Below are 113527 nucleotides of genomic sequence, written 5' to 3'. Positions count from 1 at the left end.
GCCGCGCTTTTGCTCTGGATTACGAACATCTTGAGAAAATCGTGATGATACCTGCCTATTTGACAAATTCGTTCTATCCCTTTGAGGGGGAGCGTGCTATAGTAGGCGCTTGCATGACCTCACCGTGTCTCAGAGGTGTCATACATTTTTTGCAAGGAACTCGAAAGGAACTCCAGAAGTGGCAAACATCAAGTCTCAGAAGAAGCGTATCCGCACCAATGAGGCAGCTCGCATGCGTAACAAGGCTGTCAAGTCCGAGCTCAAGACGCTGACCAAGCACGTCCAGTCCGCCGTCGCCGAGGGCGACGCCGAGAAGGCCCAGGCTGCCCTCAAGACCGTCACCAAGCGTCTCGACATGGCTGCCGCCAAGCATGTTATCCACAAGAACCAGGCTTCCAACCGCAAGTCCGGTCTTGCCAAGCTCGTGAACAGCATCAACGCTTAAGTTGTAAATTTCACACCACACAGATTACGCGCATAAATGGAGCCTGTTTTATGGAACAGGCTCCATTTTTTGTACCGCTCGGGTAAGATAGTCCGCATGAATACTTCAATTGACATTTCCCACATCCGCAACTTCTCGATTGTTGCTCACATCGACCATGGCAAGTCCACGATCAGTGACCGCATTCTCGAGCTCACCCATACCGTCGACGAGCGCGACATGGAGTCGCAGCTGCTCGACACCATGGATATCGAGCGCGAGCGCGGCATCACGATCAAGTCCAATGCCGTTCGCGTGTCCTATGACGCCGACGATGGCGAGACGTATCAGTTCAATCTGATCGATACGCCGGGCCACGTGGACTTTACCTATGAGGTCTCGCGCTCGCTGGCAGCCTGTGAGGGCGCGGTGCTCGTTGTCGACGCCACACAGGGCGTCGAGGCACAGACCGTCTCCAACGCGACGCTTGCCATGAACGCCAATCTGGACATTGTGCCGGCCATCAACAAGATCGACCTGCCCTCGGCTCATCCCGACGAGGTTAAGACCGAGATCGAGGATGACCTGGCGATCCCTGCCGATGATGCCGTGTGTGTCTCGGGCAAGACCGGCGAGGGCATCCACGATCTGCTGGAGTCCATTGTCTTTCTGATCTCTCCGCCCAAGGGCGATGCGAATGCGCCGCTCAAGGCACTCATTCTGGATTCATACTTCGACGAGTATCGTGGCGTCGTCGCCACGGTGCGCATCTTTGACGGCTCCATCAAAAAGGGCGATACCTTGCGCATGATGCAGGCAAAGGGCGACTTTTTGGTCGATGGCGTGGGCGTCAAGCGTCCCGCCGAGACGCCGGTCGACGCGCTGACGGTCGGCGAGGTCGGATACGTGGTCACGGGCCTGAAGGACCCCGAGGCCGTTCGCGTGGGCGACACCCTTACCTGGGCGTCGAACCCCTGCCCCGAGCCGCTTCCCGGTTACCGCGAGGCTAAGCCCATGGTCTATACGGGCCTGTTCCCGATCGATAACAAGGACTACGAGAACCTGCGTGACGCGCTCGATAAGCTGCATGTCAACGACCCGTCGTTGGTGTGGGAGCCCGAGACTTCGGTGGCGCTCGGCTTTGGTTTCCGCGTTGGCTTCTTGGGCCTGCTGCATATGGAGGTCGTCAAGGAGCGCCTGGAGCGCGAGTTCAACCTGGACCTGATTGCCACGAGCCCTTCGGTGGACTATCACGTCTACAAGACCGACGGCGAGATGATTGATGTTCGCAGCCCGCAGGATCTGCCCGAGGCTACGCGCATCGAGCGCATCGAGGAGCCCTACCTCAAGGCCAAGATTATCTGTCCGCCCGAGTATACGGGTGCCGTCATGCAGCTCGCTATCGAGCATCGCGGCATTACAACCGACATGATCCATCTCACGAGCAAATCGGTCGAGATGCGTTTCGACATGCCGCTTGCCGAGCTCATTCTGGACTTTTTTGACCAGCTCAAGAGCCGCACCAAGGGTTACGCCTCGCTCGACTACGAGTTCAACGAATATCGCCCCTCCGAGCTCGTCAAGCTCGACATCCTGCTTTCGGGCGACGAGGTGGACGCGCTGTCGTTTATCGTGCACAAGGATAAGGCTTATGGCCTGGCCCGCGGTCTGTGCGACAAGCTCAAGGAAATCATTCCGCGCCAGCTGTTCGAGGTGCCTATCCAGGGCGCCATCGGCAACAAGATCATTGCCCGCTCTACCGTCAAAGCGCGCCGCAAGGACGTGCTGGCCAAGTGTTATGGCGGCGATATCTCGCGAAAGCGCAAGCTGCTCGAGAAGCAGAAAGAGGGCAAAAAGCGCATGAAGGCCATCGGCTCGGTCGAGGTTCCGCAGGAGGCCTTTATGGCGATTCTCAAGGTGGCCGAGTAGGTCCATGGCACTTTCTGAATACAGCAAGCGGTTGCTTGGCGCCTATGCCGAGCAACCGTTCCTTATGGCTCCCATGGCGGGCGTGACCGATCCCGCCTATCGCATCATGTGCCGCCGTCGCGGTGCCCATCTTGCCTATAGCGAGATGGTGAGCGTGGCGGGCCTTGCCTATGCCAGCAATAAGACGTGGCGCCTGGTACTGCCGGCCGATGAGGAGCAGCAGATCTGCGTGCAGCTCTTTGGCTCCAAGCCCGATCAGTTTGCGAGCGCTGTTGCTGCCGTCGAGGAGCGTGTGGGCGATCGCCTGTCGCTGATCGATATCAACATGGCCTGCCCGGCTCGCAAGGTCGTCACCAAGGGCGAGGGCTCGGCGCTTATGCGCACTCCCGATCTGGCCGAGCAGATCGTCGAGGCGGCGGTGGGCGCGGCGCATGTGCCCGTGACCGTAAAAATCCGTAAGGGCTTTTACGCCGAAGACCGCAACGCCGCGACGTTTGCCCAGATGCTTGAGGGAGCAGGGGCCGCCGCGGTGGCGGTACATGGTCGCTGCGCCACGCAGCTCTATACGGGCCAGGCCGATTGGTCGGTCGTCGATGAGGTGGCCGACGCCGTCGAGATTCCCGTTATCGGTTCGGGCGATGTGTTCTCGGCAGAGGACGCTGCTGAGCATCTGCAAAGCTCGGGTGCCAGCGCGGTGTTTATCGCGCGCGGCATCTACGGCAATCCATGGGTGTTCGGCGATGCCCGAGCCCTTGCACTCGATGGCACGCCGGTTCCTTCTCGCTCCTCGGTTGAGCGCCTGGATGCCCTGCGCGAGCACCTGACGCTCACGCACGAGCTGTTGCCGCTCATGTCGCGTGCCCGCACGTACGCAAGCTGGTATCTAAAGGGCATGCCCCATGCTGCCGCCTGGCGCGCTCAGGTGGTGCGTTGCTCCACATACGAGGAGTTCATGGCACTGGTCGATGATATCGAGCACGATGTGGTGGCCTGTGAGGCCGCACTTGCCGCCGGCGAGTCGGTGCCCGCTCATCCGTTGGAGGCCTAACGGTGGCCGTTACCGCGCTGTACGTGCATGTGCCGTTTTGCGCCCAAAAATGCCGGTACTGTGACTTTGACTCACGCAGTTTTGCTCCGTGCAACATGAGCGTTGCGCTCGATACCTATTTTGAGCAGTTGTATGCGCGCCTCGATGCTTTTGGCGACGCAGGCGCGCTTGCACAGATCCGCACCGTCTATGTTGGCGGCGGCACGCCGTCGCTGGCGGGGGAGCGTTTGGTAGAATTTGCCCGGCGTATCTCTGCGTGGTGCAAGCCTGTTGAGTTTACCTGCGAGGCCAATCCCGAATCGCTGACCGCAGAGCTTGCCACTGCGCTTGCCGGGGTGGGTGTCACGCGCGTCTCTCTGGGCGTGCAAACGCTCGATAACGTCGAACTTACCGCCATCGGCCGCATTCACGATGCCGATCGGGCGCTCGCTGCCATCACGACGGTCAAGGACGCTGGGCTTGTCGTGTCGTGCGACCTGATGTGCGGCCTTCCCGGGCAGACCGACCTAAGCTGGCAGCGCACACTCGATGGCGTGTTGGCGGCGGCGCCGCATCATGTGTCGGTGTACCCGCTCACGCTCGAGGAGGGCACGCCGCTCTATCGCGTGGCGTGTCGCGACGAGTCGCTCGAGCCCGACGAGGATTTTCAGGCTGCATGCATGGATGCGGCGCGTGAGCGCCTGAGTGCGGCCGGCTATCACCCGTATGAGGTGGCAAGCTACGCGCTCGACGGCCATGAGTGCGCCCACAACATTGCCTATTGGACCGGACAGGGCTATCTGGGTTTGGGCCGCTCTGCCGCCGGTATGCTCGACGCCGAGGATTTCGATCGCTTGGCCGGGCTGTTTCCCGACGTGCTTGCTCGCGGCGATGCGTATCGCGTGCGCTTGGTGCAACGCGACGATGCCGCGACGACGTTTGATGCCGAGTATCTGTCGCAGCGCGAGGCGGCGGCCGAGGATTTGATGCTTGCCTGTCGCATGACGCGTGGCATTGGGCCCGATCTGTTGGTTCGCTCGGCAAGCGTGATCGCTGCAGATGAGTTGGCGGCGGCCTGCGACCGTGCGGTCGAGTTGGGCCTTGCCACCTGGGTGCCCGATCATATTGAAGGACATGCGGGGCGCGTCACCTCGAAAGACGTTATCGCAGGTCGCGTCCGTGCTCGTTTAGCGCCCACTCACTTGGGCTGGCTCGATGGAAATGTGCTGTTCGAGCTGTTTTGGGGTCTAGCCTAGGCCGCTCGGGTAGAATTACCGCAATATATACGCTGCTGTGAGCAGGAGGTTGCCGCGCATGGCGACGATGAACGAAAAAGATTACTACGAGATTTTGGGTGTCTCCAAGGACGCCACCTCGCGTGATATACAGAAAGCCTTCCAGCAAAAGGCCCGCAAGCTCCATCCGGACGTCAACAAAGAACCGGATGCCGAGGAAAAGTTCAAAGAGGTTTCCGAGGCCTATGCTGTGCTTTCGGACGAGCAGAAGCGTGCGCGCTACGACGCCATGCGCTCGGGCAATCCCTTTGCCGGCGCTCCCACGGCTTCGCCCTATGGCGGCGGTTACGCCGGCAGCGCGGGCTACGGCAATCCCTTTGAGGGCGGCTTTCCCTTTGGTGGCGCCTGGGGTCAGCCGCGTCGCGGGCAGGCTGCCTATAATCCCGAGAACGGCGCCAACGTGGTCGTCGATATTAAGCTCGACGCCAAGGAGGCCAAGGGCGGTGCCCGCAAGACCGTCCGCTATACGCGCTTCGATACCTGTGGTCACTGCGGCGGTTCGGGCTCTGTTTCGTCCGAGCATGCACATACCTGTCCGAGCTGCGGCGGTCGCGGCCACATCGATGTCGACCTGTCCTTTCTGTTTGGTGCCGGCACGTTCCAGTCTGTCTGCCCTGAGTGCGGTGGCTCCGGTAAGGTCGTCGCCGACCCCTGTCCCGATTGCGGCGGCAGCGGGCGAACCCGTGTGACCTCCGAGCAGACGATTGAGTTTCCCGCCGGCACGCACGATGGCGACGAGGTCCGTATTGGCGGCATGGGTCACGCCGGCACCAACGGCGCCTCTGGCGGTGATCTGGTCGGTCGGGCCCATGTTGAGGCCGAGCGCCTGGAAGGCAAGGCCCGTACCGGTTTTTACCTGATGGGCATCGTGGCGCCGTTTTTGGTGCTATCGGCCATCTCGGGCGTGTTCTCGGCCTTTGCCGTGATGTGCTTTATTCCGTTTGCCATGGGCCTGTTCATGGTGCTCTCGGACGGCGTGCTGCACCGCAGCCTGCTGTGGTGGAAGCGCGGCGCGATGCAGTTTGCCAACGGTTTTGCCAACGGATTTATGTTTGCGCTCGTGTCGGTTTGGTTTGCGAGCTGCTCGCAACGTGCCATGCTTTCGCCCTACGCAATGCAATAACATCAAACCCTCTGTTTGCGGCCGGCCCAGCTTGGGTATAGGACGCACTGTGACAATAATGAAAGTCGGAAGGATTCGGTCGTGTCGGAAAATAGGGATTACTACGAGGTGCTTGGCGTCGACAAGGATGCCGACGCGCGGACGATTAAGCGCGCGTTTCTAAAGAAGGCCCGTACCGTACACCCGGACGTTTCGGACGACCCCGAGGCCGAGGCTAAGTTCAAAGAGCTCAACGAGGCATATTCCGTTCTTTCCGATGAGCAGAAGCGTGCTAACTACGACCGTTACGGCACTGCCGACGGCCCTGGTGGTTCGGGCTACGTCGACATTAACGATATCTTTGGCGGCATGGGCATGGACGACCTCTTCTCGTCGTTCTTTGGCGGCGGTGCCGGCGGTGGCGCCCGAAATCGCTGTGAGCGTCGTCGCGGCCGCGACATGGCCATCTCCCTTTCGGTGACGCTCGAGGAGGCGGCACTCGGGTGCAAAAAGACGATCAGCTATGACCGCCTTGCTCCCTGTGAGGATTGCAATGGCACCGGTAGGGCCGAGGGCGCGCAGGAAAAACAGTGCAGCCGCTGCCACGGCACGGGCTATGTCACGACGGTCCAGCGTTCGTTCCTGGGCCAGGTTCAGTCCTCTTCGCCTTGTCCCGACTGCCACGGCGAGGGCACGGTCATCGATCATCCCTGCGAGACCTGCGACGGTCAGGGCCGCACGCCTTCGCATGAAAAGATCGACATCGATATCCCCGCCGGCGTTTCGACCGGTCGCCAGCTGCGCGTGAGCGGCTTTGGCGAGGCTGGCCTTCGCGGCGAGCCCTCGGGCGACCTGATCGTCAACGTGCGCGTCGCCGACCACGAGCGTTTTAAGCGCAACGGTGACGACCTGTACCTCGTGAGCGATATTTCGATTGCGCAGGCAGCGCTCGGCTGCGAGATCGAGGTCGAGGGCATTATGCCCGATGAGGTCGTCAAGGTGACGGTCCCTGCTGGTACACAGTACGGCGACACCGTGAGCGTCAATAATTACGGCATGCCGCGCATTGGCGGTGGCGGTTCGCGTGGTCGCCTGATCGTGCAACTGCGCGTGGTCGTTCCCACCAATCTTTCCAATAAGCAACACGAGCTGCTCCGTGCTTTTGCCGATGAGATGGGCGATGACGTCGCTTCCGGTAAGAAGTCGGTGACCGACCGTATCAAGAGTGCCCTCGACGATATCCTCGATTAAGGAGCCCGCGTGCTCGCACCCCATATTTCCGTCGTCAACCTCGGCTGCCGCGTCAACCGGGTTGAGTCTGACCGTATCACTGCCGATCTTATGCGCCTGGGCTTTGCTATTGTGGATCCCCAGGATGCCGATCTGATCGTCATTAACACCTGTGCCGTTACGGGCGAGGCCGAGGCCAAGACCCGTAAGGCCGTCCGTCATGCGCTGGCCCATCCTAACGACCCTTACGTGGTCGTAACCGGCTGCGTCGTCAACCTGCATCCCGAGGAGTTGCTGGAGCTCTCCGATCGCGTGATCGCCGAGCCGTCCAAGATTGACGTCGCCGAGCGCGTCTGCGAGGTACTGGGTGTCGAATCCGATAGCGTTCCCGCCTGCAGCGATGGCGAGGTGGTCGATGCGCTCGGTCGCTCTCGCCTGGGCGTGAAGATTCAGGACGGCTGCAACCATCGCTGCACCTATTGCATTGTGTGGAAGGCACGCGGCCCCGAGCGCTCCGTGCCCGTCGAGTCCGTGCTCGAGCAAGTTCGTGAGGCCCAGGAGGCCGGCGTGCCCGAGGTGGTGCTGACCGGTGTGAACCTGGGTGCCTACGATGGCAAGAGCGCGACCGACGAGCATGTCGAAATCGATGAGCTGCTTGAGGCCATCATGGAGCGCACGTCTATTCCGCATGTGCGCATTTCCTCGGTCGAGCCCATGGATATCTCTGAGCGCCTGCTTAAGGTGATGGCGCGCTATCCGCAGCGTATCGCCCCGTTTTTGCACCTGCCCGTGCAGTCCGGCTGCACGGCGACCCTGCATCGCATGGGCCGCCCCTATAGCGCCGAGACCTTTGAGGACACGGTGCGTATGATTCGCGCCAACTTGCCCCAGGCGTCTCTTTCGTGCGATGTCATCGTCGGTTTTCCTGGTGAGACGGACGAGGAGTTCGAGGAGTCGCTGGCGCTGTGCCGTCGTGTGGGTTTCTCGCGTATGCACGTGTTCCGCTATAGCAAGCGTCCCGGTACCCTTGCTGCCGATATGCCCGACCAGGTGCCGCCCGAGGTTATGGCCGAGCGCAGCCGTCGTATGCGAGCCGCGGCGCAGGAACTCGCCATTGCCGACGCTCGTCGTCGCGTGGGCACCGTCGAGCGTGCCGTCCTCGAGTACGGCGACAACCTGACGCTCGGTTCGTTCCATCATGCCCGTCTTGACGATACCTGTGGACTTACAGCCCCGTGCCTGCTCGATGTTGCTATCATCGGAGTCGATGATTCCGGCTTGGTCCATGCGCGCAGGGAGGTTCATGGAAGCCTCGAAGATTAGACTTACCGTTCCCGAGGGAATTGATCCCTCGTGCGTTTTGGGCGCCGGCGACGGCGTCCTTCGTGCGCTCGAGAGCTTGGTTCGCGCCCATGTGGTCGCCCGTGGCGATAGCATCGCCGTGAGCGGTGACCCGGATGAGGTCGAACTCGTGGCGCGTTTTTTCGAACATGCTTTTCGCGAGGCGGCCGCCGGGCGCACGCTGTCTGCCGACGATGTCTCTCGCTGCCTGGCCGTCTTGCGCGACGGTGAGCACGAGGCTACGTCGCTTCGCGATGACGTGCTGCTTTCGTATCGCGGCCGCGTCATTCGTCCCAAGACGCTCGGGCAAAAGCGCTACGTGGATGCCATTCGCTCGCATACCATCACCTTTGGCTTGGGTCCAGCCGGTACCGGTAAGACCTATCTGGCCATGGCGCTCGCCGTTGCCGCGCTCAAGCGTCACGAGGTGGGCCGTTTGATCTTGACGCGTCCGGTTGTCGAGGCGGGGGAGAATCTGGGCTTTTTGCCCGGTACCCTTGAGGAAAAGATCGACCCCTACATGCGTCCGCTCTACGACGCCCTTTTTGACATGATGGATCGCGAGCGCACCGATGAGCTTATGGAGCGTGGCGTGATCGAGATCGCCCCGCTTGCCTACATGCGCGGCCGCACGCTGAGTGATGCCTTCGTGGTGCTCGACGAGGCGCAAAATACCACGCCCGAGCAGATGAAGATGTTCCTGACACGCCTTGGGTTCAACTCCAAGTTCGTGATTACCGGCGACCTGAGCCAGCGCGACCTGGTGGGTCGTCGTGGCGGTCTTGCTGACGTTGAGCAGATTTTGGGCCGTGTCGACGATGTCGCATTTTCTCACCTCGAGCGTGCCGACGTGGTGCGCCATGCCCTGGTGGGTCGTATCGTCGAGGCATATGAAGCTTATGATGACGTGCGCGAGCAGCGCCCGCGCGACCGAAAGGAGTCCCGTTGAGTGTATTGATCAGCAACGATGCCGAGCTCGATACGCTGCTCGACGCGCAGGAGGTGGAGCACATCTGCGAGGTTGTGCTTGCCGCCGAGGGCGTTGAACGTGGAGTCGAGATTTCCCTTTCGTATGTCGACGAGGACGAGATGCACGAGCTCAACCACGAGTGGCGCGGTATCGACCGCACCACCGATGTGCTCTCGTTTGAGTGCGATTCGGCCTTTGACGATGACATTCCCGCCGATGAGACGCTCGAGCTCGGCGATATTATCTTGGCCCCGCAGGTTATTGCCCGTCAGGCCCCCGGTTTTGGCAATAGCCCCGCTGACGAGTGCCGTCTGATGCTCGTACACGGAATGCTGCACCTGCTGGGCTATGACCACATCGAGGACGACGAGGCCGAGGTCATGGAGGCCCGCGAGGACGCCATCCTGCGCGATCTGGCGCTCGAGCGCGGCGAGGACCCTAAGCTAGTCCACGTCGGCCCCATCACCAACCACGCCCACGACTAGGAGCCGTCTATGATTCCCGGATCGAACAAGGACCATCCGTCCTTTTTAAAGTCGTTTTCCTACGCCATGGAGGGCTTCGTCACCGCCGTCAAGACCGAGCGCAACATTAAGATCATGCTCGTTGCGGGCGTGTGCACCGTCATTGCCGGCTGCGTCGTGGGGCTCGACATTGCCGAGTGGGCCACGATTATCATCTGTTGCGGCCTGGTGATTCACGGCGAGCTGTGCAACACCGCTATGGAGGCCATCGTCGACCTGGCGACCCAGGAGCTCCATCCGCTGGCCAAGCGTGCGAAGGACATCGCCGCCGCTTCCGTATACATACTTTCCATCACCGCCGCGATTGTGGGCGTGCTGGTATTTGCCCACGCGCTCGGCTTTATTTAGAAAGGGATTCCCATGTCCGACAATATGCAGCCTACCGATGAAGTTTTGGATGACGAGGTCCTTGACGCGGTGGATACCGAGGAGCTCGAGGATGTCGAGGAGTTCGACCCGTTTGAGGGCATGAGCGACGAGGAACTCGACTCCCTGTGCGACGAGGACGACGGTCCTATGGGCTTTGGTGACGTGGAACCCGGTTTCCGCAGCGGCTTCGTGGCCCTGGTCGGTCGTCCCAACGCCGGCAAGTCCACGCTGCTTAATGCCTGCTATGGCAAAAAGGTCGCCATCACCTCGCCGGTGGCACAGACGACCCGCCGCCGCATGCGCGCCGTCGTCAACCGTCCCGGCTACCAGCTGGTCTTTGTCGATACCCCGGGTATTCATAAGCCCAAGGACGGCCTGGGGTCCGAGCTCAACAAGAGCGCACTGTTCGAGTTGAACGATGTCGACGTCGTCGCGTTTTTGATTGATGCCACCAAGCCGATCGGCAGGGGAGACGCCTGGGTTGCCGAGCGCGTCAGATGCGCTCGTTGCAAGAAGGTCCTGGTGCTCACCAAGGCCGATGAGGCCGACCCCGCACAGGTCATGGAGCAGCTTAAGGCTGCCCACGAGCTTATGGAATATGACGACGAGATTGTGACGTCGTCGGTTAAGAACTTCAACGTCGATGCCTTTATCGAGACCGTTGCGCACTTTTTGCCCGAGGGTCCGCGTTGGTTCCCCGAGGACATGGGTACCGACGCTTCCGATGAGACGCTCGTTGCCGAGTTTGTGCGCGAGAAGGTCTTGCGCCGCACCCGTGATGAGATCCCGCACTCCGTTGGCGTGATCTGCGATGCGCTCGAGCAGACCAAGAAGGTGCTGCGCGTGCACGCCACCATTTACGTCGAGCGCGAGGGCCAAAAGGGCATCATCATCGGCAAGGGCGGCGAGATGATCAAGCATATCGGTATCGACGCCCGTCGCGATCTTGAGCGCATTTTTGGCACGCAGGTCTTTTTGGAGTTGGACGTGAAGATCAAGGCCGGCTGGCGTGACGACGAGGCCCAGATTCGCCGCTTTGGCTATAACGCCGAGGACTAAGGACGCGCGGCGCGCATGGCAGGCTCCCGGACATATCGCACGAAAGTGCTCGTGCTCGATAAGACTAAGCTCAAAGAGACCGACCTGATCTTGACGATGCTTGACGAGCGGGGGCGGCAGGTTCGTGCCGTGGCAAAGGGCGCCCGCAAACCCGGCGGACGCCTGGCTGCGCGCTGCGAGCTGTTCTGTACGGTAGATATGCTGCTCGCACATGGACGGTCACTCGACGTGGTTTCCCAGGCCGAGCTTATGGAGGCGCCGCTCGGCGTTGCGCCCGATTACGAGACGACCTGCGCCGCAAGCGCGATCGCCGAGGTCGCGCGCGTGTGCTCGTTCGAGGACGCCGAGGACCCGTTTACCTTTGCCATCACGCAGCGAGCGCTTGCCCTGGTGGGCAGCGGGCTCGACACGGCGCATATGGATCTACTTGTGGCGGCATATGTCTTTAAGCTGCTGTCGCACGTTGGCTATCGACCCGATTTTTCGGCCTGCGTGCTGTGCGGAGACCCCATGCTGTCGTATTTTTCGCCTCAGGCGGGCGGCCTCATGTGCGGGTCGTGCGCGTCGAGCGTTCCAGGTGCCGAACTGGTGTCGACCGGTGAGGCCGCATGGCTGCGCGCCCTCATGTCCATGACCTTCGATGCGCTTTTGGCCGAGCGAATCGACCCGCATACCGCAGCCTTTTTGCTGGGGCTTTCGCATGTTTGGGCTGCGACGCACACCGATCAGCGCCTCCGTGCGATGGAATTCATGTTGGGTCGGTGATGATGCGCAGGCGCGGGCTGCTTGTGGTAACATACCGACCTGTTGGTACCTCGACCTTGGTTGCTCGCTCCACCGGCGGCTTCCCAGTCCGAGGCGAATCGAGTCGCCCGATGGCGACGCAAAAAGAAAGGTGAAACAATGACTGTTTCCAAAGAGCGCAAGGCGGAGCTGACTGCCCAGTTCGGTAACACCCCGGTCGACACCGGCAACCCCAAGGTTCAGGTCGCCATCCTGTCCGAGCGCATCAAGGAGCTGACCGAGCACATGAAGTCCCATCAGAAGGACTTCCACACCCGTCGTGGTCTGCTCATGCTCGTCGGTCGTCGTCGTCGTCTTCTCTCCTACATCAAGAAGAACGACATCGTCGAGTACCGTGAGCTCATCAAGGCTCTGGGCATCCGCGACAACATCCAGTAGGATTTGTACATGCTAAGAGCGTCCTGCGCAGCGGGGCGCTCTTTTTGTGTAAGGGCGCGAACAATCACGCTCTGAAGCGTGGCGGGGGCAGGGGGTCCGCGTCACATGAGAAGCCCGCAGGCAAGGGGCCTGTGGGGTAAAGGAGAACAATGACACTCGTATCCAAGACCTTTGAGCTGTACGGCAAGACCTACACCTTTGAGTCGGGCGAGCTTGCCAAGCAGGCCACCGGCGCCTGCCTGGTCAAGCAGGGCGACACCACGATGCTCGATACCGTGGTCGTCTCCAAGGAGCGCAAGAACTATGACTTCTTCCCGCTGACCGTCGACTTCAACGAGAAGATGTACGCTGCCGGCCGCATCCCGGGTGGCTACCTCAAGCGTGAGGGCCGTCCCAGCGAGAAGGCCACGCTCACCGCGCGCATGATCGACCGTCCGATTCGCCCGAGCTTCCCGGACGGCTTCCGCAACGAGGTGCACATCGTCGCCACCTCGCTTGTTGCCGACCAAGTCAACCCCTTTGACGTCATCAACGTCATGGGTGCTTCCCTGGCCATGACGCTCGGCGGCGTGCCCTTCGAGGGCCCGCTTGCCTGCGTGCGCATCGGCCGCAACGTGGAGACCGGCGAGTTTATCGTCAACCCCACCTACGAGGAGCGCGAGAACTCCGATCTGGACCTGGAGCTGGGCGGATCCGCCGACTTCATCTCGATGGTCGAGGCCGGCGCCGAGGAGATCTCCGAGGACGACATGCTCGCCGCCATGAAGTTTGGCCAGGAGGCCCTTGCCGCTTTCTGCCAGGCTCAGGACGAGTTCGTCGCCGAGTGGGAGCAGGTCAACGGCCCCATCGTCAAGAAGGAGTACCCGCTCGACCAGCCCGTCGAGGAGGTCCAGGAGCGCATCTTCGCCCACTACGACGAGATGGCAGCCGCCCTTCGTGACGCCGACAAGCTCTCCCGTATCGGCAAGGTTGAGGCTCTGAAGGAGTCCATCCGTGCCGAGTTCACCGAGGAGGAGCAGGCCGCTTGGGAGCGCGAGATCCCCGTGGCGCTCAAGAAGCTCGAGAAGAAGGCCATGCGCACCATGGTCGTCGAGACCGGTGAGCGCGTCGACGGTCGTGCCGCCGACGAGATCCGTCCCATCATGGTGAAGGACAACTACCTGCCGCTCGTTCACGGCTCCGGTTTGTTCCAGCGTGGCCAGACCCAGGTGCTCTCGGTTCTTTCGCTCGGCATGCTCAACGAGGGCCAGCGTCTGGATACCATCGAGCCCACCGAGGGCAAGCGCTACATGCACCACTACAACTTCCCGCCTTTCTGCACCGGCGAGACCGGCCGCATGGGCAGCCCCAAGCGCCGCGAGATCGGCCATGGCAATCTGGCCGAGCGCGCTCTGCTTCCGGTGCTTCCCGACGAGAACGAGTTCCCCTACGCCATCCGCGTCGTCTCCGAGGTCATGGAGTCCAACGGCTCCTCTTCGATGGCTTCGACCTGCGGCTCCACGCTCGCCCTTATGGACGGCGGCGTGCCCATTAAGCGCCCGGTCTCCGGTATCGCCATGGGCCTGATCCAGGAGGAGGGCAAGACCGTGGTGCTGTCCGACATCCAGGGTCTCGAGGACTTCCTGGGCGACATGGACTTTAAGGTCACCGGCACCACCGAGGGCATCACCGCCCTGCAGATGGACAACAAGGCCACCGGCCTCACCTTCGACATCCTGGCCCGCGCTCTGCAGCAGGCCAAGGAGGGTCGCGCCTTCATCCTGCAGAAGATGCTCGATGTGATCCCCGAGCCGCGCCACACCACGCGCAGCACCGCTCCGCGCATCGTTTCCATCCAGGTTCCGACCGACAAGATCCGCGACGTCATCGGTTCCGGCGGTAAGGTCATCCGCGGTATCCAGGACGAGACCGGCGCCTCGGTCGACATCCAGGAGGACGGCACCGTCTTTGTCGGCGGCACCGGCGAGTCCGTCGACCAGGCCGTCGAGCGTATCAAGCTCATCATCAAGGTTCCCGAGCCGGGCGAGGAGTACACCGGTCGCGTGGTCTCCATCCAGCCCTTCGGCGCCTTCGTCAACCTGCTGCCCGGTAAGGACGGCCTGCTGCACATCTCCCGCGTCGCCAAGGGCCGCGTGGAGAAGGTCGAGGACGTCCTCAATGTGGGCGACGAGGTCAAGGTCGTCGTCATCGAAGTCGATGACCGCGGCAAGATTTCGCTCGATCGTCTGGATAAGCCCGAGGCCCCGGCTCGCGCCGAGGGTGCCTCAGAGGGCGACGGCGAGCACTTCCAGCGCCGTGAGCGTCCGCGTCGCGAGCGCTCCGAGCGCAGCGACCGTCCGCGCCGTCCCGGCGACAACGGAGGCCGCAAGCCCCGCCGTCACCACGACGCCGAGTAACAGCTCCACATAAGCAGTTCAACAAGGGCGACTCCGCAATGGGGTCGCCCTTTTGCTTGCGCCCGGGAGGGACGCATATGAAGTTTCCTGCTCTACAGTCCTGCGCAAGACGGAAAGCACATTAAGTGCTTTCCTTTGCGTGCGGAACTCGCGATAAACTTCATATACGGCCCTCCCGGGCGCAAGCAAAAGGGCTGGTTAATGCCGCTTGCTATTTAGTTAGACGGTCTATTCAGTAGTCAGATTTCAGATCTGTAGATAGCCGCAGCAGCATCTTCCAGATAAAACCGACCAAAATAATCCTGTCTTGTTTTGGCAGGTTTCCCGTGGGGCGGGCACTGATGAAGTTTATCGCGAGTTCCGCACGAACAGGAGGCCACTTAATGTGGCCTCCGTCGTGAGCAGGACTGTAGAGCAGGAAACTTCATCAGTGCCCGCCCCACGGGAAACCGGCGGGATAGACCGGTTCAGATGGGGCTTTGATGCATGGGTGGTCTGTTGGTGGGCAAATGGGTATCATACTGTGGTTACTGCGTCGACTCTATGATGCATGTTTGTACGTTCCCGACGGTCGGTTTGCCAGAAGCGCCCCGTCGGTTGTTTCAGACCCGTTTCGAAGAAAGGAAACAACACTAACCTATGGCAGCTAAAAAATCATCTCCCTTGAAGATCATCCCGCTCGGCGGCCTTGACGGCATCGGCAAGAACATGACGGTCTTCGAGTGCGGCGACGACATGGTGCTCGTCGACGCCGGCCTCATGTTCCCGGATGACTCCCAGCCCGGTATCGACCTGGTGCTTCCCGACTACACCTATGTTTTGGAGAACGAGGAAAAGCTCCGCGGTATCGTCGTCACCCACGGCCACGAGGACCACACCGGTTCGCTTCCGTACCTGCTGCAGGACCTCAACAATAAGGTGCCCATCTTTTCGAGCAAGCTGACGCTTGGCTTTATCGAGGGCAAGCTTTCTGAGTTCCGCATCCGCGCACCCAAGTTCCGCGAGGTCAAGGGCGGCAGCCATGTCAACCTCGGCGGCATCTCGCTCGACTTCTTCTCGATGACGCACTCCATTCCCGGCGCTCTGGGCGTGTTCATCCGCACCAACCAGGGTACCGTTATGCACACCGGCGACTTTAAGCTCGACCAGACGCCCATCGACGGCGTCACGCCCGACTATGCCGCTATCAGCCGCTTTGCCAAGCAGGGTATCGACCTGCTGCTTTCTGACTCCACCAACGCCACGGTTCCCGGCTTTACCAAGTCCGAGGCCGAGGTTGGTCCCAACCTGCTGCACGCCATCAAGAACGCGCCGGGTCGCGTGTTCGTCGCGTCGTTCTCGAGCCACATTCATCGTCTGCAGCAGATCTGCGACGCCGCCCGCAAGTGCGGCCGCAAGGTCGTCGTGACCGGTCGTTCCATGCTCACCAACACCCGCGTGGCGCGCGAGTTGGGCTACCTCAACATCGACGATGCCGATATCATCGATGCCTTCGATATCGATAACCTGCCCGACGACAAGATCGTCGTCATGTGCACCGGTTCGCAGGGCGAGCCGCTGTCGGCCCTGTCCCGCATGGCCAACGGCGAGCACAAGACGCTTTCTATCCACGAAGGCGATACCGTCATTCTCTCGGCAACTCCCGTTCCCGGCAACGAGAAGGCCGTTCAGCAGGTCGTCAACAGCCTGGCCAAGCTTGGCTGCGACGTCTGGGATAAGTCCCGCGCCCTCGTTCACGTCTCGGGGCACGGCAGCCAGGAGGAACTCAAGCTCCTCATGGCCATGGCCAAGCCCACCTACTTTATGCCGGTTCACGGCGAGGCCGTGCATCTGCGCGCCCATGCTCAACTTGCACGCAAGATGGGCCTCAAGGAAGATCATATCTTTATTCTCGATAACGGTGACACACTCGAGATGCGTGGCGGTATCGTCAAGCGCGGTACGCCCGTCGAGTCTGGCGTCGTCTACGTCGACGGACTGCGCATCGGCGATACCGACCCCATCGTCCTGCGCGATCGTCAGAAGCTTGCCAACGACGGTATGGTCACGGCTGTCGCTATCGTTTCGCTCAAGCACAAGAAGATCGAGGCCATCGAGTTCTCGGGCCGCGGCGTCTCCTTTGCCATCGACGACCAGTTTTCCGAGGACGCCTCAGCATCCATCATGAAGACGATCGAGAAGGGCAAGTTCAGCTTTACGAGCAGCGGTTCCGATGCCATTCGTAAGGCCGTGCGTGACTCGCTCTCTAACTTTATCTGGAGCCGTACGCGCACTCGTCCGATGATCATCCCGGTCGTCATGGAGGTTTAGTTTGGCGCGCGGATCTGCACAAAACGCCAAAGGCAATAAAGCCAACAACCAACCGGCATCTGCTAAGGGTGCCGGTTCCCATCTTCGTGCCAATAAGGGCCACGAGGCCGAGTTCGACGATTTTGAGCCCCTGGTCGAGCCTTCGGCCAACCGCGATATCGCCGGCGTGGTCATTGCCGTTTTGGCGATTGCGTCCTTCATTGCCGTGATTTCGCCAGCGACCGCACCCGTTACGGCTGCGGTTGCCGGTTTCTACCACCTGGGCTTTGGTCTGGGCGCCTACGTGCTGCCGATCGTCATTTTGCTGTTTGCCGCCACGCTCTTTTTAGGCGAGGATTCGCCGCTCAACGTGCGCTCTGTTGCGGGCGGCGCTGTGGTCTTTATCGCCGTCGTCTCCATTCTTTCGCTGATGGTGTCGGGTACGAGCGACTCGTGCGACCTTATGTTCACGCCGCAAAACCTGTCCGCCTCGGGTGGCTACATCGGTGCGTTTATTGCGAGTGCGCTGCAGAATGCCCTGGGTAAGCCTATCGCGATGGTGGTCCTGTTGGGTCTGGCCGTCGTTGGCTTTGTCATCATCGGCTTTTCGGTGGGCGGCGTTTTGCGCTCTGCCCGCGACCGTGCGGCCGATTTTGCCGAGCGCCGTCGTGCCGATGTCAACGCCAGCCCGTGGGGTGACGACGAAGCCCTGTCGGTGCCCGGCGTTGCCCGTCCGCACCTGAGCATTCTTCGTCAAAAGGGCTCCGATGCTGCTGTGACCACGGTCATGGGCAACGATGCGGACCAGGTTCTGGACGATGACGACGAGGACGAGGATCCGTTTGTCGACGTGTCCGATGCCGTGGAGGCCGAGCGCGCCAAGACGACGCTGCTGCCGCGTCGTCACGCTAAGAAAGGTAAGACGGCTCCCAAGCTCAATACGAGTGAGCCCGACCCGTCTTGGTCCGAGAGCGAGATTGAGCTTACCGAGGGTGATGACGATGATGACGAGTCCCCGCTCGAGACTGCTAAAACCACCTTGCTGCCGCGCCGCCATGCCAAGCGCGGCCAAGTGACCGGTCAGCTTTCGATGGAGGACGATCTGGACAAGGTCGACGAGTCCGAGCCGCCGTTCGCCGTGAATCCCGTCTCGGCCGCCCCTCAAATTCCTGATTTCCTCAAGCATCCCAAGGTTGCCGATACGGCTGTCGCGGGCGCTGTCGAGGCGTCTACTTCGAGCGATGGGGGAGCGGACGGTACTGCTGCCGGTGTCGAGGGCGAACAAGAGGACGGCCTCAAGCTCCCGCCGCTCGAAATCCTGCACGCCAATCCGCAGTCGGCGTCCTCCGCGTCTTCTGATAAGGAACTGGAACAGACTGCCGAGTCGTTGCAGTCTACCCTGCTCGAGTTTGGCCGTAGCGCTCGCGTCGTCGGCTGGATTGCCGGCCCCACGGTCACGACCTTTAAGCTGCAGCCCGGCGAGGGCGAGCGCGTGAGCAAGATCTCGAGCCTCGAGGACGATATCGCGCTTTCGCTTGCCGCCCAGTCGGTGCGCATTTTCGCGCCGATTCCCGGCACCTCGCTCGTGGGCATCGAGATCCCCAATCGCAAGCGTCAGAACGTCAACTTGGGCGACGTGCTGCCCTATGTTAAGGGCGGTCCGCTTGAGCTTGCCATCGGCCGCGACGCCGAGGGCACGCCGGTCGTCGCCGACCTCGCCAAGATGCCCCACCTGCTGATCGCCGGTACCACGGGTTCCGGTAAGTCGGTCATGATCAACTCCATCATCACGACCCTGCTCATGCGCGCGCTCCCCGAGGACGTTCGCTTGATCATGGTCGACCCCAAGCGCGTCGAGCTCGCAGGCTATAACGGCCTGCCGCATCTTTACGTGCCCGTAGTGACCGAGCCCAAGCAGGCCGCGAGCGCCTTGCAGTGGGCGGTGTCCGAAATGGAGCGCCGCCTGAAGGTCTTCGAGCGCCTGAACGTGCGCAAGATCTCGACCTATAACGAAAAGCAGGCCGCCGGCGAGTTTGAGCATTACGATAACCCGCCGCAAAAGATGCCCTATCTGGTCATCATCATCGACGAGCTTTCGGACCTGATGATGGTCGCCGGCAAGGACGTCGAGGCCTCGATTGTGCGTATCGCCCAGCTGGGCCGTGCCGCCGGTATCCACCTTATCGTGGCGACCCAGCGTCCGAGCTCTAACGTGGTGACGGGTCTCATCAAGGCAAACATTACCAACCGTATCGCCTTCAACGTCGCAACGGGCATCGACTCCCGCGTCATCATTGACCAGATGGGTGCCGAAAAGCTCACCGGCTTGGGTGACATGCTGTTCTCAAAGGTCGACTGGGGCAAGCCCCGCCGCATCCAGGGCTGCTTTGTTTCGGATGACGAGATCAACGAGATTGTCGAGTTCGTTAAGTCGCAAAGCGAGCCCGACTACCATGAGGAGATCCTGTCGGCTGTGGCACCTGCCTCCATGTCCATGGCAGGTGGCGGCGGCATCGTGCGAACCGGCGTTGCCGAGCCTCAGGACGACGATCCGCTTATCTGGGAAGCCGCTCATATTGTGGTGGAATCGCAGCTGGGCTCCACATCTGGCCTGCAACGCCGCCTGAAGGTTGGCTATGCGCGCGCCGGGCGTATTATGGACATGCTGGAAGAAAAGGGTGTCGTCGGACCGCCCGACGGTTCCAAGCCGCGCGAGGTTCTGCTGGATGAAGAAGGCCTTGCCGCGCTGGAATCCGTCGACGCCGAGATGGCACGTGAAGATCGTGAGTTTGGAGGATTCTGATGGCTGCACGCTTTGGTGACATGCTGCTCGAGCAGCGTCGCCGAATGGGCCTTTCCATTCAGCAGGTCGCCAACACCATCAAAATCAGGCCGCAGATCATCGAGTTTTTCGAGAATGGCAATTTTGCATCGATGCCTCCGCGCGGCTATGCGCAGGGCATGATTTCGAGCTATGCGCGCTTTTTGGGCCTCAATCCGCGGGAGGTCGTCAACGCTTATTTTGACGATCTGATGGCATATGAGCGTGAGACGTCGCAGCAGGGCGGTCGTTTTCAGGACGCCGCCGGCTACGTCAATTCGCGTTCCTCGGTCGACAACGGCCGCTTCCTGATGGTTCAGGGCGGGCGTTCGACGCGTTATGGCCAGCGCCCTCAGCAGGCTGGCTATGTTACCGAAACGGGCTCGAGCGAGGAGATTCGTTCCCAGCGCGATCGTTTTCGCAGCACGCCGGCGCCCGAGGAGCGCGCACTCCCCGCTGCCCGCGGTGTCGCACGTGACCCTCGTGCCGGCTACGGCGATGGTGGTTATTCCGATCGCGGGTACCGTGGCGTTTCTTCCGGTCGTCCGCTCGGCGGCTATGCAGACGCCGATACTACGCAGGTGACGCCTCGCCTTCGATCTCAGTCGCAACCTTATAGCCAGCGCTCCTCGGCGCCTCGTTCGGGCCAGCGCAACTACCAGGGTCGCGGCGAGCTCGCCCCCCGCTCGGGCCAGCGCAACATGCAGCGCCAAGGTAGCTATCGCGGACGTTCCGACAATAACCGCGGTCGTATGCCCCAAGGCACTGGTCGCGGTGGTTCCAATCGTGGACGCGGCGGTGGGCGTGCTCCCCAGAACAACGGTCTCGATCCACGTATCGTTTACGCCGGTATTGGTGCCGTGGCGCTGCTGCTGATCGTGCTCATCGTGGTGCTCCTGCGTGGCTGCGACTCCTCGGCGCCCGAGTCGACGCCCGAGACGCCCGTTGCCACCAAGACATCGACTAAGAAGTCTTCCAAGACGACCGAATCCGTCGATGAGGATGAAGATACCGATGAGACGACGGACGAGTCCACCGATTCGGATGCCGCTAAGACGACGGCCAAGAAGGAGGAGAACGAGGTCACAAAGGTCAAGATCTCCGTTGCCAAGGGCAAGACTGCTTGGATTGAGGTCAAGGTTGATGGCAAGTCGGTCTATGGCGCCCAGGCGACCGGCCCCTTTGAGCAGGAATACACGCCCGAGTCCTCGATCGAGATCACCACGTCCAAGCCTTCCGATGTCACCGTTACCAAGAACGGCGAAAAGGTCCGCTATGACACCAAGACATCGGGCGTGGCACGCGTGACGATCACCGTTCCCAAGAAGGAGACGACCGACGCCGAGGACGGCGAGACCACTGACGGTAACGATGATGCTAACAGTGCGGATGGAACCGACGCCCAGTCCACGGACGGCACCGATACCGCCACCGACGGTCAAACGATGACCGATTCCACCGATTATTCGTACGACAGCTACTAAGCCGCTCGTAAGCGAAAGGATTAACCATGGCTAAAGATTCCAGCTTCGACGTCGTGTCCGAGGTCAATATGCAGGAGGTCGACAATGCCTTCCAGCAGACCACGCGCGAGATTTCCCAGCGCTATGACCTGAAGGACTCCGGCGCCACCATCGAGCTTTCGAAGGGCGACAAGCTCTTTTCGATCAACGCCCCGGCCGACTTTGTCTCCAAGCAGATCATCGACGTCCTGAGCTCCAAGCTCATCAAGCGCGGCATCGATCTTAAGGCCGTGTCCTGGGATGCGCCCCAGGCTGCATCGGGCGGTACCGTGCGCGTGCTCGGTCACATCGTCGAGGGTATCGACCAGACGACTGCCAAGAAGATCAATAAGGACATCAAGGATCAGAAGCTCAAGGTCAAGGTGACGATTGAGGCCGACAAACTGCGTGTTTCCTCTGCTTCCAAGGATGCGCTGCAGACCGTGATCCAGTTCCTGCGCGACCAGGACTACGGTCAGCCGCTGCAGTTCACCAACTACCGCTAATTCTTTCGAAAGGACCGCTCTCCAACATGGATACTCCGTTGGGCTCCGTGCTCTATATCACCCTCGGGTGCGCCAAGAACGAGGTCGATACCGACCGTATGCGTTCGCTGCTGACTGCCGCAGGCTACGAGGAGGCATTCGATCCACAGGATGCCGATATCGCCATCGTCAATACGTGCTCGTTCCTTGCCTCTGCAACGTCCGAGAGCATCGAGACCACGCTCGAGCTTGCCAACGAGGTGCAGGACGGCGTTCGTTCCTGCCCGATCGTCATGTGCGGCTGCGTGCCGTCACGCTACGGCGACGACCTACCCGACGAGCTGCCCGAGGTCGCGGCCTTTGTGAAGGCCGACGAGGAAGACGGCATCGTGGCGGTTATCGATGACGTGCTGGGTGTTGAGCGCGAGATTGCCGCCTATATTCCGCAGGTCAAGCGCACCGTCGAGGGCGCTGTCGCCTATGTCAAGATCTCCGATGGCTGCAACCGCTTCTGTAGCTTCTGCATGATCCCGTATATCCGCGGTCGTTATCACTCGCGCAATGCCGAGAGCATTATCTCCGAGGTGCGCGACCTGGTCGCCGGTGGCGTGCGCGAGATCGTTCTGATCGGTCAGGACACGGGCATCTGGGGTACCGACTTTGCCGACGAGGACCTCGCTGAGGGCGCGCCGCGCAATCTGGCGCAGCTGCTGCAGGCCGTTGCTGAGGCGGTGCGTCCTCATAACGTGTGGGTCCGCGTACTCTACCTGCAGCCCGAGGGCATGACCGACGAGCTTATCGAAACCATTCGCGATACGCCCGAGGTGCTGCCCTATATCGATATCCCCGTGCAGCACTGCGACGCGCGCATCCTCAAGGCCATGCGCCGCTCCGGTTCGCGCCAGGAGCTCGAGGACCTGTTCCGCGACCTGCGCGAGCGCATCCCCGGTATCGTGATCCGCTCCACGGCCATGGTAGGGTTCCCGACCGAGACCGACGACGAGTTCCGCGATCTCATTGACTTTATGGACACCGTCGGCTTTGACTACACGAGCGTCTTTGCCTACTCGCAGGAGGAGGGCAGCCTGGCTGCTAAGATGGAAGGTCAGGTTGACGAAGAGGTTAAGCTCGAGCGCGCCCAGGAGGCCATGGACCTGGCCGAGTCGCTCGGTTTTGCTGCAACTGCCGCACATGTGGGCGAACGCGCCCAGGTGATCGTCGACGGTATCGAGGAGACCGAAGACGGTGCCGAGCTCATCGGACATGCCTGGTTCCAGGCGCCCGATTCCGATGGCGCGGTGCATCTGGATGCCAGCGAGGCATCTGTGGGCGATATTCTGACGGTCGAGTTTACCGATAGCTTCTGCTACGAGCTTATCGGTCATGTTGTGGAGTAGGAGAGCGTCGTGGCTAACGAGAGCAATAAGGAACTGACGAGTGTTTGGACGCCCGCCAACATCGTGACGTGCGTGCGCATCGTCTTCATTCCGGTGTTCATGATCGTGTCGGCGCTGTCTCACACAAGCGTTGCCGGTACGGATTTGAGCACCTTCGACGGCCCGCTCGCCGCTGCCGCCTTTGTTCTGTACGTCATCCTGTCGTGCACCGATAAGGTTGATGGCTACCTGGCTCGTTCGCGCAACGAGATCACCGACTTCGGTAAGTTCCTGGATCCCATCGCCGATAAGTTGCTCGTGTTCTCGGCTCTGCTTCTGTTCTTGGATTTTGGTACCGTAACCGTGTGGTCGGTGTTCATTATCTTGTTCCGCGAGCTGCTGGTGAGCGCCCTGCGCATGGTCGCGAGTGCGGCCGGTGTGGTCGTTGCCGCCGATAAGCTTGGCAAGTACAAGACGGCGACGACGATGGTTTCCATCTGCGGCTATCTGTGCGTCTTTGCGATGGCCGGTCTCCAGCTGGGGCCGGTGTCGCTGCTGCTCGGTGTCTATTCGGTGTCGCGCTTCCTGTACGTCATCGCCGTGATTTTGACCATTGTCTCGGGCGCCCAGTACTTCTGGAACTGTCGCAAGATCGTCTTTTCGGTCTAGGTCCTGGTGGGTATGACGGAGTCTTATTTGCTAATCGCCGCAAACAACGAGGAACTGGCGCGCGATATTGTCGAGCGCGCGAGTGCCCTTGGTGTGACGGTCTCGACGGCGGAGTCGCTGACGGCGGGTATGATTGCCTCGACGATTGCCGATATCCCGGGTGCCTCGGCGGTGCTTCGTGGTGGCGCGGTGACCTACTGCGATGAGATCAAACATCGCGTGCTCGGCGTTAAACAGGAAACGCTCGATCGGTTTAGCGCCGTGTCGCACCAGACGGCTCGCGAGATGGCCGCAGGCTCGCTGGAGCTTTATCAGAGCGATATAGCCGTAAGCGCAACGGGCTACGCTGGGCCCGGTGGTGGCACCGAGCAAGACCCCGCCGGTACGTTCTATATTGGGTGGGCGTATCGCGCGGCCGATGGGGGAGCGCCGGTTGTCGAGTCTGCGCGCTGTCATTACGAGGGCGATCGGTCGTGCGTTCGTGCTCATGCGGTCGCGGAGGCTTTGGAGCGCATTGTTCGCGTGCTCAATTCTATGGAATAGACATGGTTTAAGGGGCCTTAGGGCCCCTTAATTGTGGAGATAGGGACCTTTGACGGAATTGGTGTTTGCGCTGGTATAAGGCCTAAATTTATTCGTGCACCTCTATTTGTGATTGGCGTGGTCAAGCGTTTGGTCGGTGATTGGTCGGCGTTTGGTCGGGTTTTGGAATGGTCGGGTACATATGATGAATCTGAACGGTTGACCACGAACAGCCGTTCGTTTATTATCGATGCAGGTTGTTAAGAGGAGGGCTATTCATGGCCAAGAATTCAGGTCCCGTACGTACCGTTCATGCTCGCACGACGGGTAAAGAGCGCGATGAGATGATCGCCACCACCAAGGCCGAGATCGAGAAGAAATTCGGCCAGGGTTCCATCATGAGGTACGGCGACGGTGGTCCCGAGCTCGAGGTCGAGGCTATTCCGACGGGCTCTCTGGCGCTCGATGCCGCCTTGGGTATCGGCGGCGTGCCGCGCGGCCGTATCGTCGAGATTTATGGCCCCGAGTCCTCCGGTAAGACGACGCTTTCGCTCGAGATTCTTGCAGAGGCGCAGGCCATGGGCGGCGTTGTTGCATTTATCGATGCCGAGCATGCGCTTGATCCCACCTATGCCGCGCGCATTGGCGTCGATATCGACGAGGTCCTGATTTCCCAGCCCGATACGGGCGAGCAGGCGCTCGAGATCGTCGATATGCTTGTGCGCTCCGGTGCCATCGACGCCATCGTCGTCGACTCTGTTGCCGCCTTGACTCCGCGTGCCGAGATCGAGGGCGAGATCGGTGACACGACGGTGGGTCTGCAGGCTCGTTTGATGAGCCAAGCGCTCCGCAAGCTCGCCGGCTCACTTTCCAAGTCCAATACAACCTGCATCTTCATTAACCAGCTGCGCGAGAAGATCGGCGTCATGTTCGGCAATCCCGAGACCACCACGGGCGGCCGCGCTCTTAAGTTCTTCTCTTCCGTGCGAATCGATATTCGCAAAATCGATACCATCAAGCTCAAGGACGAGGTTATCGGTAATCGCGTGCGTGCCAAGGTCGTTAAGAACAAGGTGGCGGCTCCGTTCCGTTCGGCCGAGTTTGACATCATGTACGGCACCGGCATCTCTAAAGAGGGCTCGATTCTGGATATGGCCGTCGAGTGCGGCATCTGCAAAAAGATGGGGTCCTGGTTTGCCTATGGCGAGGATAAGCTCGGCAACGGTCGCGAGGCCGCCAAGACATTCCTGCGGGAGCATCCCGATTGCGCCGACGAGATCGAGCACAAGGTTCGCCTTGCCTGCGGCCTTGAGTATGACGATGATGCCCCCTCCGAGGTTGAGTTGACCGACCAGCCCGCCCCCGAGGAGCTTGATGAGCTGTACGCCATCGATGGCTCCGCGATGCTCGACGATGACGACGAGTAGCGGATGCCGACATGTCGTATACGGTGACCGAGGCCACGGTCGTCTTTCCCGATAAGAAGGCGGCCTCCTCGTTCTCGAGCGGTTATGCGTCTAAAAAGCCCTGCGCGCATATCGATTGCGATCTCGAGGGCGGTTTTGAACGTTCCATTTGGATTCCCGTGCGCGTGGCGCGCCTGTACGTTAAGAACCGCCCCGATCTTCCCTGTGATTGGGATGACTTTCGCGAGGCGGTGCAGCTTATCGAACGTAAATGTGCGCTCACCATGGTGACTGAGATGCTTTCGCGCCGCGATCATGCCACGGGCGAGGTGTGCGATAAGTTGGCGCGCTATGGCTTTCGACAGCCTGCGATCGATTTTGCAGTTGCTCGTGCGACCGAGTATCGTTTTTTGGATGAGAACCGCTTTTGTTCGTACTTTATCGAAGAGCGCAAACGTCGCGGCTGGGGTCAGCGTAAGATCGAGGCTGAACTCAAGCGCCGTCATGTCGTACTTGACGATATCCCCGGGTATCCAGAGGATTATTTTGCCGTGGATGACGACTTGGCTCGTGCGTCGGCCTTGCTCGCTAAACGTCGCGTTCCCGAAGCGCGTGCATTCGAAAAGCTCGTCAGATTTTTGATGGGTAAGGGCTTCTCGTATCACATCGCCGCCGATGCCGTTAAGGCGCGCCTCGATGCCTCAAGCGAGGAATGCGCCGTGTAAGCGTGCGCATGGTACGCCCCTGCCGTTCACCGCTTGATAGGCGCCGTGCCGGGTGCGTTTATTTGACAGTTGTTGCGGTTCAACGTAGGATAATTACTGTCATTTGCTTTGTGATATGTGCTCATCTGTGATGAGTTTGTTTATATGTTTATCTGTATCCGACCCGCATAAGCTGCGCCCATATTACTCAAATGTCGCGAGCCGTTCGTAAGGACGGTTCGCTTTGCTGTGTAACGAATCCATAAAAAGGAGTGAGCATGCCTATCATTGCAGCGCTCGTTGGCATCGTATTGGGTGCCATCGCCGCCATTGCCTACATGCGCACCGCCAAGCAGGGTAGTCTTCACGAGGCCGACGAAAAGATCCAGTCGGCACACGCGCAGGCAGAGTCCCTGATCGGTGATGCTAAGCGTCAGGCCGAGACCCTCAAAAAAGAGGCTCTGCTCGAGGCTAAGGAAGAGATCATCAAGAACAAGCAGGCCGCCGAGGCCGAGGACAAGCAGCGTAAGAGCGAGATTCGCACGCTCGAAAATCGCGTGATGCAGCGCGAGGAATCGCTCGATCGTCGCAACGATGCGCTCGACAAGCGTGAGCATCAGCTGTCCAGCCAGGCCGGTCAGGTCGAGAAGCGCTCTCGCGAGCTTGAGGAGCTCTGCGCCAAGCAGACTTCCGAGCTTGAGCGTATTGCCGACCTTACGCGCGAGGACGCTCACAAGGAGCTGCTCGACAAGGTCCGCGGCGAGGTTACCCACGAGGCAGCCACCATCATCCGCGAGTCCGAGCAGCAGGTCCGCGCCGAGTGCCACAAGACCGCTCAGGAGATTCTCTCTCTGGCGATTCAGCGCTGCGCCGCAGACCATACCGCCGAGGTCACCGTCACTTCCGTGCATATTCCCTCCGATGACCTTAAGGGTCGCATCATCGGTCGCGAGGGTCGCAACATCCGCACCTTTGAGCAGGTGTCTGGCGTCAACCTCGTGATTGACGACACCCCCGAGACCGTTGTGCTTTCGAGCTTCGATCCGGTCCGTCGTGAGACTGCCCGTGTGGCGCTCGAGAACCTCATTGCCGATGGCCGCATTCACCCCGCTCGCATCGAGGAGATGTACCACAAGGCCGCCGACTTGGTTCAGCAGCGTGTGCGCGAGGCCGGCGAGCAGGCCGCCTTCGATACCGGTATCCACGACCTGCATCCCGAGATCGTCAAGACCCTGGGCGCACTGCGCTACCGCACCTCGTTTGGTCAGAACGTGCTGCAACACTCGCTTGAGGTCTCCGACCTGTGCGGCGTTATGGCCTCCGAGCTTGGTCTGGATGTTGTGACCGCCAAGCGCGCCGGCCTTCTGCACGACCTGGGCAAGGCCATCGACCACGATGTTGAGGGCCCGCATGCTGTCATTGGCGCCGAGCTTGCCCGCCGTTATGGCGAGAAGCCCGTTATCGTCCACGCGATCGAGGCCCATCATGCCGATGTCGACCCCAACACGGTGCTCGACGTTCTGGTCCAGGCTGCCGATGCCGTTTCCGCTTCTCGTCCCGGCGCCCGTCGCGAGTCGGCCGAGAACTACATCAAGCGCCTTGAGAAGCTCGAGGAGATTGCCAACTCTCACGACGGCGTCGAGCGTACCTATGCCATGCAGGCCGGTCGCGAGGTTCATGTCATGGTTCAGCCGGACAAGATCTCCGATGCTCAGTCCACGGTGCTTGCGCACGATATCGCCCATCAGATCGAGGAAGAGATGGAGTATCCCGGTCAGGTGCGCGTCGTCGTGATTCGCGAGAGCCGTGCCGTCGATATCGCTAAATAACATGAACGACGCGAACGAGCTCATCTCATTTATCGCGTCGATGTCGGGGGAGGGCAACCTTCGCGTCGAGGAAAACCTTGGCGAGGGGTATGTCCGCCTCCGCGTTTCGGAGGCCGAGCGGCGCCAGGCAAAGCACGACATTCAGCATGTCGAGGATATCGTCATCGAAATGCTCCGTAATGCTCGCGATGCTGGTGCCGACAAGGTCTATCTCGCCACGACCAAGGAAGATGGCGTCCGCACGCTTGTCTTTCTGGATAACGGTTCGGGCGTTCCACAGGATATGCAAGAGCGAATCTTCGATGCCCGCGTTACCTCCAAGCTCGAGAGCATGAAGATGGACCGTTGGGGCGTTCACGGTCGTGGCATGGCATTGTTTTCGATCAAGCAGAACACTGACGAGGCCCGTGTGGTCACGTCTGGTGTCGACCTTGGCTCGGCCTTTAAGGTGAGCGTTGCGGCCGACCGCCTCAGTGAGCGTGCCGATCAGTCCAGCTGGCCCCAGGCCGTCAGGGATGAGGACGGACGTTATGTCTGTGCTCGCGGCCCGCATAATATTATTCGCGCTGCTTGTGAGTTTGCGCTCGAGGAGTTGTGTGGTTGCGATGTCTATCTTGGTTCTCCGTCTGAGATTGCCGCGACCCTTTATGCTCAGGCGTCAAGTCGGCTCGATACGTCGCGTCTCCTGTTCATTGATGACGAGAGTGAGCTTCCGGTTGTCGATCGTTTAGGCCTTGCCTCTGATGCCGAGGACTTTATCCGTATCTGTTCGGGTTTGGGTCTTGAGATGTCCGAGCGCACTGCTCATCGCATTTTGGCAGGGCAGATTAAGCCCGTTCGCGGTGTGACCGCGCGTCTGCTGCGCGAGCGTGATTCGTCCTCGCATGCGCCGGCTCCTGTCGATCTTGCGAAGGATCGTCGCGGGCTACGTATTGCCAAGGATGACATGGCACAGTTTTCGCGTGCTGTGGAGCGTGACTTTAATGACCTTGCCGCCCGGTACTATCTCAACCTTTGTGGCGACCCAAAGATTCGTGTTTCGCGTGATCGAATCACTGTGACCTTCGATCTTGCCAAAGAGGAATAGTGCCTTTACCGAGTCCACTCGGTACGATACAGTTATTGCAGTTAAAACGTACTTTTAAACGCAGGAGTTTCTTCATGGATTGCCTGAAGGTATCAAGCAAATCATCGCCCGCGTCCGTTGCCGGCGCCATCGCCGGCATGGTCAAGGATGGTGTACCCGTCAACATCCAGTGTGTCGGCGCTGGTGCTGTCAACCAGGCCATTAAGGCCGTGGCTATCGCGCGCGGTTTTTTGATTCCAACCGGTTTTGATATTTCCTGCGCGCCCGTGTTCTCCGACATCCTCATTAACGGGGAGTCGCGCACGGCCATTCGCCTTTCTATCTACGTTCACCAGATCAATCGAGCTGCTATGGATAACGTCGTCATGGATGATGTTAAGCCTGTGGCATAGCTTCTGCTTGCCTCGATTCGCCCCCCCCTCTCCATCGTTAGGACTTATGCACATGGACCAGCGTTCCGTACGCGATATTCTTGCCGGTAAAACCTACTTTATCCGCACCTTTGGCTGCCAGATGAATCAGCACGACTCCGAGCGCGTGAGCGGTCTGCTCGATTCGTATGGTTGCCTCATGGCGCTCGATCCCGAGCATGCCGATATTGTTGTCTTCATGACATGCTGCGTGCGCGAGGCCGCCGATACTCGCCTGTACGGCCAGTGCAATTCCTGTAAAAGCCTGCCGCCTTCGCCTTCGGGCAAGCGTGTGGTTGCCGTTGGTGGTTGCATCGCGCAGCGCGATGGCGAGGGCCTGCTCACCAACGTCGATAACGTCAATGTCATCTTTGGTACGCATTCCATCGCACATGTGGCAGAGCTCATTGCCGAGGCGTTCCTTGATGGCAAGCGTCATATCCGCACCAATGAGCATGAGGATACGGATGCCATGAGCATGCCGTGGCATCGCGAGACCCAGTATCACGCCTGGGTGCCCATTATGACGGGCTGCAATAATTTCTGTACCTATTGCATCGTGCCGTACGTGCGCGGTCGCGAAAAGAGCCGCCCCTTCGAGGAAATTGTCGACGAGGTGACCGGTTTGGTGCGCCAGGGCGTGTGCGAGATTACGCTGCTGGGCCAAAACGTTAACTCATATGGTCGCGATCTGTTTGGCAAGCCGCGTTTTGCCGATCTGCTGCGTGCCGTGGGTGATACGGGTGTGGAGCGCATCTTCTTTACCTCTTCTCATCCTAAGGATCTGCTGCCCGAGACCATCGACGCCATGGCCGAGACGCCCGCCGTCATGCCGCAGCTTCACTTGGCCGTTCAGTCGGGCTCCACGCGTATCCTCAAAGAGATGAATCGCCGTTATACACGCGAGGACTATCTGGGCCTGGTCGATCGCATTCGCAACCGCATGCCCGATATCGCGCTCTCGACCGATATTATCGTTGGCTTCCCGGGCGAGACTGAAGAGGACTTTGAGCAGACGCTCTCACTTGCCGAGACGGTCCGCTATGCTCAGGCCTATACCTTCATCTATTCCAAGCGCGCCGGTACCCCGGCCGCAGAGATTGACGATCCTACGCCGCATGAGGTTATTCTCGAGCGTTTCAACCGCCTGGTTAAGGTTATCGAGACTACGGCACACGAGTATAACCAGGGTGAGCTTCATACTGTGGTGCCGGCGCTCATTGAGGGAACGAGTAAAAAGAACGACGCGGTCCTGCTGGGCAAGAGTCCCAAGAATCAGACCGTGCATGCGCCTATCCCCGAGGGTTACAGCATCGATCAGCTTGTTGGCAAGATCGTTGATGTTGACGTTGACGTTGCCAAGACCTGGTATTTGTCCGGCTCCGTTGTGGGCGAGCCGCGCTAATGGTTTCTCCCAGGGCAGGACTTTCCGCCGTTGCGATCGTCGGTCCGACGGCGGTTGGTAAGAGTGATGTTGCCGACCGTTTGGCAGCTCGTCTTTCGTCCGAAGTGCTGTCGTGCGATGCGATGCAAATCTATCGCGGCATGGACATCGGTACCGCAAAGATGGCGCCCGATGAGTGTACGGTGCCGCTGCGTCTCGTCGACATTGTAGAGCCGGGTGTGGCATATTCTGCTGCGCTTTATCAGGCTGACGCTCGCGCGCATGTTGAACGTCTCCTTGGTTCGGGTTGCCTGCCGGTTTTTTGCGGAGGTACGGGGCTGTATCTCAAGGCCGCCCTCGATGAGATGGACTTTCCCTCGGGTGAACTTGAGGACGATCGTCGTATGGGCTATCAGGAGCTTGCCGAGCGTATTGGCGAGGAAGAGCTGCATGCCCTGCTTGCCGAGCGCGACCCAGAATCGGCTGCTGTTATTCATCCCCATAATGTGCGCCGTGTGATTCGTGCGCTCGAGATGCATGATGATGGTATTTCCTATGCACAGCAAAAAAGTCAGTTTAGTGTTCCGCGCGAGCATTATCATGCTCTATGGTTTGGTCTGACGCGCAATCGCGAGGTGCTCTACGAGCGCATTAACCTGCGCGTCGATCTGATGTTTGAGCAGGGTCTTGTCGATGAGGTTCGCGGTCTTATGGACCAGGGGCTGGGAGATGCCCTGACTTCGATGCAGGCAATTGGCTATAAAGAGATCATTGATGCTTTCAATGGCGTGATTTCTATGGATGAGGCTCGCGAACTCATCAAGATGCGTTCGCGTCGCTATGCCAAACGTCAGCTTTCGTGGTTTAAGCGCGATGACCGTATCGTGTGGTTTGATATGGACGAGTTTACGATCGATGAGGTCGTTGAGGACATCCTGCATCGTATTGAGGCTGCCTAATGGCCCGTTTCCCCCTTGTTCCCACGGCACCCGAGCCCGAGCGTGCCATATTAGTTGGTGTTGAGTGGCGCGACAATGCATGGCCGCTCGATCGCTCGCTTGATGAGCTGGAGCGTCTTACCCACACGGCTGGTGCCCAGTGCGTGGCACGCTTGTCACAGCGTTTGGTAAAGCCGTATCCTAAATCGTTTATCGGTTCCGGTAAGGTTGAAGAGCTGTGCGGCCTGGTGCATCGCATGGATGCCGATGTCGTTATTTTTGACGACGACCTGACGCCCTCGCAGCAATCCTATTTGGAGAAAGCCGTGGGCGAGCCGGTAAAGATTATCGATCGTACGGCACTGATCTTGGATATTTTTGGCCTGCATGCTCAGACGCGTGAGGGACGCCTACAGGTACAGCTGGCACAGCTTCAATATCTGTTGCCTCGTCTGCGTGGCATGTGGAGCCATCTCGCCAAGGAACAGACGCGCGGCGGCATCGGCTCACGCTTTGGTCAGGGCGAAAGTCAGCTCGAGGTCGACCGTCGCCTCATTCGTAATAAGATCGCTGCGCTTCGTCGTGAGCTCAAGCAGGTTGAACAGCGTCGCGATGTTCAATCCAAGAGCCGCATTGAGTCACCGGCGTTTCGCGTCGCGTTAGCCGGTTATACCAATGCGGGTAAATCGTCGTTGCTCAATCGTCTGACCGGATCTACGGTGCTTTCGCAGGACAAGCTGTTTGCTACGCTCGACCCGACGACGCGTTCGTATCGCCTGCCCGGCGGTCGTGGCATGACGATTACCGATACTGTTGGCTTTATTCAAAAGCTACCGCATGGTCTCGTTGATGCCTTTAAGTCCACGCTGTCTGAGGTTCTTGGTGCCGATCTGATCCTTAAAGTTGTGGATGCCTCTGACGAGGACTACGAGCGCCAGCTCGAGGCAGTCGATCGCGTTCTTGACGAGATCGGTGCCGGCGAGCGTTTGACGCTTACGGTGTTCAATAAAATCGATCTTCTCGATAGCGTTGATCGATTGAGTTTCCGTCGTCGCTATCCCGAGGCCGTGCTGTTCTCGGCCCAGACGGGCGAGGGACTCGACGATCTCGTCGACCGTATTGCTCGCGAGGCGGCTGCCACCGATGTGTTGCTCTCCGCTGAAATCCCGTATCGCGAGGGCGCCCTCATCACGCTGGTGCATGAACAGGGAACCCTTTTGCACGAGGAATATCTTGAGGGCGGCGTTCGTATTGTTGCGAAGCTGCCGGCTCGTATCGCGCCGCGGCTCAAGCGTTATCGCACCGAGTAGACGAGCTCCAAAAAGCCCAGAATAATGGGCTGATGCAGTAGATAAAAGGGGAGTGCGTGACGTCCAAGGCTGGCGAGCTCCGGGATGGGATTGGCGTAGGCCCAGCTAGGGACGGTCTTATCGATTCCCTTCGCTATGTGTGCGGCGAAGTATCCTGCAAGATACATAAAGAAAAACGGGATGATGGGGTAGTAATCACCTGAGACAAACCCAGGGCTCGGAAATCCCAGCCACGCCAGGTAGGGGACAGGGTAGATCGTTTTGGGGATGCTCCAGGTGAGGGCAAACAACAAAAGGCATAGGGACATGCCCCATCTCGCCGATATCTTCTTAAGGACGGGATCGGTCAACGCCACGATGCCGGTACATGCGGCCATGCAGTAGATGATGCCAAAATTAACAGAATCGTCAACTGAGACAAGTGTTGTTGCCAACCAGACGACGAGTGCTGCTAAGGCGTATTTGGCGGCACGTTTGATATTGTTGCGCGAAAGGGTGCACATCCAACCCGCGATAAACAAAAATACCCAGCTGATGCTGGCGCGCCAGATGTCTTGAAAGACAGTCTGGGTAAACCAGGGCATATCCCAGTCGTACAGGTAGGCAAGATCGTAGCAAGCGTGAAAACCTGCCATTGAAATCATCGTAAGCCCGCGGACGGTATCAAAGATGGTGATGCGTTTTTGCATTACGAGAACCGGCGCATCAAGCCGACGACTTTGCCCAAGATAACGGGATTCGTTGCATAGATAGGCTCCATGGTGTCATTCTCAGGCTGCAGGCGTACGCGTCCCTGCTCCTTGTAGAACGTCTTGACGGTCGCTGAACCATCAATCATAGCCACGACAATTTCGCCGTTCATGGCACTCTTTTGTTCACGGACGATGATGTAATCGCCATTGAAGATACCGACATTGATCATTGAGCTCCCATGCACCTCAAGGATAAAGGAACCCTGATCAGTGGCGATTTCGGTCGGGATAGTAAATGTGTCTTCGATATTCTGCTCGGCCAGAATGGGAATCCCAGCCGCGACGCGACCAACGAGCGGTAGTGAGACCGTTCCGCGAGGTGCGGTGGTCTCGTCAGATTTAGAAATTGAGACAGAGGAACCGTCCTCGTTAAAGAGTTCCAGAGCGCGCGGTTTGGTGGCATCGCGCTTGAGTAGCCCGCGCGCCTCCAGGGCAGATAGATGGGCGTGCACGGTGCTGGGGGAGGAAAGGCCCACGGCAGAAGCCATCTCGCGCACGCTGGGCGGATAACCCTTCTCCTGCTGATATTCCTTGATGAAGTCGTAAATTTGCTGCTGACGCTTGGTAATTTTGCGAGCCATCAGGGCATCCTCTCTACCCATGTCAAACAAATGTTCGAATTTTGGTTGACAGGAACAACTGTTCGAAGATAATAATAACCGAACATTCGTTCTCGCGCTAGACATTTTTGTCCGCGCGGCTTGATAAAACTGTTCTCAGCAAAACACGCGAGAGGAGAACATGATGAACGCAACGAATATGGTCCAGGGAAACCTCGCCCTTAAGCTCGAGACGTCTGCAGAATACACTTTTACGGTTGTTCAGGGTGGCTGCTCCGGCTTTCAGCCTTTGACCGTAAAGCCTGCTCGCAATCAGCAGGCTGTAGCCGCGCCGGGCCGCGTTGCCCTGAAGGTTCCGACGATTGTCGCCGTTGCCGTTGCGCTTACGCTCTTCTTTGTCCTCGCTACGTCGGTCTTTAGCGCTCGTCACGCCGCGTATGCCGAGTCCGTTTCCAACGTTACCTATGAGACCATTCGCGTTCAGTCTGGTGATTCTCTTTGGTCGCTTGCCGAGGAATATCCAAGCGAAGGCCTTTCCACGCAAGAGACTTCCGACATGATCCGTAACGTCAATCATCTGGAGCATGGTTCGCTCGCCGCCGGTGCGCATCTTAAGGTTCCTGCTCGTTCGTAATCATTATCGCGCTGCGCATGGTACCCTTGTTATCGTTTAAGAGGAGGTACCATGCGCTGTCCCAAATGCGGCAAGGCACATACCCGCGTCGTTGATTCCCGTATGCAGGAGTCAAATAACACCATTAAGCGTCGCCGCGAATGTTGCTCGTGTAACTATCGCTTTACAACGTTCGAACGATGCGAAGACCCAATCGAGGTCATTAAGTCGGACGGAACCAAGCAGCGGTTCGATCGCAATAAGCTGCTCGTCGGCTTGATGCGCGCCACTATCAAGCGCGATATCGACACTAAGAAGCTCAATGAGATTATCGATGACATCGAGGTCGAGCTGCGCTCTCGCACGCTGACGGCCGTTACGTCCCATGAGTTGGGTGACATGGTACTCAAGCGCTTGGCCAAGATCGACAAGGTGGCGTACATCCGCTTTGCCTCGGTCTACCGCGATTTCAAAGACGTCGATGAGTTTCTGCAAGAGCTCGACAAGCTAAGGTGATTCCATGTCCAACATTACCGTCAACATAAAGCGTCTCGACCCCACCGTCGAGCTTCCCAAATACGCCCATCCCACCGATGCCGGCTTGGATTTGCGCTCCAACGAGGACTGCATTCTGAAGCCCTTCGAACGCCGTCTGGTCTCTACTGGGCTGGCCATCGCCCTGCCCGATGGCTACGCCGGCTTCGTCCAGCCCCGAAGCGGTTTGGCCATCAAGCAGGGCCTGTCTATAGTCAATACGCCGGGCCTCATCGACGCCCACTACCGAGGAGAACTTAAGGTTATCCTCATCAACCTGGATCCCACCAACGACATCCAAATCAACAAAGGCGACCGCATAGCCCAACTCGTCATCCAAGAAGTCCCCACGGTCAATCTCATAGAAGTAGAAGAACTAGACAAAACCGACCGAGGCAACGGAGGCTTCGGCTCCAGCGGCATCGCCTAGGGCGCTCGTATCCCTCCCGCCCGCCTCTCACACATATCATTCCATGCTCAAACATTCTCGCGTCGCTTCGCTTGCTGCGAAACTGCGCGTGGAACGATATGTGTGAGAGGCGGGCGGGCGGTTACTCGCTTGAAAAATAAAAGCCTTTCTTTCTAGTAAGCCGATGCGATAAAGGGACACCTCCTTTCTCGCATCGGCTTACTATATTCATATTTTCTGATTTCGCCTTTGCAGGTTCTAGTGGCGGGGAATCTGGTAAAGCTGCTAGTACGTAAACGCAGCTTACCTGTGGGAGGCCCCTATATATCGTCCCGCGCGCAGTTTCGCAGCGAAGCGAGAATGTTTGAGCACGGGATGATATATAGGGGCCTCCCACAGGCAAGCGGAAATTAAGACGCTAGCGGATGTGCGCGGGTTTTCCGCCCCAGTAGAAGCGGCAGAAGGCTCGTTTGCGCTTTTGGGGTTTGCCTACGAGCTCCATCGTGGCGATGGCGATGTCTTCGGCTGCGCGGGGGCGGCGTAGTACTTCGCCATTGATGAGTAGGGCTTTGAGTGATTCGGGATGGTCGTGCAGGTGGCGCAACGTCACGATGAGCTCTCGTGCCGTGGTGACGTGCATGCTGGCGCCCATGCCGGTGAGCATCGTGGTGTTGGCCTTTTCCTGGCCGTATGATTTGCCCAGCAGGATCATCGGCAGATGTGCGCATAGGCACTCGGTGACGGTGAGTCCGCCCGATTTGAGAATTGCCAGGTCGCAGCCGTGCATGAGGGCCGCCATGTCGTCCACGTAGTCTAGAACCGTGACGTTTTCGAGCTTCATGGCGTCGAAGAGCGTCTTGAGTCGGGTGGCGTATTCTTTATCCTTGCCCGGTAAAAAGACAAAGTGCATGTCCTCAAAGCTGCGTAAGAAGGGGAGCGTGTGGTCCATCGCGGCGCGGAAACGCACGTATGGTTGGGGTAAACTGGCACCGGCCATCACCAATACGACGGTTTTGTCTATGGGGAGATTGAACTTGCTGAGCTCATCTTCGCGTTTGTAATCTGAATCGAAACCGGCTCGGATGGGGATGCCCGTTATGCGGATCTTTGACTCGGGAACCTTGCGCGGGCGCAGCGTTTCGGCCATAAACTCGTTGGCTACACAGAATAGGTCGGTGTCCTTGTGGGGCCAAAAGCCTTCGACTTCGTAATCGGTCGGCACACAGATGACCGGGTAATCGATACCCGTAATTACGCGGGCGCCCACGGCAACATTGGCTGCTGTGATGTGCGTTGCGACCACGGCTATAGGCCTGCGGCGACGAATATATTCGTTGAAGGCGGGGAACATAATACGCGACCATGCCGTGCCGCCACCCCAGAGAAGATGTCCCGTAAGCGTATATCGCCAGGTCAGGTCGTAAATGGGGCGTGTGGCTCCCGTAAAAGAAGCCGCGGTCTTATTGCCGTCGAATTTAATACGTCCAAAATCAAGGATATCGAGCACTTCAATTTCAATATCCTCAGGGATTCCCTTGGTGCCGCGGATAAGTTCAAATGCTTGTGCAATCGCGTTGGCGGCGGCTTTGTGGCCCGATCCAACCGATGCGTGCACAATGGTTACTAGGGGTTTTTGTGCAGGTGAAACGGTCATTTGCTCCGGTTGGGGAGTGGCTTGCATGGGCAGGGGAGCGCTATTGCTCATCTGCGTTTGATCCATCGATAACTCCCCTTCAGCTTTGTTACGCGATTTATCATTGTAGTGCATGAGTGTCATGTTCACGTAAATTTGGGTATGAGCGCAAAGAACGCCAATCTTTCGACAGGAGGTCTCTTCATGACTACCCATCAGCCGATCGATGTTGCGATTATCGGTGGCGGCCCTGCGGGCTATGCTGCGGCCATTTATGCGGCGCGCTCCAACCTAACGACGACCGTGATTGAACAGGGCATGTCGGGAGGGCAGATCGCCACGACCAATGAAGTCGAGAACTATCCGGGCATTCCGCTCTTGAGTGGCGCCGAACTCGGTGAGCGTTTTCAGCAGCATGCAGAGGGCCTGGGAGCACAGGTTACATGGAGCATGGTTACGGGTATCGATTACGATGCCGATGCAGCGCTGTTTACGGTGCATCACGATTTGGGCGATACGTCGGCCTCGAGCGTTATCGCTTGCATGGGTGCCACGCCGCGATCTGCTGGTTTTGTTGGCGAGGATGCGTATCGCGGTCGCGGCGTTTCGTATTGCGCGACGTGCGACGGCATGTTCTTTCGCGGCAAGCAGGTTTTTGTCATCGGCGGCGGCAATGCTGCCTGCGAGGAAGCTCTGTTCTTGTCAGAAATCGCCAGCAGCGTGACCATCGTTTTGCGCCGCGATCAGTTCCGTGCCCCCGATGGTGTGGTTCAAAAAGTTCTTGCAAAAGATAATATTTCAGTTAGGTACCAAACTAGTATTGTCGAGCTCTCGGGCGAAGCCATGCCAACGACGATTACCTTTAAGGACAATGCATCCGGGGAAACTCACACCGAGTCATTTGTCCCTGGCTCGTTTGGTATCTTTGTCTTTACCGGAACGCAGCCCCATTCCGAGCTCGTTGAGCATCTAGTCGATCTGGCGCCGGACGGCGGTATTGTTACTGATGATTCCATGGCGACCCGCACGCCAGGTCTATTTGCCGCTGGCGACATCCGTTCCAAGCGTTTACGCCAGGTTGTGACTGCCGTTTCTGATGGAGCCATAGCGGCAACGAGCGTATACGCGTTTCTCCGTGGATAAGTACGATAATATATCTTATGTAAGGTTGCTATCTTTACACAAAGTGGTTGGACGGTGCATCAATGTGCTGTCCAACCACTTTTACTTGGCGACTATGTGGTATGCAAAACTAGATAACCTAGAATACAATATAGAAAACGAACGGAGGCCTCTTATGAACCACGCTAAATACGTTATTCCGATGTCCGATTCGTCGGTCAGCATTAAGCCGGAGGATATTCAGCCGACGGTTCTGCCGGATGCATTTATTCAGTCCGATATGGTGGGTAAACTCAACGCGTTGAGCCTGCCACGCTATGACCAGCTGCCCAACGTAACGCTCTATCGCGATCAGGTTATTGAATATGTTGCGCTGTGGATGGAGCCGCTTTCGATTTGCGTAGAGCAACCCGTTATCACGCCATCGATGATCAATAACTACGTGAAGGTCGGCCTGGTGCCTGCTCCGGTCAAAAAGCAATATGGCCGCGAGCAGATTGCCCGCCTGATCGCTATCTGCATCTTTAAGCAGGTGCTGCCCATCGCTGCGGTTCAGGCGCTCTTTAATATTCAGCGCTTGAGCTACGACGCTCCGACGGCTTTCGATTATGTTGTCGATCAGCTCGAGGCATCGATTCGTGCGGCGTTTTCTGTTGAGCAGACTCCCGTGCCCGATACCGCACATCAGGTTACGCGCGAATCGCTGCTCGTGCGCAGTGCGGTATCGTCCTTTGTTTCGAAGGCGTATCTGATGAGCTATCTCAAGTTCAATGGGTTTAATAGCTAGTTGACGTATAGTACGGGCGGGACAAAGAGCCATCTGTCACTTTGTCCCGCCCGTGCTTTTGATTGGTTGGACTTTATTGGCCCGAAGCCACGCCCATGCCGTAGCCGATAATGAGCCCATGCATCTCGGCATAGTATGAATCTAGCCCGTTACAGGGCATGATAATCGTCTTGGAGCCGGGCCAATGCTCCACAATGCGGCTGGCAAGTGCCTGGGCGCCCGCCTCATTCTCAACATGGTCGATAACGACCTCACCGCCGGTAAAGCCTTCGGCCTCCATGGTATCGACAATCTTGCCAAGCATCTTCTTTTCGCCACGGGTGTGCCCAACGAGTTCAATTTTGCCCGCTTCGCTCGCCGTGCCCAAAATGCGGATATTGAGCTTGTTAGCAATAACGCCGGCCGCCTTAGGGATACGTCCGGCCTTCGCAAGGTTTTCGTAGTTGCACAAACTAAAGAGGATCTTGCTGTTCTGCTCCAAGCTATCGAAGTAAGCGCAGGCGTCCTCAAAGGAGGCATCCGGGTTGCTCGTAAGATAGCGGTCGAACAGCAAGAAGATCAGATCCATTTTGCCACCTGCGGCTCGCGAGTTAACCAAATGAATCTGACGGTTGGGCTCTTCGGCAAGCACCATGTCACGCGCGGTGGCCGCGGCATTGTAGCTTCCCGAGACGCCATCGGAGATGGGCATGCAAATCGTCTTGTCAGCGAGCTTAAAGAGCTCAGCCCACTCCCCTACGCTTGGGCAGGCGCTCGATGATGCGCCGGCTTCCGATTGAATGGCAACATTAAGCTCGTGAACATCGAGCGAGAGGTCGTCAACGAATTCACGCTCCCCCACTCGGATCTTAAGGGGTGCAAATGCAAAGGTGGTATGAGGTGCGGTTGGCTGCCAATCGCGAAGATTGCAGCTCGAATCGGAGATAAGCGCCCAGCTCATTGAGGGTCCTTTCTATTTGTTCCTCAACAATTATAGCCGTCTTTCTCATCAATTGGACGGCTATCTAGTTTTGAATACTAGATAGCCGTACTGATCTTAAGGCCCTTGATTCTCATTTTCATTGCAACAGCCTCAGGACTCAGCGCAACGCGTTGCGCTGAGTCCTGAGGCGCGAATCCGGGTAGGCAACCCCAGAGGGGCCGGAATCCCCCGGCCCGCGATGGAGGGAGGCCGGCATGTCCAGACCCAAGCCGTCCGGAAGGTCGTACGGGAGGCTCACGAGGCACGAGAGGAACACGGTCGAGAGGATGCTCGACCGCAACCGCAGCGCCCGCGAGATCGCCGCGGAGCTCGGCAGGTCGCCGTCGACCGTGACCAGGGAGGTGGCGGCGCACCGCTACGTCACCGCGCCGCGCTCGCGCTACGGCGAGCCCGCGCCCGCGGACCTGTCGGGGGCCTGCCCCAGGCTCTCCGCGTGGCCGAGGTGCTGCAACGGCTGCTCGCACAGGAGGGGCTACGGCTGCTCGAGGAGGCCCAGGGTGTTCTACAGCGCCAGGAGGGCGCAGGAGGCGGCCGACGCCGAGCTCTCGGCGAGCAGGTCCGGGATCGACGAGACCGAGGAGGGCGCCGCCGCCAAGCTAGCGGCCATCAGGGACGGGCTCGCGCGCGGGCTCTCCCCGCAGCAGATAGCGGCGACGACCCCCGGGCTCAGCGCCTCCACCGTCTACAGGTGGGTGGACGCCGGCTACGACGGCATGACGAACATGGAGCTCAGGCGCAAGGTCGGCTACAGGCCGAGGTCGCGCCGGGCCCCGAAGAGGGCGACGTCCCACTCGGCGCGCAGGTCGCACGCGTCGTTCCTCGCGCTCGGCGAGGACGCCTGCGCCGCGGCCTGGGAGATGGACACCGTCGAGGGCCCCAGGGGCGACTCCGCCAGGCTCCTCACGCTCCTGCACCGCCCGAGCCGCTTCCAGCTGGCCCTGCCGCTGCCGGACGGCACGTGCGCCTCGGTCCTGGCGGCGCTCTCCTCCCTGCGCGGGGTCCTCGGCGAGGACGGCGCGAGGCGCGCCTTCGGCGCCGTGCTCACCGACAACGGGAGCGAGTTCGCCGACGAGGGCGCCATCGCGGCGCTGTTCGGCGAGCGGGACGGCGAGACCAGGCTCTTCTACTGCGACCCCCGGCAGAGCCAGCAGAAGGGCGCGTGCGAGAAGAACCACGTGGAGATCAGGAAGCTGCTGCCCAAGGGCGCAGGGGCCAGGTTCGACCGGCTGACGGCGGCGGACTGCGCGCTGCTCATGTCGCAGGTGAACTCCGAGCCGAGGGGGGCGCTCGGGTTCCTGACGCCGGCGCGCGTGCTGCGGGCGGCCCTCGGGGAGGACGCCTCCGCCCTCATGGACGCGTTCGGGATAGAGGAGCTGGCGCCCGGCGAGCTCGACCTCACGCCCGGCTGCATCGACAGGGCCAGGGCCGCGAGGGGCGAGGGGCCGCTGGCGGGATAGGCGGCGGGCCGGGACATGGGCCGGAGGGCCCGTTGCGCTGAGTCCGGAACGGCTGCGCGGCGGGCTGGCGGAGCATGCGGCGGCGGCATGGGGGCACCGGCCTCCACAGCCTCTCCACCTGCGGAAACGAGGCGACGAGCAGGTGCCGGGGGCTATTTCCGCGTTGCGCTAGCTGCGGAAACGCGGGGCCCGTTCAGGCTGTTGCGTTGAGATTGAAAATCAACCCTGATCTTAAGGCAAACGGTAGGGGCAAAAAGAATGGGCCTCGTGACTTAAGATCGCGAGGCCCACGTTCGTTCGCTGCAGTAAGAAATTAGTAGCGCACGAAAATGTAATTGTTGTTCATGCCAGCGGCAACGGAGCTGATGATGACGCCCGTTTTGTAGTCGGAAGCATGGATCATCTGACCATTACCGATATAAATGCCGGTATGGTAGGAGTTAACCACAACATCGCCGGGTTGCGGATCGGACACACGGGTCCAACCCATGAAGTCGACCGTGGTGCCCAGACGGCAGTAGCGTCCCGTGAGGCAATAGCTTACAAAACCGGAGCAGTCAAAGCTGTTCGGTCCAATGCCGCCCCAAGAATACGCATAGCCGAGCTTGCTGTAGGCGCGCGAAACAACGGAGCCACCATCAACAGACTGACTCGGTGCTGAAGGCGTGGGAGCCGGAGCGGGCGTGGGGGCAGGCTTCGGTGCGGGAGCCGGCGTGTTGCCGCCCTGGTTGTTGTTATTGTTGGTCTGGCCGCCATTGTTGGTGTTCTCGGTCGTACCGGCGGTGTCGTTGCTCACCGTGGCCTTTTCGGCGGTGCTAGCATTAATGCCAGCCTGCAGCGCGGCGTTGGCCTCGGCCTCGGCAGCAAGCTCGGCCTGCAACTGTGAATCCAGGGAGTTCACGACACTCTGGGCCTCAGCCTGCTGGGCATTGAGCTCGTCGACCTTCTTCTGCGTCGCGGCGACGTTCTTCTCCTGCTCGGTCTGCTTATCGGTGAGCTGCTGCTTAAGGTCCTTGACCTCCTGAATGGTCTGGGCCTGCTTGTCGGACACCTTGCCGTAGTAGAAGAGACGGTTGAGCATGTCGCCCAGATCGTCGACGCCCGTCAGAACCTGAAGGAGACTCAGACCGCCGGTTTTGTACTCGCCGGCGACATAGGTCGAGAGCTTGGCCTGACCATCGGCGATCTCCTGCTGCTTTTGCGTGATCTCGCCGGCAGTCTGATCGAGCGCCTGCGTCTGCGTGGCAAGCTCATCGTAAATCTGCTGGGTTTGGGTGCCGATCTGCTCGAGTTTCGTACGAGCAGCGGCAAGGTCGGATGCAGTATCGGCGTAGGCAGGAGCCGCGAGGCCCAAGCCCAAAACACAAGCGAGGGTTGCCGTAGCAGCGCAGCGTGCCATGTTTTTGTGCGTGTTTGCTGTGCGCATGTGGCTTCCTTTCCAGTAACTAAGGGTAATGGCTAGTCTACCGTCACCAGGCTAAAGAGCTCCACATCGTCATCAGACGGCGTGAGCTTCTCGCGCGGGTTGAGAAACGCAAGCTCAAGGATACACCCGTAGCCCACAAGCTTTGCGCCCATATCTCGCACAAGTTTACCTGTTGCCTCGACGGTTCCGCCCGTCGCGACCAAGTCGTCCAGAATCAACACGGTATCTTTAGAGGTAATGGCATCGGCATGGATCTCGATAGAGTCGGTGCCGTATTCGAGCTCATAGCTCTGGCTCACCGTCTTGCGGGGCAGCTTGCCCGGTTTACGGGCGGGAACAAAGCCGGCGCCCAGAGCGACAGCCACGGGAACGCCCACCATAAAGCCGCGAGCCTCGGGACCCACGACCTTGGTGATTCCCATGCCGGCAAAGTGCTCGGCGAGGGCATCGGTCATGGCTTTGAGCGCCTCGGGGTTGCCAAAGAGCGGCGTGATGTCTTTGAAGATGACTCCGGGCTCGGGATAGTCGGGGATGTCGACGATTTGAGATTCGAAGTCGTACATTGCATGACCTTTCAATGGGTTGCCGAAATATCAGCAGCGGTTATTTTCCCGCGGTGACGGTGCCGGATTGCGAAGGGGCGACGACCTTGAGCGGCTTTACGAGAGAATCCTCGTTCGAAGCCGGCGCGGTAGTTTCTTCGTTTTTGGCCTTGGTGGACTCGGAGCGAGCAATTTCCTCATCGAGTGCATCGATGTCGGCGTCCTCGACCACGGCGTTGAGCGACTCAAAAACGCGGTTCTTGAGCAGCGCGGTGTGCACGCCCTCCGTCAGGTCGTGAAGCTTCTTAAACGCACGCTCGAGCTTGGCATCGCGCTCGTCATCGGAGGTATCCATTCCGAGCATGCTCACGAGCACCTGCTCAAACATTGAGGACTCGCGGTTGGCGGAAGACACGTACTGACGCAGGTTGCGGGGCTCGATATGGAAGCGTGACAGCTCGGAGCAGTAGCGGATGATTGGAAAATCGCGACCATCGACGAGCTCACGATTCTGCGGACTCTTGATGATGCGAATGAGGTCGTTCTCGGCGAGCGAGCGGATAAACGAAATCTCGACGCCCAGCATATCGGGAATGGTCTCGATGGGATGCAGCTTTTGCTTAGTCTCCTTGGGCTCCGTCTTGAGCGGAACATCGGACAGCAAGCCCACCTCGTAAGCGAGCGTTGACAGGTCCGTGGCGTTTTCCAAGCGCTGCTTAATCACGTTGAGCGGCATGTAGCGGGTCTTCTGCAAGTGCAGGATGACCTCCAGGCGATCAACGTCCTCCTTAGAGTACTGACGGTATCCCTTAGGCGTACGATGAGGGGTAATGAGCCCCTCATCTTCTAGAAATCTAATTTTTGAGTTCGAAAGATCGGGGTATGCGCCTCGAAGTAGGTTGACGACTTGGCCGATACTCAGATAGTTGCGTTCGGCCATGCCCTACTCACCGGTTTCGATGCGCTCCGGCGTGCTCTCGTGGTAGATGAGCGTAAACGTACCGATCTGGACGGAAGAACCGTCGTGCAGCGGGGCTGCATTGACGATGGCACCGTCGACCCAGGTGCCATTGAGCGAGCCCAGGTCCTCGATGCGAGCGCCGAGACCCTCGCGGATAATGCGCGCGTGGCTGCGCGAAACGGTCATGTCATTGAGGAATATGCCGTTCGCAGGATCGCGGCCGATGGTGGTCACCTCGTCCTCGAGCTCAAAGGCGGCACCAGTTTGCGGACCCTTGACGATGGACAGAACGGGGGCGGTGATGCGCACGTTGGCCATGAGGTCGGGAACGGTGACGTCGCTTGAAGGCACCCGGAATACGCAGGTAGCGTCAGCAGTCTTATCATTCTGAGGCATATTGTTAACCATGTTGTCCATGACAACCCCTAACTTATCGCGGACGTGCCGCAAATAATGAACCGTACGTAATCATACCCCAACGAATCAGTCTTCGATTTCAGGGTTCAGAAAGTCGATGTCCTCGTCCTCGGGATGCGCGAGAGCCTGTTTAATGGCCACTCCGCCCTTAATGGAATAGATGATAGCCGTGAGCATGGAGAAGATCACGCCGCCGTACACAAAGAAGATGCCGAGGGGCACCGAGCTTCCGTTGAGGCCCGGGAAGGCCGTGAGGGTTGAAGGTAAAAGATGCAGGCCGTCAATAACGGGGAACCCGAGCAGCATGAGCGAGAAGCCGGTCATGAGCAGTGCAGTGGCAATCTTTCCGGGAAAGACGACATCGATGGGGCGACGGTGATAATGACGCACGATAAGCGTGCCGATGCCCAGATAGATGTCGCGGCCAATAATGAGCACGCAGACCCAGATGGGCAGCTCTCCGCGGACCACCAGCCCAAGTACGCCAGTGAACAGCAGCGCACGGTCACAAATGGGATCCATGACCTTGCCGAGCCACGAGACCGTCTTAGTCATGCGAGCGATCTGACCGTCCATCCAGTCGGTGGAGGCGGCAACGGCGTAGATAACGATGGCGATGACGCGGTTGTTATCCGTCACAAACAGGTACAGAAATACCAGGGTGAGGATCAGGCGCGTAAAGGTGATGAAATTGGAGATCGTAAAGATCTTATTCGACGGGTAATCGGAAGTGCCGATAAGCTCCTTTTTGATCTTCTTTTTGATGCCCACAGGACTCCCCCGCTGGTTAACGACAAAACTTTCGCTACTATACCCGTTCCGGCGATGTCTATCCAGCGTAAGCATAGAGAGTCCAGACATGAGGAAGGCGCTTTTGGGCGGCGGTGGATTTCACATTCGTGTACATCAGCCTCCAAACATGCCGAAAAATGTCGGTTTTGGAGGGTGATGTACACGTTTTGATTCGGTGATTACATCGATCGGGAAAGTTGTTGCCTTAAGCAAATTAATCATGATGTGCGGGTCGAGAAGGGTTGGCGCCAAAAGAACCCAACGGCCGTTATGGCTTCGTTAGAAACGCGCCCCACCATGGATGGTGAACCCGAAAGGTAAGGCGCGCGGGCACGGTGACTCGGCCCGCGCTCCCGGAAGAGAAAGGATAAACCCATGGGTTACATGCTCGAGACGCGTGGGCTCACCAAGCGCTTCGGCCGCGGCGACCAGGCGCAGGACGCCGTGGCCGATGTGAGCCTTCATATCCGCGAGGGCGAGGTGTACGGGCTGCTCGGTCCCAACGGCGCCGGCAAGTCGACAACGCTCAAGATGATCTGCGGGATGCTGCGGCCGACGGCCGGGGAGATCCTCTTTGCCGGGCACGCCTGGCGCCGCGAGGACCTCTACGCAATCGGCAGCCTCATCGAGGAGGCGCCGCTCTACCCCAACCTCACCGCGCGCGAGAACCTGCGCGTGCGCACCACGCTGCTGGGCCTTTCCGAGAGCCGCATAGATGAGGTGCTCGCCGCCGTGGACCTCGCGGACACCGGGAAGAAGCGCGCCGGGCGCTTCTCGATGGGCATGCGGCAGCGCCTGGGGCTCGCGCTGGCGCTGATCGCCCGGCCACGCCTGCTCGTGCTCGACGAGCCCACCAACGGCCTCGACCCCATCGGCATCGAGGAGCTGCGCGACCAGATCCGCGGCTTCGCGGCGGCGGGTACGACGGTGATCGTCTCGAGCCACATCCTCTCCGAGGTGCAGCAGATGGCGGACACCATCGGCATCATCTGCGGGGGGCGCCTCGCCTACGAGGATGCGCTTCGTCCCGGGCAGGACCTCGAGGAACTCTTCATGAGCTTCTGTCGGGAAGGGCGACGAGCGCGCGGGGAGGTGGCGGCATGACGGGTGAGAAAGGCGGCCTGCTCGCGGCCCTGCGCGCCGAGGCCCTGAAGTCGCGCCACGCGGCACCGGTTCGCCTGGCCGTGCTCATGGCGCTGCCGATGCCGCTGCTCGGCGCGATGCCCTACCGGGGCGTGCAGATCTTCAGCGCATGGAACTACTGGTACGCGCTCTTCCTGCCCGTGTGCCTCTCGCTCGTGGTGGCGTGCGTCGCGCGGGCTGATGCTCGCACGCGGATGCGGGGGCTTCTGGGCCTGGGCTTCCCGCTCGGGCGCGCCTGGTGGGCCAAGGCGCTCTGGTGCCTCGCGCTCTGCACGCTCTCGAACCTCGTGGTTTTCGGCATCTACCTCGCGGGATCGGCGTTCTCCTCGCAGGGCCTCACGGCCGCGGGCACGCTCACGATGCTCCTCTGCGCGCTCGTCAACACGGTGACCGCGGCGTGGATGATCCCCGCAGGGCTCTTCCTCACGGCGCGGCTCGGCATGCTCGCGGGCATCTTCTGCCCGCTCGCCGCGCAACTCGTAGGTGGGTTCGCCTGGTCGTTGGTGCCGCTACCGCAGCTCTTTCCGCCGTCGGCGAACATGGTCATCCCCACGAGCTTCATCCCCGTGCTGCCGAGCGGCGAGCCACTCGCGGCGGACATGGCGCTCGGCGGGGCGCTCGCGTCGGACGGCATGCTCACGCTGGCGGGCCTTGCGGTCTGCGCGCTCGCGTTCGCCGCGCTCACGGCGGCGGGCGCGGCCTGGTTCGCGCGCTCCGAGGAGAGGTGATGGCCATGACACGACTCTCCGACCCGATGCCGCGCATGACTCTCTCGCGGGCCCTGCTCTCCGAGGCCCTGCGCCTGGCGCGCTCCCCGCTCACGGCGGTGCATCTCGTCTGCGGCCTGGCAGCCGGTCTTGCCTGCGGCGAGTACTTCTCCGTAACCCGATGGGACCCGGCGCTGGGCGCGGACGCCTACGCCCAGTTCCTCGGCGCCCTCATGCCGCTCATGTCCGCCATCGTCTGCGGGCTCGCCGTGGACGAGGAGCGCGCTGCCGGGCGCCTCGCCAACCTCACGGCGGTCCCCTCGCGCGGGCGCGCCGTCGCGGCGAAGCTGCTCGCCCTTGCGGCGCTCGGCGCAGGCGCGCTGGCCGTGGCGCTCGGCGTGTTCGGGGCCGTGCTCGCCGTCGCCGGGCGCCTGCCGCTCGGGCCCGCTCCGCTTGCGGCCGCCTGGGCGGGCATCGTGCTGGGCAGCCTGCCCCTCTACGCGCTGGGGCTCGGCGTGGCCCTGCGCCTCGGCCGCAACGCCGCCATCGGCGCCGGCGCGGCGGGGATGCTCCTCGCGTTCTTCTCGGTGGGCGGACTTGCGCACGGCCTCATGACCGGCGAGCTCACCGGTGCCCTGGCGACGCCCCTGAGCTGGGTGCCGCTCGCCTGGCCCGCGCGCCTGGGGTCGCTCGGGGTGGAGGCCTTCATCGACGCCGCACGCGCGGCGGGCCCTCTCCTCACGACTGCGCTCGCTGGCCTCGTGCTCACCCTGGCAGCCGCCGCCGTCCTTCTCGCCTGGTTCTGCCGCTTCGAGGACGGGAGGGCAGATGCGTAGGAAGCCGCTCGCCGCCGTGCTCGCCCTCCTCTCCGCAGCGCTCGTCCTGGGCGGGAATGCCCTGCTCGACGCCGGCTGGGGGTCGGCGCCGCGCTCGATCGCCGACCGCGTGCTGCCCAACCCTGAGATCGCCATGTGGGCGCCCGCGCCCGCGGCTGCGCGCGGGGCTCTGGACCGCTGAGCGCGGCGCAAGTACAATGCCGACGGGAGTTTCAGGAGGTCGAACATGGCGAGGATACTGGCAGTGGATGATGAACGGGCGATCCTCGACGCGCTCGCGCGCGTCCTCGGCCGCGACGGCCATGAGGTCGTCAGGGCGGCGGACCCGACGGCGGTCCCGGGGATGGACCTCTCGCGCTTCGACCTCGTGCTCTGCGACGTCATGATGCCGGGGCTCGACGGCTTCGAGCTCGTGCGGCAGATCCGCCCGGACTTCGACGGCCCCATCGTCTTCCTGACCGCGCGCGTGGCCGAGGAGGATGCCGTGGCCGCCTACGGCCTGGGCGCCGACGACTACGTCCGCAAGCCCTTCGGGGCCGCGGAGCTGCGCGCCAAGGTTGCGGCCCATCTACGCCGTGAGCGCCGGCCGCGCTCGCACGCCCTCTCCTTCGGGGAGGTGCGGATCGACCTCGGGGCGCGCGGCCTCGCCGTGGGCGACAAGGCCGTGCCGCTCACGCCCACCGAGTACGCCATCTGCGAGTACCTCGCCCGCCACCCCGGGCAGGTCATGAGCCGCGCGCAGATACGCGTGGCGGTGCTCGGCTGGGAGAGCGACGCCGACGACGCGGCCATATCCATGCAGGTCAGCCGCGCCCGGAGGAAACTCTCCGAGGCCGGCGCCGATCCGATCGCGACCGTCTGGGGGATGGGGTACAAGTGGCAGCTCTGAGGATCGGGGCGCGAGGTCGCGGGGGCATGCCGCTCTCCTTCGTCATCGCGCGCTACTTCGCCTACGCGTTCGCGGCGGTCGCCACGGCGTGGCTCGCCTCGTTCATGGTGCTCTCCGCGGCGATCAACGCGGGCCTCGTCTACGAGGCAAGCTGGGGGCCGGCCAATGCGCGCGAGGTCGCGGGGGGCCTGGCACGCGACGGCGTCTGTGGGCAGCAGGACGTGCCGACGGCGTACCGCTACCTCATCCTGAACAAGGACGGATACGTGCTGATGACAGACCTCGAGGGCACGCGGCTCGAGGACGCGACGGAAATGGCCCGTACGGCACTCGCCGCGGATCCGGGCACAGTGGAGATCGAGGGCGGTGGTTCGGGCCTCACCTACGCCGCGTTCCCGCTCAAGGGCGGCGGGGCCTGCGCACTCGTCAGCGAGTACCTGCCGCAGTGGGTCTCGCGCGACCTCGCCGGCCTGCTTCCCAACCCGCAGAACCTCATGCTCGTCGGCGCCGCTGTGGGAAGCGCGCTCGCGCTTGCGCTCGTGGCGCGCCGTGCGAGCCGCGTGATCTCGCGCAAGATGGCGCCGCTCGCGGAGGCGGCGGGGCGCGTCGGCGCGGGGGAGCTCGACTTCGCGGTCGGCAGCACCAACGTGCGTGAGGTGAACGACGTCCTCGCCGCGATGGACGCCATGCGGGCCTCCCTCGCCGAGTCGCTCGAGGCCCGCTGGGCCGCGGAGCGGGGGCAGCGCGAGCAGATGGCGTCGCTCGCCCACGACCTCAAGACGCCGCTCACCGTGCTGCGCGCCAACGCCGACTTCGTGGCGGAGGAGCTGGAAGACGAGAATGACAGCGACCTCTCGGCCGCCGCGCGCGACATAGCCGGCGGTGTCGAAAGGCTCGACGGCTACGTGCGCCTGCTCATCGAGGCCTCGCGCGGGTCCGGCGGGGCGGAGAGGGCCCCCATGCGGCCGGCCGAGCTCTGCGAACAGGTCCTCGCCGAGGCCGCCCAGATCGCCCGGGCGCGAGGCGTGACGCTCGACGCGGCCACGGGCCCCGCTGTCGCGGGCGCGCCCGAGGCCCCGCTCGACCGAACCGCCCTGGCGCGAGCCGCCGCGAACCTCGTGGCCAACGCCGCCGAGCACGCGCACTCGCGCGTGGCGGTCTCCTGCGACGTCGCGGGCGGACACCTCGTCATCGAGGTGGCCGACGACGGACCGGGCTTTTCTCCCGCCGCCCTCGAACGCGGCTGCGAGCGCCTCTTCACAGACGACTCGTCCCGCTCCTCGCGCGACGGAGGCCGCCACTACGGGCTCGGCCTCCACGTCGCCTCCGAGGCCGCGAGCGCCCACGGGGGCTCCGTCTCGCTCGCCAACAGCCCCTCGGGCGGCGCGGTGGTCACCATCGCGGTCTCCCTGTGCGGGATCTGACGAATCAGGCCCTCACACTGGCATGCCTCGCAACCAAACGCCTCCCGGATAATTCATGAGGCCGTACTCGTATTCGAGCCTGTATATCTCCGCGGCGAGGGCCTCCGTCATGTAGAAGGTTTTCGTGCGGCCCGTCGACTTCGCCAGGTGGTTGTACCTGTTCGAGAGGTCCTCGGGGATTCTCAGGACTGCGGTGGCGGTTGCCATGATGCACCTCCCGGTTAGATGCAATACGTGTATTACATTCTGTCACATCACCCGCACCGGCGTACGGCCGCATCTGCTCTTTTACCTTACATTATGTCAACCGGCCCATGGTCGGCTTATTCAGCCGGATTAAATCAAGCATTAAATCAATCCAGACCTATAAGGGGCGGTGGAAATCCATTGAGGAATGAGGGCGCCGTCCCTAGGTCGGCTCCTCGATGGCCGCGGCTGAATTTCCCTGCCATCGTCTGCGTGGGTTCCGGCACGGGGTTCTGGCACTGCTCGAGTGGGGCACAAGGCTCGGCTGTCGGTCGTGCCGGACGGCATACGTTTTGAGACCGGCAAGCTGTTGCCGGCTCGAGGACAGCGGCCCGGTGCACCGGGCCGATCGATAGAGGACTCAGGTTCACAGCGCAGTTTCTTGGGGCTCGCATATATAGGAAGACTTGATCGGCAATCGATTTTAATGAAGTCGACAGCGCATGTCAGAGCTTTCAACAAACCGCTGGTAAATCCGTGTACCAAAAATTGGTACACGGATTTACCTGCGATGTTCATGCTTGGTCAAAAGCCCATCAAGCGATATATTCATTATTTTAATGCGCGCGCCTGAGCTTTTGGCTGAAGTGGCAGTCCGACCGCCGGCAGGCGGCCACGCTATGTCCAAAGGCCACGCCTACTCCCAGTGCCCGGCTACGTCGACGACCCAGTGCTGCCCGTCGAGTTCCTGCCGCAGGGCTACATCAGGGACGTCTTATTGGGGGACGACCACATGGAACCCCGGGAGATCAAGCTGTACGGCTGATCCATCCGTCAACAACATGTCAAAGCCCCAAACCCAACAGGATCGCGAACGAGGGGATGAATTGACCGCCCGGGTATTTGCGCCCGGGCGGTCAATTTTATCAACCATGGGTGCGATTCTGTGAGGCCATTTTTCTGGCATCCGCCGTTTGCTCCGGTCTCAACGCACCCATCGACCGTTCAGTTATCTTTGCGAACGCGACCACGTGCGCATTTGTCGAACAATCAAATGTCCGACAATGTCTGACGGAGCTGTCAGACATTCACGCACGAACAGGTGAGCTTCGCGAGCGATTGTAGGCAACTAGTAGCCCCAGCTGCGTCTTTAGCGCAGGTTCGACGTCTGACATCTTGAATGTCTGACGTCGAACGAAGCTGGTTGATAACAAGCAGGTGGAATAAACATGGTGCCCGACACCTCTCGCGCAATCGGCGCGCGGCAAGGGTCTGGCCCATCTCATATGTTGCCAACGCTAACGGTGAACCTGAGCGCCCGGGCACATTCTTTGTTGGCTGAATCCGGCATAGCAACTAGCGGAAGGCATCATCGAAGGAGTGTGCTGGAAAGCACCCGTCTCCTTAACTGTTAGAAATGCAAGTTAAAAATCTATGTGGCCAATGTGATACCGTTGAACCCGCATATCGATACCGCTCAGCCATTCGCCTCGCCCCCGTCGCACGTATCTTCATCCGGTCTGTTACTTTTAATCTAACGATGCTTTGAGGAACGTAGGTGCTTCCAAATGTACTGTCGACTTCTTCTCAAACTGATCCTAAGAGACAGGGCCGTATGGATTTGTACGCTCGTTCTCGCTGCAGCCTTCTCCGTCCCCATTGCGTTCAATTCACCCATCTACGGGCCCTTCTTTATGAAACAGGGCATGCAGGGCTTTGTCGACGCATTCAATACGCGCGCGCCCCAGGCCAGCGGCACAGACCTATCTCCAGAGCAGCAAGCTGACGCGGAGCTTGCAAGATACGCGAACGCCGCCCTCGCCGCTCAAACCGACGCCGCCTTTCTCGATTCTGCCGAGAGCTACTACGCGCTCATGGGCGAAGGCTTCCAATCCGGGTCCATCGTGGGAGACCGAGAGACCAATGACGCGGAGCTCGCGTATTGCCGTGCCCTGAGCAGCTCCGGCATCACGGATATCCCGGCCTCCGCAAGCGACCTGCCATTCCTTTCCTTCCTGCCTTACGCCATTGCCACGGCGCCGTCTTTCCTTCCCTTCATCCCCTTCCTTCTCTCGTCGATACTCGTGCTCGGCGCCACAAGGCCTGCGACCCTGGCGGCGAAGGCGCCCGCGCCCAAATTCCGGCGCCTTATCCAGATCGTGTTTTCGATAATCGCCGCGGGGACCGCGATGCTCCTCGCCGGCCTCGCACCCGGGGGCATTTACGCCTTGGCCCTAAACGGCTTCGGGCAAATTGGGTACCCGATCGCCTTCTTCCATGACGGCGCGCTTGCCACCACGACCGCGGGAAACGTCTTCACGACCCTGCTTCTCGCGCTGCTTGCGGGCGGAACCTTGATATCCGTTTGCTCCGCCGTCCTATCGACCGCAACGAGGCGCGTCCTCGCGGGCCCCCTTACCTCCGCGCTGCTTGTCGCGGCCCCGGCATTCCCGTTGCTGTCCGATTCGGCGCTGGAGCATAATGCCGTGCTCGGGCTCCTGCCGCTGGCCGTGTTCTCGCCTATCGAGGCCACGGGCTACGTAGGATGCTTCCCGACAGAATTCATTGGCTCCGGTTCAGGCAGCGCATCGATGCTTGCCGTGGCCCTGGCATACGTCGCGGTCTTTTTTGCGGTCGGCGCCGTTGCGACACGTTCGCCCAAACAGCCTGGACCCGCGAAAAAGCACCATGGGCTCGAGCTTCTGGACGCGAGCGTGGGATACGGGAGCACGACGATACTTTCAATCGGATCGCTTTTCCTGAGCCCGGGAACGGCGGCGGGCCTCGTTGCTCCCAACGGCTCGGGGAAAACCACCCTTCTAGAAGCGCTGTCGGGCCAATTTCCCACCCGCATCCACTCGGGAAGCCTGGCGGCAGACGGAATCAGCCAACGTCGATCAGCCGAATTTGCAGAACTCGTCTACCTGAGCTCTTCGGGCGGCACGGATCTCTACCCCACGCTATCGGCCATCGAGCACCTTGCTTTCGTTAGGGAGGCGTGGAAATCGGCCGCCGACATCGACTCGCTCTGCGACTCCCTCGGAATCTCCCCATATCTCGACAAGCCGACCCGTAAACTCTCGACAGGAATGAAGCAGCAGGTAAAGCTTGCCATGGCGATAGCGACCGATTGCCCGTACCTCATCCTCGATGAACCGCTGAACGGCCTCGATCCGGGAAAGCGGAAAACCTCCTGCGACGCGATGCGCAGCGAGGTGGCGCGGGGACGAAGCGTGCTCATTTCAAGCCATCTGCTCGACGACCTGGCAGACCTCACCAACTCGTTCTACTTCATCGAGGCCGGCACGCTCGTGGAAAAGATCAAGTCGTCCTCGCAGACGCTCAAGCAGGAATACCTCGATACATACGAGGGAGGTGAATGACATGATAGGCAAGAGCTATGCAAAGATAGCGATTGTTGGCTTTGTACTTTGTCTTGCAATGGTGCTATGTGCATCATTTGCGAGGTATAGGTCCGAGCAGTCGTTCATCGATGGCGCTGAAAATGGGTTTGGCATAGACGGGATGTATGTCAACGATGGCGCGACCAGGCCGTCTATGGCGATTCTTGCAGGCGAAGACATGGAATGGCAAATCTGTAATGACGATGGCTCTTGTCTGAGTGGTCGTTTGGCCGCAACGAGCGACCCGAATTCGTTCGATCTTCTCGACAATGATGGATCGGATTGCGGTTCAGTTCACCTGTCGTATGCATCACGAGATGGGATGGACGGCATTCTCTACGTCTCCCACGAGTCTGGCGATTTCAAGATGCGCAGGACTAACCGAGTGCCGGCTTTTTTCGAGGAGTGAGAATTCCCGGCGGTCTGCCGATCAGGCCGCCGGGGTATTGAACCCCGCATTCATCCGTACACACACGGATGAATGCGGGAAGTGTCCGGATGAAGTTGATAATCAAGGAAACAATGCCGTTCTGCCTGGGACGGCTTTGGCTTGGACTTTAACTACAACATCGCAATCGACACTTATCAGCTCGCGCAACGCGCATGGCCAAATCTCGGACGCTGGTACATGGAGGACCTTCGAGATTTACTGGACATCCAAAACGACGACGCACACCGCGTGCTCGCCGACTGCGAAGACGAGATGGCTGTCTACAATGCGATCAGAAACGGCGTGAAGTCCGGAGAGCTTTCTGTCGAACCGCCGCGCCGTCGCGCGAGCCGACCGGGCAATCCGGGCAATCTGGTCCCGGCTCTCCCGGTCGTATTCCTACGATATCGCCCCTAGATCATCAATGTGTCAGATAAAGAATGAGGCAATGGCTATGATCACGCCTACGGCAGATGCAACGACTGCGCCTTTTTTCCTCTCCTTTAGTCCGACGAACAGGGTTGCCGTAAAGTAAAGGGCGGAAATGCAGACTATGGCAAGCGAAACGAGTTCCTTGGGCGGTTTCAGCAAAAGGTCGCTAGCAAAGAGTAATGCAAGCAGGGCAAAGCCGATTGTGTTCAAGTATCTCGATTGATTTTGCGACAACATGGCAACTTCCTTTCAGAACATGCAAATGAAAAGTCGGTACGATGTCATTGCGGTTGCAAAAAAGCCGCCGCTAGGACCGGTTGTCACGAGACCGGCGATAACTTCAGCGGTGCCAACAAGCTAGAGATCGCGCAGGCAAGCCTCCTCCTTCGCGTTCAGCTTGACCTTGTGAGGGACGGTGCGGTTATTTGCAGATCCGTGAGAATCGCACCACGCCTTGGAATATGAATCCGTGTAGCGCCCGCGCTCAAAAAAGGTATATATCGTAATTATCGTCGTAATTGTCTCCGACGTAGATCTCGCTGCTCTCGGCGGGAGATCCCTCGTCGGCATAGGCTGCCGCAACGGGCACAAATGGTGTCATGACAAGGGAGTGGCAAAGCGCTGCTGAGACGATGGAGGGCAGGCATTTCTTCATGGCTGGCTCCTTAAACTGGCCTTTGATAGTTACTCGATGTCGCCTCCTTCCGCTTTATATCCGTTGTATTCGGCGTATTTCTTTAATAAGGCAAGAGGTTCTTCCTCTCCTTCGGATGAGCCGATGATGTTTCCTTGGTCATCCAGTATGAATACGGACGGAATATGCTCAAGTTCATATTGGTCATTCACGACCTTATCTTAATCTATGTAAATGGGAAAGTCTCCTTCATGGACCGAGGCTTCTTCAATCGTGCTGTCCTCAGAAACATTGAAAAGGTTCTTCCTTATGGCTGCGAAATTATCAAGTTGTGGCATATCCTCTATGAGAGATTCGCAGTGCGGACACCACGATGCCCGGATACCGCATCATCGGTATCAACCATGACGACCTCGCCGACGGTAGCGGCAAGGCGGGGCTGACGTTTGAGACGACCAACGATGTCCTATACAAACACATCTTGAACGACACAAAGACCAATGTCGGCGGTTGGAGGTCCTCTAAGCTCCGCGCCCGCCTGAACTCCGGTGACCTCTGGGCGCTCCTGCCGGCCGAGCTCCAGTCCAAGGCGAAGGCCGTCACGAAGATGACGGACAACGAGGGCGGCGGTAGCGCCGGCACTCCGACGGCAACGAATGACAAGGTCTTTATCCTCTCGACGACCGAGATTTACGGAGACCTCCAGTCTGACGGCGCCCTGTACGAGTACTATGCGACGTCGAGGTATTCTGGACCTGAGATTGTGTGCTATTTCAGCACTCGTTCCGTGTCTCCGAGTGACTCAACGGACTTTATCTATGTTGACCCTTTCGGTCGCTGGAGCAGCGGTAGTGCCAACAGTGCCGGCAACGTGTTTCCCGCTTGGTGCTTCTAGATTTTCTAGTGCAAGGCCCGCGCGACTCCGCGCGCGGGCCTATCTTTTGGCAAGTGTACGAACGGTTTAGGTTCGCGGCACAGGTATTCGGGTTGAGGAGAAATGGGGTCATATGGCGGCTCTCAGAGCGCCTGCTGCACTCCCCCGCCATTACCCCTGCGGCGTCCTCGTATGGAGCCCATCCTGGTTGGCATATCGTTGCAATCGCTCACTTGTCCACCGGTCAAGTGAGCTACTGGAATAAATACAGCGACACGCTTGTTCGTTACAGTCGCTATATCTGTGTAAATCGCCGCGATAAATACAGTCTGTACTCGACTGTATACCAGCTACGCGTATGTAGATTCATATCGCGTTAATAAATCGGCCCAAGCGTGTGCAAAACGCGCAAGTAGCCGCAAAAGGCGATTATCGCGCAGGGTGATTTTTGGCACCCTGTTGATTAATCAAAATTAAGCAATTGCTTAAAACAAAAAAGGTCAGGCACTAAGTACCTGACCTGCAAACTTCTGGTCGGGACGACTGGATTCGAACCAGCGACCCCTTGACCCCCAGTCAAGTGCGCTACCAAGCTGCGCCACGTCCCGAAGCTAATGTTTGTTGCTCTGCTCTCGCTCGCAACAGGGAGTATATTAACCCGAAACTTTAGACTTGTGCAAGAACTTTTTTATAAATTTTGAAGCAAGTCCAAAATTGTATCTGCGAGCTGGGGTTTTGTTAGCACGGGAAGTTCTTGCGTGCCCGCTTTGCTCACGATCCAGGCCTTGTTGGTATCGGTTCCAAAGCCCGAATCGGCGCGCGAGACATCGTTGGCGATAATGGCATCGCAACCCTTGCGCGCAAGCTTGCGCTGCGCGTACTCCACGACGTTATCGGTCTCTGCCGCAAAGCCGATCACGCACCGTTCCCCCTTTTGGCGTGAAAGTTCGGCCAAGATGTCAACGGTCTCGACGAGCTCGATTTGATCCAGGCGCTCGTTGGCCTTTTTGAGCTTATGGTCCGCCGGGGCCGCCGGCGTGTAGTCGGCGACGGCGGCGGCGCAAATGGCCGCGTCGGCCGTCTGGAAGGCGCTCAGCGCTGCCTTGAGCATTTCTGAGGCGGTCTGTACGTGCACGCACTCCACACCGCGGGGAACGTCGAGCGATGTCGGTCCCAGCACGAGCGTGACGGCGGCACCGCGACGTGCGGCCTCCCCCGCCAGGGCGATACCCATCTTGCCCGAAGAACGGTTGCCAATGAATCGCACCGGGTCGATCGGCTCGTGCGTGGGGCCGGCGGTGATGACGATGCGCTTGCCCGTCAGGTCTTGCGGCACGGGGTTGAGCACCTCACAGACAGCCTCGACGATGTCCTCGGGCTCGCTCATGCGGCCCGTGTCCACGTCGCCGCACGCAAGGTAGCCGCTGCCGGGTCCCACCACGTGAACGCCGCGGTCGCGCAACGTGGCCATGTTGGCCTGCGTCGCCGGCGCCTTCCACATGCCATTGTTCATGGCCGGCGCGATCACGACGGGCCGCGGCGTCGCAAGCAGCGTGGTGGAGATGAGGTCGTCGGCGATGCCGTTGGCCATCTTGGCGATGATATTGGCCGTCGCGGGCGCCACGACCACCAGATCGGGCTCCTGCGCAAGCGAGATATGGTGGATGGGGTCAGACGGGTCGTCGAATAGCCCAACCGCGACCGGCTCATTGGTGAGCGCGCGGAACGTGAGCGGACCCACAAACTCGGTGGCGTGCTCGCTCATAACGACCTTGACGTGCGCGCCGCGCTTTTGCAGCAGGCGCACGATATTGCACGACTTATAGGCGGCGATCCCGCCGGTAATGCCCAGCAGGATCGTTTTTCCCTCAAGTTGGATTGAATTGTTGGGTGCCGCCGTCATCGTTAGGCTTCCTTGCTCGGGAGTACCAGGAGACGATGGCAGTACGGGCAGTGCGTAATCTCACTGCCGTCGTGGTTGAGGTCGCTCATGGACGACGCCTGCAGCGCGGTGTGGCAGACCGTGGGGATGTTGCCCTTGATGGTCTCGACGGCCAGGCCGCGGAACTGCTTAAGAAGACGTTCGTAGTCGGTGAGCACGTCGGTCGGCAGCGTGGCGGCAAGCGCAGTGCGCTCCTTCGTGGCGGCTTCTATCTGAGCCTGCAGGTCGGCGGCCTTGGCGCGGGCGGCCTTGGTGTCGGCCTTCACGCCCTCCTCGAACTTGGCGATGATTGCCTGTGCGCGAGCCTCGCGGTCGAGCGCCTCCTTGTGGGCGACGACGACGTCCTTGCGGGTGTGCTCGATCTTGTCCAGGCGCTTGGCCAGGGTGGCGAGCTCGTTCTCCAGGTCCTGAACCTCGCGATAGTCGGAGCCGTCAACGTGACGCTTCTTGGCGGCCTCGATGGCGTTATTGGTCTGGATCTCGGTGGTGTTGAGATCGTCGAGCTCAATGTCCAGATCCTTGCGCTGGGCGTAGAGCTTGGTCATCTCGGACTTGAGCTTCACATAGGTCTTGCGCTTGGAAGCGAGCTCCTTGAGCTCCGGCATATTGGCAAGTTCGCTCTTGTTGCGGGCGAGCTCCAAATCGATCTGTTGCAGCTTGAGTAGCGTAGCGCCGGCGCTCATAAGTTCTCTCCTTTTGTCACAGTCCACCATTGGCAAGGGTTCAGTATTTTAATCGCATGACGGGGGTCGACCCCGGCGTCAACTGCAGAGTTCATCAATATATCAACGAACGGCTCCTCGGAGCGGTCGTGGCCGAGCAAGATCACCGGCAGCCCGCGCAAGGCAAGGTCTTGCGCCACGTGGTAGCCCGCCTCGCCCGTCACGACAACATCTGCGCCCGCGGCGATGGCGAGCTCTCCGAAGTCGCCCAGGGAGCCGCCCAAAATGGCGACGGTGCGGCACGGGCGATCAGCTTTGCCCCACACACGCGGGTTGCTGCCAAAGGCCGTGGCAGCACGGGTGGCAAGATCGCGCAGCGTGCACGGGTCGTTGAGCGTTGCAAGTGCGCCCAGGCCGGTGGCCTCGGGGTCGTCCACGTGCTCCAGTGAGCTCACGGGTGCGGCACCCAGCAGCTTGCTCAGGCAGACACGGGCTTCGTGCGAGCGGTCCAGGTTGGTGTGGAGCGAGATAATGCTCACCCCGCAGCGGGCAGCCTCGTAGAGGGCCGCACTGCACTGGGGTCGTGTTGCATCCGCCGGACAAAAGGCCTCGGGTGCCTTGATGTATATGGGATGATGCGTCAGCAGCACGTTGGCGCTTGCTTCTTGGGCGCGGCGAACATTAGCCTCAGTCGCATCGAGTGCGCAGGCAACGCCGGTGATCTCCGCGGCCGGATCGCCAACGGAGAGTCCTACGTGGTCCCAGGGCTCGGTGTCCGTCTTGGGATAGTGTGCCAGTAGCGCGCGCTCGAGCTCGGCGACGATCATGCGGCACCTGCGATCGAGAGCAGCGTCTGGGCAAACTCGTCCAGATCGTCCGGATTCACGCGGTCGTCAAAGGAAATGCGCAGTGCACCTAGTGCCTGCTCGCGACCAATGCCCATGGCGCTGAGCACATGGCTCGGGTCCATGCTGCCGCTCGAGCACGCCGAGCCGGCCGAAACCTCAAAGCCGGCGGCATCGAGCTTGACGATGAGCTCCTCGGAGTCCATGCCATCAACGTAGATCGACACCATGCCCGGCAGGCGATCGGCCTGTGCGTAGTCGCCCATGGTGGCGTGAATGCGCTGGTGGGCCGTAAGCGTGGCGTAGAGCTTGTCGGAAAGGGCTTGCAGCTTCGCGCGCTCCTGAGCCACATGGGGCGTCAGAGACGAGGCGGCAGCGGCAAAGGCGAGCTGCGTTCGCAGGTCTTGCGTGCCGGCACGACGACCGGCCTCCTGTCCGCCGCCAAAGATGCGCGGGCGCAGCGGCGTGCGGCTCTTAAGGTAGAGTGCGCCAGATGCCACGGGACCGCCAATCTTGTGGGCTGCGACGGACATGGCGTCGACGCCCAGCTCGGTGACATCGAGCGGAATATGCAAGTAGCCCTGGATGGCATCGGTGTGGAACAGGGCGCCAACGGTATGCGTGGCCGCGGCAAGCTCGCGGATGGGCTGCACCACGCCGGTCTCGTTGTTGGCAACCATGATGCTCACGAGCGCCACGTCGTCGCCTAGTAGCTCGACAAGCGCGGCAGGCTCAATGTAGCCCGCGCGGCAGGGCTGCACCAGGTCGACGGTAAAGCCGGCGGCACGCAGCAGCGGCAGGTTGTCCAGAATCGAATCGTGCTCGATGGCCGAAACGATTACACGACCGCGCTTGCGATCGCGCTGACGAGCGCCCTCGGCAAGACCGAGCAGCGCCAGCTGGTTGGCTTCGGTGCCGCCGTTGGTCAGTACAATCTCGGACGGGCGGACGTGCGCGCCAAAGCTGCGGGCGATCTCGCGACGTGCAACCTCCAGACGCGCGGCAGCCTTGCGGCCGAGCGAATGCAGCGAGTTGGGGTTGACGCCGGCAAGCTCGCTGTCGTCGTACTTGCGCTGCGCAAGGAGCGCCTCGGCGCGCATTGGCGTCGAGGCGGCATAGTCAAGATTCACGGGTATGCGGTTTTGACCTGCGGTCATAAGGGTTTATGCCTCCTGTGCGGCCTCGTTGCCCAGCTTCTGCAGCAGCGCAACCTCGGCAGCGGGATCTTCGGACTTAAATACGGCGGAGCCGGCCACGAGCACGTTGGCGCCGGCCTTGACGACCTCGGCGATGTTCTTGGAAGAGATACCGCCGTCGACCTCGATCAGGGGCGACACGCCGTGGCGCTCGCACATGGCCTTGAGCTCGTGAAGCTTTGCGATGGTGCCCGGGATAAAGCTCTGGCCGCCAAAGCCCGGGTTCACGCTCATGAGCAGCACCATATCGACGACGTCGATGATGCTCTCGAGCACGCACACGGGGGTGGCGGGGTTGAGCACCACGCCGGCCTTGACGCCGCGCTGCTGCAGATGCGTGAGCGTGCGGTGCAGGTGCGTGGAAGCCTCGTAGTGCACGGTGATCATGTCGGCACCGGCGTCGGCGTACCAATCGACCGTCTCGTCGGGGTTCGTCACCATGAGGTGCGCGTCGACCGGTACATCGGTGGAGCGCTTGACGGCCTTAAGGATGTCAACGCCAAAGGTGAGGTTGCCGGTAAAGTGACCGTCCATAACGTCGAAGTGCACGTAGTCGGCACCGGCGATCTTGTCGAGTTCGCCCTTGAGGTTGGCCATGTCGGCCGAAAGGACAGACGGAGCGATTTTGATGGAACCCATGGTAGAAGCCTTTCTGCGCTAGTCGGTGAGTCCGTAGAACTCTTGAGAAGGGACGCGATCTGTGAGAATCTCGAGCGCCCTATCCAAAGTAACACCGTTGTAGAGCGTTTGCTCCACGGCAAAGGTGAGCGGAATGTCTACGCCCAGTGAACGGGCAAGCTCACTGACGCTGCGGGCCGCGACGGCGCCCTCGACCACCATATGCGTACGTGCCTGGTACTCGTCGAGCGAGATGCCGTGGGCAAACTCGTAGCCAAAGGTGCGGTTACGCGAATGCTCCGAGGTACAGGTGGCAATGAGGTCGCCCATGCCGGCAAGCCCCATGCAGGTCATAGCTTGACCGCCGCGGGCGTGCACCAGACGGCTGATCTCTGCCAGGCCGCGTGTCATGATAAGGGCGAGCGTGTTGTCGCCCGCACCGGTGCCGGCGGAGATGCCGCACACGATGGCGATTACGTTTTTCATGGCGCCGCAGACCTCGACACCGGTCATGTCCTGCGACAGGTAGATGCGGAAGGCCGTTGACAGAAGCAGGTCCTTAAAGGTCTCCCCTATCTGTGGATCTTCGCTGGCGATGACGGCGGCAGAAAGACCTCCGCGGCAGATCTCCTCGGCATGGTTGGGGCCCGAGAGCGCCGCGACACGCGACTCGTTGCCGATCTCACTGGCGATTACCTCACTCATAAGCAGGCCGGATTCGGGCTCAATACCCTTGGTGAGGCAGAGTGCCGGGGTGTCGGCGGCGATGAAGGGTGCTGCCTGATGGCATACGCTGCGCAGGTGCGTGGAGGGCACGGCAAAGATGATGGCCTCGGCGCCGTCGAGCGCCTGCGACAGGTCCGTGGCGGCGACAACGTTGCCGGGCAGCTCGTAGTCCACCAGATACCGGGGATTGCGGTGCTCGGCATTGATGCCGGTGGCCGTCTGCTCACTGTGGGCCCACATGGTCACGCGCTCGGCTCGCTCGGCGGCGAGGCCGGCGACGGCGGTTCCCCAGGAGCCAGAGCCAATTAGCGCAACATTCATGACTCTCTCCTACTTATCGTCGGGCTCGGTGACGCGCTTGGTAAACGAGAGCTTGGACTCCTTACCGGCCATGAGCTTTTGGATATTCGAGCGATGGGCCCACACCACGGTGATGCCGATCATCGCCATGCAGAACTTGAGGCCCAGGCTGCTGTACGGAAAGACCGCGCAAGCAGCGATAGGAAGTCCGATGGCCGCGGCAAGCGAACCCACTGACACATACTTGGTGATGGCGACGGCTACGATAAACATGCCCAGCAGCGACAGGCCAATAGGCCAGTACCAGGCGAGGATGACACCCAGACCAACTGCGATACCCTTGCCGCCGTGGAAGTTGAGATAGGGCGAGAAGATATGGCCCCACACGGCTGCCAGGCAAATGACACCGAGCATCCAGTCGCCGGGGGCTCCGGGCGCCATGATGTTCGGCGGAAATCCATAGCCCACGCTCGCGATGAACGGACGGGCGATGACAACGCAGATGGCGCCCTTAAGGCAGTCGAGCAGCAGCGTGAGCGCGGCCACCTTGGGGCCGGCTACGCGCAGGGCGTTGGTGGTGCCGATGTTACCGGAGCCCGCCTTGCGAATGTCGGTGTGGTTAAACACGCGGCCCAAGATCAGGCCAAACGGAATCGCTCCGATAAAGAACGAGACCACGGCGCAGATGGCGGTCAGCAGAATCGGATTATGCATCCTTTTGCTCCTTCTTCCTAAAGAAGAGTCGAATGGGCGTGCCGGCAAAGTCGAAGGTCGAGCGCATGCGGTTCTCCACGTAGCGCTGGTAGGTGTCGTTGACCAGGTCACTGTGGTTGACGAAGAACGTGAACGTCGGCGGGTTGACGCCCGTCTGGGTCACGTAGTGCATGCGCAGGCGGCGCTTGCCGTCCACCACGGTATGACCGAACTCGCGCAGGTCGGTGAGGAACGCGTTGAGGCGCGAGGTGCTAATCTTCTGCGAGCGCGTCTTTTCGGCGGCGTCTACCATCGCCCAGATCTTCTCGACGCTGCGGCCGGTGAGAGCAGAGATGCGCAGGTACTGGGCCCAGGGAGCCATGACGCCCAGACGGCGGTCGATGGTCTCCATGCAGGCCTCGCGCTTACGGTCGTCGTCGAGCAGATCCCACTTGTTGAGCAGCACAACGATGGCGCAGCCGCGCTCGATGGCAAGACCCATGACCTTCTGGTCCTGCTCGGTAACGCCCACGGAGGCGTCGACGACGAGCAGCGCCACGTCGGCGCGGTCGATGGCGCGCAGGCCGCGGACCATGGAGTAGTACTCGATGTTCTCGTACACGGTGCTCTTCTTGCGAATGCCCGCGGTGTCGACCATGCGGTAGTGCTTGCCGTTACGCTCGACGACCGTGTCGATGGCGTCGCGCGTCGTGCCGGCAATGTTGGACACGATAGAACGGTCGGCGCCCAGGATGCGGTTGAACAGCGACGACTTGCCGGCGTTGGGGCGGCCGATGATGGCCACGTTCAGCGCGTCGGGGAACTCATCGGCGACCTCGTCCTCTTCCTCCGGAAGCAGGGCCACGATATCGTCGAGCAGGTCGCCCGTGCCGTGGCCATGCAGGGCCGAGAGGGGCGTGGGCTCACCGACGCCGAGCGAATAGAACTCCCAGATGCTGTCGTTTTCGCGATCGGGGTTGTCGAGCTTGTTCACCAGTAGAAAGACCGGCTTGTCGCAGCGCTTGAGCATGCGGGCGACCGACTCGTCCTCCTCGGTGACGCCGGTGCGGCCGTCGACCACAAACAGGATGACGGCGGCTTCCTCGGCGGCGGCGAGGGCCTGGTCGCGGATGGACGTGGCAAAGACGTCATCGCTCTTGAGCGGCTCGATGCCGCCCGTGTCGACAATGGTGAACTCGCGGCCGTTCCAATCGGCCGTGTGGTATGAGCGATCGCGCGTGACGCCGCGGGACTCATGGACGATGGCGTCCGAGGTTTGGGCCAGGCGGTTAACGAGCGTGGACTTGCCCACGTTGGGGCGTCCGACGACGGCGACGATAGGTTTCATCTGCTCTCCTTTAATGGATAGGGTCAGCGGAATTAGTAGAGTCTGCGGGCACAATGCCAAGGATATGCTCCAGGGTATCGAGCAGCTCATGCGGCATGGTCGACACCACATGAACCTCGGCGCCGCGACTGGTAAGGCTTGCGAGTAAATCGTCACGATGATACTCGTCAAGCGTCATGCCGTCAGCGTTGAACATGAGCTTAGGCACAAAGAGCATAACCCCCGACAGGTCTTGGGGCAGCTGCTCCAGAATGTCACACGCGACGATGAGGCCGGTCACGTCCACGTTGCCGCCGAAGTAGCGGTTCTTGATGGCCGTAACAGTGCCGCCGAGACCATGCGGCGACTCCACAAAGCGCGCCACGGTGTCGCGCGCGCTGGCGCCGGAGAGGCACAGCAGGTGCTGGCTGCGGGCGGCGATGGCCTCGCGGACGCGGGCCAGTCGCTCGGCATCGGTAGCCAGCACGTCGTCGGTCTCGTCCAGATACGAGCGGATCATGCCGATGCCGTCGTAGTACTGCGGGTAACCGTCGTAAAAGTCTGCCTCGGGAGGATCGATGCCGGCGTCCAGATAGAACTCGTCGCTCATCTGGAAGGTGTGGCGGCCAAAGCGCTCATAGGCGCGGTCCTGGTAGGGACGGATCATGGCAATGGTCTCGCGGGCTAGCTCGGGCTTGTCGCTGTAGGACCAGCTAAAACGGTTCTGATGCTTGGTAAAACCGAGCGGCACAATGCCCAGGCTTGTGATTTTCTCGTGCTCCTCGCAAAAGCGCAGGGTCTTTTCCAGCTCCTCGCCGTCGTTCATGCCGGGGCACAACACGATCTGCGCGTGAATCTCGATGCCGGCGGCCATGATGGTCTCGAGTACGTCCATGCCTCGCTGGGCGTTACGGCCCATCATACGACGGCGGACGTCGGGGCTCACGGCATGGACCGACACGTTCATGGGGCTCATATTGCGTTCGATGACGTTTTGAACATCTTCGTCGGAGAGGTTCGTGAGCGTGACAAAGTTGCCCTGTAAAAAGCTCAGGCGATAGTCGTCGTCGCGAATGTAGAGCGTGGAGCGGCCGCCCTTGGGCAGCATCGTCATAAAGCAGAATACGCAGGCGTTGACGCAGGTACGCATGCCGTCGAAGATGGGGCCATCGAACTCCAAGCCCCAGTCCTCGCCGGGAAAGCGGTCGAGCTCGACGGGGGTGACGGTGCCGTCGCGCGGGTCGAAAACCTCGAGGTCGACGGTATCATCGTCGGCCTCCCAGAGCCACACGATCATGTCGGTGAGCGCCTCACCGTTGACCGTGAGCACGCGCATGCCCGGCTCGATACCCACATCCCACGCGGGCGATTCGGGACGCACGTTCTTTACGAGCGCGCCCTCACCCGGCTCGGGGTCGCGGCTGCGCCCGTAATCGGCCACCTCGGCGGCGTATGCGGGTACGGTCTGGTCCATGGTTAGCGGCAAAGCTCCTTGATGCGCTCGACGGCGCGCTCGATGTGTTCTTGCGGGGTGGAGGCTCCGGCGGTGATGCCGATGTGGTGAGCTTCGGTAAACCACGCGGCTTGGAGCTCAGAAGCTTCCTCGATGTGATACGTGCGCTCGCAGGCGTCTGCGCAAATCTGCGCCAGGCGGCGGGTGTTGCCCGAGTTCTTGCCGCCCACGATGAACATGCGGTCGCAGTGGTTGGCAAGTGTGGCTGCTGCCTGTTGACGCTCAGTCGTGGCGGCGCAGATGGTGTTGATCACACGTAGCTCCTGCACGCGCGGGGTGATAGCAGCCACGACCTCGGCCAAGTTCTGCGCAGTCTGGGTGGTCTGCACGACGAGGCCTACCTTGCCCTTGAGCGACAAGGCGGTGGCGTCGGCGGCACAGCTCACGACCTGTGCATCATTGCCGGCGTGGCCCAAGATGCCCTCAACCTCGGGATGGCCCGGCTCGCCTACGACTACCACTCGGTAGCCCTCGCGTACCAGGCGCTCGGCGGCCACATGGACCTTCTTCACGTAGGGACAGGTGGCGTCGACCACGGTAAGGCCGCGCTCGCGGGCAGCATCGATCACTTGCGGCACCACGCCGTGGGCGCGGATGATCACGGTGCCCGATGCGGCGTCGTCCAGGGTCTCTGCCAGACCGACGCCTGCCTCAGCAAGCTCGCGCACCACGATGGGGTTATGGATGAGCGGACCCAAGGTATGGACCTGATTGCACTCCCCTGCCTGTGGCGCAGCGGCCAGCGCCATATCGAGCGCGCGCTGCACGCCGTAGCAAGTGCCGGCGTGGGCGGCGATCTCGATGGTAGGCGCGGTTGCCTGGTCGGACGCGGTCACGGCAGTGTTCGTCACGTTCTCGCTCATGGCTAGAACCTGCCCGGATGCTCGGCGCACAGCTCGTCTCGCATGGCGTAGACGCGGTTCATGGCCTCGGACTCAAACCAAGCCAGGCGCTCCGTACGCTTAAGCCCGGCCGGCGCGTCCGAAAGCGAGACGGCCTTGCCGGCACGAATCCAGCACTTCTTGGGACGCATGAGCTTTTTGCCCGCGGGCGTGATGTCGGACCAGCCGCAGATGGCGAGCGGGTTGACGGGTGCCTTGCCCATCTGAGCGATGAGCGCAAAGCCGCCGTGGACCTCTGGCTTGATCTCGCGCGATCGGATGCGCGTGCCCTCGGGGAAGATCAGGACGTCCTCGCCGCGCTGCAGCGCATGCTGGGCGGCGCGCAGGCACTTCATATCGGCAGTACCGCGCTCCACGGGGATGCCGCCAACGCGGCTAAAAGCCCAGCGCACAATCTTGCTCTTGGCAAACTCGGACTTAAAGATGGGGCGAATGCGGCGGCCGCCAAAGAACAGCGCCGTCTCCACGGCCAAGAGCTCAGCCATCGAGGTGTGGTTGCAGATGACCACGCTGCCGCGGCCTTCCTGACGCTCAAACAGCAGGTCAGCGTCCTCGACCTTCCAACGCCACATGAGCTTGGAGAAGGCCCAAAGGATGGCCATGACTACGACGACGGTACCGCGGATGAGCGCCGGGAACTCGTCATAGGGGGCGTTGTAATAGTCCTCGGGCGTCTGCTTAAAGAGGCGCATGGGCTACCTCCTTTGGTTGATGAGGTCCTCGATAATGCGGACGACCTCGTCGATGGTATGGGCGGTGGAGTCGACGTGCACGGCGTCCTCGGCGGGCACGAGCGGGGCGACCTCGCGGCTGCTGTCAAGCTTGTCGCGCTGCTTGAGGGCGTCGAGGGTCTCGTCGACCTCGGCCTCGAGTTGCGCGGGCGTGAGCGGCTGGGCGTCGTTTTGGTGACGCTGCAGCACGCGGCGGCGGGCGCGCTCGCGCGGGTCGGCGGTTAGGAAGACCTTGACCTGTGCGTTAGGGAACACGACGGTTCCGATGTCGCGACCCTCGGCCACGATATCGCGGTCCTCGGCGGCGCGGCGCTGGTGAATGAGCATGGCGGCTCGCACGCCCGGGTAGGCCGAGACCTTGGACACGTTTGCGTCGACCTGCGGGGTACGAATGGCGGCCGAAGCGTCCTTGCCGTCAATGGTCAGGCGCGTATCTTCGCCGGTGCCGTTGGTAAAGCGAATCTCGATCTGCTCGGCGAGGGCGTCGATGGCCGCCTCGTCGTCCAGATCGATGCCGCGGTCGAGCGCGGCGAAGGTGACGGCGCGATACATGGCGCCCGTGTCGAGCTTGTTAAAGCCCAGCTGGCGGGCGATCTCCTTGGCGATGGTGGACTTGCCGGAACCGGCGGGGCCGTCGATGGCGACGATCATGCAATGCTTCCTTTCGATGGTTGACGTGCTGGTATGGTTCGCGGGCGCTGGGGCGCGGCGGGTTGCCTAGTCTGTGTAGCGCTCGCGGTAGGTGTTGCGCTTGGGTGCGGAGCCGTGGCTGCCGTGGTGACGCGTGCGTCTGGCGGCGTTGGTCGCCGGCGCAGTGCCGCGCTTGCCGACGGCCTGCTTAGGCGGGATGCCGCCGGACTTGAGGATCTGTACCTCGCGGTCGGTGAGCTCGCGCCACGACCCCTTGGCCACGTCCTTGAGTTCCAGGCCGGCAAAGTTGCAGCGATGCAGGCGAATCACCGGGTGGTGGATCTTGCTCAGCATGCGCTTGACCTGGTTCTTGCGGCCTTCGCGGATGATGACCTCCACGGCGGTAGTGCCGGGCTTGACGCCTTGCGGTGCCACAGCCTCGGCTTCACGCGCGTTGATGACGCGGCAGATTGCCGGCTGACATAGGCCGTCATCGAGCTCAATGCCACGACGTAGCGGTTCCAAGTCTCGATCGGTCAGGTGGCCATCCACGAGTGCCTGGTAGGTCTTGTAGACGTGCTTGCTCGGGTGCAGCAGGTCCTGCGACAGGTCGCCGTCGGTAGTGAAGAGCAAGAGGCCCGTGGTGTCGCGGTCCAGACGACCCACTGGGAACAGGCCCGGAAATCGGTCGCGAGGAACCAGGTCTGCCACGCAAGGGCGCTCCTGCGGGTCGCTCATGGTGGTGAGGTAGCCTGTTGGCTTGTAGAGCATCAAGTACACGGCGCCCTGGTTGAGCTTGACGGGCATGCCGTCGACCTCGATATGGTCGCGGTCGACGTCGACCTTGGTGCCCAGCTCGGTCGCGACTTCGCCGTTGACGGTCACGCGGCCGGCGGTCATCAGGTCCTCTGAGCCGCGGCGGCTCGCCACGCCCGCGCGCGCCAAAAAGCGCTGCAGGCGCATGGTGTGCGGATAGACGGGCTGGGCGTCGGATTCGTGCGTATCCGCGTTGGGCACCGCAGCGCCGGCGCGCGTCTCCCCTACTTCGTTAGTCCTCGTCATGTAAATCCTCCGAGGTCTCGTCGACGACCAGGTTTTCCAAGTCCTCGACTGCCTCAACATCTTCAACATCTGTATCGAGCAGTTCGCGCTCTTCATCCAGGTCATCGGCCTGCTCCTCGAGCGTGGACTGAATGCTGCGGCCGCTCAGGCGCTCGCGGATAAACTGACGCGACTGCTCGTCGGGGGCAAACTGCTCCAGGTCAGGCAGGTCGCGGGTGGAGCGCAGACCGAACTTTTCCAAGAAGGCGTTGGTCGTGCCATAGATGATGGCTTGACCGCGCTGGGGGTCGCGGCCGAGCTCGCGCACCAGGCCCTTGTCCACGAGCGACGCGATGACGCCGTCGGAGTTGACGCCGCGGATGCCCTTGACCACCTCGCGCGTGACGGGCTGGTGGTATGCGATGACGGCCAGAGTTTCGAGCGCCGCCTGCGACAGCTTTTGCGTGTCCCAGCTCAGCACGTAGGCCTCGACCACGTCGTGGTAGGCGGGATGCGTAAACAGGCGCCAGCCGCCGGCAACCTCGCGTAGCTGAAAGCCGCGGTTGGCCTCCTCGTATTCAACCTTGAGCTCGGCCAACAGCGACGCGCACTCGCCGGGGGCGATATCCAGCGCACCTGCCAGCGCGGGTGCGCTCACGGGGTCGCTCGACACCAGCAACAGCGCCTCGAGGGCGCCTTTGAGGCTGTTTGCCTCCAGCGTGGAAAGGGTTGACATGGTTGCCGCTCCTATTCGGTGAGCTCGGGGCCCTCGCCGGGTACGTATGCCTCGGCGCCCTCGACGCGGTTGATTTGAATGGTTCCAAAGATCTCGTCCTGGCTCAGGGTAAGCGAGCCACGTTTGGCGAGCTCGAGCATAGCCAGGAAGGTGACGACGAGCTGCTCGGTGGTGGCGTCGCCGTCCAGCAGCTCGCGGAAGGTGCAGGTTTGGTGCGCCATGGTAAAGCGGTCGACCGAGGCCACCGTCAGGTCGAGCGGCACGCGATGCGGCGCCACGTGCTCGGCCTCCAGCAGGAAGGTCTGGCGCTTGCCGTCCAGGTCGGCGCAGATGACGGCCAGGCCACGCAGCGTGATGCCGGCCAGGTAGTCGGGCATAAGGCCTAGGAACTCGGGGTCGGGGCCGGCCACGCGCGGATGCATGCGGCTCTCGGCCTGCATGCGCGCGCCAAGGGCTGCCGCCGCGCCCTTAAACTGCTTGTAGGCGATCAGGCGCTGGATCAGGACCTCGCGCAGGGCGTCGCCGTCGAGCGCGCTGAGTTCCTCGAGGTCTTCGTCGAACTCGTCATCGTCGTCATCGACTTTGCGCGGGGCCTCCTGCGGCACCAGAGAAGCGGCCTTGATGTCCAAAAGGGTTGCCGCGACCAGCAAAAAGTCGCTCGCCACGTCCAGGTCCAGCGCCTCGATGCGCTCGGCCTCGGCAAGGTACTGCTCGGCCACCTCGCTGATGGAGATGGCGCCGATATCAACTTTTTGGCGGGTTACCAGCTGCAGCAGCAGGTCGAACGGTCCGCTGTAGACCTGCGTCGACACGCGATACGACATATTCGACCTCCTTTGACGGCGCCTTCGCGGCGCGGTTTGGGTGCATGTTACGACCGCTTTGCACGGTCGACCTGTAAGTTTACCTTAGATGCCGGCGATTGCGAAGTTAAGCAGCTGCTCAGCGAACGGATACACGGTAACGTCGAAATAGCGACCGATCACGTCGATGCCGGTCCACATGGGCAGCAGGTACAGCACCAGGATGAGGATGGGCATGGCGTATTGCTGCAGGCGGTAGTAGTTGGCGAGCGCCTTGTCCTTGAGGAAGGGCACGATGATCGACGAGCCATCGAGCGGCGGAATCGGGATGAGGTTAAAGAACGCGAGCGACAGGTTGACCACGATAAACGTGGCGCCGAAGTTCATGATCTGTGACGCTACGGCAAAGGACATGCTTGCATAGAGGTTGCCGTACGTTACTTGCATGAGAGCGGCAGCGAGGCACGCGAGGGCGATGTTCGATGCGGGGCCGGCAACGCTCACCAGGACCTCGTCGCGCTTGGGGTGCTTGAGGTTGTTGAGGTAGACGGGCACGGGCTTGGCGAAGGCAAACACCGGGCCACCGGCTGCGAGCATGAGCAGCGGCAGGATGATGGTGCCAAACGGGTCGATATGGTTGAGCGGGTTGAGCGAGACACGACCGCGTGATCGGGCTGTCTTGTCGCCGAGAGCCCAGGCTGCGGCGGCGTGCGCGCTCTCGTGGATAACGATGCCCAGGATGACGGCGACCGCGCTGGCGAGCAGGTTCATGATGTAGCTGCTTGACATGGCGCTCCCCTAGCGGACGCGGCGCGAGGCGCGCGTGAGCAGGTAGTCAATTACAAACAGGATGACGGCGACGATAGCGTAATCCAGGCGGAAGACGCCGCCAAAGGGAGAGGTGATGACGCCGTAGCCGGCGATGGCGCTCGGCAGCGCGCGCGAAAGCTCAACGACAAAGCCCACGATCTGCAGCTTGGCGGTCAGGCCGCTAAAGCACAGCAGTACGGTCATCGCGCTCATAAAGATGGCGCAGATACGGCACGCGATGGCGATGATGCTCATCGCCACGGCAGTGGCCTTACGAGAGTTCACGCGCGGTCTCCTCTTCGATCTGGGTGGAAAGCTCCAGCCATTCGTCCTCGAGCTTGGGTAGCTCTTGCTTAAGGTCGTTATATTCCCCCAGCGCGGCGTTGAACTTGTCCTGATCGGCATAAAGCTCTTCGCTTGCCATCAATTCCATAAGCTCGTCATAGCGGGCGCGCTTTTTGTCGAGCTCCGTCTCGATCTTCTTGAGCTGGATGCGCACGCCCTTGAGCTTTTTGTTGAGCGCAGCGCGGGCCTGGGCCTCGGCGCGCTTTTGCTCCTTGGTCTTTTTGCCCTCGGCAGGTTTGGGGGCGGCGGGGCTGCTGGCCTGGACGGCGTTGGCGGTATTGGTGCTCTTCCCTGCGGTCGGCACGCTCTCTCCTGCCGCCTCGGCGGCGGCGCGGGCTGCGAGATCATCGCGCTTGTAGAGGTAGTAGTCGTAGTCGCCGTCATAGACCGTGACCTTACCATCGCGGATGTCGATTACGCGATTGGCCACGGCACGTACCAGGTGCTCGTCGTGGCTAATCAGCACGATGGTGCCGGGGAAGTTTTGCAGGGCGTTCTCGAGCATGTCCACCGAGTCGATGTCCAGGTGGTTAGTGGGCTCGTCCAGGCACAGGAGTGCCTCGGGGGCCACGAGCATCTTGGCGAGCGCCAGGCGCGCCTTTTCACCGCCGGAGAGGACGCGGACTTGCTTTTCGATTGCGTCGTTGTCGCTAAACAGGAAGGCGCCCAGCAGGCTGCGCTGCTGCGGCACGGTCCACTTGGGCGTGACGGTGTCGATCTCTTGCAGGACGGTGTTGGACTCGGTCATGCCCTCGAGCGCGTGCTGGGCGTAATAGGCGATGCCCACGTTGGTGCCCAGGTCGCGGGTGCCGGTGGTGGGCGGCTCAAGGCCAGCGAGGAGCTTCATGAGCGTGGACTTGCCGGCGCCGTTGGGGCCGGCAAGCGCCACGTGCTCGCCGCGGTAGAGTTTAAGGTCGATGTCGCTGTAGATATGCTTGTCGCCGTAGGACTTGGACACGCCCTCGAGGCTCACGACCATATCGCCGGAGCGCGGCGGGTCGGGGAACTTAAAGTCGATGTGCTTGTGGCCCTCGGGCAGGATAACGAGCTCCTTTTTAATCTGCTCGATCTTGCGGATGCGCACCTGGGCCTGGGCGGCCTTGGTGGGCTTGTAGCGGAACTTGTCAACGAAGACCTGCATGTGGGCGATGTCGCGCTCCTGGGCGGCGCGCTTGGCACGCATCTGCTCCAGGTTGTCCTCGCGTTGCTTGAGGTAGCTGCTGTAGTTGCCGGTGTAGGTGGTCACGCGACGGTTTTCGAGGGCGGCGACGTGGTCGACGCAGGCGTCCATGAAAGCGCGGTCGTGGCTGACGATGAGGACGGCACCGTCGTAGTTGGCGATAAAGCCGCGCAGCCACTGGACGCTCTCGAGGTCCAGGTGGTTGGTGGGCTCGTCCAGAAGCAGCAGGTCGGGGTGGCGCAGGAAGAGCTTGGCCAGCGCGATGCGCATCTGCCAGCCGCCCGAGAACTCGGAGCACGGGCGCTCAAAGTCGGTGACCTTAAAGCCCAAGCCGGACAGGATTTTACGGGCGTTGCTCTCGAGCTCGTAGCCGCCCAGATGCTCAAAGCGGTCCTGGACCTGGCCATACTCGTTAAGGAGTGCGTCGACGTCCTTCCCCTGTTCGGAGAGCTCGGTGATCTGGGCCTGCAGCTCGTTGGCGCGCTCGCCCATGCGGCGGATTTCCTTGGCAGCGGCCATGACCTCGGCGAGGATGGTGGTGTCCTTTTGCTCCAGGTTGGTTTCCTGCTCTAGGTAGCCTACCTGGCAGTCCTTGGCGTACTGGACCTGGCCAGCGTCGGGGCTGTCGATGCCCATGATGATTTTGAGCATGGTGGTTTTGCCGGCTCCGTTGGGGCCCACGAGCGCGAAGCGCTCGCCGGGGTTGATCTGAAAGGACGCGCCGCTAAAGAGGACGCGCGCGCCGAAGCTTTTTTCGATCTTGTCGACTAGGAGGATCATGGTGCCGCCTTTGACCTTGTGTGCCTATATGAAAAAAGGCCCCAACTTGCGTTGGAGCCTCATTCAATGCTCGGGTGGAGACGAGGGGGATCGAACCCCTGACCTCTTGACTGCCAGTCAAGCGCTCTCCCAGCTGAGCTACGCCCCCGTGCGAAGAAGTACTATACGGGAACTAGGACGGCGATGCAAGGACAATTTTGGAAAAACTATCGCCGGCATCGCGGGCAGCCGACCGAGATCGCCCGGAAGTGAGCAAGCAGGCTATTTGCAAGTGAAAACTAATGCCATGAATAAGAAAACAGGCCAGACCTATTGCCTGACCTGTTGAAAAACCTGGTGGGCCCTCCGGGATTCGAACCCAGAACCCAGGGATTATGAGTCCCCTGCGCTAACCGTTGCGCCAAGAGCCCTTATAAAGTGACACTTGCAGTTGGGGTGGCAGAACAGCCTCCAACGCTTTGAACCACGTCGTGAAATACTACCATGCACGCGACGCCCGTTCAACGCACGATCTTGTCGACCAGGAGGATCATGGTGCCGCCTTTGACCTTGTGTGCCTATATGAAAAAAGGCCCCAACTTGCGTTGGAGCCTCATTCAATGCTCGGGTGGAGACGAGGGGGATCGAACCCCTGACCTCTTGACTGCCAGTCAAGCGCTCTCCCAGCTGAGCTACGCCCCCGTGCGAAGAAGTACTATACGGGAACTCTCACGGCGATGCAAGGGCAATTTTGGAAAAACTTTCGCCGGCGGGGCGCGCCTTGATTCTCATTTTCATTGCAACAGCCTCAGGACTCAGCGCAACGCGTTGCGCTGAGTCCTGAGGCGCGAATCCGGGTAGGCAACCCCAGAGGGGCCGGAATCCCCCGGCCCGCGATGGAGGGAGGCCGGCATGTCCAGACCCAAGCCGTCCGGAAGGTCGTACGGGAGGCTCACGAGGCACGAGAGGAACACGGTCGAGAGGATGCTCGACCGCAACCGCAGCGCCCGCGAGATCGCCGCGGAGCTCGGCAGGTCGCCGTCGACCGTGACCAGGGAGGTGGCGGCGCACCGCTACGTCACCGCGCCGCGCTCGCGCTACGGCGAGCCCGCGCCCGCGGACCTGTCGGGGGCCTGCCCCAGGCTCTCCGCGTGGCCGAGGTGCTGCAACGGCTGCTCGCACAGGAGGGGCTACGGCTGCTCGAGGAGGCCCAGGGTGTTCTACAGCGCCAGGAGGGCGCAGGAGGCGGCCGACGCCGAGCTCTCGGCGAGCAGGTCCGGGATCGACGAGACCGAGGAGGGCGCCGCCGCCAAGCTAGCGGCCATCAGGGACGGGCTCGCGCGCGGGCTCTCCCCGCAGCAGATAGCGGCGACGACCCCCGGGCTCAGCGCCTCCACCGTCTACAGGTGGGTGGACGCCGGCTACGACGGCATGACGAACATGGAGCTCAGGCGCAAGGTCGGCTACAGGCCGAGGTCGCGCCGGGCCCCGAAGAGGGCGACGTCCCACTCGGCGCGCAGGTCGCACGCGTCGTTCCTCGCGCTCGGCGAGGACGCCTGCGCCGCGGCCTGGGAGATGGACACCGTCGAGGGCCCCAGGGGCGACTCCGCCAGGCTCCTCACGCTCCTGCACCGCCCGAGCCGCTTCCAGCTGGCCCTGCCGCTGCCGGACGGCACGTGCGCCTCGGTCCTGGCGGCGCTCTCCTCCCTGCGCGGGGTCCTCGGCGAGGACGGCGCGAGGCGCGCCTTCGGCGCCGTGCTCACCGACAACGGGAGCGAGTTCGCCGACGAGGGCGCCATCGCGGCGCTGTTCGGCGAGCGGGACGGCGAGACCAGGCTCTTCTACTGCGACCCCCGGCAGAGCCAGCAGAAGGGCGCGTGCGAGAAGAACCACGTGGAGATCAGGAAGCTGCTGCCCAAGGGCGCAGGGGCCAGGTTCGACCGGCTGACGGCGGCGGACTGCGCGCTGCTCATGTCGCAGGTGAACTCCGAGCCGAGGGGGGCGCTCGGGTTCCTGACGCCGGCGCGCGTGCTGCGGGCGGCCCTCGGGGAGGACGCCTCCGCCCTCATGGACGCGTTCGGGATAGAGGAGCTGGCGCCCGGCGAGCTCGACCTCACGCCCGGCTGCATCGACAGGGCCAGGGCCGCGAGGGGCGAGGGGCCGCTGGCGGGATAGGCGGCGGGCCGGGACATGGGCCGGAGGGCCCGTTGCGCTGAGTCCGGAACGGCTGCGCGGCGGGCTGGCGGAGCATGCGGCGGCGGCATGGGGGCACCGGCCTCCACAGCCTCTCCACCTGCGGAAACGAGGCGACGAGCAGGTGCCGGGGGCTATTTCCGCGTTGCGCTAGCTGCGGAAACGCGGGGCCCGTTCAGGCTGTTGCGTTGAGATTGAAAATCAACCCCGGCGGGGCGCGGGGGGGGCGCTGCCGCCGCCCGACTTTCCAGCGCCCATATGACATCTCGAGTTCCACCGTACGCCGTTTTCGCTTTCGCAGCGCGGTCCGCCATCCGCTCAACGGCCATCCCGCCGGCGTCGGGCCCGCTATCGGGGGCGATCAAGCTCCCGCCCGCCCAGCGACTTCAAAACCATGCCGGTTTACGGGGCCAGGCCGGCGACCCCCGAGCATGCCGTAATCGGCAAAATCAAAACCGCAGGTAGACGACTTGCGCATTCCGTGAAATGCAGGGTATGGACGGCAGGTCCGGGTCCGGCCCCGTAATCCGACATAGTTTTGAAATGAAGCTAATTCGCTAGCAAGCAAACTAGGTCGTATTAGCGCCTTGCTGCGGCTAATTTCCGATTTCCAACCAGTTGCACAAAACATTTGCTCGTAGTCGCGTCTCGGCGCACTTCATTGCCTCGGATTTGGCTTTATATCGAATCCCCAAGCGACTGCAGATACTTTTAACTATGGTGTCTAGCTGCGTTTTGTCGTTAAGCATATCGTGGGTTACCAGGAACACGTCGAAACCCATACTCTGGAGCGCAGTCATGCGCTCTGCATCGTGGTCAAGCACCGCGCCTGATCCATGGATGACTTCACCTTGGATCTCTATAATTACTGCCTTCATTAGGATTGGGTTTACAATCACGATGTCGCCGTAGCAAACCTTTTGACCTGCGATGCTTTGCGCTGCCACGGATAGAGGGGTTAAATCGTTGAGGTACACGTATCTGAATCCTGCACCACCTTGACGTCGAGAACGACTTAGAAGCAGGACCCCAGCGACCTCGAGTGGGGACGCAGCAATGCCGATAACCTGCTGAGTGGCATCATAAAACTGCTTTCCCCACATTTGACTTTTGACCTTGTCGGCGAATCGATGCAGATCGCTTAGTTCGATGAGCGGCTTTCTCATCCAAAGAGAAGTACCTTTGAGTTTCGTAACCTCTCTTTCATCCTTACGCTTGCTCGTTTGGCCATCATTATCTGGGTCCTTTACGGTTGCGCGGGCATAAACTCGTTTCCATGGAACCTCGTCTTCGCCCTCTCCAAGTTCGAACAAATCCTGCGTGCTGGAATTGCGATTCTCCTCTACCGCCATTTTCAGCTGCATTTCGGCAGCGGGAGCCGGCTCGAATACAGAAAACCAGCCGCAAAGTTCGTACATAGCCAGTACGAGATCTATTTGGGACACAAAGCGCGTCATAGTAAATAACGTGTTAAGCGGATTGGTGACACAAAAGCCTAAATGAGTGTCGATTGTTGTGCTGACATCCGATGCCCCTTCCCAGCGAATAGTGGAGCGCAATCCCGAGTGTTGATTACAACAACCTGGCGAAGCAACAGCGATAATCGGGGTCTTGAGGACGTCGGTTACGAAAGGGGCTTGGGATAGAGCTCGCCAGCCTTCTTCGGAGTTGGGTAGGCGCGGGTAGAGGTCGCGCACCTGCGGTGGGCAGCGCCAATAGCGGAATGCGGTGTTTGCGCAGACGATTTCGTCCATTTGCGCCTCCCCTGGTAGCGGCCGTAGACCATGCGGTTGTGGTCGTGGACGATTATCTACTGGGGCATCATGCGGGTAAGTACCGGAAGCTGACCAAACGCTGACCAAAAGCTTGACGAGTTCTGCCGAAAACCGTCGTGTGATAGAAATCCGCTGGAAGACGCTCTGGGCATGTGGTCCCTGTCTCCACATTTGCGCTCGAATCACATGGGGAGTTCAATGAAAATACGCATGCATTTTATGCAAAACGTGCAATGGCGTCAGAAAAAGGGTGGAATAAAAATCTCGCCTTAGACGACTGCGATTTGGTTTTGGTGTCAGATTTGGTGTCAAAAAGGGCTTATAGGACAAAATGTGTGTCCCGATAGAACACCCGTTTCCATCCATTAATCCAGCCAGAACGGGTACGGGTCCCTGTGGTGGAGGTCCTCCCACACTGCCCTGTCGCCCCACTCCGGCCCTCCGTCGTCACGCGACGGCGAGGCGGAGTAGACGCTGAACAGGAAGTCGATGTCCGCGTCGGTCGGCATCGTGGCGAGCTTCTCGCGCGCCGTCCTCGCGTCCCCCGAGTGCGCGTGGCACCACCAGAATACCGCCTTCACGCGCTTGACCGACGTCAGCCCCCGGTGGTTGCGCAGGACGGCCCTCAGCTGCGAGTTCACCCCTCCCTCGATCATGTTGTTGGTCGACGGCAGCGGGCCGGCCTTGGCCAGGGCGGGGTCGAGGTAGGTGAACAGCGTCCCCGCCGACACCAGCGACGACAGCGACGAGCGCGCCCGCCTCAGCCTCTCGTGGGTGTAGACCCTCCTGCCGTCCACCACGGTCCTGTCCTCCAGGAAGTCGGCCCAGAACCCGCACCAGTCGAGGTAGCGCTCGACCCAGAGCTCGGCCTGGTGCAGCGTCTCGATGCCCATGAGGTCGCGCGCGATGAGGTAGAGCTCGCGCCCCGCCTGGAGCTTCGGCCGCGTCGTCGTGTAGCGCTTGACCTGCGAGAAGGCGTGGAAGGTGCACCTCTGGACCCTGGTGCGCGGCCAGGTCTCGCGCACGGCCTTGGCGAACCCGCTCCCGCCGTCGGTGACGACCACCTCGGGCGCCGGGATCGGCGACATGAGGGCCGACCACGCCCTCGAGTTCTCCGACCTCGCCATGTACCAGGAGACCACCCGCTCGCCGCTGCAGCATATGAGCACGACGAGGTCGCGCGCGACCCGGATCCCGTCCACGTGGAGCACGCGGTGGAGCTCGCCGTCGGGGACGGGCATCGGCCAGACCTCCCAGAACTCGGCCGTCCTGCGCCTGAAGGACCGCCCGCCGCCCGGCATCATGGCCTGCGAGTCCCTCGAGAGGAGCCACCCGAGGAACTCGTCCAGCCTCGTCGCCGTGTCGTCGTACCTCACGGTCGTCGACGCGCCGCAGGCCGTGCACCTCCACCGCTGGGACCCCGACGAGGTCCTGCCGTTGCGCTTGGTCCGACCGCCGCAGTAGGGGCAATAAACGGCCTTCATGGGCACCTCTTCCGAAATGGTATTTAACGGTTCCGGAAAAGGTTATCTACCTGCGGGAACGATAGGAAACCGGACACACATTCTGTCCGAGCGGTTAAAAGCGGGCGCGGAATTTAAACGGCTGAAAAAGGGGCATCGACCTGCGCCGATGCCCCCAACGTGGACACACATTTTGTCCTATAAGCCTCAAAAAGAAAAAGGCCAGAGGATTAACACCTCTGACCTGCGCTTTAGATGGTGGGCGATACAAGATTCGAACTTGTGACCCCATCCGTGTGAAGGATATGCTCTACCCCTGAGCCAATCGCCCGTCGCCTTTCGGCAAAAGAGATACTAACATAGCCGCACGTGGTTTACCAAGAACTTTTTGCCCCCGATTTTAAATTCGTGGGAGCAAGTCACACCGTTTCAACCCGATCAGTCAACAAACCCGCAGCTTAACCACCCTTTATCGTTTAATCCACGAGGTCTCGGGACGGCAGATAAGTCGAGCATTGTTATAGGCCATGTCGAGCGTGAGGCAGGTGCGCGCGGCGTAGAAGCCGTCCTCGCGCTGGATGGTCAGCGACAGTTCGGGCTTGTCGCCGGTTAGGCACAGCGGCAGCAGCAGTTGGATCCGACCGCCGTAGAACTGCGGCACGGCGAGCGTGTAATTGGCGGCGGCGCGGCGGGCGGCCTCGACGACGGCTCCCTCAAAGGCGCGGCGCAGCAGCAGCGAGTTGCCCTCCCCCATCAGGCTGGCGGGAATACGCGTGAGGTTCTCCTCGTCGCCCAGAATGTGGTCGATGTTGGAACGGATGGGCAGGCGGTAGTCAAAGACCAGCTCGGAGGGGTCCTCGGCAAAGCGCACGCGGCACGGCAGGTATTCAAACGAGACCAGCATGGGATCGCTTTCCTTAAAGAAACCCTTCAAAAACCAGCGCTGGCGCGCATCGGGCTTGGTGTTGGGCTCAAACAGACCGTAGATGGTCTCGTAGCGGCGCGTGTACAGGCCGGTGTTGAATAGGCAGCGGTCGTCGTCGAACACCAGCGGCAAGTTGGACGGGGCGGTCTGGTCCACGTCGCGCTCGGTCAGGAACACCGCGCGGCTAAACGAAAACGACAGGTAGTTTTTGAGAATGCGGTTGCCGGGACCCCAGTCCTCGGGGTCGGCGAGGTCGACCAGGCGGTCGTAGCGGGGCTCGTGGCAAAACGCAAAGTCGTAGACATTGCTGCACAGGGTGCTAGGGAGTTCCATGTGGCGTCCATTCCATTTCATAGTTAGAGTTTGGATGCTTAGATTTTATACGCGCGACGCGCCGTCGAAACACACAACGCAATTGCGCCTTAGCTCTTTGACGAGCTCGTCGCGGGAGCGGCTTCCGGATACGAGGTCCTAGATACAGGCGTAGTGCGGGAAAAACCTAGATCTTTCGACCAGACCCCGGTTTTACGCTTTTGCGACATGCGTTTTTTAAATTGCAGATGTGTTGGGGCTGCTATGGCGGCCATTTAATTTGAAAAATAAAAGTCCGATCAACAGATAGGGGTGCCCCGGCCAACGCAGGGCACCCCGTCTCGGAAGCCATATTGCTTACCCTTAAACTCTTGACTATTTACGTAAAGCAAGGACGACCGCCGCTAAGATACATATGATGCCTATCCAGAGCGGAAGCGGCGCCTTATTCTCTTTGTCCTTAACAAGAAAGGCCTCAATTGCGGACGCAAGGACCAAGAATCCGCCGATAATCAGCAGATCAAGCGCAACGAAACGGACGGTCGTTATATCGGAAGAAATCCCTCCGGCATTAACGTTTACGAGTGTAAAGATCGCGGCGAAGATAGCAAAGAGTGCCAGGACATTACCGTAAATACGAGATTCGATATTGGCGACCTCTTCTTTTTTGTCTTCGACCTTTTTGAGTTCTCCGGCGTAGACATCGGAATAGTCGGCGAGCCCATTAAAGTTGAGCTCATCGGAAAAGGCTCCATGGTAAGGATGGGCAACCGTGCCTTCGACGTGCTGGAATGCTACCTGCGCGATGCCCTTAGACTTATCGAGGGCAATGGTGCTGCCGCTTACATTTGTAATACGGTAGAACAGCCTTGTTCCATGGCCGGGGAAATACAGAGGTGCATCCAAAGAAAGCCCCTGGCGAATGCGCGAATTGCGCAGAAGTACGCTAGCGGTCAGATTGTTGGGTAGCGCGACACATTCAACGCAGGAGACAAAAGTTGAGTCTCCAGGGCCAAGTTCGACCTCGGATTGCTTGCTTTCATTAATGTAGAATCCGTCGGTGCGCAAGTCATACGTAACCTGACCGATGTTCGAAGCATCGGCATTGAGCAGCACCTTGTTGTCGATAAGCTCTTGAATCTTAGTATCGCTCAAGTACATATGAACCACTTCCTTAGGACAACGAGTATAGCACTGAGGTATTGCACTGGCGGCTGTCCCCAAAGGGGACACAGGTGAAGTAAGTTCAACTTCTCTACTCGGCACGCACCCTTAAATAAACTCTCCCGTCTCCAGGTCAACGAAGTCCGCGAGCTTTATCTTTCCGGAGAAGCCGCTCCCCTTGTACTTTCCTGCGTAGGTCTCAGTGTCGAACTTGAACGAAATGTTATACAGCTTTCCAGTCTTTGTCTTCCTGATTAGCCCGTTTTCCAGCATGTAGCTCAGTACCCTCTTATGGCTTTCTCTATCGTTTCCGTTTAGGTAAAAGCAGCAGACACCTTGTTTCGAGCCCGCCGCGATGAGCGTTTCGGGATTCGAGTATTTGGCCTCTACGACGACGCCATCAAGAACTGCGGTTCCGACAATGTCGTCCATGAGGGCGGTTTTGAATGGAGAGAAGAAGAACATCCATTTGCCGCATTGGACAGGATTTATGTCGTGGATTCGCTCCTTATTGATAAACCAAATCCATGAGAACGATTTGACCCTGGCAATCGAGCCGGATTCGTTAAGAAGCGTTTCTTCGACGGACGGCGTTAATTCCTCGTTGTTGCCTGTGTTATTTGAGCTTGCCATTGCATTAATCCTAACAGTCGCCCTTAATAAAGCTCCTCGCCAGCAGCCTCGAGCGCTTGTATCGCTGCGCGTTTTAGCTCATTGAGACTTTCGTAGCCGCTTTCCGACAGCTGGATTATTCGCACGTTGAATGAGTCACCGTACTTGTAATCGGCATACACATCGCAATTGCCCCTACCGAGAAACTGTATGGCCGCTCGATCAATTGCCTTTGCGCTTTGGCCTACGTAGTACAGATCTTTGGTTGCATTATGGACAATGAAGATGCCAGTAATTTCGCCTTGCTGTGTCAGGGCCTTTCGCTGAGACATAAACTCTTCGGCGCTCGCGGCGATTTGCGGATCATCTTCTAGGAGCGATTGGCGTAGCCCTAGTAGATTCTCTTGTTGCCTTGATGCAGTAATAACAAGAAAGAGCCCGTCCACAAAAAAGAATAAGCCAAGGAGTAAGAAAGTAAAAGAAAGCGAGCCATATATGTTGGCACTCGATGGCAGAGCGGAAAAGAAACTGACAATTGCCAATACAAGCCCAGTAACGCTGATGACTTTTCCGATCGGGATGAGCCTCCTTGGAGGGGCCGATGCGACGGTTTTGATTTGATAGTAGTTCCTCATGTTATGACTCCAGTGATATAGGCAATTGGGTCCAAATGAAGCTTTATAAACGGTAGCATTTGGATTGCAATTATCTTATCGCTCTGGCAGATGGGGTGTAAGGCTCAACATCGGTAATGGATCGAGAGGCAGTCGAGCTGAACAAAATAGTGCCGTCGCAGCGATGGCTGATACGGCACCAATCTCTAAGAAATTGATTTAGTAGTAGGCTAAAGACTTCTGCAATAGCTGCATTCATCCCTCTCTGGTCTCACTTAAACGGGGCCTTAGCAGCGAAATGCGGCAGCCAGGAGCGTTGTTCCCAGAAGGAAAAGCGTTACGGAAGCGGCAATCCAGTCGCTGTCGGCGGTCTTGGGGAGTGTCGTTGCGGTCGTGCTGGTGGCTTTAGGCTTAGAGGACGCAGGCACTGTGGTCTTGGTCACCGTCGTCTTGATCGTTATGTTTGTTTTGGGCGACGTGGCCGCAGGTTTCACCGTTGGATCCGTCGTCGGCCCCGCACCGGGCTGCCCTGCAGCAGGGCCGGCACTACCATCTGGTTTACCCTCCCCGAATCCAGGCACGTCGTCTCCATCGGTCTCCCCTGCCGGTGGCGTGGCGGCATCGGGCTCAACCACCACATGCGGTGCCATCGCACCGGCAGCATTCACCACGCCGTCAGCACCAAAGGCCCCGCCGGCAGGCGTCACAAACCGTGCGGACACAAGCGAGCCGCCCAAGCACGCGACGCCGCCATCGGTACCTGCCGCATCGAGCCACGAGGCATCGACGGAAAGCCGACAGCCGGCCGCCCCATCGCCAAGGCCTAAGTCCTGCAGATACACGCCATAAGCGCGCACGCCCGCTCCGGACCCGGTGCTCGCGGCAACGACGCGCCCGCCACCGCGCACGGCCATGTCGCCGGCGATCACGCCGGCCACGGCCTCGTCCGTGACGTCGGCCCCGTCCGCCCGGGCATCGACGGTGCAGACGTCCACCACGAGCGCCCGCGAGACGTGGATCGCGCACTGCGAGCCCGATGCCGCCAGGGACCCGGTGCCGCGAAGCGTCAGGTCGCCCCACACCTCCATGCCGCACTGCGTGATGTCCGCATCGGGCGCATGCGACTCCGTCACGGAGTTTTGCCCGGCAAGTGTCAGCACCAGGTCGCCGTCAGCGCCGATGGCCTCTCCCGCGTAGCCGTTAAGCTCCAGGTGGCCGGCATCGGTCCAGGCCCAGCCGGGGCCCGACACGCCCGGCTCGTAGTACGTCGCGCCCGCGATGACGAGGCTCTCCGCGCCCGCGGCATAAGAAGGCCCGCCCAGCAAAACGCATAGGCAGGCTATGGCAACGATCTCAATGTAATGACGGCTGGTGTAGGACTCGGCAGCAAACATACCCGCTCCGATCTTCGCAGGAGCCAATAGAATGTGCACCAGAAAATGCCCTGGTAACAGCAGTTATTAGTTTAGCGAGATCAATGCGTGAGCAAAGACAAATCGCGTGAGCAATGTCCACAATTAGGTGTAAATCGTTTTGCCAGTCGGTGAAAGGAAGAATCTGGGCTCGACATAATCGTGCACAACTCCGTACGGATTGGGATGGTTGAAGTGAGCATGTGCGATAGGTACAGGGCCGGGGTTTCTAGCGAGTGGCGACAGCCGCGCGGCATCGAAAGAACGGGTGCGAACCCATGCGAAAGCGCTGAGAATTTGCACGTTTCCGTACCGCGAATACAGTTGGTACGGAGAAAGACGATTACTCAAGCACGGGCAAGTCTGGATGATTCTTCTCTTTTATTTCGGTAAAAAACTCCCCAAGCGTCTTCTCCTCCCACGCCGGATACTCCGACCCGTCGTCGGTCTTAAAACGCAAATAAGGCTGTTCCATATCATTCACCTCCCTTAAATCACATCATCTTTGACTGTGTCGCGCAACGCGTCTACATTTGCTTTCAACGGGCTCATATCCAACAGGTCGCAAGTGAACTTCCACAAGATTCGCTTCGGTGATTTATCACAATATTCGACTACCGGCATTCCCTGTACTTTGCTAATCAAAGCGTCGCGCCAGTCCTCATCAAATGTAAACGGACGATATTCCATTCCTTGTTCGTTCGCCTCGTACGACCCCATCACGATAGGGAAACGAACATCAAACGTCGAAAATGGTGAGAACTTAGCATTGCCGTAAATAGCGATGTCCACAATCTTCCCATCCAGCTCGAGCCACGCATGATAGAACTCATAGCCGCTTGGAGGCACGACCAGCCCGTAGCAAATACGAGGCTTGTAACCAAGATATTTCAGCGCAATAAACAGCTCGACCGTCGTGGACAGACAGCCATCCGGCTCTTCGGCCGCGCACATTTTATTGAATGGGTTGATTTTCAATCTCAACGCAACAGCCTGAACGGGCCCCGCGTTTCCGCAGCTAGCGCAACGCGGAAATAGCCCCCGGCACCTGCTCGTCGCCTCGTTTCCGCAGGTGGAGAGGCTGTGGAGGCCGGTGCCCCCATGCCGCCGCCGCATGCTCCGCCAGCCCGCCGCGCAGCCGTTCCGGACTCAGCGCAACGGGCCCTCCGGCCCATGTCCCGGCCCGCCGCCTATCCCGCCAGCGGCCCCTCGCCCCTCGCGGCCCTGGCCCTGTCGATGCAGCCGGGCGTGAGGTCGAGCTCGCCGGGCGCCAGCTCCTCTATCCCGAACGCGTCCATGAGGGCGGAGGCGTCCTCCCCGAGGGCCGCCCGCAGCACGCGCGCCGGCGTCAGGAACCCGAGCGCCCCCCTCGGCTCGGAGTTCACCTGCGACATGAGCAGCGCGCAGTCCGCCGCCGTCAGCCGGTCGAACCTGGCCCCTGCGCCCTTGGGCAGCAGCTTCCTGATCTCCACGTGGTTCTTCTCGCACGCGCCCTTCTGCTGGCTCTGCCGGGGGTCGCAGTAGAAGAGCCTGGTCTCGCCGTCCCGCTCGCCGAACAGCGCCGCGATGGCGCCCTCGTCGGCGAACTCGCTCCCGTTGTCGGTGAGCACGGCGCCGAAGGCGCGCCTCGCGCCGTCCTCGCCGAGGACCCCGCGCAGGGAGGAGAGCGCCGCCAGGACCGAGGCGCACGTGCCGTCCGGCAGCGGCAGGGCCAGCTGGAAGCGGCTCGGGCGGTGCAGGAGCGTGAGGAGCCTGGCGGAGTCGCCCCTGGGGCCCTCGACGGTGTCCATCTCCCAGGCCGCGGCGCAGGCGTCCTCGCCGAGCGCGAGGAACGACGCGTGCGACCTGCGCGCCGAGTGGGACGTCGCCCTCTTCGGGGCCCGGCGCGACCTCGGCCTGTAGCCGACCTTGCGCCTGAGCTCCATGTTCGTCATGCCGTCGTAGCCGGCGTCCACCCACCTGTAGACGGTGGAGGCGCTGAGCCCGGGGGTCGTCGCCGCTATCTGCTGCGGGGAGAGCCCGCGCGCGAGCCCGTCCCTGATGGCCGCTAGCTTGGCGGCGGCGCCCTCCTCGGTCTCGTCGATCCCGGACCTGCTCGCCGAGAGCTCGGCGTCGGCCGCCTCCTGCGCCCTCCTGGCGCTGTAGAACACCCTGGGCCTCCTCGAGCAGCCGTAGCCCCTCCTGTGCGAGCAGCCGTTGCAGCACCTCGGCCACGCGGAGAGCCTGGGGCAGGCCCCCGACAGGTCCGCGGGCGCGGGCTCGCCGTAGCGCGAGCGCGGCGCGGTGACGTAGCGGTGCGCCGCCACCTCCCTGGTCACGGTCGACGGCGACCTGCCGAGCTCCGCGGCGATCTCGCGGGCGCTGCGGTTGCGGTCGAGCATCCTCTCGACCGTGTTCCTCTCGTGCCTCGTGAGCCTCCCGTACGACCTTCCGGACGGCTTGGGTCTGGACATGCCGGCCTCCCTCCATCGCGGGCCGGGGGATTCCGGCCCCTCTGGGGTTGCCTACCCGGATTCGCGCCTCAGGACTCAGCGCAACGCGTTGCGCTGAGTCCTGAGGCTGTTGCAATGAAAATGAGAATCAAGGATTTTATTGAATGCCTTGGTCATCGCAAAAACCATTTTCTTGTCTTCAAATCCAGAGAGCTGTCGCTGAATATAATGAATTGCGTCGTAATCTCGTTTCAATTGTCTTTCTCCTCTCATAGTCCCAGCTGTGAAAGCATGCCCTCGACCTTGGCGATGGCCGCCGCCTTTTCGGCCTCGATGCGCTTGATGTCGTCGCGCACGGCAGCAAGGTCCACCGGCTCCTCTTCCGCGAACGTGTCCACGTAGCGTGGGATGTTCAGGTTCCAGCCGTTGACGCAGCAGCACCGCCAACCGGCCGTCATCGTCGTCCAGGTTATTTCAGGTCGCTCTTTTTGAATGAAGTGGATAGCATCATGAGCAGAACGTCGTTCACTAACCTGCCTCGTAAATTGCAAAGCGTGGTAAATGCGGTTTTACCAAGGAGCTTCTTCTCGTCATCGTCGATTCGGCCCTTTTCCGGCGGACAGTGAACGATAAGTCCGCATCGGGAGCTCTTACCGTTGATAATCTCCCTAAAGCCTTCTTTGTCTAAATATCCGTAGACCACTATCAACAGGAGCGCATCCTTTGCCTTGGATATCTGTTTGTCCGAAACGCGCTGTATGTTCTTCCTCTTGATCAGCCCAGAGTCGGAAAGATCCTCTTCGAGGTCATGGTAGTCCTCGTCACTCGCGACAATCAGTATCTTCTTGCCGTACAGCGCAAGGCCGAAGCGCCACGCCGCTTTACCGAGACGCGTGAAGGCTCCGATAGCCAATGCGACGAACGACAGGAATCCCATGAATTCGAGGACAAGAGATATGTTTCCTCCAACAGAAAGAATGCCTGAAATTACGTTGTTGATATCCATCGATTATCACCTACTCTACGTTGATGAAGAATGGGTTGCTCCAACGGACGCAATAGCCCCTTCGGATTACAAAACATTGAACATAGTGTTTCCCCGTATACGCTGTCTCCTCCCGACGGGAAGTCTTTTCTATGTTTGGGATCTCGAAACCACCCCTACGGCAAACCCTCATAGCTTCATCGCCGGTATTCGTGACTTGCCACTTTACCCTGCCATCTTTTACCGGCCCACAGTTCACTCTGTACACGATAGTGGAGCCCTTCGGTATGAGCGCGCCGTCGTTTTCGAGTGCTCGCATTTCTCCTGAAGGCAATTTGACCGTCGCCGTAATTGTTGCATTTGGCTTACGTGCCTGCATGGGAAAGCCTAACGGCTGCCTGTGCGGAACAGACAATGCGTACTGTTGGCTTATTGACTTATCTGATGCCGTGGTTCCGTACGAAGAGACTCCCGAAGGAAAGTTGTTTCCAAGTATTTGCTTCCAGACGCTGTTGCCGGTTCCTTCATCCGCAAGAAGCGAGAGATGCTCGTTGAGTTTGTCCACGAACTGGGCGAAATCGTTATAGCAGTACTTTCCGGCAAGGTTGTTTCCCTCTATGGCTGGATCCTCAATGAAGGGCACCTTGTACGAGTCGAGTTCATCGGCGTATGCAACTGCAAGGTTCGCCATTACCTGCATGACGCAGTCCTCGATTGACAACCCTGCTTCAGGTAGATTGTCGGCGATCATCTTCTCAAGAGTGATGCCCTTTGGGAACTTCACACAACTTGGGCAGTTCTCCCTTCTCCACCACTTCATTATCTTCACTAGAGGTTTGTAATCCCCGTTGAACCCTTTGTTAACCTCAGTCGTCCAAGCGAGATGCTCTTTGGGATTCGTCTGCCTCCATTCGCCATCGGTTTTCGAACCGATGTAGAGAAGACCGTCTTCATCTTTGACCAAGGGGACAACATCGAGATGGAAGTTCGCCATGTCAATGCCGATGGAATGCGTTTGCATTTTGACGCTCTTGTAGCACTCGCGCTCGCGTATCGCATCCTCGAGCTCGACCAAAACGCGATACGGGGAGTCGTTAATGGAGCGGTTTGTCTCAACGATGATGTCAATATCGCAGCTGTCAGAATCTTTCTTCGGTCGTATGAAGGTCTGCTTGGCGTATGAACCCGAGAGGTATGTGTCCTTGCATACAGCCCCATAAGTCTCACTTGCCTTGAGATGGTCCCTGAGATTTCGGTGAAGTCGACTCGCTTCATCAATGGTGCTCTTGCTGGGATTGATGTCCTTCAAGAATGATTCAAAGTCTGCGCTATTTGTCATATAACCGCCTTTCCAAACAGATGTTCTAGTGTCTGACATTATAACAACCGTGCTTTAAAAATGTGGTTTTTAGAGCCATTGCTAGGCACAAGATGTTGCGGTCTCATTCCATCCGTACGATTCAGGAGCTGTCTGGCAAGCAGGAGGACAGAATGGAGCCTCAAAGCCTCCTTGAAGTCATTGAGATTCTTGTCGATTTTCGAAACATTTGCGCGCGACGATCGGCTTTGCTGTGCAAGGCCGCGCGGGCGCGATTTAAGCAATATGCTCCACTCGCTCGAGAGGGTTTTGCCCACAAGCGAGATGCCGGAACTCGTCAATGAGCTCGACTCTGTACTACTGAAGCATCCTACATGTCTACAGCAGAATCACGCTGGAAATCGCAAAAACAATGGTGGCTTTTTTAAGGCCGCTATGAGCCAAAGCTGCCAAAGAGCAACAAACTAACTACAAACCATTGGCCTGCAAAAGCCCCGTGCATTGCAGCCAGCAGCGGGCTGCAATGCACGGGCCTGCCGTTGTGCTATGTACGTGAGATTCATACAGTGGTCTACTGCCCCTGTGCCCTGTACATGCCCTCGGTTGCCTCATGGGTGCCGCCCTGACGGCGGCCGGCGCCACGCTCATGGCGCGCCGCCCGGACGGGTTCGCCCCCGAGAAGCCGCATGAAGGCGAAGAGGAAGGCGAGCAGAATGGCCTTCCTGCTGCACCTGATTGGAATGGGCATGGGGCTGTGCACGCTCGTCGTCTACGCTTGCATCAAGGTTGGGGCTGAAAGCGAAGCGGCTGACTATGCGGGCTGATCAGTGAGCGTCAAACTGTTCGGAACCGAATGGAAAAAGAGAGGCCCTTTGCAAAAAGGACCTCTCTGCTGAAAGCATTCTAGAGAGCAGCCTTGGATTACCTTAAGGTAACTGTAGCGAAATCTTTTCCTTGACTTTGGTTGCCATGGCGTAGGACTTAGCGGTTTTGGATGTTCCGCCAAGGGCCAGATAAACATCCAAAACCATGTCCGCAACTTCTTGAATAATTTCATCTGACAGCTTGTCAAGGTCGAGTTTCTCTATGTCACCGAACGTCAGGTTATCTTTTTTGGACAAGATGGAAGCAACGCCCATTATCACGTAAAATCGTATGTCGCTTATTTGGGACCCTTCTAAGTCTCTCTTAATTTGCGGAAACCTCAAGCAAACCTGTTTTCCAAGGCTAGCGGCTCTGTAGTAAGCCTCAAGGTTGCCATCCTGCCCAAATATTTTCTTATACTGAGCCTCGTCAGACAAAAGCGTCGACGGTCTTGCTCTTGCCTGATCCGGTCTGCCGAGAAGTATCGACATCATGCATTGTGCAAGAAAGGAGAGGGTTACGATCTCCTCCCTCTTCCTCCCCTGGTTTTTGTAATAGTTCTTCCGCCTTTCGTAATACAACCCATTTCTTTTCATGTAGAGTTCGATTTGAATATGGATTTGATCAGTAGCGCGAAGCGATGTCTTTTTCACCTGAGTTTGGTTGTTCGTCGCCAGTATCACTCTGTTTCTGGTCTCATCGCTTCCGGGCACAAGGATTTTTACCATCACATTTCTGGAATCTTCGGCGTCTTCCGTACGAGACTCCATAAATTTGTATATTTCATATGACGTTTGAAGTCCATTAACGATGCGAGGCTCTTCCATTTTCACTTCTGCTCCTGCTATTTGATAGGCTTCAGAAGCCAGTATCGTTACTCCGTTGTTGAGCCACCAGAAATCGTCTTCGCTAGGATGCTCCAACGTTTCCCTGATTCCTTTGTTGACTGAAACATTTCCCTCGTAATCTCTGACGTTCGCCTCGAAAAGATAGCTACGGAGCTGCCCCTGGTCGTCAGTGAGGAAGCGGTAGTAATCCGACAAAGACACCAGGCCAAAGACGTCCGTTCTCTGAGGAACCGACGCATAGGACCCCGAAAAACGCATAACAAGCCCGCTCTCTGCGGGAGGCGACCAGATGCGCATCAATTCGTCTGCTCCAACTAAAACGCACGAAGAGCTAAATCGGCTTACGCCGACGATTTCGTCAATGGCGGCCGGAAGCTGCTCTTTCTGAATCTTAACGCCGTCCGATGGTGAATCCGCATTCGCGATGTACACGAACTTCATTCGGATTTCGTTTCCGGCCATCGCTGCTGCTTGAATCGCTTCTCTTATTCTTCTAAAAGTATCGATAACACGTTCGGAATATTTATCATTGAATTCATTTAAATTTATACCGAATGTTAGAAGGTCATTACAGGTGTCCTTCCACTTCAAGAACACGTCTTCTTTGAATGATTTTGAAACCTTGGTCTGAAGAATAACTATTTCAACCCTTGATCCACGATTGATGTAGTCTTTAATCTGGACGTCCTCACTCAAGAAATTATTGTTGGCAAAGATGTAGATCGCATCGCAGCCCCCGTCTCGCGACCCTCCAATGAGCCCTTCCGCTATCTCATCGTCGTCAAGGTCGTATGGAGCCATGTATCGAGAAGAGGCCAACAGTTCAAAGTAGTCCCCTTTAGAACTATACTCAGCCTGCTTAGAGAATTCGTCCGAAATGAATCCGTCTATCAGAATCTGGCTGTTAGTTGGCATTCTTCCTCCATCCAAAGATGAATAAACTAATGAAATGATATGACTTTTATGATTTTAGTGTAAACACCAAAACAGCCGCGTCTTAACACCCTGATAAGCTTTGGGCAAAATTATCGCAACGCCTTATTCAACAGGAGGTTGCGATGACGCGGGCAAACATAGAACACAGGAACATGTGGGCAGATCACATCGAACGCTGCCTCTCGTCCAGTATGTGTGTGGGACTGGTGTAGGCTCAACCACGTAAGCAGACCCTGCCTTTACAGGTGGCTGGCCAAGTTCAGGGATGAGGGGTCCGGGCGCTTCCCATGCAGGAATGCCGCCACGATGGATTGGCTCGAGATCGCCAGTTACGGCCTGGCGGATGCAAAGGGCATCGTGCCAGTGGTGAGCAGCGCTTCGGATAGCGCGGTAGCCTCGGCTGCCAAGTGCGGCGATGTCGTTGTGAACTCGTTCACCACCTCCGACCGTGTGCTCATGTCACGACATTCCACCGACATGCGTGCCAGCATTCAGCGCCTTGCTGTCTGTGGTAGCGGAAAACTGAACACTTCGGCTTGACCATTTAGGACACAAAGGCAGGCACGCCAACCATCACAATCGACTACCTTGGTTGCTGCCTAGAAATATCAACCAGGGAGGTCGGAAAGGTGTGATCAGCATGTCCACGGTTCATTCTATACGGCAGATGAGGAAGCGGGTCGACTCGATATCCGAGAATGCCTGAAAAACGGGCGTGTCGCGTAACACGGTGTACACCAAGCTGAAGAGCCCGACCTCACGCCACCCATCCTGGTGCGCAGGCGGGGCGACAGGTTGCTCAACGCCTACCGGGGTGTGTTTTGCGCACGGCTAGACGAGGGCTCGAGGCAGTGGCGCAAGCATCGCCACACCGCGCGCAGGATATGGCTCGCCTCTGCCCTCGAGGTGGACCGCATGAGCGCGAGCCAAGTGTCGAGGATCTGCGAGTTGTCCGACGCGATCGTTGAGGACATGCAGACCAGGGGCCTCTCTGATACGGCCTTTCCCTACGTCTGGCACGATGCGATCCGCATTAAATGCAGAGATCCGGGCCACGCCTCCTCGTGCGCGATCGTCACCGCCATCGGCGCCTGCTTAGATGGCGGTGACGATCGCTCGGGCTCGATGCCGTTGACACGGAGTCCTATGCCGGATGGTTGACGTTTCTGCGCTCGTTGCGCGAGCGGGGTGTTGAAGGAGTCGTCTGCGTAACCTCCATATCACTCCTTCTCGCACACAGCGCAGATTACCAGGGTGCGCTCATCAACCCAGCTGGAGAGCACCTTGCGGCTCGGGTATCCCATGGCCCCTATCGTGCGCGCCAGACTTTTCCCGTGCCCCGAGTAGTGATCGACCGCATTCCGCTTCTCCTCATCGGAATACCTCGGCCTGCGATGCTCCCCTTCCAGGAACTCATCGCCGCCGAGCTGGTATTCCTTCCGCCGGTTGTGGGGTGTGACACGGCTGGGTTAGCCGAGCTCTGCTATGGTGTCGGCCGTGCTGCATCCGAAACCGGCGAACGTCTCGATGGCTTTCGCCTTTTGTTCTGCGCTGTAAATCCGTATGATCCTGCCGGTCCTCTTTTGGTCCAGGATTTCCTCCGCAGTTCCAAGGGGCTAGATGGATAAATCAGGCAGGGCCATTACAGCGCTACGTGTTGAAAACTAGGCCAGCGAAGAGAACTTTGTGAAACGTTTTGTGAAGCGCGGCAGGACGAAGCTACCCCTCGGCAGAGGCGTCTCAACCGCCGGCGGGAACGTCGACACAGCTTTCAAGGTAGCTCTTCATGATGTCTTCCAATGTGGGCACGCGCCCTTCGGCCAATATGCCCAAGGCATCCAGCACATCGAATACGGCGGTTGCGTCATCGGCCCCGAGAAGGTCTTTGTTGCACTGGTTCAACCTCGCATCGAGCACAGTATGCCCGCGCCGCGCGGCCACCCTTGCAAGGGCATCGCCATCGGCAATCAGTGGGTGCCTTTGGATTTCGAAAACCAGCCCATACTCTTCGCCGGGCTTTCTGGAATCGAGATCAAACGCGAGTCCGATCTCTTGGACAACGAGCCATGTTTCGGCATATAGCTTCCCCGCCTCATCCAAGAATAGCCTCGTCATAGCGGGCACGAAATCCCCATACCCAAGAAATATCCCGCAAAGAAGCGTTTTCGACAGGGAAGAGACCTTCGGATAGCGAGACAGCCACGCCCTGCCCTCTCGAGTTTTAAGCAAGGGGCAAACCTCTTCGGGATTTCCAAGCATTTCCGTAAGTATGTAGAACCTGGCACAGAAGGCGGCGGCGGTCCTGTTAATCCGAATGCCGGGCGCGTAATGGCCCATCGGAGTCTCGAAGCCGGCGGCCCTTTCATATGCGACCCTGCACTCCGCACGCATACCAAGCAAGGCGTAGCACAGGCTCATCTCGAAATAGGGATATCCGAGGGACGGTTGCTTATTGAGCGCGGCGAGGCGCTCTTCGGCAATCGAGAGCTGCAATTTCGCCACCTCGGGTTTGTCGTACAGTGTCAGCCGGGCAAGCTGCCATCGACACTCGAGCGCCGCCATATCCTGCAGGCTTCTCTCAAGGAGGCCTATAGCCTCATCAGTGTACGACACGGCGCGCTCAACGCTCTCTCCAACCATTAAGGCTAGGGCAGCGCGTTCTCGCAGCACTTGGGAGCGCCGCAGAATCGCCTCGGGAGGAAGGCCATCCTCCATCACATCCAAGTCATGCTCCGCGTCCCCATCCTTGAAATACCGCATTACGCTCTCAGCCAAAGTATTTGGGAAGCGGTCATTCACCGCCAAGCCCGAAAGCATCGCACTCAGGTTCTTATGGGCATAGTAGCGTGCATCGGGGTCGCTTACGCACAAAAACCGATCGCATCGAGCGAAGAAATTGAGCACGGGTGCGGGATCGAGCCCGTCGGACCACGCGATTCTGCCCAGGCTCGCCATAGCGACGACGCGCTGTTGCTCGGAAAGGGAGGCATTGCTGAGGGTGTTTTTGACCTCGACCAAATACAGCTTGTTCCTGTCCTCGATACTTGTCCCTATCTGCCTCATGAAAAGAAGCCGCAGATTGAAGAGCTGCCCAAAATCGTTGGGGCCAATCGGAGCAAGCGCCTTTTCGCATTCCTCAATCAACCCCCACCCTTCTTTAACGCCGCCATCAGGCAAGCCGATTTTCGTTTTATTCAATGCTGCGTTCTCAAACAGCAGCAAGAGGAACGACTTATTCCGAACGCCCAGACGCTTAGCTTCGCGATACGTCTTCTTGAACTCGTCGTCGGCGACTTTGAACTGACCGTTCACGACATAGCTAATCGCGCGGTTGTGCCAAAGCTGGACCGTGATGAAAGGGTCTGTCTTGTCGGTTTTCTCGGCCAAGGCGCTTTCGAGCTCCGCTTGCGACCCAGCACGATCGCAAGCGGCGTCCGCGATAATATGGAGGGCGAAATGCCTGAAAGCCGGCTCTAAGTTTTCGTTCTCAAGCATCCTTTTCGCAACGCCGTTGTTTCCCAAGTAGATGTTGCAGAAAAACCTATCCTTGTCGAGGCAGGTGAGCTGCATTCTGGACAGTCGATCACGGTCAACCGAGTTCATCAGCCTGAAGGCAGCTACATAGTCGCATTCGGGAAGAGAGGGATCCGCCTTGTCCACTATGTCATCGAGCTGCTGCGCACACCAAAAATAGTTGACGAGAAGAGCGAACAGACTCAACGCGAGAAAGGGCGATGCCACACCCGCCAACCATAAAAGGCTAAGCTTTACCGATGCAAACAATGCATCGGACGCCAGTGCTGCAACATAGATACCGGCCTTGTAAAACCGCGCCAAAGCCTGCTTACGCAACCACAGCAAAAACAGCCCGACGACAATCGAAAACGCCAGGATAGAATGGGCCGGGTCAGGCCCCGTGACGATATCAATCGCAGCAAGGATATCTTGGAACGCCATAATCCTCCGCTAGACTCGAGTCTAATACTCGTTTGCTATTGTAGCTTGCATTCTGCATTGATCTTCCTTCATGTAGTTTCAAATCGAACACATGTTTTGTTTTTAGGAACAGAGTTACATCAAAGGAGGCCGTATCAGCCAACGCTGATACGGCCTCCCTCTAGATTCGATTTTTGTATATCACCAGATCCTGGGAGTACACCTCTCCCCTAGTCCCTCTTAAACAGATCCCTCGTGTACACCTTGTCCGCAACGTCCGCGAGCTCGTCGCTCCAGCGGTTGGCCACGATCACGTCGCAGCCGGCCTTGAAGGCCTCCAGGTCGTGGGTCACCTCGGAGCCGAAGAACTCTGGCGCGTCCAGGGTGGGCTCGTAGACAACCACGGGAACGCCCTTGGCCTTCACGCGCTTCATGACGCCCTGGATGGAGCTCGCGCGGAAGTTGTCGGAGTTGGACTTCATCGTCAGGCGGTACACGCTCACGACCGGCTTTGGTTTGCCCTCGTAGACGCAGTCCCACACCATCTGCAGCACCTCGTCGGCCACGAAGTCCTTGTGTGTGCGGTTGACGTCCAAGATGGCCTCGATCTGCTGCTGGGGCAGGTCCTTGTAGTTCCCCAGCAGCTGTGGTGTCCACAGTAGACGACTACTAACGTAGTCGAAGCTGACTAGATGCTCCCTTACTTCTTCCGACCCCAAAACCGAGAAATAAATTGATAGCACACGTCAATACGCTTGAGGCACATGAGGGTAACGACAATAAAATTGCAGCATAGAGCTAGGGAGAAAGCTGTAAATAGGTTATTCACAGCTGCGATATCGTTAATCTCGCCGGATATAGCCATACAACCAACCGACAGAAAGCCGACAACGACTGACCACAACACGTCAGAGAACAGCTCATCAATCAACTCGATTTCATGAGCGTTTTCTCCCAGTTCGCCATTACTTTGGTTCAAGTTAATCCTAAGCTCAAAGATCATTATTGCAAGACCACACATGAAGCCCGAAATAACCGATATAGCAGTCATTGCATTTGCAAAATATGCTCGAACAGCAGCGGCACTATGGGTATCAATGATTGCCCAAATAAACAATCCAAAAGGAATAGCAAAATGAACGAAAACATCTGGGATATAAAGGGAGTCGTCATCAACCGAATGAAGCGTTCTTAAATAGCGGACAAATAAACCCCTAAGCGAAATCTTCCCCATGCGAAACCGCCATTCATTAATCAAGCCCGTCCAAGACGATGCTCAATGATCTCGCGCTTATCATTGCATCTCTTTACAAAGGCCGAATCACTTAGAACCGCTTCGCCACGGTCGTTAAGGAGCTCTCTGATTTTCATATCGAACGATGATGAAATGTCGAACTTTACGGTTCGGCCATCTTTGCTATTTGCTCGAACAAATACATCGACCTTGTTATCAGTTATGTCAGACTCAACAAGGCCAAAGATTGTTTTTGCTTTGGTGAAATCAGATAGAGCTTCCTTAAGTAGGGCGATTGGAAAAGGCTGCCTTCTCTTATGAGCCAACTTATAAGAAATGTAATTAGCGCCAGTAATTAAAGAATCCGCCATGTCGCTTGACCTAAGATATTTACGAACTTCGAAATCTTCGATGCTTTTAAAGGCATCAAGCGATTCTTCTTCTGCAACAGGTTCCCAATCTAAAAGACATCCTGGGGCCGCCGCTTTTAACCAGTTCTTAAATGGCGTCTTCAGAAACGTGTCGCCGGCGGATCCCTTCACATGTTCAACGCATAAAATCGAATAGTTCCCAACAGGATTTCTAAGATATACCCTTGAGCGAACCATGGGTGCCTTTTCGCTATCATATTCGCCAACTATGGAATCTAATCCAGGGTCAAGAATGGAAATATTTTCGCCATTTGATCCCGATTGAAGTTCAAGCAATACACCTTCATCTTGAACTTTTGGCTTTTCAAGATGACAGTATTTTCCAAGACCCTTTTGCTGTATTGCGCTTTGATCTGATCCGCAAAAATCAACGAACGCTCGGGTGAATCCACCTTTATAAAGCGAATCGAGCTCAAAAAGCTTGTCGGGCTTGCGAGCTTCATGACAAGTCAGTTTATAAGCAACAAGTGTCCTTCGAGAAGTAACAGGCATAGAATCACAACCTAGTGCTTAATTCGCCCCAATTCAGCATCAACGGCAATTGCTAAAAACACACGTTGTAGCGATATAGATTCGGGCATACGGGCTAAAGAAACTTGCAGACAATATCGTACGCTTCTTTTTCTTTGCGTAAGATATCCTTTGAAAATGAGACCTCGTATTCACAAGGCAGATCTAGTTCAAAAAGATTGAAGAACTCGTTCGGCTTGTCACAGTACACTGGGCAATCATTCTTTAAGGGATGCGGCTCAAAGCGAAACTGGTCCCCGGTTATATCGATTACGGTGCCATCGGCAAGTTCAAGCCAAGCATGAGACTGCGAATCATTTGTTGATGGGTCGCGATACGTTCCAGATACATACCATGTTTTTATGCCATGCTTGTCAAGATACCTTTGCAGTAAGTCGCTTGTATATCCGCAACAAGCTCTTGGAAAGGACGCGATTACAGTTCGAGAGAGTTCTCCGGACTCTTGGGCACGGCTAATCGCCATGCGAAAGGCGATTGCAAGTGATCGCACATACTCAACTTGATTGTCTAAGTTGTCGCTCAATGAATGCCCTCCTCAAATGAAAGCATGACCCATTTGTTAACCGTGTCCAGTTTAATTCTAAAATCGGTCCAAATTCGTTCTTAGGTTCTGGATGAAAGTCCCGCTACATCGCAGCTGTCAGCGGTCCGTTTGCTACGGCTCATGTTAAGTGACAATCCATAGTAAGCTGCAACATAGATGAATAGCAGGGGCGTCAAACGGCAAATTAGAAGTTGATTGAACACAAGGTTGAGATCATCATCGTCTTGTATTGTAACAATGCACGGCTCGGCCTCTTCGAACTAATAACGGTCGTAGATCTTTACAAGATCGCCGCATATGCCTCGGTCGACAGCCATAACGGCAGGATACGATGGACCAAATTCGATAGTGAATACCCTGAATCGATATCTATCCGAACGAATCTCAAAGCACTAGTCATTTTTCCTGTACAGATCGTCAGCATCTTTGAGATTGGATTTTGGGGCACAAAGGGCTGCGTTTCTCGAGATAACTCCTGAAACTACCGTGGATGCGCTTTCAGCCAAATCAAGAGCTGGGTCGAGAATCCTGTTTACATCGGCAGTCCTTGAAAACAACCCTTTGATTTTGTCTCCAGACGCCACAGACAGCATTTTGGCCTGTTCATTGAAATATGGAACGATTTCTTCTGTTGATCTGTGTTGAGGTTGAGAAAGCACATTTAACTACGGATTTTCACTGGGAGACATAAATAACCCACCTAACTCAAATCGATATCAACTAATAGCGACAAATGGTCGCTTATTTTGCTGTTGGGACGAACTTTTGCAATCAAGCCCCTAACCCCTATCCTCTTTAGATAGTTATAGGAATTAATGGAGTTCATCAATTCTGGGCTCACCAGGGCTTGGTCATAACAGTTCCAAATAGGGTTGGCGCAATCCCCGGAATAGTAAAAGGAGCCGTAGTTTTCTAACTCCTCCGATAACCAATGGATAGTGGGATTGTACAGAAAGGGATATTCGTTTCCGCACCACGTTCTTCCGGTAGCGCGCACAGTCGTGGTGTAAGAAGCAAGGGGGGCCATCGCCTAGAATCGTCAGTGCCTAGATATTCAACGAAAGGAAAGACGATGGCCCACAGCGACATTCTATCCCAGCCGGACCGGGGTCTCAGCCCCAGACCGAGGCCCTGCTCGCCCTATTCTCGCTGTGCGACGACCGGACCAGAAATGCCCTAGGCGCGGCGCTTGCGACACCTGGAGGGACGACTCCGCCGCCGGCGTCCCAAGGTGGCGCTGTTGTTGCCCGGCAGAAGGTTTACCTTCCCCAGGGGCACCGTCCTCGAGCGCTGCCGCAAGCTGCTTCTCGTCGGTTTTCCTTCATCAAGCTTATGCGCCACAACGTCCCCGTCGAGTGCGCGAGCAACAGTGCGGCGTCACCCACAAGACGGCCTTCAAGTAGCGGCACCGCGTCTTCGCTACGGTATTCGGCTACCTGGACTGGATCGTGCCACACCCACCGTCTGGGTTGACGAGACCTACATCAACAGCACCGATCTCTCCTAGGGCTAAGGGCAGGCCCGTAAAGGCGGCCTATTTCGCCAGAAGCTCCGCATCTGCGTTGCCGTCGCAATCCACAAGAACCCCGTCGCGATCGTCTGCGACTAAGGGAAGCCCATCACGGTGCGCGTCAGAAAGCCCATGGGCGGCAAGATTGCAACCGGGTCGCTGCTCATTCACGACTTCGAGCGGGCCCGCGGCGTGCTGGTCAGGGACGGTGGGCTCGAGAGCGAAGCGCGCAGGGCTGACGACAACGATCCGGTTTACCTGGAGCGGTTGGAGATGGTGAACGACCTGTACTCCCGGCTCAAGCATTGACCGTGGCGTTTCACGGGGTTCACAGCGGAAACCCTAAGTGTTTCACGACAGGTACGTCTAGCTCTTCCGGGTCAACCAGGTCCGGGACAAATGAGACTCGACCGCAAGAGTGTTGCGCCATATCCTGATAGCCCACGCGACCTACCGCAGCTTAGGGCAGGCGCAGCGTCGCACGATATCTAAACCGTTAGAAATGCAAATAAATGATACAGATTCTTATTTGCATGACTGCCACATATAGGGACTTGCAGGCACTTGCTTAAAAATCAGGCCCACATAGACATAACTAATGTGAGCCTGACTCTAAATCAAATTATGTAGTAGTTATGACCCTAGCAAAGGGTCCTTCATTTGTTTTGTTTAACCAAATACCAAATAGCGAAGACGCATTCAAGTGCCTACGGTAGGTTTACGTTAGATCGCAAGTTATCGTAGTCAATTATTGAACCAATGTAAGTCAAAACTCATGGAGAGAGTTTACGTGGAAGTAGCTAAATTTCGGCTTCCGTTATTCGCAAGTTGCTGCTTGCGTTGTAATTAAATCAATGAAAGATAAGCATGCTGTTAGCGCCGGGCGATTTTAGCCGCTAATAGTCAAACTATTTTGACCAATCCCGGTCACCGAATAATGGCCACCGTGCCTCCCCGCCGCCACTACGCTGGTGGTGCCAACACGCCGGCGTTAGGAGGACCATTGAGGTGAACGAGAGACACGATGACCTACAGGAGATTATAGACGCGGCGCTCCGGGAGATGGCCGCGGAGGAGGGCGACGGGTTCGACCCGCAGGCATGCAACCTCGCGGAGTTCTGCAGGAGGACGGGGCTCACCCGCTCCCGCGCGAGGACGGTCAGGGCACACGGGTTCAGGGCCCTGCCCCACGGGAACAGCGGGAGGAGGGCCGCGCCGGGCGTGCTCGCCGGCCACACCGGCCTGGTGGACGACCTCCTGCGGAAGGGCGTCACCAACTCGCAGGTGATATTCGAGCGGCTGCTCGGCCAGGGCTACGCCGGCGGCCTCACCACGGTGAAGACCTATATCGCCGCGCACCGGGACCTCGTGCCCGCGAAGAGGCGGCAGGCGGCCCCGCAGGGCTGCCGCGGCCAGCGCTTCAGGACGGCGCCCGGAGAGGCCTACCAGATGGACTGGGGCTTCGTCGCGGTCGAGCGCCCTGGCGGGGAGCGGGCGCGGATCGCCTGCTTCGCCATGGTCTGCCACCATTGCGGGGGCGCCCACGTCGAGTTCTTCCCGAACGCGCGCCAGGAGAACCTCCTCATCGGGATGCTGCACGCGTTCTCGGCGCTGGGCGTGCCCGCGACCGTGCTCACCGACAACATGAAGAGCGTGGTCGTCCGCCGCGATGCCGACGGCCGGCCCGTCTGGCAGGCCGACTACGCCGAGTTCATGGGCGTCGTCGGCTTCCGCACCAGGTTGTGCAGGCCGCGCCACCCCTATACGAAGGGCAAGGTGGAGAGGCTCGTCCGCTTCGTGAAGGGGAACTTCCTCGCGGGAAGGTCCTTTACCGACCTTGACGCCCTCAACCGGGAGGCCGCCCTCTGGTGCGCCGAGCAGGGAGGCCGCTGGCGGCGCGCGGCGGCATGCGTCCCGATGCGCGAGCACGAGGCGGCGTGCTCGGCGAACACCAGGCCGCTCGAGGTCACGGCCGAGGTCGAGCGGTACCTGTGCCCGCGCCGGAAGATCTCCTTCGACGGCTTCGTGAGCTTCGAGGGGCACCGCTACGGCGTGCCCTACTGGTACGTCCGCCGCGAGTGCAGGGTGAACCGGGAGGGGCGCGTGGTGCATGTTAGCGTCAATCTATTTTTCACCAGTTTCACTAATCAAACGCGCCGTTCGCGCAAAGGCGGCTTCACCGCTTGCGCTAACGTATTTTCACCGATTCCGGTCACGCCTTGACGGGTCCGTCCCTCGGCAGGTCCTTCAGCCTGTAGGACCTGCCGGCTATCTTGACCAGGTGGCAGTGGTGGCAGTGGTGGCACACCCTGTCCGCGATCGCGCTCGCCGCCACGTCGTCCCCGAACACCCTGCCCCAGCCGCCGATCCCCACGTCGGCGGTGATGATCGTCGAGCGCTGCTCGTAGCGCGTCGATATCAGCTGGAACAGCAGGTCCGCGCCCGCGCTGCCGACGTCGAGGTAGCCGAGCTCGTCGATGATCAGCAGCCTCGAGTGGGCGTAGTACTTGAGCCTCTTCTTGAGGATGCCGCGCGACGAGGCGTCCTCCAGGTCCTCGACGAGCCGGGCGCAGTCCACGAACCTGACCTCGCGCCCCGCCCTGACCGCCTCGATGCCCAGCGCGACGGCGAGGTGCGTCTTGCCCACGCCGGGGCTCCCCACGAACAGGACGTTCTCGGCCCGCTCGACGAACCTCAGGGTCGCGAGCTCCTCGATCTCTGCGCGCGGGACCGACGGCTGGAAGTCCCAGTCGAAGTCCGCCAGCCCCTTGACGTAGGGGAACCCCGACGAACGTATGCGCTGGTTGGTGATCCTGACCTCCCGGGCGGCGACCTCGACGCGCGTCATCTCCTCGAGGGCGGAGGCGAAGCCCCGCTCGCCCGCGGCGACCATCCTCACGTAGTCGGGCAGGGACGCCGCCATCTCGTGCAGCCCGAGCGCGGAGAGGTTCGCCTGCGCCCTGATCGAGGGGCTGCCCTCCGCGACGGCGCCCATCACGCCCCTCCGAGCGAGTCGAGCAGCGCGAGGTTGGCGCGCGCGGCCTCGGCGATGTCCGCGTCGGCCAGGCCCCGCTTCCCCTCGAGGGCCTGCCCATAGTGGTCGGGGTCGTAGTTGATGGGCCTCGACGGCCCGGACGCGGCGTCGTGGACGGCGACCTCCTCGCCGGCCATCCTCACAACGACCTGGCCGCCGGGCATCGCTATGACGCTCACGCGCCGGCCGATGCAGCGCCTGGGCACGGACCACTCCCTGCCGGCGGCCCTGACGAGCATGGTCGGCGGGACGGTCTGGACGCTCACGTCGCCCACCATCGACTCGAGGAGCCGGAGGTTCCCGATGGGCCGCAGGCTCTCCTTCTCCCGCATGAACAGCGCGTCGGGCGGCAGGCCGGTGGTGCGGTTCGGCTCCGAGTTGGCCTGGGCCTCGACCCGGGCCACCGCCTCGGCGAGGCCGCTCCACCCGGTGAACTCGCCGCCGTAGGCGAGCAGGCGGTTCAGGAAGCGGTTGGCCGACTCGTCCTTGCCCTTGGTCTGCGGCGAGCGCGGCGCGCAGAGCCTGAGCTCGAAGCCGGCCTCCCGCGCGAACCGCCACGCCCTCTCCTGCCTGGTCCTCCTGCGGCCCGAGACGGTCACCAGGCACGACATGTTGTCCGTGATGCACTCCTCCGGGACGCCGCCGAGGCGGGTGAAGGTGGCGAGCAGGCAGGACAGCAGGTCGTCGAGCGTGCGGCTCCTGACCGGTATGAAGCGGTGCTTCCGGGAGTAGCCGAGCGTCGCGGTGAACACGCTGAACTCGAAGACCTCGCCCTCCGAGTCGACGAGCCTCATGCCCTCCTTCCAGTCGAACTGCAGCTGCCTGCCCGGGGGCGTCTCGAACCGCGGGTGCGGCTCGCGGCCGCCCGCGCCCCCGAAGGGCACGTCGCGGGCCCGGCACCACGCGGTGAAGGCGCCGTACCCGGGCAGCCCCTCCCCGCGGCCCTCGCGCAGGAACGCGTAGACTGCCATCTTGGTCATCCCGGGCAGCTGGGCCTTCGCGCGGATCACCTCCTCGAGCGGGTCGAAGGCGCTGCCCCTCGCGGACCTCCCGTCGGCGGCGGACTCGCCCTCCCGCCGGTACTTGGCGACCGTGTGCCGGTCCATGCCGTGCCTCCTCGCGATCTCGCTGAAGTTCGGCTTCGCGCCGGACCCCCTGTAGACGTTCAGCTCTCCCATTACGTTTCGCTCCATATCCCGCTCCTCCCGGGTCGGATACCCGATCGGAGCATAGTTCCGTTAGCGCAGTTGGTGAAAGTACGTTAGCGGGGTCGGCGAAAGCGCGTTAGCGCATTCGGCGAGATGCGTTTGCGAAAGTGGTCAATTTTAGATTAGCGCTAACAGTGCACATATACAGCGACGACCTCTCCCGCGAGCTCGTCGCCCACGCCGTCGGCACCGGCGCCGACAGCTGGTGCGAGGGGCAGTGGGAGACATCGCCGGCGCAGCCCGAGGAGCTGCCGACCCAGCCGGTGGGGACCGTGGTCGAGCAAATCGCCCCGCCCAGGACGAAACCCGGTTTCGAGAGGTTCGACTTCGGGAGGGCCGAATGATGGCGGGCGCGGGGGCGAGCCCCTACGAGCTCGCGAGCGACGCCGCGTCGAGGCTCGGGATCGCCGTCGGGGCGGAGGAGCTCGCGACCCTCGCCTCGGACCTCGACCTCGGCGACGGGGAGATGGCCGCCGTGGCAGCCACCTTCTCCTACCTTGCGGAGAAGAGGAGGCTCGCCTCCATCGAGACGCTGCTGAGGCTGAGCAGGCTGCCCAGGCGCGAGCCCAAGACCTTCGAGGGCTTCGACTTCTCCAGGATCCAGGGCCGGGACGCGGCCGCGCTGGGCAAGCTCCCGTCGCTGGCCGACCTCTACGCGCACCGCAACGTCGCCTTCGTCGGGCCCGGCGGCATAGGGAAGACGCACCTCGCGCAGGCCTACGGGCGCGAGTGCTGCATGCGGGGGCTCAAGACCTACTACATAAAGGCGACCGAGCTCAGGGACAGGTTCCAGAAGGCCGTCCAGCGGGGAAACACCTCGCGGGTCGTCTCCTCGCTCGTCAAGCCGTCGTGCCTCATCGTTGACGAGGTGGGGAGATGCGTCTACGACAGGCCGTGCACCGACCTGTTCTTCGATGTCGTCGACAGGCGCTACGAGAAGGAGGGGCCGAACGCGATGGTCCTCACGAGCAACATCGCCCCGAGCGGGTGGGATGAGTTCTTCACGGGCGACGACACGCTCCTCTGCGCCCTCGGCAGGCTGTTCGACAAGGCGTCGGTGTTCGTGATGCGGGGCCCGAGCTACCGCGGCAGGGAGCTTGACACCTACTCGGTGGAGGCCGTCCCCCAGGCGGTGAAGGTGAGGGGGATCCAGCCCGAGGGGATGTAGGAATGCGATAGGAAAGTCATAGATGCGGGCGTGTTGGCTAAAATGGGTCGGCCGGGATTGGTCAATCTCGGCCGACTATATTTGGCTAAATTATTCCGGCGCTAACAATGCAATTGAGATGCTGGCCGCTATCATCCAGACGAATGATAGTTACCACTCCCCCATGCTTCAGATTACGGCATGAATAATGCGCCGAGTGTATATCTAAGCGCGGCTATCTCGCTACGCCTTCACCACAGGTGTCGCTCCCGAGCTTGATAGGCGACAGTTCGATGTGGTCTTTACTTGTGTCGAATTGACCCAGCAGGCCAGCTATGGCGGCGGATACACTATCATCGATGTATAGACCGCATTTGCCTCCACGCTCAGCTGCTCGCGCGAACTCGACGAGCTCGTTTCGAATTCCCTCGCCGTCAAGCTGGAAGAAATACCGCTTGTTTTGAGAAGGATCCTCTTTGCGTACCTCGAAGTAGTCTGTTTTCCACCAGGGAGCGGGTACGTAAATGTAGCCATCCGTGCCGGAAACCACAAGCGACCCCTCAGATTTAGCTGCCTTGCCGAAAACCGCCTCGCCGTAGCCATCCTCGAATGCCAGTCGGATCTCACCAAACGCGTCAAAGCCAGCGTGACCTTCAAGGTCGGCCCTTACAAAATCGGCTGATTGATAATTAGTTCCGAGTAGCTGCAAGATGGGCAGCAACGCTGCTGGACCCCAGGCTTTGGAGCTCGACCACTTGCCCTCAACGCTCGAGATGTCCTCACTGCCAAGATCAACAAGGCTGGTGCATACAGCGCGCACCGAAAGAACTCGTCCAATGTGACCACTCTTGGCAAGCAGAAGCAGTCGATGGTAGGCCGTTGAATACGCCGTCTTGATCGCGTCGGCCAAAACGAGGCCCTTTGAGCGTGCGAGCGCCTGCAGTTCCTGGCACGCCTCACGCGTTGAGGCAATGGGGCTCTCACATAGAACATGTTTGCCTGCCTCAAGCGCTCGCTTAATCTGTCCATAGTGCTGATTGGGATGCGATGCAAGGTAGATTGCGTCGCATCGACCGACTATCTCATCGAAATCATTAACCTGTTCGACTAAGCCACAGCCTGCGAGGCTTCCATCACTGTCGATCATCGCGCAGGTGGGGTCAACGCCATTCACGAAGGCACTTTCACGCAGATACTTCTCCACTAGCACACGCTTGCCCACGTACCCCATTCGTAGATGTCCACTTTCGGCGCGAAGCTCGGTGCTCGAGACGCCTTGCGTACGATCAAGGTAGACTACCTCACAGTATTCCCTGAGATAGTCGAACTTACCAACCCAGTCAGAGCCTACGGTGAACACATCAATTCCCATACGTCTGATGTCGTCAATCTTCTGGCCCTCGTACTCTTCAACGATTACTTCGTCAGCAATCCCGAGCTCTTGGACAGAACGCATGCGCTCGTTGAGGGTTTGGGAAACGTTAATCTTCCCGCGCACCTTGTCGAAGCCATCGGCGGTTACGCCCACGACCAGGTAGTCGCCGAGCGCCTTGGCGCGTTCCAGCAGGCGCACATGGCCCCGGTGCAGAAGGTCGTACGTTCCATATGTGATCACTTTCCTCATGGGCCTCACCTTCCCTTTCGTGGCTTGTTTAGTAATTGCCGCAGTGCTCGAGCTTCGCGACGTGGAAGGCTTTCTCCCACCCATGGGCCTCGTACCAAGGCCACAGTGGCTCTATGTAGCAGTACAGCAAAGGTATGAGGCCGCGCGCGGCCACTTCGACGGCCAGCGATGAGAGCACCCGCGCCCCGACACCCTTCTCCGCACCAGGGCGTGCCTTGAGCCCGGCGCAGACGGCAACATCGTCGGACTCGGCATAGGTCGCCATATGCGCAGCAATTCCTTCGCTATCCCTAATGACTATGCTCCTGCAGCCCTGAAGCCGCTCTCTCTCGCACAACTGAGCCACGAGCGCGCTGACATCGTAGTGCTTGCCAATCTCCTCGTCGCCGCAGATGAGCCTGGCGATCTCAGGATAGTCGGCCTCGGTCGCCCTGACCGCCGCGGGGTCTGGTACCTGAGTTCCGTCAGCCCGCATAACCCACCCCTCAGACAAACTGTAGTCGGCGAGCACGGTGGCGAGCTCTGCCGCAGCACTGTAAGAGGTTTGGACCATGGAGGGGTCCATTTTCTCAACGAGGGTCGCGACGGCCCGGATTGCGCGGTGGCCTGCCTGCCCGCAGAAGACGACCTGGAGTCCGTCATAATATCGGTAAACGACCGCCTCGAGTCGGCTTTCGTCGAAGACCTCCCAGCACGCAACGTTGTCGCCCTCGAACCCGTAGGTCAGCGCATCGATAAGTGCGTAGGGGTTTTCAACGCGCTGACCTTCCAGAACACGCCGCAAGCCCTCGTCCCAGCAGGCCACTTTCTTCACATTCACGTTCGTTTTCCTTAAAACTCGTAGCTCGATACCGGCGAGTGCTGCCCTCGGCGGTCCTCGGGCGGCAACTGCATGTAGTCGCCATAGATGTAAGTGAGGATCGCGTCGAAGTCACGTGTCCCCATCAAACGTTTCCCTTCGAACTCGTACTCCGACAGGTCCTTAAACCACTCCTTAGGCATCGCGTAACGCTCTTCGAGCGGATTTTCTCGATAGAGGGTACCGGTAGCTGGAAACAGCAGCGTCCTCACGCGGTTGGGGCTGTCGTCCGTGCTCTTGCGCTCCATTGGAGCGGCTAGAGCATAAACCGCCTTTGCGGGTATCTTGGACAATAGCGAGAACCAGGCCCTGAGCTGAGCCGACACGCGGGGGTCGAGTCTGCCGACCTCAGACCATAGGACCTTGCGCAGGCACATGCACCAGAAGTCCTGCAGAATTTGGCCGCCCACACCAAGAGGCGCGTCGTCCATGGGGAACACGTCGACAAAGACTCCTGTTTTGCACTTCAAGTGCTCCTGTCCGACCCTCACGTACTTCGTTCCGGTGCGCCTGAGCTTGCCGTACCCCCACCTGTATTCAGGATCGCTCAGATGGTCCTGGAAGAAACAGATGGACGGGTCCATCTCATGGGCGACAGAACGGAACCTCTCGTAGTCCTCACGAAGCATTGCAATATCAGCATCATCATCCCAGGGGATATAGCCCTTGTGGCGCACTGCGCCAAGGAGCGTCCCGCCGCAGATTGTGTACGCAATCCCGTGAGCGCGACACACGCGGTCGAACTCCACGAGCATGTCGAGCTCCAATAGCTGCATGCGCCGGAAGTCCTCTCCTTCTATGACCTTTACCTGTTTCATCTGCGCCCCCACCTAGAACAGACCCTCGGCCGATAGCGAGGTCAGGCAGTCGATAAGCCTGTCGTTGTCCTCCTCTGTGATGGCACCGATGTGCCCGATGCGGAACACCTCGTCGCACAGCGCGCCTCCGTTTGGGCACAGCCACATGCCGTACCCGGTTTTGGCGCGCTCGATGATTGCCTTCGCGTTGCTCGCGGGGCAACGGAGCGCCGTCACTGCATTGGAGGGGTTCTCGGGGACCATCTCGAGTGTGGTGCTCGTCAGGGCGTCGCGCACGGCCTTCGCGCGCGACGCGATCTCGGCGCGCTCCGCGTCGATCCCGCGCGCCTCGATCGACCTCAAACGCGCATTGATCTCAAGCAGCGTGTTGACAGCAGGCGTCCAGGGAGTCTGCCCACGCTCGCCGTTGCGCAGGGCTTCCTTTAGGCTCAAGTAGGAGCAAACCTCGGGATTCTCCGCTACCCTTTCCTGTCCGCGCGGCGAGAGAGCCATGAGGGAGATGCCCGGGTGGCAAGCTAGCGCCTTTTGCGAACCCGTCAGCACCACGTCGGCGCCGAGAGCCGCCATGTCAATCTCTTCGGCGATGAACGCGCTCACTGCGTCGACGATCAAGAGCATCTCGCGTTCGCGGCAAAACTCGGATAGGAGCCTCATGTCGTACAATAGTCCCGACGAGGTCTCATGCATGTTCACGAGCAACGCACCGCAGCCGGATTCCACCGCATCCTCGAGGTTTTTCCGCGTGACCTGACGCCCGAACTCAAGCTTAATCTCGTTGACGTTGTGCCCGTGAAGTTGGCATAAGTCGACGAACCTCTGCCCGAAACTGCCGCCATTGACCACTGCAACTCGCTCAGCGGGCGCTAAGACACTCATCACAGCAGCCTCCATAGCGCCTGTGCCAGAAGCCGTTAGAAACACGCAGCGTGAATCCTTGGGTGCGGACAACAAGTCCAACATAATGCGCTCGTTCTCTAGCATTACCTGAGAGAACTCTGGTGTGCGGAAATAGGGTGTGCTCTTGGCTGAAACTTCCAGCACCTCGCTGGGACTCATAACCGGACCAACGGTGAAGTTAAGCATCTGCATTCTCCTTAGTGTCTTCGTTCACGCACCATGCCTTCAGGCAGTGCGTCTGTCTTTTGTCCTCCGGCGGCAGCTGCATGTAATCCCCGTAGCACTTGGTCAGGTATTCGTCCCAGCAGCCCATGGCGGGGAACATGTGCTCCTCGAACTCAACCTCGACCATGTCCTCGTAGCCTTCCTTGGGAAGCGACCACCCGTGTTTGGCCAGTCCGAGTACGCTGCTGACGCGGCTTGCCGCGTCGTAACCAGGCTCGGTTGCAACGCGCTCAGCCATTGCCATCATCTTCGTCTTTGCGTGCTCCGGATTAAGAAGCGCTTTGGCTGCGTTCTTTATGAAGCGTTTTCCCATTGAGTCCGAATTATGATTGGCGCTCGACCAAACGCTTGCACGCGAGGCCTTGTTCATGCGGACTTGCATGCGCTCAATCTCGCTCTCGTCAGAAGAAACGCCATCCATAACGAAAACATCTATCCAGAGCATTTGATCCATGACCCCTTCATAGGTAGGCTCTTGAGCTCTAATACTTTCGGTGCAGAACTTGCGCCAGGGGTAAACAAACGGGCTGTTCTCGGGGCCAACGAGCCTGAGTCCAGCCGGCAACTCGCCAGCAAGCGTTGCAAGACGATCGTAATCGGGGCGCGGCATACAGACGTCGATATCGTCATCCCAGGGGATGAATCCCTTGTGGCGAATAGCGCCAAGCAAAGTGCCGGCTGTAAGTGAGTATCGAAGGCCGTGTTCGGAGCAAAAGGCATCAAACGCTTCAAGAAGCTCCAGCTCCTTCTGGTGTAGCTCTTCGATAGAGAGCGGGGTGATGTTACTCATGCAACTTTCCCTTCCTTAAACATTCAATCAGCACAAACCCCCTGGTTCCAAGTAGCGCGACCTCGGCTATGCAGCGGATTACGCAGATCGCGAGCAAAGATGACCGGCCGAGAAGCGCCATCGCGAGGAGCAGAGCAGCGTTAATAACACCTGAGGCAACAGTCGAGGCGGTAAGTTCGTTGACCTTACCCAAAGCGCCGAGTACCGGCCAGCCAATCAAGATCGAATAGAAAGAGAGCGGCAGGACAGGGCTGAGGGCAACCATGACCCAAGAACCCGCAACGTAGCCCTGTCCGCCAAGTAGAAAAAACACCTGCGGGGACAGCAGGCAATACGCAACGGTGCCGACCAATAGGGCGGGAGCTGCCATAATCGCCATCTTCCTAACAGCGCCCAGATCCCGATGCGCCACAACATGGGGATACAGACTGCTGGATATTGGAGAATAGAGCGCTTGAACCGCGCTCACGGTTGTGAGGGCGAGCGACCAGTACGCGATTTCCGTCGGGTCGGTGAGCACGATTCCCACGACGAAAGTGGTGAACCCCGAGACAAGGGTGGTGCCGATGTTCGACACGCAATACACGGCAGATCTCTTTAGCTCAGCCAAGGCGTTTCGGAAGCCACCGAAGGAAACCCGCACGCCGTAGCGGGTTCGAACGGTCATGAAGCTCCAGATAAGCGCTACCAAGCCGCCCAGGGCATCCGCAACTGCGACGAGCAGAAGATCCTGCGGTCCATGGACCACCAGAAGAGTCAGGCCGACCGTGATCACCTTTGCCGCGAAGAAACGCGTGGTGAGCGGCTCCATGTCCTCAAAACCTTGAAACATGAAATCCGGTAGCAAGGCCCTGAGCACGGTGGAAACATAGGCAATCAGTACATACCCCATATTGTCCCAGAGCAGTGGGATGAACTGGGCGACGACCACGACGACCGCGCACAGGCCGGCGGCGAGGAGAAGACGAGCGAGCTCTATGGAGCCGAGCAGGCGTGAAAGGACCTCGCAGTTGTCCCTCAGGTCGACGACTTGCTTTGTTCCGGAAAGCATGAAACCGAAGTCAGCGAGCGTCTGGACGATTCCCATGAACGACAACACGTAGGCATAGACGGCGTAGCCACCCGTGCCCAGCACGCGCGTGAGGTACGGCACGAGGATGAGGGGGAATACGTACTTAAGTACTTGTAATCCGTACTGCCAAATTATGTTTTTGGCGAGTGTGTTACTGCTTTTCAATATCTATATCAACCCAAACAAATTTCAGTTTTCGTTTCTATTCGAGCTAAAGCGCAAGGCAATAAAGAGCGGGTGCCTGAGCCCTTAAAGCGAAAGCGACGCCAGCCGCCAGAGGACGCTATCGACTTCCAAAAGAACATTCTCGGGATGGCCCATTCGCCTTCATCAACTCGGTAGCAAAAGCAAAAACGCAGCGAGATTCTTCGTCAACGAGCGCGACCGTGAGGTTTGCAAACAAGATACCGAGCTGATAGAGAGTCTGGTCATACATCCTCTGGTGAAAAGGAAAGGCCAATGTCCGGCGCAAAGCAAGCATGGCTTCGATCGTGAAGTACCTGTCTATAGACCTCTTGCTCGACAGGCT

General features: G+C 59.6%; 109 protein-coding genes, 5 tRNA genes and 1 pseudogene (1 of these 115 only partly in view). 53 read left to right on the top strand and 62 right to left on the bottom strand.

Annotated elements, in window-relative coordinates:
* The 30 genes from holA to hflX form a co-directional block, all read left to right on the top strand.
* Window positions 1-45, top strand: partial view of a DNA polymerase III subunit delta gene (gene holA / locus LCQ44_RS08795; RefSeq protein WP_225093634.1) — the final stretch only. Its footprint begins 918 nt before the window's first position; only the last 45 of its 963 coding nucleotides appear in the window; its start codon lies beyond the left edge, outside the window; the stop codon is at window positions 43-45.
* 133 nt (window positions 46-178) lie between these two features.
* On the top strand, window positions 179-445 hold the full coding sequence (rpsT, locus tag LCQ44_RS08790) for a 30S ribosomal protein S20 (protein WP_022094714.1): 267 nt from the start codon (window positions 179-181) through the stop codon (window positions 443-445).
* A 96-nt stretch (window positions 446-541) separates the two neighbouring features.
* Complete coding sequence (gene lepA / locus LCQ44_RS08785) at window positions 542-2353, top strand: translation elongation factor 4 (RefSeq protein ID WP_225093633.1); 1812 nt, start codon at window positions 542-544, stop codon at window positions 2351-2353.
* Window positions 2354-2357: 4 nt separating this feature from the next.
* The gene (gene dusB, locus LCQ44_RS08780) at window positions 2358-3401 is read left to right on the top strand and encodes a tRNA dihydrouridine synthase DusB (protein ID WP_138374182.1); all 1044 of its coding nucleotides are present in this window, start codon (window positions 2358-2360) and stop codon (window positions 3399-3401) included.
* A 2-nt stretch (window positions 3402-3403) separates the two neighbouring features.
* Window positions 3404-4636: a radical SAM family heme chaperone HemW gene (hemW, locus tag LCQ44_RS08775; protein ID WP_225093632.1), complete on the top strand. Its 1233-nt coding sequence runs from the start codon at window positions 3404-3406 to the stop codon at window positions 4634-4636.
* 58 nt (window positions 4637-4694) lie between these two features.
* Complete coding sequence (locus LCQ44_RS08770) at window positions 4695-5798, top strand: DnaJ domain-containing protein (protein WP_171021457.1); 1104 nt, start codon at window positions 4695-4697, stop codon at window positions 5796-5798.
* Between the two features lie 81 nt (window positions 5799-5879).
* Window positions 5880-7028: a molecular chaperone DnaJ gene (gene dnaJ, locus LCQ44_RS08765; protein WP_225093631.1), complete on the top strand. Its 1149-nt coding sequence runs from the start codon at window positions 5880-5882 to the stop codon at window positions 7026-7028.
* A 9-nt stretch (window positions 7029-7037) separates the two neighbouring features.
* Window positions 7038-8330: a MiaB/RimO family radical SAM methylthiotransferase gene (locus tag LCQ44_RS08760; RefSeq protein ID WP_225093630.1), complete on the top strand. Its 1293-nt coding sequence runs from the start codon at window positions 7038-7040 to the stop codon at window positions 8328-8330.
* Complete coding sequence (locus LCQ44_RS08755; RefSeq protein WP_195520394.1) at window positions 8311-9297, top strand: PhoH family protein; 987 nt, start codon at window positions 8311-8313, stop codon at window positions 9295-9297. The genes LCQ44_RS08760 and LCQ44_RS08755 overlap by 20 nt, the downstream gene beginning before the upstream one ends.
* The gene (ybeY, locus tag LCQ44_RS08750; RefSeq protein WP_117770331.1) at window positions 9294-9803 is read left to right on the top strand and encodes an rRNA maturation RNase YbeY; all 510 of its coding nucleotides are present in this window, start codon (window positions 9294-9296) and stop codon (window positions 9801-9803) included. The genes LCQ44_RS08755 and ybeY overlap by 4 nt, the downstream gene beginning before the upstream one ends.
* 9 nt (window positions 9804-9812) lie before the next feature.
* The gene (locus LCQ44_RS08745; RefSeq protein ID WP_225093629.1) at window positions 9813-10190 is read left to right on the top strand and encodes a diacylglycerol kinase family protein; all 378 of its coding nucleotides are present in this window, start codon (window positions 9813-9815) and stop codon (window positions 10188-10190) included.
* A gap of 12 nt (window positions 10191-10202) precedes the next feature.
* A complete protein-coding gene (gene era / locus LCQ44_RS08740) occupies window positions 10203-11270 on the top strand; it encodes a GTPase Era (RefSeq protein ID WP_225093628.1) in 1068 nt (355 codons plus the stop codon).
* 15 nt (window positions 11271-11285) lie between these two features.
* Window positions 11286-12035 (top strand): DNA repair protein RecO, encoded by a 750-nt coding sequence (gene recO / locus LCQ44_RS08735; protein ID WP_117629181.1) that lies wholly within the window; start codon window positions 11286-11288, stop codon window positions 12033-12035.
* 138 nt (window positions 12036-12173) lie between these two features.
* Entirely contained in the window at window positions 12174-12452 is a 279-nt protein-coding gene (gene rpsO, locus LCQ44_RS08730) for a 30S ribosomal protein S15 (protein WP_035138510.1), read from the top strand.
* Between the two features lie 149 nt (window positions 12453-12601).
* The gene (locus tag LCQ44_RS08725; protein WP_055309899.1) at window positions 12602-14848 is read left to right on the top strand and encodes a polyribonucleotide nucleotidyltransferase; all 2247 of its coding nucleotides are present in this window, start codon (window positions 12602-12604) and stop codon (window positions 14846-14848) included.
* Between the two features lie 639 nt (window positions 14849-15487).
* A complete protein-coding gene (locus tag LCQ44_RS08720) occupies window positions 15488-17158 on the top strand; it encodes a ribonuclease J (protein ID WP_225093627.1) in 1671 nt (556 codons plus the stop codon).
* 1 nt (window position 17159) lies between these two features.
* Window positions 17160-19940 carry an FtsK/SpoIIIE family DNA translocase gene (locus LCQ44_RS08715; RefSeq protein ID WP_225093626.1) on the top strand — a complete coding sequence of 927 codons (2781 nt, stop codon included), beginning with the start codon at window positions 17160-17162 and terminating at the stop codon, window positions 19938-19940.
* Window positions 19940-21442: a helix-turn-helix domain-containing protein gene (locus LCQ44_RS08710; RefSeq protein WP_225093625.1), complete on the top strand. Its 1503-nt coding sequence runs from the start codon at window positions 19940-19942 to the stop codon at window positions 21440-21442. Before LCQ44_RS08715 ends, LCQ44_RS08710 begins: the two co-directional genes overlap by 1 nt.
* 26 nt (window positions 21443-21468) lie before the next feature.
* The gene (locus LCQ44_RS08705) at window positions 21469-21966 is read left to right on the top strand and encodes a YajQ family cyclic di-GMP-binding protein (protein WP_225093624.1); all 498 of its coding nucleotides are present in this window, start codon (window positions 21469-21471) and stop codon (window positions 21964-21966) included.
* Window positions 21967-21992: 26 nt separating this feature from the next.
* Complete coding sequence (rimO, locus tag LCQ44_RS08700; RefSeq protein ID WP_225093623.1) at window positions 21993-23342, top strand: 30S ribosomal protein S12 methylthiotransferase RimO; 1350 nt, start codon at window positions 21993-21995, stop codon at window positions 23340-23342.
* A gap of 9 nt (window positions 23343-23351) precedes the next feature.
* Window positions 23352-23990 carry a CDP-diacylglycerol--glycerol-3-phosphate 3-phosphatidyltransferase gene (gene pgsA, locus LCQ44_RS08695; protein WP_225093622.1) on the top strand — a complete coding sequence of 213 codons (639 nt, stop codon included), beginning with the start codon at window positions 23352-23354 and terminating at the stop codon, window positions 23988-23990.
* 27 nt (window positions 23991-24017) lie between these two features.
* On the top strand, window positions 24018-24533 hold the full coding sequence (locus tag LCQ44_RS08690; RefSeq protein WP_225093621.1) for a CinA family protein: 516 nt from the start codon (window positions 24018-24020) through the stop codon (window positions 24531-24533).
* Window positions 24534-24790: 257 nt separating this feature from the next.
* On the top strand, window positions 24791-25939 hold the full coding sequence (gene recA / locus LCQ44_RS08685; protein WP_225093620.1) for a recombinase RecA: 1149 nt from the start codon (window positions 24791-24793) through the stop codon (window positions 25937-25939).
* An 11-nt stretch (window positions 25940-25950) separates the two neighbouring features.
* Window positions 25951-26643, top strand: a complete 693-nt coding sequence (locus LCQ44_RS08680) for a regulatory protein RecX (RefSeq protein ID WP_225093619.1) — start codon at window positions 25951-25953, stop codon at window positions 26641-26643.
* A gap of 257 nt (window positions 26644-26900) precedes the next feature.
* Complete coding sequence (gene rny, locus LCQ44_RS08675) at window positions 26901-28451, top strand: ribonuclease Y (RefSeq protein WP_115596193.1); 1551 nt, start codon at window positions 26901-26903, stop codon at window positions 28449-28451.
* A gap of 1 nt (window position 28452) precedes the next feature.
* The gene (locus tag LCQ44_RS08670; RefSeq protein WP_225093618.1) at window positions 28453-29538 is read left to right on the top strand and encodes an ATP-binding protein; all 1086 of its coding nucleotides are present in this window, start codon (window positions 28453-28455) and stop codon (window positions 29536-29538) included.
* 74 nt (window positions 29539-29612) lie between these two features.
* The gene (locus tag LCQ44_RS08665; RefSeq protein WP_006235982.1) at window positions 29613-29930 is read left to right on the top strand and encodes a stage V sporulation protein S; all 318 of its coding nucleotides are present in this window, start codon (window positions 29613-29615) and stop codon (window positions 29928-29930) included.
* A gap of 52 nt (window positions 29931-29982) precedes the next feature.
* Window positions 29983-31353: a tRNA (N6-isopentenyl adenosine(37)-C2)-methylthiotransferase MiaB gene (miaB, locus tag LCQ44_RS08660; protein ID WP_225093617.1), complete on the top strand. Its 1371-nt coding sequence runs from the start codon at window positions 29983-29985 to the stop codon at window positions 31351-31353.
* Window positions 31353-32291 (top strand): tRNA (adenosine(37)-N6)-dimethylallyltransferase MiaA, encoded by a 939-nt coding sequence (gene miaA / locus LCQ44_RS08655; RefSeq protein ID WP_225093616.1) that lies wholly within the window; start codon window positions 31353-31355, stop codon window positions 32289-32291. The genes miaB and miaA overlap by 1 nt, the downstream gene beginning before the upstream one ends.
* On the top strand, window positions 32291-33580 hold the full coding sequence (gene hflX, locus LCQ44_RS08650) for a GTPase HflX (RefSeq protein ID WP_138112625.1): 1290 nt from the start codon (window positions 32291-32293) through the stop codon (window positions 33578-33580). Before miaA ends, hflX begins: the two co-directional genes overlap by 1 nt.
* On the opposite strand, the gene LCQ44_RS08645 is transcribed toward hflX, so the two are convergent.
* Both LCQ44_RS08645 and lexA read right to left on the bottom strand, forming a co-directional pair.
* On the bottom strand, window positions 33565-34269 hold the full coding sequence (locus LCQ44_RS08645) for a heparan-alpha-glucosaminide N-acetyltransferase (protein WP_138112623.1): 705 nt from the start codon (window positions 34267-34269) through the stop codon (window positions 33565-33567). The two genes, hflX and LCQ44_RS08645, sit on opposite strands and share 16 nt — an antisense overlap.
* On the bottom strand, window positions 34269-34913 hold the full coding sequence (gene lexA, locus LCQ44_RS08640; RefSeq protein WP_138374200.1) for a transcriptional repressor LexA: 645 nt from the start codon (window positions 34911-34913) through the stop codon (window positions 34269-34271). Before lexA ends, LCQ44_RS08645 begins: the two co-directional genes overlap by 1 nt.
* Window positions 34914-35073: 160 nt before the next feature.
* On the opposite strand from lexA, the gene LCQ44_RS08635 reads away from it, so the two are divergent.
* From LCQ44_RS08635 to dut, 3 genes are read left to right on the top strand one after another with little or no spacing between them, the layout of a single operon-like run.
* Window positions 35074-35526 carry a LysM peptidoglycan-binding domain-containing protein gene (locus LCQ44_RS08635; RefSeq protein ID WP_225093615.1) on the top strand — a complete coding sequence of 151 codons (453 nt, stop codon included), beginning with the start codon at window positions 35074-35076 and terminating at the stop codon, window positions 35524-35526.
* Window positions 35527-35577: 51 nt separating this feature from the next.
* Complete coding sequence (nrdR, locus tag LCQ44_RS08630) at window positions 35578-36021, top strand: transcriptional regulator NrdR (protein ID WP_022093781.1); 444 nt, start codon at window positions 35578-35580, stop codon at window positions 36019-36021.
* A 4-nt stretch (window positions 36022-36025) separates the two neighbouring features.
* The gene (gene dut, locus LCQ44_RS08625; RefSeq protein WP_225093614.1) at window positions 36026-36469 is read left to right on the top strand and encodes a dUTP diphosphatase; all 444 of its coding nucleotides are present in this window, start codon (window positions 36026-36028) and stop codon (window positions 36467-36469) included.
* A gap of 397 nt (window positions 36470-36866) precedes the next feature.
* Here dut and LCQ44_RS08620 read toward each other — a convergent pair whose 3' ends face one another.
* Complete coding sequence (locus LCQ44_RS08620; protein ID WP_225093613.1) at window positions 36867-38168, bottom strand: MGDG synthase family glycosyltransferase; 1302 nt, start codon at window positions 38166-38168, stop codon at window positions 36867-36869.
* A gap of 117 nt (window positions 38169-38285) precedes the next feature.
* Between LCQ44_RS08620 and LCQ44_RS08615 the strand changes: the two genes are divergently transcribed.
* Window positions 38286-39224, top strand: a complete 939-nt coding sequence (locus tag LCQ44_RS08615; RefSeq protein WP_138112617.1) for an NAD(P)/FAD-dependent oxidoreductase — start codon at window positions 38286-38288, stop codon at window positions 39222-39224.
* Window positions 39225-39378: 154 nt separating this feature from the next.
* On the top strand, window positions 39379-39990 hold the full coding sequence (locus LCQ44_RS08610; RefSeq protein ID WP_225093612.1) for a DUF1836 domain-containing protein: 612 nt from the start codon (window positions 39379-39381) through the stop codon (window positions 39988-39990).
* 73 nt (window positions 39991-40063) lie between these two features.
* On the opposite strand, the gene LCQ44_RS08605 is transcribed toward LCQ44_RS08610, so the two are convergent.
* On the bottom strand, window positions 40064-40930 hold the full coding sequence (locus tag LCQ44_RS08605) for a DegV family protein (protein WP_225093611.1): 867 nt from the start codon (window positions 40928-40930) through the stop codon (window positions 40064-40066).
* Between the two features lie 236 nt (window positions 40931-41166).
* Between LCQ44_RS08605 and LCQ44_RS08600 the strand changes: the two genes are divergently transcribed.
* Complete coding sequence (locus LCQ44_RS08600) at window positions 41167-42429, top strand: IS30 family transposase (RefSeq protein WP_225093555.1); 1263 nt, start codon at window positions 41167-41169, stop codon at window positions 42427-42429.
* 313 nt (window positions 42430-42742) lie between these two features.
* Here the strand turns inward: LCQ44_RS08600 and LCQ44_RS08595 are convergent, their stop codons facing one another.
* From LCQ44_RS08595 to LCQ44_RS08575, 5 genes are all read right to left on the bottom strand, one after another.
* Window positions 42743-43855, bottom strand: coding sequence for a C40 family peptidase (locus tag LCQ44_RS08595; RefSeq protein ID WP_225093610.1), 1113 nt, complete (start codon window positions 43853-43855; stop codon window positions 42743-42745).
* 32 nt (window positions 43856-43887) lie between these two features.
* Window positions 43888-44418: an adenine phosphoribosyltransferase gene (locus LCQ44_RS08590; RefSeq protein ID WP_099431774.1), complete on the bottom strand. Its 531-nt coding sequence runs from the start codon at window positions 44416-44418 to the stop codon at window positions 43888-43890.
* Window positions 44419-44458: 40 nt separating this feature from the next.
* Complete coding sequence (ftsR, locus tag LCQ44_RS08585) at window positions 44459-45337, bottom strand: transcriptional regulator FtsR (protein ID WP_117637276.1); 879 nt, start codon at window positions 45335-45337, stop codon at window positions 44459-44461.
* A gap of 3 nt (window positions 45338-45340) precedes the next feature.
* Window positions 45341-45775, bottom strand: coding sequence for an FHA domain-containing protein (locus LCQ44_RS08580; RefSeq protein WP_084591850.1), 435 nt, complete (start codon window positions 45773-45775; stop codon window positions 45341-45343).
* A 66-nt stretch (window positions 45776-45841) separates the two neighbouring features.
* Window positions 45842-46546 carry a CDP-alcohol phosphatidyltransferase family protein gene (locus LCQ44_RS08575; RefSeq protein WP_225093609.1) on the bottom strand — a complete coding sequence of 235 codons (705 nt, stop codon included), beginning with the start codon at window positions 46544-46546 and terminating at the stop codon, window positions 45842-45844.
* A gap of 396 nt (window positions 46547-46942) precedes the next feature.
* Between LCQ44_RS08575 and LCQ44_RS08570 the strand changes: the two genes are divergently transcribed.
* The 6 genes from LCQ44_RS08570 to LCQ44_RS08545 are packed head-to-tail and all read left to right on the top strand — an operon-like array spanning window position 46943 to window position 51566.
* On the top strand, window positions 46943-47671 hold the full coding sequence (locus LCQ44_RS08570) for a lantibiotic protection ABC transporter ATP-binding protein (RefSeq protein ID WP_225093608.1): 729 nt from the start codon (window positions 46943-46945) through the stop codon (window positions 47669-47671).
* Entirely contained in the window at window positions 47668-48438 is a 771-nt protein-coding gene (locus LCQ44_RS08565) for an ABC-2 family transporter permease (protein WP_225093607.1), read from the top strand. The genes LCQ44_RS08570 and LCQ44_RS08565 overlap by 4 nt, the downstream gene beginning before the upstream one ends.
* Before the next feature lie 5 nt (window positions 48439-48443).
* On the top strand, window positions 48444-49253 hold the full coding sequence (locus LCQ44_RS08560; protein ID WP_225093606.1) for an ABC-2 family transporter permease: 810 nt from the start codon (window positions 48444-48446) through the stop codon (window positions 49251-49253).
* Entirely contained in the window at window positions 49246-49434 is a 189-nt protein-coding gene (locus LCQ44_RS08555) for a hypothetical protein (RefSeq protein WP_040358725.1), read from the top strand. The genes LCQ44_RS08560 and LCQ44_RS08555 overlap by 8 nt, the downstream gene beginning before the upstream one ends.
* Window positions 49435-49479: 45 nt before the next feature.
* The gene (locus LCQ44_RS08550) at window positions 49480-50142 is read left to right on the top strand and encodes a response regulator transcription factor (RefSeq protein WP_225093605.1); all 663 of its coding nucleotides are present in this window, start codon (window positions 49480-49482) and stop codon (window positions 50140-50142) included.
* Between the two features lie 26 nt (window positions 50143-50168).
* Window positions 50169-51566, top strand: a complete 1398-nt coding sequence (locus tag LCQ44_RS08545; protein ID WP_225093604.1) for a sensor histidine kinase — start codon at window positions 50169-50171, stop codon at window positions 51564-51566.
* A 12-nt stretch (window positions 51567-51578) separates the two neighbouring features.
* Here the strand turns inward: LCQ44_RS08545 and LCQ44_RS08540 are convergent, their stop codons facing one another.
* Entirely contained in the window at window positions 51579-51773 is a 195-nt protein-coding gene (locus LCQ44_RS08540; RefSeq protein ID WP_225093603.1) for a ribbon-helix-helix domain-containing protein, read from the bottom strand.
* Window positions 51774-53446: 1673 nt separating this feature from the next.
* On the opposite strand from LCQ44_RS08540, the gene LCQ44_RS08535 reads away from it, so the two are divergent.
* From LCQ44_RS08535 to LCQ44_RS08525, 3 genes are all read left to right on the top strand, one after another.
* Window positions 53447-55135, top strand: coding sequence for an ABC transporter ATP-binding protein (locus LCQ44_RS08535; RefSeq protein WP_225093602.1), 1689 nt, complete (start codon window positions 53447-53449; stop codon window positions 55133-55135).
* A gap of 1 nt (window position 55136) precedes the next feature.
* Complete coding sequence (locus LCQ44_RS08530; protein WP_195535155.1) at window positions 55137-55565, top strand: hypothetical protein; 429 nt, start codon at window positions 55137-55139, stop codon at window positions 55563-55565.
* A gap of 141 nt (window positions 55566-55706) precedes the next feature.
* Window positions 55707-56003 carry a 3'-5' exonuclease family protein gene (locus LCQ44_RS08525; protein ID WP_118082015.1) on the top strand — a complete coding sequence of 99 codons (297 nt, stop codon included), beginning with the start codon at window positions 55707-55709 and terminating at the stop codon, window positions 56001-56003.
* 12 nt (window positions 56004-56015) lie between these two features.
* Here LCQ44_RS08525 and LCQ44_RS08520 read toward each other — a convergent pair whose 3' ends face one another.
* On the bottom strand, window positions 56016-56255 hold the full coding sequence (locus LCQ44_RS08520) for a hypothetical protein (protein WP_138112599.1): 240 nt from the start codon (window positions 56253-56255) through the stop codon (window positions 56016-56018).
* Window positions 56256-56502: 247 nt separating this feature from the next.
* Entirely contained in the window at window positions 56503-56673 is a 171-nt protein-coding gene (locus tag LCQ44_RS08515; RefSeq protein WP_175406041.1) for a hypothetical protein, read from the bottom strand.
* Between the two features lie 352 nt (window positions 56674-57025).
* Between LCQ44_RS08515 and LCQ44_RS08510 the strand changes: the two genes are divergently transcribed.
* Window positions 57026-57547: a DUF6273 domain-containing protein gene (locus LCQ44_RS08510; RefSeq protein WP_225093601.1), complete on the top strand. Its 522-nt coding sequence runs from the start codon at window positions 57026-57028 to the stop codon at window positions 57545-57547.
* 510 nt (window positions 57548-58057) lie between these two features.
* Here the strand turns inward: LCQ44_RS08510 and LCQ44_RS08505 are convergent.
* The 22 genes from LCQ44_RS08505 to LCQ44_RS08400 form a co-directional block, all read right to left on the bottom strand.
* Window positions 58058-58134 (bottom strand) — tRNA-Pro (locus LCQ44_RS08505).
* A gap of 80 nt (window positions 58135-58214) precedes the next feature.
* Window positions 58215-59429: a bifunctional phosphopantothenoylcysteine decarboxylase/phosphopantothenate--cysteine ligase CoaBC gene (gene coaBC, locus LCQ44_RS08500; protein WP_225093600.1), complete on the bottom strand. Its 1215-nt coding sequence runs from the start codon at window positions 59427-59429 to the stop codon at window positions 58215-58217.
* 2 nt (window positions 59430-59431) lie between these two features.
* Complete coding sequence (locus LCQ44_RS08495; RefSeq protein WP_225093599.1) at window positions 59432-60151, bottom strand: zinc ribbon domain-containing protein; 720 nt, start codon at window positions 60149-60151, stop codon at window positions 59432-59434.
* Window positions 60148-60957 carry a Nif3-like dinuclear metal center hexameric protein gene (locus tag LCQ44_RS08490; RefSeq protein WP_225093598.1) on the bottom strand — a complete coding sequence of 270 codons (810 nt, stop codon included), beginning with the start codon at window positions 60955-60957 and terminating at the stop codon, window positions 60148-60150. Before LCQ44_RS08490 ends, LCQ44_RS08495 begins: the two co-directional genes overlap by 4 nt.
* On the bottom strand, window positions 60954-62132 hold the full coding sequence (locus LCQ44_RS08485) for a cysteine desulfurase family protein (protein WP_225093597.1): 1179 nt from the start codon (window positions 62130-62132) through the stop codon (window positions 60954-60956). Before LCQ44_RS08485 ends, LCQ44_RS08490 begins: the two co-directional genes overlap by 4 nt.
* Before the next feature lie 6 nt (window positions 62133-62138).
* Entirely contained in the window at window positions 62139-62810 is a 672-nt protein-coding gene (rpe, locus tag LCQ44_RS08480; RefSeq protein ID WP_055250140.1) for a ribulose-phosphate 3-epimerase, read from the bottom strand.
* 18 nt (window positions 62811-62828) lie between these two features.
* Complete coding sequence (locus LCQ44_RS08475) at window positions 62829-63836, bottom strand: NAD(P)H-dependent glycerol-3-phosphate dehydrogenase (protein ID WP_225093596.1); 1008 nt, start codon at window positions 63834-63836, stop codon at window positions 62829-62831.
* 9 nt (window positions 63837-63845) lie between these two features.
* On the bottom strand, window positions 63846-64529 hold the full coding sequence (gene plsY, locus LCQ44_RS08470) for a glycerol-3-phosphate 1-O-acyltransferase PlsY (RefSeq protein ID WP_055250144.1): 684 nt from the start codon (window positions 64527-64529) through the stop codon (window positions 63846-63848).
* On the bottom strand, window positions 64522-65856 hold the full coding sequence (der, locus tag LCQ44_RS08465; protein ID WP_225093595.1) for a ribosome biogenesis GTPase Der: 1335 nt from the start codon (window positions 65854-65856) through the stop codon (window positions 64522-64524). Before der ends, plsY begins: the two co-directional genes overlap by 8 nt.
* A 10-nt stretch (window positions 65857-65866) precedes the next feature.
* Window positions 65867-67309: a DUF512 domain-containing protein gene (locus LCQ44_RS08460; RefSeq protein WP_225093594.1), complete on the bottom strand. Its 1443-nt coding sequence runs from the start codon at window positions 67307-67309 to the stop codon at window positions 65867-65869.
* 2 nt (window positions 67310-67311) lie between these two features.
* Window positions 67312-68211, bottom strand: coding sequence for a 4-hydroxy-3-methylbut-2-enyl diphosphate reductase (gene ispH / locus LCQ44_RS08455; RefSeq protein WP_225093593.1), 900 nt, complete (start codon window positions 68209-68211; stop codon window positions 67312-67314).
* 2 nt (window positions 68212-68213) lie between these two features.
* Window positions 68214-68942: a lysophospholipid acyltransferase family protein gene (locus LCQ44_RS08450; RefSeq protein ID WP_225093592.1), complete on the bottom strand. Its 729-nt coding sequence runs from the start codon at window positions 68940-68942 to the stop codon at window positions 68214-68216.
* A 3-nt stretch (window positions 68943-68945) separates the two neighbouring features.
* Window positions 68946-69632, bottom strand: coding sequence for a (d)CMP kinase (gene cmk, locus LCQ44_RS08445; RefSeq protein ID WP_225093591.1), 687 nt, complete (start codon window positions 69630-69632; stop codon window positions 68946-68948).
* A gap of 66 nt (window positions 69633-69698) precedes the next feature.
* A complete protein-coding gene (locus LCQ44_RS08440) occupies window positions 69699-70673 on the bottom strand; it encodes a pseudouridine synthase (RefSeq protein WP_225093590.1) in 975 nt (324 codons plus the stop codon).
* Window positions 70660-71388, bottom strand: coding sequence for an SMC-Scp complex subunit ScpB (scpB, locus tag LCQ44_RS08435; protein WP_225093589.1), 729 nt, complete (start codon window positions 71386-71388; stop codon window positions 70660-70662). Before scpB ends, LCQ44_RS08440 begins: the two co-directional genes overlap by 14 nt.
* Window positions 71389-71399: 11 nt before the next feature.
* Window positions 71400-72212 (bottom strand): segregation and condensation protein A, encoded by an 813-nt coding sequence (locus LCQ44_RS08430; protein ID WP_055287411.1) that lies wholly within the window; start codon window positions 72210-72212, stop codon window positions 71400-71402.
* Between the two features lie 84 nt (window positions 72213-72296).
* Window positions 72297-72980: a site-2 protease family protein gene (locus LCQ44_RS08425; RefSeq protein ID WP_225093588.1), complete on the bottom strand. Its 684-nt coding sequence runs from the start codon at window positions 72978-72980 to the stop codon at window positions 72297-72299.
* A 9-nt stretch (window positions 72981-72989) separates the two neighbouring features.
* On the bottom strand, window positions 72990-73286 hold the full coding sequence (locus LCQ44_RS08420; RefSeq protein WP_225093587.1) for a hypothetical protein: 297 nt from the start codon (window positions 73284-73286) through the stop codon (window positions 72990-72992).
* Window positions 73273-75306 carry an ABC-F family ATP-binding cassette domain-containing protein gene (locus tag LCQ44_RS08415; protein ID WP_225093586.1) on the bottom strand — a complete coding sequence of 678 codons (2034 nt, stop codon included), beginning with the start codon at window positions 75304-75306 and terminating at the stop codon, window positions 73273-73275. The genes LCQ44_RS08420 and LCQ44_RS08415 overlap by 14 nt, the downstream gene beginning before the upstream one ends.
* A gap of 75 nt (window positions 75307-75381) precedes the next feature.
* Window positions 75382-75454 (bottom strand) — tRNA-Ala (locus tag LCQ44_RS08410).
* A 186-nt stretch (window positions 75455-75640) separates the two neighbouring features.
* Window positions 75641-75716, bottom strand: a tRNA-Ile gene (locus LCQ44_RS08405).
* Window positions 75717-75914: 198 nt separating this feature from the next.
* Window positions 75915-75987, bottom strand: a tRNA-Ala gene (locus tag LCQ44_RS08400).
* A gap of 210 nt (window positions 75988-76197) precedes the next feature.
* On the opposite strand from LCQ44_RS08400, the gene LCQ44_RS08395 reads away from it, so the two are divergent.
* Window positions 76198-77460: an IS30 family transposase gene (locus tag LCQ44_RS08395; protein WP_225093555.1), complete on the top strand. Its 1263-nt coding sequence runs from the start codon at window positions 76198-76200 to the stop codon at window positions 77458-77460.
* 614 nt (window positions 77461-78074) lie between these two features.
* On the opposite strand, the gene LCQ44_RS08390 is transcribed toward LCQ44_RS08395, so the two are convergent.
* The 15 genes from LCQ44_RS08390 to LCQ44_RS08325 form a co-directional block, all read right to left on the bottom strand.
* The gene (locus LCQ44_RS08390; protein WP_225093585.1) at window positions 78075-79232 is read right to left on the bottom strand and encodes a hypothetical protein; all 1158 of its coding nucleotides are present in this window, start codon (window positions 79230-79232) and stop codon (window positions 78075-78077) included.
* Window positions 79233-79618: 386 nt separating this feature from the next.
* Window positions 79619-80737, bottom strand: a complete 1119-nt coding sequence (locus LCQ44_RS08385) for an IS1249 family transposase (RefSeq protein WP_225093446.1) — start codon at window positions 80735-80737, stop codon at window positions 79619-79621.
* A 235-nt stretch (window positions 80738-80972) separates the two neighbouring features.
* Window positions 80973-81047 (bottom strand) — tRNA-Val (locus LCQ44_RS08380).
* Window positions 81048-81185: 138 nt separating this feature from the next.
* Window positions 81186-81974 (bottom strand): DUF3825 domain-containing protein, encoded by a 789-nt coding sequence (locus LCQ44_RS08375; RefSeq protein ID WP_225093584.1) that lies wholly within the window; start codon window positions 81972-81974, stop codon window positions 81186-81188.
* Between the two features lie 354 nt (window positions 81975-82328).
* Complete coding sequence (locus tag LCQ44_RS08370) at window positions 82329-83114, bottom strand: dCTP deaminase/dUTPase family protein (protein ID WP_225093583.1); 786 nt, start codon at window positions 83112-83114, stop codon at window positions 82329-82331.
* A 111-nt stretch (window positions 83115-83225) separates the two neighbouring features.
* Window positions 83226-83750 carry a hypothetical protein gene (locus LCQ44_RS08365; RefSeq protein ID WP_225093582.1) on the bottom strand — a complete coding sequence of 175 codons (525 nt, stop codon included), beginning with the start codon at window positions 83748-83750 and terminating at the stop codon, window positions 83226-83228.
* A 23-nt stretch (window positions 83751-83773) separates the two neighbouring features.
* Complete coding sequence (locus LCQ44_RS08360) at window positions 83774-84364, bottom strand: hypothetical protein (protein ID WP_225093581.1); 591 nt, start codon at window positions 84362-84364, stop codon at window positions 83774-83776.
* Window positions 84365-84630: 266 nt separating this feature from the next.
* Window positions 84631-85737, bottom strand: a complete 1107-nt coding sequence (locus LCQ44_RS08355) for a hypothetical protein (RefSeq protein ID WP_225093580.1) — start codon at window positions 85735-85737, stop codon at window positions 84631-84633.
* A gap of 361 nt (window positions 85738-86098) precedes the next feature.
* The gene (locus tag LCQ44_RS10025) at window positions 86099-86230 is read right to left on the bottom strand and encodes a hypothetical protein (protein ID WP_263633866.1); all 132 of its coding nucleotides are present in this window, start codon (window positions 86228-86230) and stop codon (window positions 86099-86101) included.
* 14 nt (window positions 86231-86244) lie between these two features.
* Complete coding sequence (locus LCQ44_RS08350) at window positions 86245-86739, bottom strand: lasso peptide biosynthesis protein (protein ID WP_225093579.1); 495 nt, start codon at window positions 86737-86739, stop codon at window positions 86245-86247.
* A 206-nt stretch (window positions 86740-86945) separates the two neighbouring features.
* On the bottom strand, window positions 86946-88208 hold the full coding sequence (locus LCQ44_RS08345) for an IS30 family transposase (RefSeq protein WP_225093555.1): 1263 nt from the start codon (window positions 88206-88208) through the stop codon (window positions 86946-86948).
* Between the two features lie 248 nt (window positions 88209-88456).
* A complete protein-coding gene (locus tag LCQ44_RS08340) occupies window positions 88457-88645 on the bottom strand; it encodes an SAM-dependent methyltransferase (RefSeq protein ID WP_225093578.1) in 189 nt (62 codons plus the stop codon).
* 11 nt (window positions 88646-88656) lie between these two features.
* Window positions 88657-89193, bottom strand: a complete 537-nt coding sequence (locus tag LCQ44_RS08335; RefSeq protein WP_195240417.1) for a hypothetical protein — start codon at window positions 89191-89193, stop codon at window positions 88657-88659.
* Between the two features lie 10 nt (window positions 89194-89203).
* Window positions 89204-90511, bottom strand: a complete 1308-nt coding sequence (locus LCQ44_RS08330; RefSeq protein ID WP_225093577.1) for an SMODS domain-containing nucleotidyltransferase — start codon at window positions 90509-90511, stop codon at window positions 89204-89206.
* A gap of 905 nt (window positions 90512-91416) precedes the next feature.
* Window positions 91417-93117 carry an AIPR family protein gene (locus LCQ44_RS08325; protein WP_089571884.1) on the bottom strand — a complete coding sequence of 567 codons (1701 nt, stop codon included), beginning with the start codon at window positions 93115-93117 and terminating at the stop codon, window positions 91417-91419.
* Between the two features lie 327 nt (window positions 93118-93444).
* Between LCQ44_RS08325 and LCQ44_RS08320 the strand changes: the two genes are divergently transcribed.
* The 3 genes and pseudogenes from LCQ44_RS08320 to LCQ44_RS10110 all read left to right on the top strand — a co-directional run.
* On the top strand, window positions 93445-93678 hold the full coding sequence (locus LCQ44_RS08320) for a hypothetical protein (RefSeq protein ID WP_225093576.1): 234 nt from the start codon (window positions 93445-93447) through the stop codon (window positions 93676-93678).
* Window positions 93679-93912: 234 nt separating this feature from the next.
* On the top strand, window positions 93913-94299 hold the full coding sequence (locus tag LCQ44_RS10115) for a transposase (protein ID WP_089571880.1): 387 nt from the start codon (window positions 93913-93915) through the stop codon (window positions 94297-94299).
* Window positions 94266-94766: pseudogene (locus LCQ44_RS10110) on the top strand (hypothetical protein); the annotation flags it as partial. The gene LCQ44_RS10115 and the pseudogene LCQ44_RS10110, both read left to right, overlap by 34 nt.
* A 112-nt stretch (window positions 94767-94878) precedes the next feature.
* Here LCQ44_RS10110 and LCQ44_RS08310 read toward each other — a convergent pair.
* The 5 genes from LCQ44_RS08310 to LCQ44_RS08290 all read right to left on the bottom strand — a co-directional run bounded on the left by LCQ44_RS08310 (window position 94879) and on the right by LCQ44_RS08290 (window position 99793).
* Complete coding sequence (locus LCQ44_RS08310; RefSeq protein ID WP_225093575.1) at window positions 94879-97095, bottom strand: hypothetical protein; 2217 nt, start codon at window positions 97093-97095, stop codon at window positions 94879-94881.
* Window positions 97096-97304: 209 nt separating this feature from the next.
* The gene (locus tag LCQ44_RS08305; RefSeq protein WP_225093574.1) at window positions 97305-97817 is read right to left on the bottom strand and encodes a UDP binding domain-containing protein; all 513 of its coding nucleotides are present in this window, start codon (window positions 97815-97817) and stop codon (window positions 97305-97307) included.
* Window positions 97775-98308, bottom strand: a complete 534-nt coding sequence (locus LCQ44_RS08300) for a hypothetical protein (RefSeq protein WP_225093573.1) — start codon at window positions 98306-98308, stop codon at window positions 97775-97777. Before LCQ44_RS08300 ends, LCQ44_RS08305 begins: the two co-directional genes overlap by 43 nt.
* A 20-nt stretch (window positions 98309-98328) precedes the next feature.
* Window positions 98329-99231, bottom strand: a complete 903-nt coding sequence (locus LCQ44_RS08295) for a hypothetical protein (RefSeq protein ID WP_225093572.1) — start codon at window positions 99229-99231, stop codon at window positions 98329-98331.
* A 94-nt stretch (window positions 99232-99325) separates the two neighbouring features.
* On the bottom strand, window positions 99326-99793 hold the full coding sequence (locus LCQ44_RS08290) for a hypothetical protein (protein ID WP_225093571.1): 468 nt from the start codon (window positions 99791-99793) through the stop codon (window positions 99326-99328).
* Window positions 99794-101438: 1645 nt separating this feature from the next.
* Between LCQ44_RS08290 and LCQ44_RS08285 the strand changes: the two genes are divergently transcribed.
* On the top strand, window positions 101439-101633 hold the full coding sequence (locus tag LCQ44_RS08285; RefSeq protein WP_225093570.1) for a hypothetical protein: 195 nt from the start codon (window positions 101439-101441) through the stop codon (window positions 101631-101633).
* A gap of 699 nt (window positions 101634-102332) precedes the next feature.
* Window positions 102333-103547, top strand: coding sequence for an IS21 family transposase (istA, locus tag LCQ44_RS08280; protein WP_225093490.1), 1215 nt, complete (start codon window positions 102333-102335; stop codon window positions 103545-103547).
* Here istA (LCQ44_RS08280) and istB read toward each other — a convergent pair.
* Both istB and istA (LCQ44_RS08270) read right to left on the bottom strand, forming a co-directional pair.
* Entirely contained in the window at window positions 103537-104319 is a 783-nt protein-coding gene (istB, locus tag LCQ44_RS08275; RefSeq protein WP_225093491.1) for an IS21-like element helper ATPase IstB, read from the bottom strand. The genes istA (LCQ44_RS08280) and istB overlap by 11 nt on opposite strands.
* Window positions 104319-105551, bottom strand: a complete 1233-nt coding sequence (gene istA, locus LCQ44_RS08270) for an IS21 family transposase (protein ID WP_225093492.1) — start codon at window positions 105549-105551, stop codon at window positions 104319-104321. Before istA (LCQ44_RS08270) ends, istB begins: the two co-directional genes overlap by 1 nt.
* A 355-nt stretch (window positions 105552-105906) precedes the next feature.
* On the opposite strand from istA (LCQ44_RS08270), the gene LCQ44_RS08265 reads away from it, so the two are divergent.
* Window positions 105907-106734: an ATP-binding protein gene (locus tag LCQ44_RS08265; protein ID WP_117746924.1), complete on the top strand. Its 828-nt coding sequence runs from the start codon at window positions 105907-105909 to the stop codon at window positions 106732-106734.
* A 214-nt stretch (window positions 106735-106948) separates the two neighbouring features.
* Here LCQ44_RS08265 and LCQ44_RS08260 read toward each other — a convergent pair whose 3' ends face one another.
* Genes LCQ44_RS08260 through LCQ44_RS08235 form a run of 6 tightly spaced genes read right to left on the bottom strand, consistent with a single transcriptional unit; the run spans window position 106949 to window position 113163 of the window.
* Window positions 106949-108337 carry a Gfo/Idh/MocA family oxidoreductase gene (locus LCQ44_RS08260; RefSeq protein WP_225093569.1) on the bottom strand — a complete coding sequence of 463 codons (1389 nt, stop codon included), beginning with the start codon at window positions 108335-108337 and terminating at the stop codon, window positions 106949-106951.
* A gap of 28 nt (window positions 108338-108365) precedes the next feature.
* The gene (locus LCQ44_RS08255; protein ID WP_117800192.1) at window positions 108366-109157 is read right to left on the bottom strand and encodes a hypothetical protein; all 792 of its coding nucleotides are present in this window, start codon (window positions 109155-109157) and stop codon (window positions 108366-108368) included.
* Between the two features lie 11 nt (window positions 109158-109168).
* On the bottom strand, window positions 109169-110014 hold the full coding sequence (locus tag LCQ44_RS08250) for a LicD family protein (protein ID WP_225093568.1): 846 nt from the start codon (window positions 110012-110014) through the stop codon (window positions 109169-109171).
* A 12-nt stretch (window positions 110015-110026) separates the two neighbouring features.
* Entirely contained in the window at window positions 110027-111070 is a 1044-nt protein-coding gene (locus LCQ44_RS08245) for a pyridoxal-phosphate-dependent aminotransferase family protein (protein ID WP_263634106.1), read from the bottom strand.
* 19 nt (window positions 111071-111089) lie between these two features.
* Complete coding sequence (locus tag LCQ44_RS08240) at window positions 111090-111926, bottom strand: LicD family protein (RefSeq protein ID WP_225093567.1); 837 nt, start codon at window positions 111924-111926, stop codon at window positions 111090-111092.
* Window positions 111919-113163 carry an oligosaccharide flippase family protein gene (locus tag LCQ44_RS08235; protein WP_225093566.1) on the bottom strand — a complete coding sequence of 415 codons (1245 nt, stop codon included), beginning with the start codon at window positions 113161-113163 and terminating at the stop codon, window positions 111919-111921. Before LCQ44_RS08235 ends, LCQ44_RS08240 begins: the two co-directional genes overlap by 8 nt.
* Between the last annotated feature and the right edge of the window lie 364 nt (window positions 113164-113527).

Source organism: Collinsella aerofaciens, assembly GCF_020181355.1.
In the GTDB taxonomy this organism is placed as follows: Bacteria; Actinomycetota; Coriobacteriia; order Coriobacteriales; family Coriobacteriaceae; genus Collinsella.
Note: the sequence above shows the minus strand (reverse complement) of the source record. Positions and strands in the feature narration are given on the sequence as shown.

Excerpts from the sequence above, each read along its gene's own strand:
- lepA (WP_225093633.1), top strand. The coding sequence starts at position 542 with ATGAATACTTCAATTGACATTTCCCACATCCGCAACTTCTCGATTGTT.
- dusB (WP_138374182.1), top strand. The coding sequence starts at position 2,358 with ATGGCACTTTCTGAATACAGCAAGCGGTTGCTTGGCGCCTATGCCGAG.
- LCQ44_RS08770 (WP_171021457.1), top strand. The coding sequence starts at position 4,695 with ATGGCGACGATGAACGAAAAAGATTACTACGAGATTTTGGGTGTCTCC.
- LCQ44_RS08755 (WP_195520394.1), top strand. The coding sequence starts at position 8,311 with ATGGAAGCCTCGAAGATTAGACTTACCGTTCCCGAGGGAATTGATCCC.
- LCQ44_RS08745 (WP_225093629.1), top strand. The coding sequence starts at position 9,813 with ATGATTCCCGGATCGAACAAGGACCATCCGTCCTTTTTAAAGTCGTTT.
- era (WP_225093628.1), top strand. The coding sequence starts at position 10,203 with ATGTCCGACAATATGCAGCCTACCGATGAAGTTTTGGATGACGAGGTC.
- recO (WP_117629181.1), top strand. The coding sequence starts at position 11,286 with ATGGCAGGCTCCCGGACATATCGCACGAAAGTGCTCGTGCTCGATAAG.
- rpsO (WP_035138510.1), top strand. The coding sequence starts at position 12,174 with ATGACTGTTTCCAAAGAGCGCAAGGCGGAGCTGACTGCCCAGTTCGGT.
- LCQ44_RS08725 (WP_055309899.1), top strand. The coding sequence starts at position 12,602 with ATGACACTCGTATCCAAGACCTTTGAGCTGTACGGCAAGACCTACACC.
- LCQ44_RS08720 (WP_225093627.1), top strand. The coding sequence starts at position 15,488 with ATGGCAGCTAAAAAATCATCTCCCTTGAAGATCATCCCGCTCGGCGGC.
- LCQ44_RS08710 (WP_225093625.1), top strand. The coding sequence starts at position 19,940 with ATGGCTGCACGCTTTGGTGACATGCTGCTCGAGCAGCGTCGCCGAATG.
- LCQ44_RS08705 (WP_225093624.1), top strand. The coding sequence starts at position 21,469 with ATGGCTAAAGATTCCAGCTTCGACGTCGTGTCCGAGGTCAATATGCAG.
- rimO (WP_225093623.1), top strand. The coding sequence starts at position 21,993 with ATGGATACTCCGTTGGGCTCCGTGCTCTATATCACCCTCGGGTGCGCC.
- recA (WP_225093620.1), top strand. The coding sequence starts at position 24,791 with ATGGCCAAGAATTCAGGTCCCGTACGTACCGTTCATGCTCGCACGACG.
- LCQ44_RS08680 (WP_225093619.1), top strand. The coding sequence starts at position 25,951 with ATGTCGTATACGGTGACCGAGGCCACGGTCGTCTTTCCCGATAAGAAG.
- rny (WP_115596193.1), top strand. The coding sequence starts at position 26,901 with ATGCCTATCATTGCAGCGCTCGTTGGCATCGTATTGGGTGCCATCGCC.
- LCQ44_RS08670 (WP_225093618.1), top strand. The coding sequence starts at position 28,453 with ATGAACGACGCGAACGAGCTCATCTCATTTATCGCGTCGATGTCGGGG.
- LCQ44_RS08665 (WP_006235982.1), top strand. The coding sequence starts at position 29,613 with ATGGATTGCCTGAAGGTATCAAGCAAATCATCGCCCGCGTCCGTTGCC.
- miaB (WP_225093617.1), top strand. The coding sequence starts at position 29,983 with ATGGACCAGCGTTCCGTACGCGATATTCTTGCCGGTAAAACCTACTTT.
- miaA (WP_225093616.1), top strand. The coding sequence starts at position 31,353 with ATGGTTTCTCCCAGGGCAGGACTTTCCGCCGTTGCGATCGTCGGTCCG.
- hflX (WP_138112625.1), top strand. The coding sequence starts at position 32,291 with ATGGCCCGTTTCCCCCTTGTTCCCACGGCACCCGAGCCCGAGCGTGCC.
- LCQ44_RS08645 (WP_138112623.1), bottom strand. The coding sequence starts at position 34,269 with ATGCAAAAACGCATCACCATCTTTGATACCGTCCGCGGGCTTACGATG.
- lexA (WP_138374200.1), bottom strand. The coding sequence starts at position 34,913 with ATGGCTCGCAAAATTACCAAGCGTCAGCAGCAAATTTACGACTTCATC.
- LCQ44_RS08635 (WP_225093615.1), top strand. The coding sequence starts at position 35,074 with ATGATGAACGCAACGAATATGGTCCAGGGAAACCTCGCCCTTAAGCTC.
- nrdR (WP_022093781.1), top strand. The coding sequence starts at position 35,578 with ATGCGCTGTCCCAAATGCGGCAAGGCACATACCCGCGTCGTTGATTCC.
- dut (WP_225093614.1), top strand. The coding sequence starts at position 36,026 with ATGTCCAACATTACCGTCAACATAAAGCGTCTCGACCCCACCGTCGAG.
- LCQ44_RS08620 (WP_225093613.1), bottom strand. The coding sequence starts at position 38,168 with ATGGATCAAACGCAGATGAGCAATAGCGCTCCCCTGCCCATGCAAGCC.
- LCQ44_RS08615 (WP_138112617.1), top strand. The coding sequence starts at position 38,286 with ATGACTACCCATCAGCCGATCGATGTTGCGATTATCGGTGGCGGCCCT.
- LCQ44_RS08610 (WP_225093612.1), top strand. The coding sequence starts at position 39,379 with ATGAACCACGCTAAATACGTTATTCCGATGTCCGATTCGTCGGTCAGC.
- LCQ44_RS08605 (WP_225093611.1), bottom strand. The coding sequence starts at position 40,930 with ATGAGCTGGGCGCTTATCTCCGATTCGAGCTGCAATCTTCGCGATTGG.
- LCQ44_RS08600 (WP_225093555.1), top strand. The coding sequence starts at position 41,167 with ATGTCCAGACCCAAGCCGTCCGGAAGGTCGTACGGGAGGCTCACGAGG.
- LCQ44_RS08595 (WP_225093610.1), bottom strand. The coding sequence starts at position 43,855 with ATGCGCACAGCAAACACGCACAAAAACATGGCACGCTGCGCTGCTACG.
- LCQ44_RS08590 (WP_099431774.1), bottom strand. The coding sequence starts at position 44,418 with ATGTACGACTTCGAATCTCAAATCGTCGACATCCCCGACTATCCCGAG.
- ftsR (WP_117637276.1), bottom strand. The coding sequence starts at position 45,337 with ATGGCCGAACGCAACTATCTGAGTATCGGCCAAGTCGTCAACCTACTT.
- LCQ44_RS08580 (WP_084591850.1), bottom strand. The coding sequence starts at position 45,775 with ATGGACAACATGGTTAACAATATGCCTCAGAATGATAAGACTGCTGAC.
- LCQ44_RS08570 (WP_225093608.1), top strand. The coding sequence starts at position 46,943 with ATGGGTTACATGCTCGAGACGCGTGGGCTCACCAAGCGCTTCGGCCGC.
- LCQ44_RS08565 (WP_225093607.1), top strand. The coding sequence starts at position 47,668 with ATGACGGGTGAGAAAGGCGGCCTGCTCGCGGCCCTGCGCGCCGAGGCC.
- LCQ44_RS08560 (WP_225093606.1), top strand. The coding sequence starts at position 48,444 with ATGACACGACTCTCCGACCCGATGCCGCGCATGACTCTCTCGCGGGCC.
- LCQ44_RS08555 (WP_040358725.1), top strand. The coding sequence starts at position 49,246 with ATGCGTAGGAAGCCGCTCGCCGCCGTGCTCGCCCTCCTCTCCGCAGCG.
- LCQ44_RS08550 (WP_225093605.1), top strand. The coding sequence starts at position 49,480 with ATGGCGAGGATACTGGCAGTGGATGATGAACGGGCGATCCTCGACGCG.
- LCQ44_RS08545 (WP_225093604.1), top strand. The coding sequence starts at position 50,169 with ATGCCGCTCTCCTTCGTCATCGCGCGCTACTTCGCCTACGCGTTCGCG.
- LCQ44_RS08540 (WP_225093603.1), bottom strand. The coding sequence starts at position 51,773 with ATGGCAACCGCCACCGCAGTCCTGAGAATCCCCGAGGACCTCTCGAAC.
- LCQ44_RS08535 (WP_225093602.1), top strand. The coding sequence starts at position 53,447 with ATGAAACAGGGCATGCAGGGCTTTGTCGACGCATTCAATACGCGCGCG.
- LCQ44_RS08530 (WP_195535155.1), top strand. The coding sequence starts at position 55,137 with ATGATAGGCAAGAGCTATGCAAAGATAGCGATTGTTGGCTTTGTACTT.
- LCQ44_RS08520 (WP_138112599.1), bottom strand. The coding sequence starts at position 56,255 with ATGTTGTCGCAAAATCAATCGAGATACTTGAACACAATCGGCTTTGCC.
- LCQ44_RS08515 (WP_175406041.1), bottom strand. The coding sequence starts at position 56,673 with ATGAAGAAATGCCTGCCCTCCATCGTCTCAGCAGCGCTTTGCCACTCC.
- LCQ44_RS08510 (WP_225093601.1), top strand. The coding sequence starts at position 57,026 with ATGCCCGGATACCGCATCATCGGTATCAACCATGACGACCTCGCCGAC.
- coaBC (WP_225093600.1), bottom strand. The coding sequence starts at position 59,429 with ATGACGGCGGCACCCAACAATTCAATCCAACTTGAGGGAAAAACGATC.
- LCQ44_RS08495 (WP_225093599.1), bottom strand. The coding sequence starts at position 60,151 with ATGAGCGCCGGCGCTACGCTACTCAAGCTGCAACAGATCGATTTGGAG.
- LCQ44_RS08490 (WP_225093598.1), bottom strand. The coding sequence starts at position 60,957 with ATGATCGTCGCCGAGCTCGAGCGCGCGCTACTGGCACACTATCCCAAG.
- LCQ44_RS08485 (WP_225093597.1), bottom strand. The coding sequence starts at position 62,132 with ATGACCGCAGGTCAAAACCGCATACCCGTGAATCTTGACTATGCCGCC.
- rpe (WP_055250140.1), bottom strand. The coding sequence starts at position 62,810 with ATGGGTTCCATCAAAATCGCTCCGTCTGTCCTTTCGGCCGACATGGCC.
- LCQ44_RS08475 (WP_225093596.1), bottom strand. The coding sequence starts at position 63,836 with ATGAATGTTGCGCTAATTGGCTCTGGCTCCTGGGGAACCGCCGTCGCC.
- plsY (WP_055250144.1), bottom strand. The coding sequence starts at position 64,529 with ATGCATAATCCGATTCTGCTGACCGCCATCTGCGCCGTGGTCTCGTTC.
- der (WP_225093595.1), bottom strand. The coding sequence starts at position 65,856 with ATGAAACCTATCGTCGCCGTCGTCGGACGCCCCAACGTGGGCAAGTCC.
- LCQ44_RS08460 (WP_225093594.1), bottom strand. The coding sequence starts at position 67,309 with ATGGACCAGACCGTACCCGCATACGCCGCCGAGGTGGCCGATTACGGG.
- ispH (WP_225093593.1), bottom strand. The coding sequence starts at position 68,211 with ATGAGCGAGAACGTGACGAACACTGCCGTGACCGCGTCCGACCAGGCA.
- LCQ44_RS08450 (WP_225093592.1), bottom strand. The coding sequence starts at position 68,942 with ATGCGCCTCTTTAAGCAGACGCCCGAGGACTATTACAACGCCCCCTAT.
- cmk (WP_225093591.1), bottom strand. The coding sequence starts at position 69,632 with ATGATCGTCGCCATCGACGGCCCCGCCGGTTCCGGCAAGTCCACCATC.
- LCQ44_RS08440 (WP_225093590.1), bottom strand. The coding sequence starts at position 70,673 with ATGACGAGGACTAACGAAGTAGGGGAGACGCGCGCCGGCGCTGCGGTG.
- scpB (WP_225093589.1), bottom strand. The coding sequence starts at position 71,388 with ATGTCAACCCTTTCCACGCTGGAGGCAAACAGCCTCAAAGGCGCCCTC.
- LCQ44_RS08430 (WP_055287411.1), bottom strand. The coding sequence starts at position 72,212 with ATGTCGTATCGCGTGTCGACGCAGGTCTACAGCGGACCGTTCGACCTG.
- LCQ44_RS08425 (WP_225093588.1), bottom strand. The coding sequence starts at position 72,980 with ATGTCAAGCAGCTACATCATGAACCTGCTCGCCAGCGCGGTCGCCGTC.
- LCQ44_RS08415 (WP_225093586.1), bottom strand. The coding sequence starts at position 75,306 with ATGATCCTCCTAGTCGACAAGATCGAAAAAAGCTTCGGCGCGCGCGTC.
- LCQ44_RS08395 (WP_225093555.1), top strand. The coding sequence starts at position 76,198 with ATGTCCAGACCCAAGCCGTCCGGAAGGTCGTACGGGAGGCTCACGAGG.
- LCQ44_RS08390 (WP_225093585.1), bottom strand. The coding sequence starts at position 79,232 with ATGGACGAAATCGTCTGCGCAAACACCGCATTCCGCTATTGGCGCTGC.
- LCQ44_RS08385 (WP_225093446.1), bottom strand. The coding sequence starts at position 80,737 with ATGAAGGCCGTTTATTGCCCCTACTGCGGCGGTCGGACCAAGCGCAAC.
- LCQ44_RS08375 (WP_225093584.1), bottom strand. The coding sequence starts at position 81,974 with ATGGAACTCCCTAGCACCCTGTGCAGCAATGTCTACGACTTTGCGTTT.
- LCQ44_RS08370 (WP_225093583.1), bottom strand. The coding sequence starts at position 83,114 with ATGTACTTGAGCGATACTAAGATTCAAGAGCTTATCGACAACAAGGTG.
- LCQ44_RS08365 (WP_225093582.1), bottom strand. The coding sequence starts at position 83,750 with ATGGCAAGCTCAAATAACACAGGCAACAACGAGGAATTAACGCCGTCC.
- LCQ44_RS08360 (WP_225093581.1), bottom strand. The coding sequence starts at position 84,364 with ATGAGGAACTACTATCAAATCAAAACCGTCGCATCGGCCCCTCCAAGG.
- LCQ44_RS08355 (WP_225093580.1), bottom strand. The coding sequence starts at position 85,737 with ATGTTTGCTGCCGAGTCCTACACCAGCCGTCATTACATTGAGATCGTT.
- LCQ44_RS10025 (WP_263633866.1), bottom strand. The coding sequence starts at position 86,230 with ATGGAACAGCCTTATTTGCGTTTTAAGACCGACGACGGGTCGGAGTAT.
- LCQ44_RS08345 (WP_225093555.1), bottom strand. The coding sequence starts at position 88,208 with ATGTCCAGACCCAAGCCGTCCGGAAGGTCGTACGGGAGGCTCACGAGG.
- LCQ44_RS08340 (WP_225093578.1), bottom strand. The coding sequence starts at position 88,645 with ATGACGGCCGGTTGGCGGTGCTGCTGCGTCAACGGCTGGAACCTGAAC.
- LCQ44_RS08335 (WP_195240417.1), bottom strand. The coding sequence starts at position 89,193 with ATGGATATCAACAACGTAATTTCAGGCATTCTTTCTGTTGGAGGAAAC.
- LCQ44_RS08330 (WP_225093577.1), bottom strand. The coding sequence starts at position 90,511 with ATGACAAATAGCGCAGACTTTGAATCATTCTTGAAGGACATCAATCCC.
- LCQ44_RS08325 (WP_089571884.1), bottom strand. The coding sequence starts at position 93,117 with ATGCCAACTAACAGCCAGATTCTGATAGACGGATTCATTTCGGACGAA.
- LCQ44_RS08320 (WP_225093576.1), top strand. The coding sequence starts at position 93,445 with ATGGATTGGCTCGAGATCGCCAGTTACGGCCTGGCGGATGCAAAGGGC.
- LCQ44_RS08310 (WP_225093575.1), bottom strand. The coding sequence starts at position 97,095 with ATGGCGTTCCAAGATATCCTTGCTGCGATTGATATCGTCACGGGGCCT.
- LCQ44_RS08300 (WP_225093573.1), bottom strand. The coding sequence starts at position 98,308 with ATGGGGAAGATTTCGCTTAGGGGTTTATTTGTCCGCTATTTAAGAACG.
- LCQ44_RS08295 (WP_225093572.1), bottom strand. The coding sequence starts at position 99,231 with ATGCCTGTTACTTCTCGAAGGACACTTGTTGCTTATAAACTGACTTGT.
- istB (WP_225093491.1), bottom strand. The coding sequence starts at position 104,319 with ATGGGCGCCGTCGCGGAGGGCAGCCCCTCGATCAGGGCGCAGGCGAAC.
- istA (WP_225093492.1), bottom strand. The coding sequence starts at position 105,551 with ATGGAGCGAAACGTAATGGGAGAGCTGAACGTCTACAGGGGGTCCGGC.
- LCQ44_RS08265 (WP_117746924.1), top strand. The coding sequence starts at position 105,907 with ATGATGGCGGGCGCGGGGGCGAGCCCCTACGAGCTCGCGAGCGACGCC.
- LCQ44_RS08260 (WP_225093569.1), bottom strand. The coding sequence starts at position 108,337 with ATGAGGAAAGTGATCACATATGGAACGTACGACCTTCTGCACCGGGGC.
- LCQ44_RS08250 (WP_225093568.1), bottom strand. The coding sequence starts at position 110,014 with ATGAAACAGGTAAAGGTCATAGAAGGAGAGGACTTCCGGCGCATGCAG.
- LCQ44_RS08245 (WP_263634106.1), bottom strand. The coding sequence starts at position 111,070 with ATGAGTCCCAGCGAGGTGCTGGAAGTTTCAGCCAAGAGCACACCCTAT.
- LCQ44_RS08240 (WP_225093567.1), bottom strand. The coding sequence starts at position 111,926 with ATGAGTAACATCACCCCGCTCTCTATCGAAGAGCTACACCAGAAGGAG.